This is a genomic window from Variovorax sp. UC122_21 (genome assembly GCF_044056785.1).
In the GTDB taxonomy this organism is placed as follows: domain Bacteria; phylum Pseudomonadota; class Gammaproteobacteria; order Burkholderiales; family Burkholderiaceae_C; genus Variovorax.
On record NZ_CP172003.1, the window covers coordinates 223,372 to 335,712 of the forward strand.

The 112,341-nt window shown below is 70.9% G+C and carries 98 protein-coding genes and 8 pseudogenes (1 of these 106 only partly in view); 67 read left to right on the forward strand and 39 right to left on the reverse strand.

What is annotated here, in order from left to right:
- The 7 genes from ACHMXE_RS01140 to ACHMXE_RS01170 all read left to right on the forward strand — a co-directional run.
- A protein-coding gene (locus tag ACHMXE_RS01140; protein WP_203207132.1) for a transporter substrate-binding domain-containing protein crosses the window boundary here: on the forward strand, positions 1–338 show its 3' portion. Its footprint begins 511 nt before the window's first position; 338 of the gene's 849 nt are visible here — the last part of the coding sequence; the start codon falls outside the window, past its left edge; the stop codon is at positions 336–338.
- 34 nt (positions 339–372) lie between these two features.
- Entirely contained in the window at positions 373–1,110 is a 738-nt protein-coding gene (locus ACHMXE_RS01145; protein ID WP_395346371.1) for an amino acid ABC transporter ATP-binding protein, read from the forward strand.
- Between the two features lie 28 nt (positions 1,111–1,138).
- Positions 1,139–1,819, forward strand: a complete 681-nt coding sequence (locus tag ACHMXE_RS01150) for an amino acid ABC transporter permease (protein ID WP_395346373.1) — start codon at positions 1,139–1,141, stop codon at positions 1,817–1,819.
- A 31-nt stretch (positions 1,820–1,850) separates the two neighbouring features.
- On the forward strand, positions 1,851–2,516 hold the full coding sequence (locus ACHMXE_RS01155; protein WP_395346374.1) for an amino acid ABC transporter permease: 666 nt from the start codon (positions 1,851–1,853) through the stop codon (positions 2,514–2,516).
- 38 nt (positions 2,517–2,554) lie between these two features.
- The gene (locus ACHMXE_RS01160) at positions 2,555–3,319 is read left to right on the forward strand and encodes an aspartate/glutamate racemase family protein (protein ID WP_395346375.1); all 765 of its coding nucleotides are present in this window, start codon (positions 2,555–2,557) and stop codon (positions 3,317–3,319) included.
- A gap of 28 nt (positions 3,320–3,347) precedes the next feature.
- Complete coding sequence (locus tag ACHMXE_RS01165) at positions 3,348–4,088, forward strand: aspartate/glutamate racemase family protein (RefSeq protein WP_395346376.1); 741 nt, start codon at positions 3,348–3,350, stop codon at positions 4,086–4,088.
- A gap of 79 nt (positions 4,089–4,167) precedes the next feature.
- Positions 4,168–6,291, forward strand: a complete 2,124-nt coding sequence (locus ACHMXE_RS01170) for a bifunctional diguanylate cyclase/phosphodiesterase (protein WP_203207127.1) — start codon at positions 4,168–4,170, stop codon at positions 6,289–6,291.
- 19 nt (positions 6,292–6,310) lie between these two features.
- Here the strand turns inward: ACHMXE_RS01170 and ACHMXE_RS01175 are convergent, their stop codons facing one another.
- Entirely contained in the window at positions 6,311–7,681 is a 1,371-nt protein-coding gene (locus ACHMXE_RS01175) for an MFS transporter (RefSeq protein WP_395346377.1), read from the reverse strand.
- 112 nt (positions 7,682–7,793) lie between these two features.
- Here ACHMXE_RS01175 and ACHMXE_RS01180 point away from each other — a divergent pair, with 112 nt between their 5' ends.
- On the forward strand, positions 7,794–8,663 hold the full coding sequence (locus ACHMXE_RS01180) for a LysR family transcriptional regulator (protein WP_395346378.1): 870 nt from the start codon (positions 7,794–7,796) through the stop codon (positions 8,661–8,663).
- A 10-nt stretch (positions 8,664–8,673) separates the two neighbouring features.
- Here the strand turns inward: ACHMXE_RS01180 and ACHMXE_RS01185 are convergent, their stop codons facing one another.
- Positions 8,674–11,220 carry a PAS domain S-box protein gene (locus tag ACHMXE_RS01185; protein WP_395346379.1) on the reverse strand — a complete coding sequence of 849 codons (2,547 nt, stop codon included), beginning with the start codon at positions 11,218–11,220 and terminating at the stop codon, positions 8,674–8,676.
- Positions 11,221–11,373: 153 nt separating this feature from the next.
- Positions 11,374–12,624, reverse strand: a complete 1,251-nt coding sequence (locus ACHMXE_RS01190) for an MFS transporter (RefSeq protein ID WP_203208527.1) — start codon at positions 12,622–12,624, stop codon at positions 11,374–11,376.
- A gap of 351 nt (positions 12,625–12,975) precedes the next feature.
- Here ACHMXE_RS01190 and ACHMXE_RS01195 point away from each other — a divergent pair, with 351 nt between their 5' ends.
- Both ACHMXE_RS01195 and ACHMXE_RS01200 read left to right on the forward strand, forming a co-directional pair.
- Positions 12,976–13,965 carry a cyclase family protein gene (locus tag ACHMXE_RS01195; RefSeq protein ID WP_395346381.1) on the forward strand — a complete coding sequence of 330 codons (990 nt, stop codon included), beginning with the start codon at positions 12,976–12,978 and terminating at the stop codon, positions 13,963–13,965.
- Between the two features lie 49 nt (positions 13,966–14,014).
- Positions 14,015–14,935, forward strand: a complete 921-nt coding sequence (locus ACHMXE_RS01200; protein ID WP_203207122.1) for a LysR family transcriptional regulator — start codon at positions 14,015–14,017, stop codon at positions 14,933–14,935.
- On the opposite strand, the gene ACHMXE_RS01205 is transcribed toward ACHMXE_RS01200, so the two are convergent.
- Positions 14,901–15,560: a GntR family transcriptional regulator gene (locus tag ACHMXE_RS01205; protein WP_203207121.1), complete on the reverse strand. Its 660-nt coding sequence runs from the start codon at positions 15,558–15,560 to the stop codon at positions 14,901–14,903. The genes ACHMXE_RS01200 and ACHMXE_RS01205 overlap by 35 nt on opposite strands.
- Before the next feature lie 137 nt (positions 15,561–15,697).
- Here ACHMXE_RS01205 and ACHMXE_RS01210 point away from each other — a divergent pair, with 137 nt between their 5' ends.
- From ACHMXE_RS01210 to ACHMXE_RS01250, 9 genes and pseudogenes are all read left to right on the forward strand, one after another.
- On the forward strand, positions 15,698–15,895 hold the full coding sequence (locus ACHMXE_RS01210) for a hypothetical protein (RefSeq protein ID WP_395346383.1): 198 nt from the start codon (positions 15,698–15,700) through the stop codon (positions 15,893–15,895).
- Positions 15,888–17,240 carry an amidase gene (locus tag ACHMXE_RS01215; RefSeq protein ID WP_395346384.1) on the forward strand — a complete coding sequence of 451 codons (1,353 nt, stop codon included), beginning with the start codon at positions 15,888–15,890 and terminating at the stop codon, positions 17,238–17,240. The genes ACHMXE_RS01210 and ACHMXE_RS01215 overlap by 8 nt, the downstream gene beginning before the upstream one ends.
- 17 nt (positions 17,241–17,257) lie before the next feature.
- Positions 17,258–18,454 carry a CaiB/BaiF CoA-transferase family protein gene (locus ACHMXE_RS01220; protein WP_203207118.1) on the forward strand — a complete coding sequence of 399 codons (1,197 nt, stop codon included), beginning with the start codon at positions 17,258–17,260 and terminating at the stop codon, positions 18,452–18,454.
- Positions 18,451–19,239, forward strand: a complete 789-nt coding sequence (locus ACHMXE_RS01225; RefSeq protein WP_395346385.1) for an enoyl-CoA hydratase — start codon at positions 18,451–18,453, stop codon at positions 19,237–19,239. Before ACHMXE_RS01220 ends, ACHMXE_RS01225 begins: the two co-directional genes overlap by 4 nt.
- A 33-nt stretch (positions 19,240–19,272) precedes the next feature.
- Positions 19,273–20,208, forward strand: coding sequence for a polysaccharide deacetylase family protein (locus ACHMXE_RS01230; RefSeq protein WP_395346386.1), 936 nt, complete (start codon positions 19,273–19,275; stop codon positions 20,206–20,208).
- A complete protein-coding gene (locus ACHMXE_RS01235; protein ID WP_395346387.1) occupies positions 20,205–21,572 on the forward strand; it encodes an MmgE/PrpD family protein in 1,368 nt (455 codons plus the stop codon). Before ACHMXE_RS01230 ends, ACHMXE_RS01235 begins: the two co-directional genes overlap by 4 nt.
- 173 nt (positions 21,573–21,745) lie before the next feature.
- Positions 21,746–23,320 carry an ABC transporter substrate-binding protein gene (locus ACHMXE_RS01240; protein ID WP_395346389.1) on the forward strand — a complete coding sequence of 525 codons (1,575 nt, stop codon included), beginning with the start codon at positions 21,746–21,748 and terminating at the stop codon, positions 23,318–23,320.
- A gap of 46 nt (positions 23,321–23,366) precedes the next feature.
- Positions 23,367–24,143 (forward strand): annotated as a pseudogene (locus tag ACHMXE_RS01245) (NtaA/DmoA family FMN-dependent monooxygenase); the annotation flags it as partial.
- Between the two features lie 103 nt (positions 24,144–24,246).
- A complete protein-coding gene (locus ACHMXE_RS01250) occupies positions 24,247–24,642 on the forward strand; it encodes a hypothetical protein (protein WP_395347465.1) in 396 nt (131 codons plus the stop codon).
- 25 nt (positions 24,643–24,667) lie between these two features.
- Here the strand turns inward: ACHMXE_RS01250 and ACHMXE_RS01255 are convergent, their stop codons facing one another.
- The 8 genes and pseudogenes from ACHMXE_RS01255 to ACHMXE_RS01290 form a co-directional block, all read right to left on the reverse strand.
- Complete coding sequence (locus tag ACHMXE_RS01255) at positions 24,668–26,677, reverse strand: putative bifunctional diguanylate cyclase/phosphodiesterase (RefSeq protein ID WP_395347391.1); 2,010 nt, start codon at positions 26,675–26,677, stop codon at positions 24,668–24,670.
- A gap of 115 nt (positions 26,678–26,792) precedes the next feature.
- Positions 26,793–27,280, reverse strand: a pseudogene (gene rraA, locus ACHMXE_RS01260) (ribonuclease E activity regulator RraA).
- Between the two features lie 3 nt (positions 27,281–27,283).
- The gene (locus ACHMXE_RS01265; protein WP_395346390.1) at positions 27,284–28,267 is read right to left on the reverse strand and encodes a Bug family tripartite tricarboxylate transporter substrate binding protein; all 984 of its coding nucleotides are present in this window, start codon (positions 28,265–28,267) and stop codon (positions 27,284–27,286) included.
- 39 nt (positions 28,268–28,306) lie between these two features.
- Positions 28,307–30,310: an aconitase family protein gene (locus ACHMXE_RS01270; protein ID WP_395346392.1), complete on the reverse strand. Its 2,004-nt coding sequence runs from the start codon at positions 30,308–30,310 to the stop codon at positions 28,307–28,309.
- A gap of 94 nt (positions 30,311–30,404) precedes the next feature.
- The gene (locus tag ACHMXE_RS01275; protein ID WP_395346393.1) at positions 30,405–31,292 is read right to left on the reverse strand and encodes a LysR family transcriptional regulator; all 888 of its coding nucleotides are present in this window, start codon (positions 31,290–31,292) and stop codon (positions 30,405–30,407) included.
- 33 nt (positions 31,293–31,325) lie between these two features.
- Positions 31,326–32,369 carry an efflux transporter outer membrane subunit gene (locus ACHMXE_RS01280; protein ID WP_395346394.1) on the reverse strand — a complete coding sequence of 348 codons (1,044 nt, stop codon included), beginning with the start codon at positions 32,367–32,369 and terminating at the stop codon, positions 31,326–31,328.
- A gap of 315 nt (positions 32,370–32,684) precedes the next feature.
- A complete protein-coding gene (locus tag ACHMXE_RS01285; RefSeq protein WP_395346395.1) occupies positions 32,685–34,637 on the reverse strand; it encodes a MacB family efflux pump subunit in 1,953 nt (650 codons plus the stop codon).
- Complete coding sequence (locus ACHMXE_RS01290) at positions 34,634–35,836, reverse strand: efflux RND transporter periplasmic adaptor subunit (protein WP_395346396.1); 1,203 nt, start codon at positions 35,834–35,836, stop codon at positions 34,634–34,636. The genes ACHMXE_RS01285 and ACHMXE_RS01290 overlap by 4 nt, the downstream gene beginning before the upstream one ends.
- Positions 35,837–36,007: 171 nt before the next feature.
- Between ACHMXE_RS01290 and ACHMXE_RS01295 the strand changes: the two genes are divergently transcribed.
- From ACHMXE_RS01295 to ACHMXE_RS01330, 8 genes are all read left to right on the forward strand, one after another.
- A complete protein-coding gene (locus tag ACHMXE_RS01295) occupies positions 36,008–36,523 on the forward strand; it encodes a sigma-70 family RNA polymerase sigma factor (RefSeq protein ID WP_203207105.1) in 516 nt (171 codons plus the stop codon).
- Complete coding sequence (locus tag ACHMXE_RS01300) at positions 36,520–37,467, forward strand: FecR family protein (RefSeq protein ID WP_395346398.1); 948 nt, start codon at positions 36,520–36,522, stop codon at positions 37,465–37,467. The genes ACHMXE_RS01295 and ACHMXE_RS01300 overlap by 4 nt, the downstream gene beginning before the upstream one ends.
- A 95-nt stretch (positions 37,468–37,562) precedes the next feature.
- Positions 37,563–38,585: a TonB-dependent siderophore receptor gene (locus tag ACHMXE_RS01305; protein WP_395346400.1), complete on the forward strand. Its 1,023-nt coding sequence runs from the start codon at positions 37,563–37,565 to the stop codon at positions 38,583–38,585.
- A 243-nt stretch (positions 38,586–38,828) separates the two neighbouring features.
- Positions 38,829–40,001 (forward strand): TonB-dependent siderophore receptor, encoded by a 1,173-nt coding sequence (locus tag ACHMXE_RS01310; protein ID WP_395346401.1) that lies wholly within the window; start codon positions 38,829–38,831, stop codon positions 39,999–40,001.
- A gap of 101 nt (positions 40,002–40,102) precedes the next feature.
- Entirely contained in the window at positions 40,103–42,322 is a 2,220-nt protein-coding gene (locus ACHMXE_RS01315; RefSeq protein WP_395346402.1) for a TonB-dependent siderophore receptor, read from the forward strand.
- Between the two features lie 10 nt (positions 42,323–42,332).
- Positions 42,333–42,623, forward strand: a complete 291-nt coding sequence (locus ACHMXE_RS01320; protein WP_209539643.1) for a DUF3649 domain-containing protein — start codon at positions 42,333–42,335, stop codon at positions 42,621–42,623.
- Positions 42,620–44,251 (forward strand): PepSY-associated TM helix domain-containing protein, encoded by a 1,632-nt coding sequence (locus ACHMXE_RS01325; RefSeq protein WP_395346403.1) that lies wholly within the window; start codon positions 42,620–42,622, stop codon positions 44,249–44,251. Before ACHMXE_RS01320 ends, ACHMXE_RS01325 begins: the two co-directional genes overlap by 4 nt.
- Positions 44,248–44,601: a DUF3325 family protein gene (locus ACHMXE_RS01330; RefSeq protein ID WP_395346404.1), complete on the forward strand. Its 354-nt coding sequence runs from the start codon at positions 44,248–44,250 to the stop codon at positions 44,599–44,601. Before ACHMXE_RS01325 ends, ACHMXE_RS01330 begins: the two co-directional genes overlap by 4 nt.
- Before the next feature lie 9 nt (positions 44,602–44,610).
- Here ACHMXE_RS01330 and ACHMXE_RS01335 read toward each other — a convergent pair whose 3' ends face one another.
- Positions 44,611–45,234: a nitroreductase family protein gene (locus ACHMXE_RS01335; protein WP_395346405.1), complete on the reverse strand. Its 624-nt coding sequence runs from the start codon at positions 45,232–45,234 to the stop codon at positions 44,611–44,613.
- A gap of 107 nt (positions 45,235–45,341) precedes the next feature.
- A complete protein-coding gene (locus tag ACHMXE_RS01340; RefSeq protein ID WP_395346406.1) occupies positions 45,342–46,130 on the reverse strand; it encodes an SDR family NAD(P)-dependent oxidoreductase in 789 nt (262 codons plus the stop codon).
- A 93-nt stretch (positions 46,131–46,223) separates the two neighbouring features.
- On the opposite strand from ACHMXE_RS01340, the gene ACHMXE_RS01345 reads away from it, so the two are divergent.
- The gene (locus ACHMXE_RS01345) at positions 46,224–47,114 is read left to right on the forward strand and encodes a LysR family transcriptional regulator (RefSeq protein WP_395346407.1); all 891 of its coding nucleotides are present in this window, start codon (positions 46,224–46,226) and stop codon (positions 47,112–47,114) included.
- A 156-nt stretch (positions 47,115–47,270) separates the two neighbouring features.
- On the opposite strand, the gene ACHMXE_RS01350 is transcribed toward ACHMXE_RS01345, so the two are convergent.
- Positions 47,271–47,396, reverse strand: a complete 126-nt coding sequence (locus ACHMXE_RS01350) for a hypothetical protein (RefSeq protein ID WP_395346409.1) — start codon at positions 47,394–47,396, stop codon at positions 47,271–47,273.
- 307 nt (positions 47,397–47,703) lie between these two features.
- Here ACHMXE_RS01350 and ACHMXE_RS01355 point away from each other — a divergent pair, with 307 nt between their 5' ends.
- From ACHMXE_RS01355 to ACHMXE_RS01375, 5 genes and pseudogenes are all read left to right on the forward strand, one after another.
- A complete protein-coding gene (locus tag ACHMXE_RS01355; protein ID WP_395346411.1) occupies positions 47,704–48,741 on the forward strand; it encodes an alpha/beta fold hydrolase in 1,038 nt (345 codons plus the stop codon).
- Positions 48,742–48,985: 244 nt separating this feature from the next.
- Positions 48,986–50,120 (forward strand): annotated as a pseudogene (gene wecB / locus ACHMXE_RS01360) (non-hydrolyzing UDP-N-acetylglucosamine 2-epimerase).
- A gap of 58 nt (positions 50,121–50,178) precedes the next feature.
- The gene (locus tag ACHMXE_RS01365) at positions 50,179–52,398 is read left to right on the forward strand and encodes a cellulose biosynthesis cyclic di-GMP-binding regulatory protein BcsB (protein WP_395346412.1); all 2,220 of its coding nucleotides are present in this window, start codon (positions 50,179–50,181) and stop codon (positions 52,396–52,398) included.
- Positions 52,399–52,416: 18 nt separating this feature from the next.
- On the forward strand, positions 52,417–54,105 hold the full coding sequence (locus ACHMXE_RS01370; protein WP_395346413.1) for a glycosyl transferase family protein: 1,689 nt from the start codon (positions 52,417–52,419) through the stop codon (positions 54,103–54,105).
- Positions 54,106–56,468: 2,363 nt separating this feature from the next.
- Positions 56,469–56,759, forward strand: a pseudogene (locus ACHMXE_RS01375) (hypothetical protein); the annotation flags it as partial.
- Between the two features lie 142 nt (positions 56,760–56,901).
- On the opposite strand, the gene ACHMXE_RS01380 reads toward ACHMXE_RS01375, so the two are convergent.
- Complete coding sequence (locus ACHMXE_RS01380) at positions 56,902–57,834, reverse strand: DUF4434 domain-containing protein (protein ID WP_395346414.1); 933 nt, start codon at positions 57,832–57,834, stop codon at positions 56,902–56,904.
- Between the two features lie 605 nt (positions 57,835–58,439).
- Between ACHMXE_RS01380 and ACHMXE_RS01385 the strand changes: the two are divergent.
- Both ACHMXE_RS01385 and ACHMXE_RS01390 read left to right on the forward strand, forming a co-directional pair.
- A pseudogene (locus ACHMXE_RS01385) lies at positions 58,440–59,990 on the forward strand (TonB-dependent receptor); the annotation flags it as partial.
- A 61-nt stretch (positions 59,991–60,051) separates the two neighbouring features.
- The gene (locus tag ACHMXE_RS01390; RefSeq protein WP_395347393.1) at positions 60,052–60,354 is read left to right on the forward strand and encodes a TonB-dependent receptor domain-containing protein; all 303 of its coding nucleotides are present in this window, start codon (positions 60,052–60,054) and stop codon (positions 60,352–60,354) included.
- Positions 60,355–61,139: 785 nt separating this feature from the next.
- On the opposite strand, the gene prpR is transcribed toward ACHMXE_RS01390, so the two are convergent.
- A complete protein-coding gene (gene prpR, locus ACHMXE_RS01395; protein WP_395346415.1) occupies positions 61,140–63,104 on the reverse strand; it encodes a propionate catabolism operon regulatory protein PrpR in 1,965 nt (654 codons plus the stop codon).
- A gap of 163 nt (positions 63,105–63,267) precedes the next feature.
- Here prpR and ACHMXE_RS01400 point away from each other — a divergent pair, with 163 nt between their 5' ends.
- The 7 genes from ACHMXE_RS01400 to ACHMXE_RS01430 all read left to right on the forward strand — a co-directional run bounded on the left by ACHMXE_RS01400 (position 63,268) and on the right by ACHMXE_RS01430 (position 69,974).
- Positions 63,268–64,464, forward strand: a complete 1,197-nt coding sequence (locus ACHMXE_RS01400) for a CaiB/BaiF CoA transferase family protein (RefSeq protein ID WP_395346417.1) — start codon at positions 63,268–63,270, stop codon at positions 64,462–64,464.
- 8 nt (positions 64,465–64,472) lie between these two features.
- Positions 64,473–65,417 (forward strand): hydroxymethylglutaryl-CoA lyase, encoded by a 945-nt coding sequence (locus tag ACHMXE_RS01405; protein ID WP_395346418.1) that lies wholly within the window; start codon positions 64,473–64,475, stop codon positions 65,415–65,417.
- Positions 65,414–66,406, forward strand: coding sequence for a tripartite tricarboxylate transporter substrate binding protein (locus ACHMXE_RS01410; RefSeq protein WP_395346419.1), 993 nt, complete (start codon positions 65,414–65,416; stop codon positions 66,404–66,406). The genes ACHMXE_RS01405 and ACHMXE_RS01410 overlap by 4 nt, the downstream gene beginning before the upstream one ends.
- A 2-nt stretch (positions 66,407–66,408) precedes the next feature.
- Entirely contained in the window at positions 66,409–67,275 is an 867-nt protein-coding gene (locus ACHMXE_RS01415) for an oxaloacetate decarboxylase (protein ID WP_395346420.1), read from the forward strand.
- A 36-nt stretch (positions 67,276–67,311) separates the two neighbouring features.
- A complete protein-coding gene (locus tag ACHMXE_RS01420; protein WP_395346421.1) occupies positions 67,312–68,346 on the forward strand; it encodes an alpha/beta fold hydrolase in 1,035 nt (344 codons plus the stop codon).
- Between the two features lie 43 nt (positions 68,347–68,389).
- A complete protein-coding gene (locus tag ACHMXE_RS01425; protein ID WP_209539659.1) occupies positions 68,390–69,376 on the forward strand; it encodes a tripartite tricarboxylate transporter substrate binding protein in 987 nt (328 codons plus the stop codon).
- Between the two features lie 67 nt (positions 69,377–69,443).
- Positions 69,444–69,974, forward strand: a complete 531-nt coding sequence (locus ACHMXE_RS01430; RefSeq protein WP_395346422.1) for a hypothetical protein — start codon at positions 69,444–69,446, stop codon at positions 69,972–69,974.
- On the opposite strand, the gene ACHMXE_RS01435 is transcribed toward ACHMXE_RS01430, so the two are convergent.
- Positions 69,931–70,554, reverse strand: a complete 624-nt coding sequence (locus ACHMXE_RS01435) for a TetR/AcrR family transcriptional regulator (RefSeq protein ID WP_395346423.1) — start codon at positions 70,552–70,554, stop codon at positions 69,931–69,933. The genes ACHMXE_RS01430 and ACHMXE_RS01435 overlap by 44 nt on opposite strands.
- An 88-nt stretch (positions 70,555–70,642) precedes the next feature.
- Between ACHMXE_RS01435 and ACHMXE_RS01440 the strand changes: the two genes are divergently transcribed.
- Positions 70,643–72,508: an MFS transporter gene (locus tag ACHMXE_RS01440; RefSeq protein WP_395346424.1), complete on the forward strand. Its 1,866-nt coding sequence runs from the start codon at positions 70,643–70,645 to the stop codon at positions 72,506–72,508.
- Positions 72,509–72,518: 10 nt separating this feature from the next.
- On the opposite strand, the gene ACHMXE_RS01445 is transcribed toward ACHMXE_RS01440, so the two are convergent.
- On the reverse strand, positions 72,519–73,382 hold the full coding sequence (locus ACHMXE_RS01445; protein ID WP_203207073.1) for an AraC family transcriptional regulator: 864 nt from the start codon (positions 73,380–73,382) through the stop codon (positions 72,519–72,521).
- 99 nt (positions 73,383–73,481) lie between these two features.
- On the opposite strand from ACHMXE_RS01445, the gene ACHMXE_RS01450 reads away from it, so the two are divergent.
- The 4 genes from ACHMXE_RS01450 to ACHMXE_RS01465 all read left to right on the forward strand — a co-directional run bounded on the left by ACHMXE_RS01450 (position 73,482) and on the right by ACHMXE_RS01465 (position 76,010).
- Complete coding sequence (locus tag ACHMXE_RS01450) at positions 73,482–74,027, forward strand: carboxymuconolactone decarboxylase family protein (RefSeq protein ID WP_395346426.1); 546 nt, start codon at positions 73,482–73,484, stop codon at positions 74,025–74,027.
- Between the two features lie 43 nt (positions 74,028–74,070).
- Positions 74,071–74,631 (forward strand): peroxiredoxin family protein, encoded by a 561-nt coding sequence (locus ACHMXE_RS01455; RefSeq protein ID WP_395346427.1) that lies wholly within the window; start codon positions 74,071–74,073, stop codon positions 74,629–74,631.
- A 98-nt stretch (positions 74,632–74,729) separates the two neighbouring features.
- The gene (locus tag ACHMXE_RS01460; RefSeq protein WP_203207070.1) at positions 74,730–74,915 is read left to right on the forward strand and encodes a hypothetical protein; all 186 of its coding nucleotides are present in this window, start codon (positions 74,730–74,732) and stop codon (positions 74,913–74,915) included.
- A gap of 204 nt (positions 74,916–75,119) precedes the next feature.
- The gene (locus ACHMXE_RS01465) at positions 75,120–76,010 is read left to right on the forward strand and encodes an SDR family NAD(P)-dependent oxidoreductase (protein WP_395346428.1); all 891 of its coding nucleotides are present in this window, start codon (positions 75,120–75,122) and stop codon (positions 76,008–76,010) included.
- 190 nt (positions 76,011–76,200) lie between these two features.
- On the opposite strand, the gene ACHMXE_RS01470 is transcribed toward ACHMXE_RS01465, so the two are convergent.
- Complete coding sequence (locus tag ACHMXE_RS01470) at positions 76,201–76,632, reverse strand: GNAT family N-acetyltransferase (protein ID WP_395346429.1); 432 nt, start codon at positions 76,630–76,632, stop codon at positions 76,201–76,203.
- 271 nt (positions 76,633–76,903) lie between these two features.
- Here ACHMXE_RS01470 and ACHMXE_RS01475 point away from each other — a divergent pair, with 271 nt between their 5' ends.
- Positions 76,904–77,428, forward strand: coding sequence for a peptidylprolyl isomerase (locus tag ACHMXE_RS01475; protein ID WP_395346430.1), 525 nt, complete (start codon positions 76,904–76,906; stop codon positions 77,426–77,428).
- A 19-nt stretch (positions 77,429–77,447) separates the two neighbouring features.
- Here ACHMXE_RS01475 and ACHMXE_RS01480 read toward each other — a convergent pair whose 3' ends face one another.
- The 5 genes from ACHMXE_RS01480 to ACHMXE_RS01500 form a co-directional block, all read right to left on the reverse strand.
- Positions 77,448–79,004, reverse strand: coding sequence for a hypothetical protein (locus ACHMXE_RS01480; protein ID WP_395346431.1), 1,557 nt, complete (start codon positions 79,002–79,004; stop codon positions 77,448–77,450).
- 17 nt (positions 79,005–79,021) lie between these two features.
- Positions 79,022–79,816, reverse strand: a complete 795-nt coding sequence (locus ACHMXE_RS01485; protein WP_395346432.1) for a hypothetical protein — start codon at positions 79,814–79,816, stop codon at positions 79,022–79,024.
- 106 nt (positions 79,817–79,922) lie between these two features.
- Positions 79,923–82,025 carry an acetate--CoA ligase family protein gene (locus ACHMXE_RS01490; RefSeq protein WP_395346434.1) on the reverse strand — a complete coding sequence of 701 codons (2,103 nt, stop codon included), beginning with the start codon at positions 82,023–82,025 and terminating at the stop codon, positions 79,923–79,925.
- Entirely contained in the window at positions 82,022–82,831 is an 810-nt protein-coding gene (locus ACHMXE_RS01495; protein WP_395346435.1) for an enoyl-CoA hydratase/isomerase family protein, read from the reverse strand. The genes ACHMXE_RS01490 and ACHMXE_RS01495 overlap by 4 nt, the downstream gene beginning before the upstream one ends.
- A 35-nt stretch (positions 82,832–82,866) precedes the next feature.
- Positions 82,867–83,691, reverse strand: a complete 825-nt coding sequence (locus ACHMXE_RS01500; RefSeq protein ID WP_395346436.1) for a tripartite tricarboxylate transporter substrate binding protein — start codon at positions 83,689–83,691, stop codon at positions 82,867–82,869.
- Positions 83,692–83,991: 300 nt separating this feature from the next.
- On the opposite strand from ACHMXE_RS01500, the gene ACHMXE_RS01505 reads away from it, so the two are divergent.
- The gene (locus ACHMXE_RS01505; protein ID WP_296799837.1) at positions 83,992–84,810 is read left to right on the forward strand and encodes an IclR family transcriptional regulator; all 819 of its coding nucleotides are present in this window, start codon (positions 83,992–83,994) and stop codon (positions 84,808–84,810) included.
- A gap of 19 nt (positions 84,811–84,829) precedes the next feature.
- Entirely contained in the window at positions 84,830–85,786 is a 957-nt protein-coding gene (gene pip / locus ACHMXE_RS01510; protein WP_395346438.1) for a prolyl aminopeptidase, read from the forward strand.
- A 6-nt stretch (positions 85,787–85,792) separates the two neighbouring features.
- On the opposite strand, the gene ACHMXE_RS01515 is transcribed toward pip, so the two are convergent.
- From ACHMXE_RS01515 to ACHMXE_RS01530, 4 genes are all read right to left on the reverse strand, one after another.
- Positions 85,793–86,782, reverse strand: coding sequence for a Bug family tripartite tricarboxylate transporter substrate binding protein (locus ACHMXE_RS01515; RefSeq protein WP_395346439.1), 990 nt, complete (start codon positions 86,780–86,782; stop codon positions 85,793–85,795).
- A gap of 62 nt (positions 86,783–86,844) precedes the next feature.
- Positions 86,845–87,663 carry an NAD(P)-dependent oxidoreductase gene (locus tag ACHMXE_RS01520; protein ID WP_395346440.1) on the reverse strand — a complete coding sequence of 273 codons (819 nt, stop codon included), beginning with the start codon at positions 87,661–87,663 and terminating at the stop codon, positions 86,845–86,847.
- Complete coding sequence (locus tag ACHMXE_RS01525; RefSeq protein WP_395346441.1) at positions 87,650–87,751, reverse strand: NAD(P)-binding domain-containing protein; 102 nt, start codon at positions 87,749–87,751, stop codon at positions 87,650–87,652. The genes ACHMXE_RS01520 and ACHMXE_RS01525 overlap by 14 nt, the downstream gene beginning before the upstream one ends.
- A 1-nt stretch (position 87,752) precedes the next feature.
- Entirely contained in the window at positions 87,753–89,213 is a 1,461-nt protein-coding gene (locus ACHMXE_RS01530; protein WP_395346443.1) for an aldehyde dehydrogenase, read from the reverse strand.
- Positions 89,214–89,464: 251 nt separating this feature from the next.
- Between ACHMXE_RS01530 and ACHMXE_RS01535 the strand changes: the two are divergent.
- From ACHMXE_RS01535 to ACHMXE_RS01550, 4 genes and pseudogenes are all read left to right on the forward strand, one after another.
- Positions 89,465–90,049: pseudogene (locus ACHMXE_RS01535) on the forward strand (LysR family transcriptional regulator); the annotation flags it as partial.
- 85 nt (positions 90,050–90,134) lie between these two features.
- Complete coding sequence (locus tag ACHMXE_RS01540) at positions 90,135–90,401, forward strand: LysR substrate-binding domain-containing protein (RefSeq protein WP_395346444.1); 267 nt, start codon at positions 90,135–90,137, stop codon at positions 90,399–90,401.
- Between the two features lie 58 nt (positions 90,402–90,459).
- Positions 90,460–91,170, forward strand: coding sequence for a hypothetical protein (locus tag ACHMXE_RS01545; protein WP_395346446.1), 711 nt, complete (start codon positions 90,460–90,462; stop codon positions 91,168–91,170).
- A 35-nt stretch (positions 91,171–91,205) separates the two neighbouring features.
- Positions 91,206–91,535 (forward strand): hypothetical protein, encoded by a 330-nt coding sequence (locus ACHMXE_RS01550; RefSeq protein ID WP_395346447.1) that lies wholly within the window; start codon positions 91,206–91,208, stop codon positions 91,533–91,535.
- Between the two features lie 53 nt (positions 91,536–91,588).
- On the opposite strand, the gene ACHMXE_RS01555 is transcribed toward ACHMXE_RS01550, so the two are convergent.
- Positions 91,589–92,470: a LysR family transcriptional regulator gene (locus ACHMXE_RS01555; protein ID WP_395346448.1), complete on the reverse strand. Its 882-nt coding sequence runs from the start codon at positions 92,468–92,470 to the stop codon at positions 91,589–91,591.
- A gap of 151 nt (positions 92,471–92,621) precedes the next feature.
- Here ACHMXE_RS01555 and ACHMXE_RS01560 point away from each other — a divergent pair, with 151 nt between their 5' ends.
- Entirely contained in the window at positions 92,622–93,275 is a 654-nt protein-coding gene (locus ACHMXE_RS01560) for a hydrolase (protein ID WP_203207036.1), read from the forward strand.
- Between the two features lie 77 nt (positions 93,276–93,352).
- Here the strand turns inward: ACHMXE_RS01560 and ACHMXE_RS01565 are convergent, their stop codons facing one another.
- Both ACHMXE_RS01565 and ACHMXE_RS01570 read right to left on the reverse strand, forming a co-directional pair.
- Positions 93,353–93,826 carry an AtaL-like protein gene (locus tag ACHMXE_RS01565; RefSeq protein WP_203207035.1) on the reverse strand — a complete coding sequence of 158 codons (474 nt, stop codon included), beginning with the start codon at positions 93,824–93,826 and terminating at the stop codon, positions 93,353–93,355.
- Between the two features lie 38 nt (positions 93,827–93,864).
- On the reverse strand, positions 93,865–94,731 hold the full coding sequence (locus ACHMXE_RS01570) for an SDR family oxidoreductase (protein ID WP_395346449.1): 867 nt from the start codon (positions 94,729–94,731) through the stop codon (positions 93,865–93,867).
- A 107-nt stretch (positions 94,732–94,838) separates the two neighbouring features.
- Between ACHMXE_RS01570 and ACHMXE_RS01575 the strand changes: the two genes are divergently transcribed.
- Entirely contained in the window at positions 94,839–95,735 is an 897-nt protein-coding gene (locus ACHMXE_RS01575; RefSeq protein ID WP_395346450.1) for a LysR family transcriptional regulator, read from the forward strand.
- 34 nt (positions 95,736–95,769) lie between these two features.
- On the opposite strand, the gene ACHMXE_RS01580 is transcribed toward ACHMXE_RS01575, so the two are convergent.
- Both ACHMXE_RS01580 and ACHMXE_RS01585 read right to left on the reverse strand, forming a co-directional pair.
- The gene (locus tag ACHMXE_RS01580) at positions 95,770–96,261 is read right to left on the reverse strand and encodes a GNAT family N-acetyltransferase (protein WP_395346451.1); all 492 of its coding nucleotides are present in this window, start codon (positions 96,259–96,261) and stop codon (positions 95,770–95,772) included.
- A gap of 56 nt (positions 96,262–96,317) precedes the next feature.
- Entirely contained in the window at positions 96,318–97,328 is a 1,011-nt protein-coding gene (locus ACHMXE_RS01585) for an AraC family transcriptional regulator (RefSeq protein WP_395346452.1), read from the reverse strand.
- A 191-nt stretch (positions 97,329–97,519) separates the two neighbouring features.
- Here ACHMXE_RS01585 and ACHMXE_RS01590 point away from each other — a divergent pair, with 191 nt between their 5' ends.
- Positions 97,520–99,007 (forward strand): aldehyde dehydrogenase family protein, encoded by a 1,488-nt coding sequence (locus ACHMXE_RS01590; RefSeq protein WP_395346453.1) that lies wholly within the window; start codon positions 97,520–97,522, stop codon positions 99,005–99,007.
- A 158-nt stretch (positions 99,008–99,165) separates the two neighbouring features.
- Positions 99,166–99,471: pseudogene (locus tag ACHMXE_RS01595) on the forward strand (alcohol dehydrogenase catalytic domain-containing protein); the annotation flags it as partial.
- A 20-nt stretch (positions 99,472–99,491) separates the two neighbouring features.
- On the opposite strand, the gene ACHMXE_RS01600 reads toward ACHMXE_RS01595, so the two are convergent.
- Positions 99,492–99,638, reverse strand: coding sequence for a hypothetical protein (locus tag ACHMXE_RS01600; RefSeq protein WP_395347466.1), 147 nt, complete (start codon positions 99,636–99,638; stop codon positions 99,492–99,494).
- 125 nt (positions 99,639–99,763) lie between these two features.
- Between ACHMXE_RS01600 and ACHMXE_RS01605 the strand changes: the two genes are divergently transcribed.
- Positions 99,764–100,171, forward strand: a complete 408-nt coding sequence (locus ACHMXE_RS01605; protein WP_395347467.1) for a hypothetical protein — start codon at positions 99,764–99,766, stop codon at positions 100,169–100,171.
- A gap of 15 nt (positions 100,172–100,186) precedes the next feature.
- Here the strand turns inward: ACHMXE_RS01605 and ACHMXE_RS01610 are convergent, their stop codons facing one another.
- The 4 genes from ACHMXE_RS01610 to ACHMXE_RS01625 form a co-directional block, all read right to left on the reverse strand.
- Positions 100,187–100,573: a response regulator gene (locus tag ACHMXE_RS01610; RefSeq protein WP_203207028.1), complete on the reverse strand. Its 387-nt coding sequence runs from the start codon at positions 100,571–100,573 to the stop codon at positions 100,187–100,189.
- A 32-nt stretch (positions 100,574–100,605) separates the two neighbouring features.
- A complete protein-coding gene (locus ACHMXE_RS01615) occupies positions 100,606–101,628 on the reverse strand; it encodes an alpha/beta hydrolase (protein WP_395346454.1) in 1,023 nt (340 codons plus the stop codon).
- 145 nt (positions 101,629–101,773) lie between these two features.
- A complete protein-coding gene (locus ACHMXE_RS01620) occupies positions 101,774–102,007 on the reverse strand; it encodes a hypothetical protein (RefSeq protein ID WP_395346456.1) in 234 nt (77 codons plus the stop codon).
- A gap of 35 nt (positions 102,008–102,042) precedes the next feature.
- Positions 102,043–103,314: a carboxylesterase family protein gene (locus ACHMXE_RS01625; RefSeq protein ID WP_395346457.1), complete on the reverse strand. Its 1,272-nt coding sequence runs from the start codon at positions 103,312–103,314 to the stop codon at positions 102,043–102,045.
- 179 nt (positions 103,315–103,493) lie between these two features.
- Here ACHMXE_RS01625 and ACHMXE_RS01630 point away from each other — a divergent pair.
- The 8 genes and pseudogenes from ACHMXE_RS01630 to ACHMXE_RS01665 all read left to right on the forward strand — a co-directional run bounded on the left by ACHMXE_RS01630 (position 103,494) and on the right by ACHMXE_RS01665 (position 112,216).
- Positions 103,494–104,368 (forward strand): annotated as a pseudogene (locus ACHMXE_RS01630) (fumarylacetoacetate hydrolase family protein).
- The gene (locus tag ACHMXE_RS01635; protein ID WP_395346458.1) at positions 104,365–105,162 is read left to right on the forward strand and encodes an alpha/beta fold hydrolase; all 798 of its coding nucleotides are present in this window, start codon (positions 104,365–104,367) and stop codon (positions 105,160–105,162) included. Before ACHMXE_RS01630 ends, ACHMXE_RS01635 begins: the two are co-directional and overlap by 4 nt.
- Before the next feature lie 2 nt (positions 105,163–105,164).
- Positions 105,165–106,472 (forward strand): amidohydrolase family protein, encoded by a 1,308-nt coding sequence (locus ACHMXE_RS01640; RefSeq protein ID WP_395346459.1) that lies wholly within the window; start codon positions 105,165–105,167, stop codon positions 106,470–106,472.
- 28 nt (positions 106,473–106,500) lie between these two features.
- The gene (locus tag ACHMXE_RS01645; RefSeq protein ID WP_395346460.1) at positions 106,501–107,796 is read left to right on the forward strand and encodes an amidohydrolase family protein; all 1,296 of its coding nucleotides are present in this window, start codon (positions 106,501–106,503) and stop codon (positions 107,794–107,796) included.
- Positions 107,793–108,743, forward strand: coding sequence for a branched-chain amino acid ABC transporter permease (locus ACHMXE_RS01650; protein WP_395346461.1), 951 nt, complete (start codon positions 107,793–107,795; stop codon positions 108,741–108,743). Before ACHMXE_RS01645 ends, ACHMXE_RS01650 begins: the two co-directional genes overlap by 4 nt.
- A 61-nt stretch (positions 108,744–108,804) precedes the next feature.
- Positions 108,805–109,962, forward strand: a complete 1,158-nt coding sequence (locus tag ACHMXE_RS01655) for a branched-chain amino acid ABC transporter permease (RefSeq protein ID WP_395346462.1) — start codon at positions 108,805–108,807, stop codon at positions 109,960–109,962.
- Between the two features lie 13 nt (positions 109,963–109,975).
- On the forward strand, positions 109,976–111,238 hold the full coding sequence (locus ACHMXE_RS01660; protein ID WP_208512422.1) for an ABC transporter substrate-binding protein: 1,263 nt from the start codon (positions 109,976–109,978) through the stop codon (positions 111,236–111,238).
- Between the two features lie 156 nt (positions 111,239–111,394).
- Complete coding sequence (locus ACHMXE_RS01665; RefSeq protein WP_093352498.1) at positions 111,395–112,216, forward strand: ABC transporter ATP-binding protein; 822 nt, start codon at positions 111,395–111,397, stop codon at positions 112,214–112,216.
- Positions 112,217–112,341: the final 125 nt, after the last annotated feature.

The following is a 112,341-nucleotide window of genomic DNA, read 5'->3' on the forward strand; positions in this document are numbered from 1 at the left end:
CGGCCGTGATCTCGGGACGCAGCGCGGCCGCGCTCACCAACACCACCGAGGTCGCCTGGGCGGTCAAGAAGAACCCGCGGCTGCGGCCCGGCTACCGCCATGCGACCGGCGAGGTGTTCTCGATGGCCTTCCGCAAGGACTCGGTCGCGCTGCGCAACGAGGTCGAGGGCGCGCTCGAATGCCTCAAGGCGCGCGGCGAGGTCGCCAGGCTCTACGAGAAGTGGTTCGGCGTCGCGCCCGCGGCCGGCTCGGTCGCCACCACGGTCGAACCCGGCTACGGCGTGGCCGGCCTGCCCGGCCACGACGCCGCGCCGCATCCGGCGAACTGCAAGAAATGAAGGCCGCGGCCATGACCCGACGGAAGTGCCCCGCATGAACGCGCCCATCCTGCAGATCCACGGACTGCGCAAGCATTTCGGCGGCAACGAAGTGCTCAAGTCCATCGACCTGTCGATCGCCCCGGGCGAGCTGGTCTTCATCATCGGCCCCTCGGGCTCGGGCAAGTCGACCCTGCTGCGCTGCTGCAACCGGCTCGAGGAACCCGATGGCGGCTCGATCACCGTCGACGGCGAGGACCTGCTCTCGCCGCGCACGAACCTGAACCTGCTGCGCCAGCGCGTGGGCATGGTGTTCCAGCAGTTCAACCTCTATCCGCACCTTCGCGTGCTCTCCAACGTGACGCTCGCGCTGCGCAAGGTGCGCGGCCTGTCCGCCGCCGAGGCCGACCGCGCGGGCCTGGCCGCGCTGGAGCGCGTGGGCCTGGCGCACAAGGCCAGGGCCTATCCGGGCGAGCTCTCGGGCGGGCAGCAGCAGCGCGCGGCGATCGCGCGCGCGCTGGCGCTCGAGCCGAAGATCATGCTGTTCGACGAGCCCACCTCGGCGCTCGATCCCGAGCTCGTGTCCGAGGTGCTGCAGGTGATGCAGGAGCTCAAGAAGACCGGCGTCACCATGGTCGTGGTCAGCCACGAGATGCGCTTCGCGCGCGACGCCGCCGACCGCATCGTCTTCATGGAGCACGGCGTGGTCGTCGAGCAGGGCTCGCCCGCGCAGATCCTCGCGGCGCCGCCGGGCAGCCGCGCGCGCGACTTCATGACCGACGCGCTGCATTGAGAAGAACGACAAGAGAGAACCCGGCACCATGGAATGGCAACGCTTCCTCGAGGTCTTCGCGAACCCCGCGATCTTCCGCACCTATGGCCCGAACATCGCGGCCGGCGCCGTGGTCACGCTGCAGGTGGCCGCGGCGGTCATCGTGACCGGCATCGCGCTGGGCCTGGCGCTCGCATCGGTGCGCGTCTACCGCATCCGTGCGCTGAACCTGCTGATCGTCGGCTTCGTCGACATCTTCCGCGCGCTGCCGCCGCTGGTCGTGATCCTGCTGGCCTTCTTCGGCCTGCCGAACGCGGGCCTGAGCCTGTCGGCCTTCGTCGTGCTGTGGCTGGTGCTGAGCCTGGTGCTCGCAGCCTTCGCCGAGGAGATCTTCTGGGCCGGGCTGCTGTCGGTGCCCAAGGGCCAGTGGGAGGCCGCGCGTTCCACCGGCCTGGGCTTCACGCAGGCCTATGTCTACGTGGTGCTGCCGCAGGCCCTGCGCATCACGGTGCCGCCGCTGACCAACCGCACCATCGCCATCACCAAGAACTCGGCGCTGGGCACGGTCATCGGCGTGCCCGAGATCCTCAACCAGGCCTCGACCGCCCAGTCCTTCAGCGGCAGCGGCACGCCGCTGTTCATGGCGGCCATCGCCTACCTCGCGATCTTCGTGCCCTTCGTCGCGCTGGGCCGCGCGATCGAACGCCGCTTCCGCTGGAAGCGCCGCTGACCACCCGCGCCACCGTGCCGCCAGGACCGCCATGAACCAGCTTCTCGAACAGTTCTTCGACCTCTCGATCATGGCGGAGGTCTTTCCGCTGCTGATGCAGGGGCTGTGGGTCACGTTGCTGATCTGCCTGTGCACCATTCCCGTGGGCCTCGCCTCGGGCCTGCTCGCGGCCATCGCCGGCGGCGCGCGGCAGCGCTGGCTGCGCTGGCTGGTGGTGGTCTTCGTCGACCTGTTCCGCTCGCTGCCGCCGCTGGTGATCCTGATCTTCACCTACTCGGGCCTGCCCTTCTTCGGCGTGCGGCTCTCGCCGTTCGCGGCGGTGTGCGTGGCGCTCGTGCTGAGCATGACCAGCTACTTCTGCGAGGTGTTCCGCGCCGGCCTCGAGTCCGTGGGCCCGGGCCAGCGCGAGGCCGCCGCCTCCACCGGCCTCGGCCGCTTCACCACCCTGGCCTACATCGTCGTGCCGCAGGCCGTGCGCAACGTGCTGCCCGACCTGGTCTCCAACATCGTCGAGGTCGTCAAGCTCACCTCGCTCGCGAGCGTGGTGGCCATGCCCGAGCTGCTCTACAACGCCGACATGGCGCGCGCAGCCACCTACAACGCCACGCCGATGTTGCTGGCCGCGCTGATCTACCTGGCCATCCTCTGGCCCGCGGTGCGGATGCTGAGCCGGCTCGAGCACCGGTCCGCGCACTGAGCGACGAACGCCATCTCCCGCGACACCGAGGTCTCCAAGTGACACGCATCCTGGTCATCGTCCCCTTCCCGCTCGACGCCCACAACCTCGCGCAGCGCCGCGAGCAGTCGCGCGCCGTGCAGCTGCAAGGCGGCACCACGCTCGAGTACCGCACGACCAAGGTCGCGCCCTCCAACTACGTGAGCGGGCACGACTCCGTGATCGCCGAGCTGTCGATCCTCGAGGTGGGCCTCGGCGCCGAGCGCGATGGCTTCGATGCCGTGTGCATCGACACCATGAGCGACACCGGCATGACCGCGCTGCGCGCCGCGCTCGCCATTCCCGTGATCGGCCCCGGCCGCCACGCGATGCTCACGGCGATGATGCTCGGGCGCCGCTTCTCGATCCTCACCATGTGGGACGCCTGGCAGCCGCTGTACCGCAAGACCATCGCCGAGCTGGGGCTGCAGGCGCATTGCGCCTCGGTGCGCGCCGCCAACCTGCGGCCCGACAACCGCAACCTGCTGGCCGGCAAGGAGGAGGAAGTGTTCCCGCGGCTCGAGGAGGTGGCGCTGCAATGCGTGCGCGAGGACGGGGCCGACGTGATCATCCTCGGCTCGACGACCATGCACCAGGCGCATCCGCACCTGGCGCAGCGGCTGCCGGTGCCGGTGGTCAATCCCGGCCCGCTGAGCTACGCACTGGCCGAGGCCGCGGTGCGGCTGCGCGCGCCCCACAGCCCGCGCGCCTATCCGCCGCAGGCCGCGCCGCGGCCCGAATGGCTCGCCGCGGTGCTCGCGGCCGGCGCGCGCGCCGAGGCCTGACACCCCCTCCTCCTTCGACGAACCCGCCATGACCCGCATCCTCGTCCTGCAACCGCACGCGTTCTCCGAGCCCGCGATCGCCGCGCCGCGACCGGCCTTCGAATCCGACATCGACGCAACGTACCGCGCCGTCGGCGGCGCCTGGAGTGCCGCCGGCGGCTTCGTCGACGCCGCGCTCGAGGACCTCGCCGTGTTCGAGGCCGGCCGCCATGCCGCCGAGGAAGGCTTCGATGCCGTGTGCGTCGATGCCCTCGACGACGGCGGCGCGAACGCGCTGCGCTCGATGCTCGCGCTGCCCGTGCTCGCCACCGGCAAGACCGTGGCGCTGCATGCGCTCACGCTCGGCGGCCGCTTCGCGCTGATCGCCGGCACGCGCGAACGCGCCGTGCGCGCCGCCGCCGCGCAGCGCCAGTGGGGCATCGAGCGCCACTGCGCGGCGCTGCGCACGGCCGAGCCGGATGCGCCGCATGCGCTGCGCGCCACGCTGTGGGAATGCCTCGATCAGGGCGCCGAGGTGCTGTGCTTCGACAGCGGCGCGCTGAGCACCGCGGCGCGCAAGATCGCGCCCGACTTCCCGCTGGCCCTGCTCGATCCCGTCGAGGTGACCGTGCGCCTCGCGCAGGCGCTGGTCGCCGTGTCGCTGTCGCACAGCCGCACGGCTTCGCCGGCGCCGCTGGTGCCGAAGCTGGCGGTGATCGAGGCGATGGCGAGGCAGGCCGTCTCCCAGGCGACACCCTGGACCCGGCCTTCCGTCCCCGCGCGCGACTAGCCGGGAGTGCCCGGTTCCACGGCACGGCCACTCGCCCCCGCGTCAACCCCTTGTTACAAGCTCGCGAGATACTCGGGAGGTGAACGCCCCGTCTCTTTTTCTCCCGTCCCACCACGACCCGCTGATCGTCGCGGCCTCCCTGCTGATCGCCACCCTGGCTTCCTTCGTCGCGCTCGATTTGTCGCGGCGCATGCGCGGGCCGCGCGGGGATTTCCAGCCGCTGTGGTGGAGCGTCGGCTCGGTGGTGCTGGGCACGGGGATCTGGTCGATGCACTTCGTGGGCATGCTGGGCTTCACGCTGCCGATCGAACTCGGCTTCTCGGGCTGGTACACCTTCCTGTCGTGGGTCGCGGCGGTCGCGGCCTCGGGCGTGGCGCTGTGGGTCGCGAGCCGGCCCAACTACAGCCTCGGGCGGCTGGGCCTGGCCTCGCTGGTCATGGGCGGCGGCATCTGCGCCATGCACTACATCGGCATGGCGGCGCTGCAGATGGCACCCGGCATCCTGTGGCAGCCGGTGATCGTGGCGCTGTCCGCGCTGATCGGCATCGGCGCCTCGGCGGTGGCGCTGCTGATCATGCGCAACCTGGGCCGCGTGAGCGCCGCCCGGCGCCCGGCCGTGCAGCTGCTGGCCGCGCTGGTGATGGGCGTGGCGATCTGCGGCATGCACTACACGGGCATGGCGGCAGCGAATTTCGCGCCCGATTCGGTCTGCCTGAGCGCGGGCGAGCTGCATGGCGCCGGGCTCACGGTGATCGTGGTGCTGGCGTCGTGCGTGCTGCTGCTGGGCACGCTGCTCGGCTCGATCCTCGAGGCGCGCATGCAGATGGTCACGCAGCGCCTGGCGCTGTCGCTCGAGGACGCCAATGCCGAGCTCACCCATGCCAACCGCGAGCTGCAGCGCCATGCCTTCACCGACGCGCTGACCGGCCTGCCCAACCGCGTGCTGTTCGAGGACCGGCTCGAGCACGCGCTCGCGCGCATGGCGCGCGTCAACCAGCCGCTGGTGAAGGAACGCGTGGCGATCCTGTTCGTCGACCTCGACGGCTTCAAGCCGATCAACGATTCCTTCGGCCACGCGGCCGGCGACGAGATCCTGCGTGCCGCGGCCAGGCGGCTGACGGAGGTCGCGGGCGACGGCGACACGGTGGCGCGCATCGGCGGCGACGAGTTCCTGCTACTGCTCGAGGGCGTGAGCGATGCGGCCGAGGCTGCCCAGGTCGCCAACCGCGCGCTGCGCAAGCTGGCCGAGCCCTTCTCGCTGCAGGACAAGCCGCTGCAGATCGCCTGCTCGATCGGCATCGTGGTCTATCCCGGCCAGGGCGAGCCCGACAAGCTCGTGGCCAATGCCGACGCCGCGATGTACATCGCCAAGCGCGCCGGCGGCGCGAACTACGTGATGTTCGAATCGCACATGGGCTCCGACGTGGCGGCGCAGCTGCGGCTGCAGAGCGACCTGCGCCGGGCCGTCGACCTGAACCAGTTCGAGCTGCACTACCAGCCGAAGATGGACGGGCGCGACGGTTCGCTCAGCGGCGTGGAAGCGCTGGTGCGCTGGAACCACCCCGAGCTCGGCCTGATCGGGCCGATGCAGTTCATCGGGCTGGCCGAGCGCTTCGGCATGATCGTGCGCCTGGGCGACTGGATCCTCGACGAGGCCTGCCGGCAGATCGCGCAGTGGCGCACGCAGGGCCTGTCGATGCCGGTGGCGGTGAACCTGTCTGTGATGCAGCTGCGCGAGGTCGATTTCGTCGAGCGCGTCGAGCGCGCGCTGACTCGGCATGCGGTGCCGGCCTCGCTGCTGCTGTGCGAGATCACCGAGTCGGTGGCGATGGAGGACATCCGCGCCACGCAACGCACCTTCGAGGGCCTGGCGGCCGTGGGCGTGTTCCTGTCGATCGACGATTTCGGCACCGGCTACTCGAGCCTGAGCCAGCTGCGCCGGCTGCCCGCGCGCCAGGTCAAGATCGACCGCAGCTTCGTGCAGGACCTTGAATCCAAGGAGGATTCGCGCGCCGTGGTCGACGCCGTGATCCGGCTCGCGCACGCGCTGGGCCTGAGCGTGGTGGCCGAGGGCGTCGAGAACGAGGCCCAGCGCGACATCCTGCTGACGATGGGCTGCGACGAGCTGCAGGGCTTCCTGTACTCGCGCGCGCTGCCGGCCCCGCAGCTGTTCGACTGGCTCGCGGTGCGCGCCGCGGCCTGAGCGCGGCCCGCCGCCGCCTTCATCGGCCGCGCGGCAACGGCGCGAGCCGCCACCAGCACAGCGCGCAGCCCAGCAGCAGCAAAACGGCGGCGATGCCCGCCGACAGCTGCATGCCGCGCAGGAAAGCCTGCGGCGCGGTGTGGCGCACCAGGTGGCCGAACACCGCGACCCCGAGCAGCCCGCCGACCTGGCGCGCGGCGTTCAGCACGCCCGAGGCGATGCCCGCGCGCGAGGCCTCGACCGAAGACAGCGCGAGGTTGGTCATCGTCGGCACGCACAGCGCCGTGCCGCTCGCGGCCAGCAGCATCGGCAAGACCAGCCAGGCATAGGCGCCCTCGATGCGCACCGGCAGCAGCAGCGCATAGCCGCAAGCCGCCAGGCCCAGCCCCATCGCCATCAGCCGCCGCGCGCCGATGCGCGTGACGAGCCGGCCCGCGAGCACGCTGGCGCCCATCAGCACCAGCGTCATCGGCAGGAAGGCCAGGCCGGTCCGCTGCGGCGACAGGTGCTGCTGGACCTGGAAGAACAGGCTGAAGACGAAGACCAGCCCGTAGTAGCCGAAGTTGACGACCACGCCGCACAGGGAGGCGATCGCGAAGGCGCGGATGCGCAGCAGGCCCAGCGGCAGCATCGGCGCGGCGCTGCGTGCCTCGATCCAGACGAAGGCCCCGCCCGCCGCGAGCGCCAGCAGCAGCCCGCCCGCGACCCAGGCGCTGGTCCAGCCCAGCCGCCCGGCCTCGACCAGCGTCGCCGTCAGCGCGGCGAGCGCGAGCACGGCCGCCAGTTGCCCGGGCCCGTCGAGGCGCCGCGCATGGCCCGGCCCGTCGGCGGGCACGTGGCGCATGGTCAGGGCCCCGGCCAGCAGGCCGATCGGCAGGTTGATCAGGAAGATGCTGCGCCAGCCCCCGTGCGCGACCAGCACGCCGCCGAGCACCGGCCCGGCCGCCATCGCGATGCCGCCGATCGCGCCCCACCAGCCGATCGCGCGGCTGCGCTCGGCCGGGTCCGCGAAGGCCCGCTGCAGCATCAGCAGCGAGTTGGGCACCAGCAGCGCCGCGCCGACGCCCTGCAGCAGGCGCGCCGCCACCAGCGTGCCGAGCCCGGGCGCCGCGCCGCAGGCGACCGAGGCCACGGTGAACAGCGCGAGGCCGCCGAGGTAGATGCGGCGCGGCCCGAAGCGGTCGCCGAGCGCGCCGCTGCTCAGCAGCAGGGCCGCGAACACCAGCGTGTAGGCATTGACCACCCATTGCAGCCCGGCCACGTCGGTGCGGAACTCGCGCAGCAGCGCGTCGAGCGCGACATTGACCACGCTCACGTCGAGCAGCACCACGACGAAGCCCAGCGACGCGGCCACCAGCGTGCCCCGGCGCGACGACGATCCGGTTCGCATGTTCCACCCTTTGCATCCGTGAAGAGGAGGCGATGGTGCGCCGCGGCGCTCTGTGCGTGAACTCCCTAAAATCGCGGACTCACTGCGAGAAAACGCACAGATAGAGAACACCATGTTCGACTGGGAGAACCTGCGCCATTTCCTGGCCGTCGGCCGCGCCGGCACGCTGTCGGGCGCCGCGCGTTCGCTGGGTGTCGACCATGCGACGGTGAGCCGCCGGCTGGCGGCGCTCGAGGCCGAGCTGGGATTGCCGCTGGTGGAGCGGCTGCCGCGCGCCTGTCGGCTGACGGCCGCGGGCCTCGAGGTCTTCGAGCAGGCCAAGGCGATGGAGAGCGCCTCCTTCGCCATCGCGCGGCGCAGCCAGGCGCGGCAGGTGTCGCTGCGCGGCAAGGTGACGTTGAGCGCCTCGCCGGTGCTGGCCACGCACTTCCTCGCCGCGCGCATGGCGGACTTCCATGCGGTCTACCCGGACATCCAGCTGTCGGTGCGCTCCGAGGCCCAGCAGGTCTCGCTGAGCCGCGGCGAGGCGGACCTCGCGCTGCGCCACGTGCGGCCCAGCGAACCGAACAACATCGCGCGCCGCGTCGGCCGCATTCCCTTCGCGCTCTATGCGGGCCGCGACTACCCCGCCCTCGCGGAGCCCGCGCGCTGGACCTTCATCGCCTACGACGACCGCTTCGCCGACATGCCCCAGCAGCGCTGGCTGCTCGGCAACGCGGGCGAGCGCCCGGTGAGCTGCGAACTCGGCGACATCAGCAGCCAGCTCGTTGCCGCGCGTGCCGGCGCCGGCGTCGCGGGCCTGCCCTGCTTCCTCGGCGACGCGGAGCCCGCACTGGTGAAGCTCGAGCCCGGCGGCGAGCCCTTCGAGCATGCGATCTGGCTGGTCACGCACCGCGAGCTCAAGCGCTCGGCCACGGTGCGCGCGGTGATGGACTATCTCGCCCGGGCCTTCGCCGACAGCGAGGCGCTGCGGCTGCCCTGATCGCCGCGTCCTAGGACGCGTCGAGCACCTCGCGCACCCGCACCGCCAGTTCCTCGATCGTGAAGGGCTTGCCGATCAGGTGCACGCCCGCGTCGAGCACGCCGTTGTGGACCACCGCGTTGCGCGTGTAGCCGGTGGTGAACAGCACCTTGAGTTCGGGCCGCCGCCGCAGCGCCTCGTCGGCCAGCTTGCGGCCGTTGGTCTCGGGCATCACCACGTCGGTGAACAGCAGCTGGATCTCGGGATGGGCATCGATGAGCTTCAGCGCCGCCACGGCGCCATCGGCCTGCAGCACGCGGTAGCCGAGCTCGGTGAGCGCCGCGACCGTCAGCTGCCGCACCGCGGGCTCGTCCTCCACCACGAGGATCAGCTCCTCGGTGCCGCCCAGCGGCGTGTCGGGGGCGGCCTCGGCCTTCTCGTCCTCGGCGGGCGCACCGAGCAGGCGCGGCAGGTAGACCTTCACGGCCGTGCCCTCGCCGACCTCCGAATAGATCTTCACGTGGCCGCCCGACTGCTTGACGAAGCCGTAGACCTGGCTCAGGCCCAGCCCCGTGCCGCGGCCCACCTCCTTGGTGGTGAAGAAGGGATCGAAGGCCTTGGCGACCACTTCGGCGGCCATGCCCGCGCCGGTGTCGCTGACGGCGATCATCACGTACTGCCCGGCCGAGAGACCGAGGTGCTCGACGGCATAGCGCTCGTCGAGGTGGGTGTTGGCGGTCTCGATGGTGAGCCGCCCGCCATCGGGCATGGCGTCGCGCCCGTTGACCGCGAGGTTGAGGATCACGTTCTCGAGCTGGTTGGGGTCGGCGTGCGTGCGCCACAGGCCGCCGGCCAGCACGGTCTCGAGCTGGATCGCGCCGCTGAGCGAGCGGCGCAGCAGGTCCGACATGCCCGCCACCAGCCGGTTGGCGTCCAGGGATTCGGGGCGCAGCGGCTGCTGGCGCGAGAAGGCGAGCAGCCGTTGCGTCAGCAGCGCGGCGCGCTTCGCGCCGTCGCGCGCGGCCTCGACATAGCGCCGGGCGCGCGTGTCGTCGGCCGCGAGCTGGCGGCCCAGCAGGTCGAGCGAGCCGATCACCACCGCGAGCATGTTGTTGAAGTCGTGCGCGATGCCGCCGGTGAGCTGGCCCACCGCCTCCATCTTCTGCGCCTGGCGCAGCGCCTCCTCGGTCTTGAGCCGCTGCGCGACCTCCTCGGCCACGCGGTGCTCGAGCGAGTCGTTGAGCTCGAGCAGCGCGCGCTCGGCGCGGTGGCGCTGGGTCACGTCCTGGAACAGCACCGCGACCTGGCGGCGTTCGGGCGGCTCGACGCGGAAGGCCGCGAGCTCCAGGAACCGGCCGGTGCGCACCAGCTCGCGCTCGAAGCGCACCGGCTCGCCCGTGAGCAGCACGCGGCGGTAGATCTCGACCCAGCCGTCGGCCTCGTCGGGCACCATCTCGCGCACCCGCTGGCCCACCACGTCGGCGATGCCCGCATTGGCCAGGTAGGCCGGGTTGGCCGTGACGTGGATGTAGTCGCTCATCGGGCCGTGCGGCCCGTCGAGGAATTCGATGACGCAGAAGCCCTCGTCGATGGTCTCGAACAGGGTGCGGAACTGCCGGTGGCTCTCGCGCAGCGCGAGTTCGGCCGCCTTGCGCTCGGTCAGGTCGAGCATGGCGCCGATCATGCGCAACGGTTGGCCCTGCGCGTCGCGCAGCACCGTGCCGCGGTCGAACACCGCGGCATAGCTGCCGTCCTTGCGCAGGAAGCGGTACTCCTGCGTCCAGGCCGTCCCGCCACCGTCGATCACCGCATGGATGCCGGTCTCGACGCGCTCGCGGTCCTCGGGATGGATGTGGCCGAGCCACCAGTCGGCACTGGTCTCTTCTTCCGTGTGGCCGAACAGCGTGGTCAGCGCCTGGTTCCAGACCACGTGGCCGTCGGACAGGCGCCAGTCCCAGACCGCGTCGTTGGTGGCCAGCACCGCGAGCCGGTAGCGCTCCTCGGTCTCCCTGCGCTGCGCCTGGCGCCGCGTGGCCTCGTCCTCCTTGTCGGCGAGCCGGCGCCGGGCCAGCACCTGGGCGGTGGTCTCCCAGACGGTGCACAGCAGGCCGCGCACGGCGCCCTGCTCGTCGCGCAGCGGCGCATAGGAGAAGGTGAACCAGGTCTGTTCGTCGTGCCCGTCGCGGTTCACGACCAGCGGCAGGTCCTCGCGACGGACCGGGCTGCCCGCCAGTGCCGTGTCGATCAGCGGTCCCACATCGGGCCAGATCTCGGACCAGACCTCGGCCAGCGGCGCGCCCAGGGCTGCCGGGTGTTTGCCGCCGAGCACCCGGGCGTACAGCTCGTTGTAGACCATGCCCAGCTCCTCGCCCCAGGCCAGCCACATCGGCAGGGCGGAATCGAGCATCAGCGACACCGCCTGGCGCAGCGGGCCGCTCCAGCCCTGCGGCGGGCCGAGCGTCGAGCGCGTCCAGTCGTGGTCGCGCAGGAGCCCGGCGGCGAACGTGCCGTCCGGGTGGAAATGTCCTCCGTGCTGCAGTGCGGTGCCAGGTCCGCCGTATGTCTCGCCGTTCTTCATGAGTGCGTCCGCGTGCTGGGCGTATCCCTCGATCCGCCTTCCAGGCCGGTATCGTAGGGGCGCCGCGGCCCTTGCCGCGTCGGCGGGCAGGCCGTTTTCGCGCGCGCGCACCCGGTGGCCGGGCGGTGCCACCGTTTCCGGAGTGCCGCGGTCCTAGCGCGCCCGGTTGCGCATCGCGTAGAGCAGCACCAGCGTCGCGACGATCTCGAGTCCCGCGACAGCGTAGAGACCGGTGGCCACGCTGCCCGTGGAGGTCTTGAACCAGCCCATCGTGAAGGGCGCCGCGAAACCCGCCAGATTGCCGACCGAGTTGATGAAGGCAATGCCGCCCGCCGCGGCGGTGCCCGTCAGGAAGGAGGCCGGGATCGACCAGAAGACGGGAAAGGCCGCCAGGATGCCGATGGTCGCGAAGCTCAGCGCGGCCATGGCGAGCACCGGGCGATCGATGAGCAGGCCGGTCGCCACGAGGCCGATGCCCGCGACCAGCGTCGCGAAGGCGCAGTGCCGCCGGCGCTCGCCCGAGGCGTCCGAGTGCATGCCGTTGAGCACCATCGCGACCGTGCCGAGGATGAACGGAACCGCCGACAGCAGGCCGATGTTCAAGGTGCCCTTCACGCCGAGCTCCTTGACGATCGAGGGCGTCCAGAACGCGATGGTGGCGTTGCCGCTCACGATGCAGAAATAGGCCGCGGTGCACAGCCACAGCGCCGGGTTGCGCAGCGCCAGCGCGAAGCTCGACTGCTTGGCGGCATCGACGTTCTCCTTCTGCAGCTCGGCAGCGAGCGCGGCCTTCTCGGCCTCGGTCAGCCAGCGTGCCGACTGCGGCCGATCGGGCAGCCAGGCGAGCACCGCGAAGCCCGCGAGCACCGAGGGAATGCCCTCGAGCAGGAAGAGCCACTGCCAGCTGCGCAGCGGCGCGACCCCGTCCATGCCGCTCATGATCCAGCCCGCGAGCGGGCCGCCGATCACGCCCGCGATGGCGAACGAGGTCATGAAGAAGCCGTTGATCTTGCCGCGGCGATGCGCCGGCACCCAGTACGTGAGGTAGAGCATCACGCCCGGGAAGAAGCCGGCCTCGAAGGCGCCGAGCAGGAAGCGCAGCACGTAGAAGGAGGTCGGCGTCTCCACGTAGATCATCGCCATCGAGGTCAGGCCCCAGAGGATCGTGATGCGCGCGAGCGTCTTGCGCGCGCCGATCCTCTGCAGCAGCAGGTTGCTCGGCACCTCGAACAGGAAGTAGCCGATGAAGAAGATGCCCGCGCCCAGTCCGTAGACCGCTTCGCTGAACTGCAGGTCCTGCAGCATCTGGAGTTTCGCGAAGCCCACGTTGACGCGATCGATCCACGCCAGCAGGAACAGGAAGACCAGGAAAGGCACCAGCCGCCACGCGATCTTGCGGTGCATGCGGTCATGGCCCGAGAGGGCTTGGTCGCCGGCCGGCGGCCGCGCGAGGGATGAGACAGAGGTAGCGTCCACGACAGTTTCCTTTTCCTTCAATGACAGAAATCGGGCGTGCGCCATTTTGTACGCACGATGTTTATAAATATATTTATAGACATCCAATCGTGCACTGGTAGTTACCCCTCCCCACCCATCCCCACCTCTCATTTCACCGCTTTCATCGTTCTCGAATCGAGAAAGGACCATTGCCGCACAGGCGGTTTCCGCGCCGTGCGCTTGCCCCTAAGGTCCGGTTCCGGCCACGCGAGAGATGCGTACCGGCACACCGAACCGAACGAAATGGAGCGACTTTCAATGTCTCGATGGATACGCAAGATCGGCGCCGCGGCGTCACTGTGGGGCGCGCTGGGCGCGACCCTCGCCCTGGCGGGGCCCGTGGTGGGCAAGAGCCCCTGGGGACCGAACGACGAGCGCGGCCGGCTGAACCTCATGACCGCGGCGACGCAGGCCGGCATCCTGTCGCGCGCGGAGGGCTCGCGCGTGTACGACCTGTCGGTGGAGTACTTCGTCGGCATGCCGAGCTGGCACGGCCTGGGCGATCCGCGCTACCAGATCTGGATGACGCACACGCCGCACGGCACCGTGGTCGACGATCCGATGGGGGTCGGCCACACGCAGAACAAGCACGTGAGCTACACCGGCGCCGCGATCTCCATGTACACCCACATGGGCACGCACATCGATGCGCTCAACCACTTCGGCCTCGACGGCAAGATCTGGAACGGCTTCGACGCACGCGAGCACCTCGGCGACCGCGGCTGGAAGAAGACCGGCGCGGAGACCATCCCGCCGATCGTCGCGCGCGGCGTGCTGATCGACGTGGCCACCGCCAAGGGCGTGGAGATGCTCGCGCCGGGCTATCGCGTCACGCGGGCCGACCTGCAGCAGGCGCTCGAGCGGCAGCGCGTGAAGCTGGAGACCGGCGACGTGGTGCTGATCCGCACCGGCCGCATGAAGCTCTACGAGAAGGCCGACGCCTACATGGATTCGCCGCCGGGCATGAGCGTGGATGCCGCGCGCTTCCTCGTGGAATCGGGCGGCGCCATGGTCGTGGGCGCCGACAACCTGAGCTTCGAGACCTTCCCGCCCGACGCCGACGACAACTACGTGCCGGTCCACACCTACCTGCTCGCGCAGCAGGGCACGCCGATCATCGAGCTGGTCAACCTGGAGGCACTCGCCAGGGACCGCGTCTACGAGTTCGCGTTCATCGGTGCCTCGCTCAAGCTGCGCGGGGGCGACGCCGCGCCGATCCGCCCGATCGCCATGCCGCTGCGGCGCTGAGGCCGGCACGGATCGCGCGCCGCGCCCGGCGGCTGCTACGCTCGGCGCCATGGACCGCTATGCCGCCATGCAGTACTTTTGCCGGGTCGTCGAGCAGGGCAGCCTCGCCGCCGGCGCACGCTCGCTCAACCTCTCGAACTCGGTCGTGACCAAGGCCATCCAGTCGCTGGAGACCTGGACCGACTGCCGCCTGCTCGCGCGCACCACGCGCAGCATGCAGCTCACGGAAGCGGGCGAGCGCTTCTATGGCTTCTGCCAGCGCATGCTCGAGGACACCGAGCGCACGCTGAGCGACGTGCGCTCGGCGAGCCGCGGGCTGACGGGCCGGCTGGTCGTGGCGGCGCCGGTCTCGCTCACGCTCTCGCACCTGCATGTGCATCTGCACGCGTTCCAGGCGCAGCACCCGGGCATCGAGCTCGAGATGCGACTGAACGACCGGCCGGTCGATCTGGTGCGCGAGGGCGTCGACGTGGCGCTGCGCGGCCAGGCGCGCCTCGAGGACTCGAGCCTGGTCGCGGTGCCGCTGATGGACCTGTCGCGCGTCGTGTGCGCGGCACCGGCCTACTGGGAACGCCATGGCCGGCCCGCGACGCCCGCCGAGCTGTCGACGCACGACTGCCTGCAGTACCTGCTGGGCGACGACGTCGGCGAATGGGCATTCGACGGGCCCGGCGGCCCCATGCGCGTGCGCGTGAAGGGCAGCTTTCGCGCCGACAACAGCCTGCTGCTGATCGATGCGATGCAGCGCGGGGTCGGCCTGGGCCTGGTGCCTACCGTGATGGTGCAGGAGGCACTCGCCGATGGCCGCCTGCAGGCCGCGCTCGAGGACTGGGTTGCGCCGCCGCGCCGCCTGTTCGCGGTCTATCCGACGCGCGAGCACCTGATGCGCAAGGTGCACGCGTTCGTCGCCTTCCTCAAGCAGCGGCTGCCGCCGCTCAATTCAGCAGCTCCTTCGGCAGCGCCGCCATGAACGACGCGAAGTTGGTCGATCCCTGGCCCGGGCTCATGTGCGCGACCATCAACTCGGCGGCCGCCCTGGCATCGCGCTGCTGAATCGCCTCGAGCAGCTTCGCGTGCTGCTCCCATGAGGACCTGAGCCGGCCGAACGCGGCGAAGGCGTGGCGCCGATAGGCACCGGTCTGCGAGCGCATGCGCAGGATCTCCTGGCGCAGATAGGGATTGCGCGCACCCTGGTAGAGCGCCTCGTGGAAGCGCCGGTTGTGCTCCTGCCAGGCCTTCACGTCCTCCTTCTTCACGGTGGCGGCCGCGCGTTCGTGCGAGCGCGCGAGCTCGAGGCGTTCCTCCGCCGTCATGCGCTCGCAGGCCAGTCGCACGCACAGGCCCTCGAGCTCGGCCAGCAGTTCCCACATCGCCAGCAGCTGGGTCATGTCCATCTTCGCGACCACCATGCCGCCGCGCGGCAGGCTTTCCACCAGGCCCTGGGCCTGCAGCTGCAGCAGTGCCTCGCGCACCGGCGTGCGCGAGACCTCGTAGGCCTTCATCAGTTCCTGCTCGTCCACCGCATCGCCGGGCAGCAGCGTGCCGTCGCGGATGGACTCCTCCACCGCGAGCCGTATGCGTTCAGCAGTCTTCATGAGACGGGCTCCCTTCCAACGACGTTGGAAACAACGATTGAACAAAACACATTTGTGAGCTATAAATATATTTATAGACCGTATCCATCTTTCCAGTTTACCCGCCCCGAGCATGGGCCACCTGCCAGGAGACCGCCTTGACCGACCCCGCCCTCGAGCCATGGACCGCATGGGTCGCACTGAGCCTGCAATTGCACGGCATCCATGTCGACCCCGGACTCGCGCTGCGCGCGGCGCGCACGCTGTCGCGACTCGCGCCGATGGCGGGCGGACTCGCCGCGGGTGGCATGGCGGCGTCGCTCGACGAGCTTCGCGCGGAGCCCGTGCATGAGTGAGGCCGCGATCCCCTCCATCGCCGAACTGCGCCGCGCGATCGCCACGGGCCGCCGCACCGTCGACGAGGCGCTGGACCTGCAGCGCGAGGCCTTCGGTCGCGGTGCGGCCCTGCACCGCTGCGTGGTCGAGCATGCGCACGCCAGCCAGCCGGTCGCACGAGCGCCGCTGTCCGGCATTGCGATGGCGCACAAGGACGTGTTCCACACCGGCCTGCGCGCCGCGGGACAGGGCCGGCCCTCGGGCAGCCAGGCCGGCGCGACAACTGCCGCCGCCTCGGCCGCGTTGCAGCGCCTGGCCGCGCAGGGCGCGAGCTACCTCGGCGCGCTGGCCATGGCCGAGTTCGCCTGCGGTGCCACCGCGGAGAACCCGCACTTCGTCGCGCCGCTGAACCCGCTCGACCCGGCCGCGGCCGTCGGCGGCTCGTCGAGCGGCTCGGCCGTTGCGGTGGCGGCCGGCCTGTGCCGCGCCTCGCTGGGCACGGACACCGCGGGGTCGGTGCGCATTCCCGCCTCGACCTGCGGCGTGGTCGGGTTCAAGCCCGGCCCCGGCGCGATCGATGCGCGCGGCGTGTCGCCGCTGGCGCCCTCGCTCGACACCGTCGGGGTGATCGCGCGTTCGGTCTCGGACGCCGCGCACGTGTTCGCTGCACTGCAGCCCGACGAGGCCCCGCTCGCGCAATGCCTCGCCAGCCCGGAAGGCATCGAGCAGGCACTGTCGCGCCACCGGCCGTGGCGCGTCGCCTCCGCGCTGGACCAGCCCGATCTGCGGGACGACGTCGCGCACCGGTTGGGCCGGTTCGAGTCGCGCGCCACCTCGCGCGCCGTGGCGTGGCGCCGCATCGCGCTGCGGGGGCTCGAGCCGCTCTCGTGCCTCGCCCAGGTCGTGCTGCACGTGGAGGCCGCGCTCACGCATGCGCACAGCGCGCGGCACGCGCTCGACTCCCTGGCCCCGATCACGCAGGCCATCGTGCTGCCGGGCTGGGCCGTGCCGGCCGCCTGGTACCGGCACGCCCGCGAGGCACGCGCGGCCTGGCGCGATGCCTTCGTCGCCGCGCACCTGGCGCAGGCCGACGTGCTGCTGCTGCCCTCGCTGCCGCGCGGCGTGCCCGATGCGCGGGCCGTGACCACCACCGCCGACGGCTTCGACCCGCGCGAACTGGTGGCGCTGCACCGCTACCACGCCTTCGCGAACTACCTCGGGCTGCCCGCGCTGTCGTTCCCGGTCGGCACCGACGCGCGCGGCCGGCCGGTCTGCATCCAGGCCCTCGCCGCGCCCGGCAACGAGGCCGGGCTGCTGGCCTTCGGCCACCAGTTCGCCGCCACCGCGAGCCCCCTTCTTCATTGACTTCCACGGAAAGAACCATGCCCAAGATCAACGCCTCTCCTGCCCTCGCGCGCTTCAGGGTGCTCGACCTGTCCCGCGTGCGCGCGGGCCCCACCTGCGTGCGCATCCTCGCGGACTTCGGTGCCGACGTGATCCGCATCGAGCCACCCGCGGGCGTCGATCCGAACGAGGCGATGTTCGCGGCCGACCGCTGGGGCGGCGACTTTCAGAACCTCAACCGCAACAAGCGATCGATGACGCTGAACCTCAAGAAGCCCGAGGGCCTCGAGGCCTTCATGCGGCTGGTGGAAACGGCCGACGTGGTGGTGGAGAACTGGCGCCCCGACGTCAAGGCGCGGCTGGGTGTCGACTACGAGGCGCTGCGCGCGGTCAATCCGCGCATCATCCTCGCGAGCATCTCGGGCTTCGGCCAGGACGGACCCTATGCCTGGCGACCGGGCTTCGACCAGATCATCCAGGGCATGGGCGGACTGATGTCGGTCACGGGCTTCCCGGCCCAGGGTCCCGTTCGCGCCGGCCTCGCGGTGGCCGACTCGGGCACCGGCATCTACGCGGCCACCGGCATCCTGATCGCGCTGCTCGAGCGCGAGCGTTCGGGCCAGGGCCAGTGGGTGCACGGCTCGCTGCTGCACACGCAGGTCGCGCTGATGGACTTCCAGGCCGCGCGCTACCTGAACGACGGCGACGTACCGGCCCAGGCCGGCAACGACCATCCGACGAGCAGCCCGATGGGCCTGTTCCAGGCGCGCGACGGCGTGTTCAACCTCGGCGCCTCGGGCGAAGGCAACTGGCTGCGGCTGTGCGAATGCCTGCAGGTCCCGCACCTGAAGGACGCACCCGAGTACGCCACCGAGAAGCTGCGCGTCGAACACCGCGGCGCGCTCAACGACGCCCTGGCCGCGCTGTTCAGGGAGCGCACGGTCCAGCAATGGGTCGAGCTGCTGAACCAGGCCGGCGTGCCCGCGGGCCCGGTCTACTCGATCCCGCAAGTCTTCGAGGATGCCCAGGTGCATCACCTCGGCATCGCGCAGGAGGTGCAGGCCGGCAACGGCCGGCGCTACCGGCTGGTGTCGCAGCCCATCACGCTGGCGCGCACGCCGGCGCGCATCGCGCATGCGGCGCCGGCCTGGGGCGAGCACACGACCGAGATGCTGGCCGAGATCGGCTACACGGCCTCGGACATCGAGCGCCTGCAGGCGAAGGCGGCCGTATGAGCAGCGGACACATCCGGACCGAGACCGCCGCGGGCATCGGCACGCTCGTGATCAGCCACGCGAGCAAGCACAACGCGATGACGCTGGCCATGTGGCGGCAGCTGGGCGACGCGGTGACATCGCTGGCGCAGGACGACCGCGTGCGCGTGCTCGTGGTCACCGGCGAAGGCGATGCCGCTTTCGTCTCGGGTGCCGACATCGGCGAATTCGCCCAGCAGCGCAGCGGCGCCGACGCCGTCGCGGCCTACGACCAGGCCGTGACCACGGCGCAACGGGCACTCGCCCGATGCCCCAAGCCGACGGTGGCCCGCATCCAGGGCATCTGCATGGGCGGCGGCATCGGCATCGCCGCCGCCTGCGACCTGCGCTTCGCCTCGGCACGGGCGCGCTTCCGGATGCCGGCCGCGCGCATCGGCCTGGGCTATGCCTACGAAGGCATGCAGCGGCTGGTGACGCTGCTGGGCGCGCCCACCACCTTCGACCTGTTCTACACCGCGCGCAGCATCGAGGCCCCCGAGGCGATGCGCCTCGGCCTGGTCAACGACAGCATCGCGGCCGACGCGTTCGATGCCGAGGTGGCTTCGCGCGTGGCACTGATCGCGCAGAATGCGCCGCTGTCCCTGCGTGCCGCGAAGGCCGCGATCCTCGCCGCGCTGGACGCGTCCGCCGGGCCGGCACGCGAAGCGATCGATGCGCTCGTGCGGCAGTGCTTCGAGAGCCGCGACTATGCCGAGGGCCAGGCGGCCTTCGCCGAGCGGCGCGCGCCCCGTTTCGAAGGGCGGTGAACCGATGACCGCCACCATGGAAAGGCCCCAGCCATGAGCAATCCACGCATTCCCTTCCAGCTGTCCTCCGAACGCACGCCGCTGCAGCCGCTCGACGGCGGCCACATCCTCGTTCACATCGTCGTGAACGTGGAGCACTGGCCCTTCGACCGCCCGATGCCGCGCACGCTGCTGACGCCGCCGCACGGCAAGGAGACCGTGCCCGACGTGCCGAACTTCGCCTGGGCCGAGTACGGGCTGCGCTGCGGCCTGCCGCGCATGATCGAGGCCCTGCGCGACCGCGGGCTGCGGGCCTCGGCGAGCCTCAACGCCTCGGTGATCGATTCGCACCCGGGTGCCGCGCTGGCCATGCTGGAGGCCGGCTGGGAATTCATCGGCCATGGGGTGCAGCAGCAGTCGCTCGCGCAACTCGACGCCCACGCGCAGGCGGAAGCGGTGCGCCGGTCGCTCGAGCGCATCGCCGCCTTCACCGGCACCCGGCCGCGCGGCTGGCTCTCGCCGGGCCTGCGCGAGGCAGCCGACACGCCCGACATCCTCGCCGCCGCCGGCGTCGACCACGTGCTCGACTGGTGCCTGGACGACCTGCCCTGCTGGATGCGCACCGCGCACCGGCCGCTCATGGCCCAGCCCTACATGCTGGAAGTCAACGACTCGGTGATCTACGCGGTCGAGAAGCATTCGTCGCCAGAGATGAAGCTGCGGCTCGAGCGCACGCTGGACGTGTTCGCGCGCGAGGCGGCCCGCCACGGCCAGCCCCGGGTGCTGGCGATCGGCCTGCACCCGCACCTGATGGGCGTTCCCCATCGCTTCGGCGACTTCGAGGCCATGCTCGACCTGTTGCTCGCGCACCCGATGGTGCGGGTGGTGACCGGCAGCGCCATCCACGACTGGTACGCCGCGCAGGTTCCCGCGCCGGCCGCGCTCGTCGCCCGGCCCGGCGACGCCCCCTTCTTCCCGATGCCCCAATGAACGCCATCGACACCCTCATCACCCACGTGCGCGCGCACGACTTCGACACCCTGCCGCCCGCGGCGGTGGCCGCCGCGCGGATGTTCATTCTCGACACCGTCGGCGTCGGCATCTCGGGCTCCCGGCATCCACGCATGCCGGCGCTGCGGCAGGCGGCGCGCGCGCTGGGCGACGCCGACGCGGTCACGGTCTGGGGCAGCGGCGAGAAGCTGCCTTTTCCGTCGGCCGCGATGCTCAACGCCTACCAGGTGTTCAATCAGGAGTTCGACGCGGTGCACGACATCGCCGTGGTCCATGCCTTCGCCTGCATCGTGCCGGCCGCGCTCGGCTTCGCGCAGCGCGAGGGCGGCGTTTCGGGCAAGGCCCTGATCGCGGCCGTGGCGCTGGGGCTCGACGTGGCGATCTACATCGCCCTGGCCCAGCGCGCGCCGATGCGTTTCTTCCGCCCCGCCATGTGCGGCGGCCTCGGCGCCACGGCCACCCTGTGCAAGCTGGCCGGCATGGACGCAGAGACCCTGCACGACGCGCTCGGCCTCGCCTACAGCCACCTGTCGGGCACCATGCAGGCGCACAGCGAGGGCTCGCCGGCCGTCGGCCTGCAGGTCGGCCTCAATGCCCGCGCGGCCGTCACCGCCTTCGAACTCGCACGCGCGGGCTTCCCGGGTCCGCGCGACATCCTCGAGGGGCCGTTCGGCTACTTCGCGCTCTACGACTTCGGCCAGGCTCGCTGGAGCGAGGTAGCGGCCGACGTCGGCCAGGTGTTCCAGATCGAGCGCATGAGCCACAAGCCCTATCCCACCGGCCGCGCCACCCATGCCGGCGTCGATGCGGTCGTCGACCTCATGGCCGCGCACGGCTTCGCGGCGGGCGACGTGGAGGCCGTGCGCGTGCATGCCTCGGCGCTGATCGCGCGCCTCGTGGGCCGGCCGGCCCGTCGCGGCATGGACTCGGCCAGCGCCAAGCTCAGCATGGGCTACGTGGTCGCGACGGCCCTGCGCAAGGGCCGCGTCGGCATCGAGGACTTCGACCCGGCCGCGCTGGACGACGCAGCCACCTTCGAACTGGCGCGCCGGATCGAGGTGGTGGACGACGGCAATCCGAACCCGAATGCCCTGGGGCCGCAGGCGGTCGAGGTGGTGCTCAAGGATGGCCGCATGCTGCGCCTCGAAGTGCCGCACTTTCTCGGCAGCCCCGGCCGACCGCTGCCGGCCGCGGACCAGCACGCCAAGTTCATGGCCTGCTGCGCCTCGGCCGTGCCGCCGATGCCGCCGTCGCGCGCCGAAGCGCTGGCCGTGGCGCTGCGCCGACTCGACGAACTGGAGGATGTGCGCGAGCTCGTGGCGCTGATGACGGTGGCGGGTTGAGCGGCAGGAAGATTCACTCAGCAGCGCAGCGCATATCCATCTGCGCATAACGCGCTATGCACCGGCGGGGGTGCCACTAAAGTTTGCGACCGCCCTCTCCTGCCGTCATGAACCGATTCCTGCCCTCGCGCCGTCGCGCCGCGACCCTTCTTGCCCTCGGGTCGCTGCTTCCTGTGTCCCTGGCCTCCTTCGCGCAGACCGCGAGCAGTCACGCGCTGGCGGACGGCGCGTCGTCCCCGCTGCGCGGCGGCGTACTGCGCGCGGTGGTCCAGCCCGAGCCCGTGACCTTGAACCCCGGCTACAACAACTCCTACGTCAATGGCGTCGTCGCCACCAACGTGCTGGAAGGGCTGCTGAGCTACGACAGGAACCACCAGGCCAAGCCCGGCCTGGCTACGCGCTGGCAGGTTTCGCCCGATGCGCTCACGCTGCGCTTCGATCTGCGCCAGGGCGTGACCTGGCACGACGGCAAACCCTTCACCTCGGCCGATGTCCGCTACTCGGCCCTCGAGGTCTGGAAGAAGGTCCATCCGATCGGCCGCAACATCTTCGCCGACCTCGAGGACGTGCAGACGCCCGACGACCATACCGCCGTCTTCCGCTTCAAGCGGCCGTCGCTGGTGGTGCTCAACTTCCTCAATGCGCAGGGCTCCCCCGTGCTGCCGCGCCACCTGTACGAAGGCACCGATGTCCTGAACAACCCGCTCAACCTCAAGCCCGTGGGCACCGGCCCGTTCCGGTTCAAGGAATGGCGACCGGGCCGATCCATCGAGCTGGTGCGCAACGACAGCTACTGGGACGCCGGCAAGCCCTATCTCGACGGCATCGTGTTCCGCATCATTCCCGATGCGGCCGCGCGCGTGGCCGCGCTGGAGGCCGGGGAGGTCGACTATGTGCCCTGGGACAGCGTGCCGCTGGCCGACCTCGACCGGCTGCGCGCATCGCCTGCTCTACGCGTGGAGTACCAGGGCTACACCTGGCAATCGAACTACCTGGTACTGGAATTCAACCTTCGCCACGAGGCGCTGTCCAAGCCCGAGGTCCGCCATGCCATCGCCCATGCGATCGATCGGCCGGGGCTGACGAAAACCGTCTGGTACGGCCTCGGCACGCCATCCACCAGCGCGATCCCCTCGACGCTCAAGCCCTTCTACACGACGCAGGACGTGCCGCAGTATCCGTTCGACCCGGCCCTGGCCAACCAGCTGCTCGACCAGGCCGGCTACCCGCGCAAGGCCGACGGCGTGCGTTTCGCGATCCACATCGACTACGCGCCGTTCAACCAGAACTTCGGTCGGCACGCCGAGTACATCAAGCAGAACCTCAAGCGTGTCGGCATCCAGGTCGAAGTGCGCAACCAGGACCTCGCGAGCTACCTGAAGCGCGTCTATACCGACTACGACTTCGACATCCACACGACGCGCTGGGCGCCGTACATCGATCCGCAGCTCGGCGGCCTGCGCCAGTTCTGGTCCCAGGCCATCAGCAAGGGCACGCCGTGGCAGAACGCCTCGGGCTATGCGAATCCCGAGATCGACGCGGTGATCGAGAAGATCCGCTATGCCCCGGCGCAGGCGCAGCGCCAAGCTGCCTTCAAGGATTTCCAGCGCATCGCGCAACGCGACCTTCCGGCCATGGCCCTGTACGAGGAGAAGCACTTCACCGTGCGCAACCAGCGAGTGCGCGGTCTCTCGGACGATGCCGATGCATCGCAGGCGGCGCTGAAGAACGTCTGGCTCGGCAAGTGAAACGATGAACGCGCCCAGCCGGCAGCTTCGGATCGCGGCTTTCATCATGCCGGGATTCACCTCGCAATCCTGGCGCCATCCCGCGCTGCCTTCGGATTTCGCCTTCAATCTGGCGCAGTACGTGGAATGCGCGCAGATCGCCGAGCGGGCGCTGTTCGACACCGTGTTCGTCGCCGACAGCGCGACCTTTCCCGAAGCGCCCGACGCAGTGGTCGAGCGCATGGCGTCGGTGAGCCTGTTCGAGCCATTGACGCTGTTGACCGCCATTGCCGCGCGCACGCAGCGCGTGGGCCTGATCTATACCGCAAGCGTGAGCGACTACCCGCCCGCCCTGCTCGCCCGCCAGGTCGCCTCGCTCGACCACCTGAGCGGCGGGCGCGCCGGATGGAACCTGGTGACCACCTATGGCCCGTCCTCGCGACAGCTGGGACTGCCGGCCGACAAGTCCGAGGACGACAGCTATGCGCGCGCGGCGGAGTTCGTCGAGGTCGTCAGGGGCCTGTGGGACGGCTTCGAGGACGACGCCATCCTCGGCGACAAGGCGAGCGGCCTGTATGCCGACCTCGCGCGCATCCATCGGCTCGAGCACGACGGCCGCTACTACCCCGGCGTGCGCGGACCGCTGCGCATCGCGCGTCCCGTGCAGGGCCACCCGGTCATCGCGCAGGCCGGCGCATCGCAGGCTGGCCGCGACTTCGCGGCGCAGACCGCGGACCTCGTCTTCTGCAATTGCCTGTCGATCGAATCGGGCCGCGCGTTCTACGCCGACCTCAAGGAACGCGTGGCAGCGGCTGGCCGCAATCCCCACAGCCTGAAAATCATGCCGGGCTGCAGCATCGTCTCGGGGCGAGACCGATGCCCTGGCGACCGAGAAGTTCGAGCAGATCGCGTCGCTGTTTCCCATCGCCGTGGCCGTCGAGAACTTGATGCTGGATCTGCATGGCCATCCGCTGGACAGCCCGTTCCCCACCGACGTGGCGCCCGCGAGGTTCTCGGTCGGGCACCAGAAGGAGATCACGCAGTTCGCGGTCGCCAACGGCCTGACGCTGCGGCAGACCGCGCAGCGCCTGGCCGTCGGCAACAAGCACCGCGTGCTGGTGGGCAGCACGCAGACGATCGCCGACGACCTCGAACACTGGTTGCGCACCGAAGCCTGCGACGGCATCACGCTGATGGCGCCGTTCCTCGCGCAAGGCTATGCGGAGTTCGCCGGCCACGTGGTGCCCGAGCTGCAGCGGCGCGGGCTGTTCCGCAGCGCCTACGACGGGAGCACCCTGCGCGAGCACCTGGGTTTGCCGCGGCCGCCGAATCGGTGGCGCTGACGGCGTCGGGGACCGCAATCGTCCTTCAGGGCTGCGCCACGACCGCGTTTCGCCGCTCCGCCCACGCCACCACCTGCCCCAACGGCGCCGGCCGCATGAAATAGAAGCCCTGCAGCAGCGGGCACCCCAGCCGCGCGAGCGTCTCGAACTCCTCCTGGCTCTCGACGCCCTCGGCCACCACCTCGATGTCCATCGAGCGTCCCAGCCGCACCACCGCCTCCACCATCAGGCAGCTGGCGGGCGAGGAATCGAGGCCGAACACGAAGCTGCGATCGATCTTCACCTGGCGCACGTGCTCGCCGCGCAGCGAGGCCAGCGAGGAATAGCCGACGCCGAAATCGTCGATCGACACCGCGACGCCGGACTCGGCCAGCGCGCGCAGCCGGGCGCGCGCGGTGGAGGTGTCGAGCGCGACCTCCTCGGTGATCTCGATCTGCAGGCGCTGCGGCGGCAGACCGTGCGCGGCGAGCACCTCGGCGGTGATGACATCGACCGGCAGCTGCGACATCTCGCGCGGCGACACGTTCATGGCCACCGGCAGCTCGGCGAATGCGCCGCCGATGCCACTGAGTTGCACCAGGCCATGGCAGACCTCCTCGAGGATATGGCGCAGCAGGCGCTCGGCGAGCCCGGTGCTCGCGGCCGCGAAGATGACCTCGCCGGGCGCGACCCAGCCGTGCTTCGGATGCCGCCAGCGCAGCACGGCCTCGAGGCTGTGCAGGCGCCGCCCGCGGTCGGCGAGGATGGGCTGGTACCAGGCGCAGATGGCGCGCGTGGCCATGGCCTCGACCATGTCGCGCTCGATGTCGCGCCGGCGCAGCAGGCGGTCGTGCAGCACCTCGTCGAAGCGGTGGCAGCGGTTGCGCCCGCGCCGCTTGGCCTCGTAGAGCGCCTCGTCGGAGAAGGCCAGCATCTCCTCGGCCGAACGGTCGAGGCTGGTGCAGATGCCGACGCTCACGCCGAGCTGGCCGCCGTAGTGCGAGGTGGCATGGGCGATCGAGTCGATGAGTCCCTGCGCGACGTGCTCGGGCGCGTCGGCCGCGCCGCGCGGGCGATAGAAGACCGCGAACTCGTCGCCGCCCCAGCGGCCGACCACGGCGTCATGGCGCGCGAGCCGCTGCTGCAACCACTGGCCGACGTCCTTGAGCACGCGGTCGCCGGTCTTGTGGCCGAAGGCATCGTTGATGGCCTTGAAGCCGTCGAGGTCCAGCATCAGCGCGGCATGCGGCGTCGCATCGGCCTGCGCCGCCTCGAAGCGCGAGGCGGCCTTCGCGAAGCCCTCGCGGTTGAGCAGGCCGGTCAGCGAATCGTGGTCGGCGCGGAAGTCCAGCTCGCGCGTCGCGCGCGTGGACTCGGCATGGGTGCGCTGCAGCTCGGCCGCCATGAACAGCGCCTCGTTCTTGAGCCGGCTGCTGGCGCGGAACGCGCGCTCGCCGCGCCGCGAGGCATAGACCAGCGTGCACAGGTAGACGAAAACCATCGCCGCGAGCGCGTCGTGATGGAAGCCGCCGGCATGGAGCAGCCAGGCGGTGACCGCGGCCAGCGCGGGCGTCACGAAGAAGATCGGCACCGGCGCATAGGCCGCGCTGAAGATCACGGAGCCGGCGCAGACGCCGCAGACGATGGTCATGAAGAACAGCGTCTCCGACGGGTTCTCGCTGTCGCAGAACAAGGGCAGCAGCGCCCATACGCAGCCCGAGAGGAAGGACGACACGGTGATCTTGCGAAAGCGCCGGGCGAGTTCGCGCTCGTCCATGCCGGCCACGGCCCGTTCGACCGCGCGCAGCGAGCGGCAGACATAGGCGCGGTAGGCGTTCGACAGCACGACCAACATCAGCCAGGCAGCCGGCCCGACCCAGTGCACCGAGGCGTAGAGCGCGACGCCGGCGGTCACGCAGCCCACGGCCATACCCGAAGGCACGACGGCGCGCACGCTGCGCTGCACCGACAGGAGCTGGTCGCCCCTCACCCGTCTCGAGAGTTCGTCGGGCGACGGGCCGCTCGAGTGGTCCTGACCTGATGGAAGATCGACCATGGTGGGCAACGGGTGGCGGGAGTTCTCACCCCCTCAAGCCATTGCGCACCCAATGCGCGGTGGCACGATTCGTCCATTTGCCCTTCGGGGCGTCGGCCTGCGCCGACAGAAGGCCTCAGGCCGCGGACACGACCACCCCGTCCGCATCGAGCCACAGCCGATCGCCGGGCCGGAAATCGATACCGCCGAAGGTCAGCACCACGTCGCGCTCGCCCGCGCCGACCAGGCTTGCGCGCGCCGCGGCGTGGTGCCGATCGCGAGCACGGCCAGCGGCAGCGCAACCAGCTCTTCGGCATCGCGCACGGCACCATGGATCACGACACCGGCCCAGCCGTTGGCGAGGCCGATGCGCGCGAGCCGTTCGCCGAGCAGCGCCATGCGGCAGGTGCCGCCGCCATCGACGACCAGGATGCGGCCCTCACCCGCGGTCGCGAGCAGGTCCCGGACCAGCCCGGCGTCCTCGTGGACGCGCAGGCAGGCGATGAGGCCCGAGGCACGGCGCTTCGATCCGAAGGAGCGCAAGTCGAGGTCGCAGACCCTGGCATCGGAACCGAGCCGGTCGGCGACATCCGCGGAGGCCTCATGTGTGTCGTTGCCGTGCATGCCTCAATCCAGCGTCGCGCCCGACTGCTTGACGAGCTTCTGGTGCTTCGCCAGTTCCGACTGGAAGAAGGCCGGCGCGGCGTCGGGCCCGATGTCGAGCAGCGCCAGCCCCTGCCCCGTGACGGCGGTCTGCGCCTCGGGCGACTTCATGGCCGCGCGGATGGCAGTGGCGGCCGCGTCCACGGCCGGCCTGGGCAGGCCCGCGGGACCGACCAGCGCGATCCAGGCATCGAATTCGTAGCCGGGCACGCCGGCCTCGGCGAGCGTGGGCACCTCGGGCAGCGCGGCCGAGCGCTGGCGGGTGCTGACCGCGATTGCGCGCAGCGTGCCGGCCTTGACCTGCGGCGCGACCTGCGAGACGGACACGAAGGCCAGGTTCACCTGGCCGCCGATCAGGTCGGTGATCAGCGGGCCGGTGCCGCGGTAGGGCACGTGCTTCATGTCGATGCCGGTCTCGCTCACGAGCAGCTCGGCCGCGAGGTGCAAGGTGCTGCCGTTGCCGGCCGAGCCGTAGTTCAGGGTGCCGGGCTTCGCCTTGGCGTGGGCCAGGAGCTCCTTCGTCGACTTCACCGGCAGGCCCGGGTTGACCACGAGCACCAGCGGCACGGTGGCGAGCACGGCGATCGGCGTGATGTCCTTCAGGCTGTCGAAGGGGATGGACTTGTAGATGCCGGGATTGATGACGTGGTTGGACGAGATCATGCCGAGCGTCAGCCCGTCCTTGGGCGCGCGCACGATCTGCTGCGTGCCCGGGATGCCGCCCGCGCCGGCGACGTTCTCGACCACCACCGGGTGGCCGGTGCCGCGGCCCAGCGCGGGTGCGACGGCGCGCGCGACCGCGTCGACCGTCGAGCCCGCGGCGAGCGGCACGATCATGCGCAGCGGCTTGTCGCCGCCCAGGGCCTGGGCCCAGGCGCCGATCGGCGCGAGGGTGAACGCGGTCGCCATCGCGGCCAGCGCGCGGCGTTTCATCGAGATGCTCGTCATGGGGGTCGTCTCCGTGGGTTTGATTCTTCGGGGGCGCGCTCAGGCCTCGCCATGCCGCGCGCGCAGTTGCGCGAAGGACAGCAGTTCGCCAGCGATCGCGCTCGCGGCCACCGTGGGCGGGCTCGCGAGCCAGACGCTGCCGGGACCGCCACGGCCCGGAAAGTTGCGGTTGATGGCGCTGACCGTCACCTGCGCGGCATGCGTCGATCCGCCGGGGCCGCAGTTGCCGCAGGCGCCACACGAGGGCTGCAGGATGCGCGCGCCGACGCGCTCGAAGGCCTCGAGGTAGCCGGCGGCGATGCAGTGGTCGCGCACGGCGGTGGTGCCGAACTGCAGGAACAGCTCGACGCCGGGCGCGACACGCAGCCCGCGCGACGCGGCCCAGTGCAGCACCGCGTGGTAGTGCGCGAAGTCCTCGCGCTTGCCGGCGGTGCACGAGCCACCGTAGGCGATGTCCACGCGCATCGGCGCCGCCAGCGCCGCGAGCGGCAAGCCGTTGCCGGGATCGCCTGGCGCGGCGAGCATGGCGACGACCGCCGCGCAGTCGACATGCAGGGTCCGGTCGTACACCGCGCCCTCGTCGCTGCGCATCCAGGGCTCGAGTTCGAACGCGACGCCGCGCCGCTCGCGCAGGAAGCGCAGCGTCTCCTCGTCGGGCGCGACGATGCCGGTGAAGCCGCCGAGCTCGGCCGTCATGTTGGTGAGCGTCGCGCGCTCGTCGATCGACAGAGCCCGCACCGCGGCGCCGGTGAACTCGAACACCATGCCCACGCCGCCGCCCGCGCGGATGAAGGGCAGTGCCAGCAGGTGCAGCACCAGGTCCTTGGCCGTCACGCCCTCGGCGAGCCGGCCGGCGAGCTCCACGCGCAGCGAGCGCGGCATCGTGAGCCGCACGGCGCCGGTGACGAAGGCATTGGCCATGTCGGTGGTGCCGACGCCGAAGGCCACGCAGCCGAGCGCGCCGCTGTGCGGCGTGTGCGAATCGGTACCGACGATCAGCTGGCCCGGCAGCGCATGGCGCTCGGCCACCATCGCATGCGAGATGCCGGCCACGTTCGAGCCGTCGTCGCGCGCGGCCTCGTGCTCGGTCAGCGTGCGATGGCTGCGCAGCGCGTATTGCGCGGCGAAGCGGCGCTGCGCCTCCACCATGCGATGCACGTTGGGCACCAGGCCGCCGCGCACATGGGTCGGGCTTTCCTCCACGTAGGAGGTGTGGTCCTCGAACACGACGATGCTGTCGGGCCGGTGCAGGTCCAGGCGCGGGCCGAAGGCGGCATGCAGCATGTGCGCGGCCATGCCGGTGTAGTACTCGTGGATGAAGCGCAGGTCGGCGCGCACGAAGGCGCCGTCGCCCGGCGCGGGCCGGCCGCCGGTGACGGGCGTCGAGAGCGCATGCCGCTCGACGATCTTCTCGAACAGCGTGCGCGGGCGTTCCGTGTCCGATGCCGCCGCGGCCTCGGGCTGCCGCAGATGCGAGGCGCCGAAGCGCAGCAGCCCGCCGCTGCGCAGGATGGCGCAGGCCAGCGCGTCGCGGCCCGCGAGCAGCTCGTCGAGGGCGATCGCTTCGCCGGCCTCGATGCGCTCGACCAGGCCGAAATCGGTGGAGGTGAACAGGCCGATGTTGTCGGCGTTCTGGCGATAGATGCGTTCGAAGCTGCGCGCGATCACCAGCCGCACGCCGGCCAGCTTCTCGGCCGCGGGGCTGTGCTCGCGCGACGAGCCCTTGCCGTAGCGCCCGCCCGCCACCACGACCTCGATGCCCGAAGCGGCGAGGGCGCCGGGCGCGATCGGCCTGCGGCCGTCGACCTCGAGGCCGGTGTAGGGAAAGCGGCCGAGCTGCTCGTCGTAGTGCGTGAGGATCGCGATCGGCGTGATCTCGTCGGTCGAGACGTCGTCGCGCAGCGCGCCGGCCGCGGCCAGGCTGCCGCGTTCGCCGCGCAGCACGGCCTCGATGGCGCCGGGCGCGGTGCCGAGGAAGAGGATGCGGGGATCGAAGCGCAGCGCCGCGTCGCCGGGCGGGTCTTCTCGTCTGTCGTGGAGCATGCCGCATGCTGCGGCCGCCGCCTGCGCGCGGGAAGCGCCAAGGCGGCAGAGGGGGTCACGCGAAACGCGTGATCGGGTGAAACCCGCAGCCGGCTCAGCCGCGCAGGCTGTCGATCAGCGCGAGCACCAGGCGCGGCTGCGGCGAGCGGCGCAGGCTGTAGAGCTGCAGCTTGCGGTCGGCCCAGCGCTCGTCGAGCGGGCGGCGCTCGAAGCGCGCGGTGCCCGCGAAGGCCGAGGCCGCGCTGCGCGGGATGATCGCGATGCCGAGCCCGGCCTCGACCATGCGGCACACGGCGTCGAAGCTGCTGACCGACATCGTGGGCGAGAAGCGGCCGCCGCCGGCCTCGGCGCGCTCGTGCAGCGAGCGGTCGAGCGCGCCGCCCTGATGCACGCCGATCAGCGGCTCGCGCAGCACGGCGGCGAAGGAGACGCTGTCGAGCGCGGCGAGCGCATGCCCCGCGGGCACCACCACCTGCAGCGGATCGTGCGCGAAATGCCAGGCCTCGAGCCCGGCCGGCACCGCCTGCTCCACGCCGACGCCGACGTCGGCGAGATCGTCGAGGCAGGCGCGCAGCACGTCGCGCGTGTCCTGCTCGTGCAGCGCCACGCGCGCCTGCGGATGCGCCTGCATGAAGCGCCGCAGCCGCTCGGGCAGGAAGCCGACCACGGCCGACATGTTGGCGTACAGCCGCACCGTGCCGCGCAGCTCGCCGCCCTCGCTCTGGACCTCGCGCGCCAGCGCCTCGAGGTCCTCGTCGATCTTGATGCCGCGCGTGAGCACCAGCCGGCCGGCGTCGGTGAGCGCGATGCCGCGCGGCGAGCGCACCAGCAGCGCGGTGCCGAAGGCGTGCTCGAGGTCGGTGATGCGCCGGCCCAGCGCGGAGGCCGCGATGTGTTCGCGCTCGGCCGCGCGCGCGATCGAGCCCGCCTGCGCGGCCGCGACGAAGAGGCGGATGCTGTAGGGATCGATGCGGCGTGCCATGGAGCGGGTGGGTGGAGGCTTGGCCGCATTCTCTCAGTCCCCCGCGCGCCAGCCGCCGCCCAGGGCCCGGTACAGCCCCACGCTCGCCTGCAGCCGCGCCATGCGCAGCTGCGCCGCGTGGTCCTGCGCCGCATGGAGCGTGCGCTGCGCATCGAGCAGGGTGATCAGGCTCTCGGCCCCGGCGCGGTAGCGCGTCTCGGCGAGCACGCGCGAGCGCACGGCCGCGGCGAGTTCGCCGGCCTGCGAGGCGATCTGCGCCTCGAGGCCCTCGACCGCGTGCAGCGCGGTCTGCGTGTCGGCGAAGGCGTTGACGATGGCGGCGCGGTAGTTCGCGAGCAGCTCCTCGCGGCGCGCCCGGGCGAGATCGCGCCCGGCCGCGAGCCGGCCCGCGTCGAAGATCGGCGCGGCCAGCGCGGCACCGATGCCGTAGACCGGGTTGTCGAAGAGGCCGCGCAGGCGGCCGTCGGCGCTGCCGAGCGCGGCCGTCAGCACGAGGCTCGGAAACATCGCCGCGCGCGCCGCCTCCACGCGCGCATCGGCCGCGGCCAGCCGGGCCTCGGCGCGCGCGATGTCGGGGCGACGCAGCAGCAGCTCGCTGCGCAGGCCCGCGTCGACGCGCGGCGGCCGCAGGCGCTCGAGGCTGCCGGGCGCGAGCGGCGCGGCCGGTTCGCGCTCGCCGAGCCAGGCCGCGAGTTCGACCCGGCTGTCGGCCTCGGCCTGGCGCAGGGCATCGGCGGTGCGCCGCTGCGCCGCGACGATGCCGCGCTGCTGCTCGAGCTCGAGCGGCGTGGCCGCGCCGGCGAGGTGGCGCGCCTCGATCAGCGCGAGCAGCCGTTCGGCATCGCGCTGGTTGAGCCCCGCGATCGCCACGCGTTCCTGCAGCCCCGCGGCCCGCAGCCAGGCCGAGGCGACGCCGGCGCTGGCACCGATGCGCAGCGCGGCGAGGTCGAAGCGGCTGGCGCGCAGGTCCTCGAGCGCGCCGCGCTGCGTCGCGCGCTGCCGGCCCCAGAGGTCGACCTCGTAGCTGGCCGCGAGGCCGATTCGCGTGACTGGCGCCCGCCACCATGGCGTTGCCACCGAGCCGGTCGTCGCGGCGCGCGCCCAGCGAGGCCGTGACCGCGGGCCACAGCAGTGCACCGTCGATGCGGGCCTGGGCCTCGGCCTGGCGCGCACGCGCCGAGGCGGCCGCCAGGTCGAGGTTGCGCGCCTGCACGGCCGCGACCGCGGCCTGCAGGCCGGCATCGCCGAAGCCGGCCCACCAGTCGGCCTGTGCCGCATCCGCGGACTGCGGCGCAGCCTCGGGCACGACCGGCGGCGGCGCATGGGCACAGCCCACAGACAGCGCCGCGAGCGCCAGCCAGAGCAGAAATCTCATCGTCATCGTGTGCCTGTTCATTCGCTCGAAAGGGCCGCGACGGGATCGAGCCGCGCGGCCTGGCGCGCCGGCATGAAGCCGAACACCAGGCCGGTGGCGGTGGCGCAGGCGAAGGCACCGACGATCGCGCGCAGCGAGAAGATCACGGGCACGTTCCACCAGATCAGCGCGCCGCCCAGGGCCAGGCCGATCGCGACGCCGGCGCAGCCGCCCACCACCGACACCAGCACGGCCTCGGTCAGGAACTGGCGCAGGATGTCGCGCTGCCGCGCGCCGGTCGCCATGCGGATGCCGATCTCGCGCGTGCGCTCGCGCACGGTCATCAGCATCACGTTCATCACGCCGATGCCGCCGACCAGCAGCGACACCGCGGCGATCAGGCCCAGCAGCAGGGTCATCGTGTCCTCGGTGCGGGCCTTGGCGGCGATGGCGGCGGCCGCGTTGCCGATGCGGTAGTCGCGGATGCCGTGGCGCTCGAACATGACCGCGTCGACCGCGCGCTCGGCGGCCTCGACGCCGGCGCCCTCGCGCACCGTCATCGCCGTGTAGGTGGGCTCGCGCTGGCCGAACACCTTCACGCTCGCGGTGGAGAACGGCATCAGCAGCAGGTCGTCGTAGCTCTGGTCGCCGGCCAGCGCGCCCTTCTCGGCCATCACGCCGATGACCTGGAACGGCATGTTCTCGATCAGGATGTGCTGCCCCACGGGATCGGCGATCTCGGGCATCAGGTCGCGCGCGAGCTTGCGGCCCAGCACCGCGACGGCGGCCATGTCGTCCTCGTCCTCGGCGCTGAAGAAGCCGCCGCTGCGCACCGGCCAGGTCTGCACCGCGGGCATCGCGGCACCGGTGCCGCGCACATAGGTCTGCAGGTCCTTCTCGCCGAAGCGCACCACCTTGTTGCCGGTGACGTTGGGCAGCACCACCTCGATCTGCGGCAGCTCGGCCACCGCCGCCAGGTCGGCCAGCGTGACGCTGCGCCCCGGGATGCGCGAGCTGGCGCCCACCGAACTCATGTAGAGCAGATTGGCGCCGAAGGCACTGGCCTGCGCCACCACCTGCTGCCGCGCGCCGAGCCCCACCGCGAGCATCACGATCACCGAGGCCACGCCGATCACGATGCCCAGCAGGGTGAGGCTGGTGCGGAAGCGATGGATCCACATCACGCGCCAGGCGGCGCGGCAGGCATCGCGCAGCTCGGCCACGAACGGCGCGCGCGCCCCCCTGGCCTGCGGCCGCAGCTCGGGCAGCACCGCCGCGCCGGAAGGCGGCGCGGCCGGCCCGGAGTCGTCGACGATCAGGCCGTCCCTGATCTCGATCGTGCGCCGCGCGGCGGCCGCCACCTCGTGGTCGTGCGTGATGACGATCACGGTGTGGCCGGCGCGCGCGAGTTCGTCGAGCAGCGCCATCACCTCGGCACCGCTGCGCGAATCGAGGGCGCCCGTGGGCTCGTCGGCCAGGATGATGCGCCCGCCGTTCATGAGCGCACGCGCGATCGACACGCGCTGCTGCTGGCCGCCCGAGAGTTCATGCGGCCGGTGTCCGAGCCGGTCCTCGAGGCCCAGGCGCGCCAGCAGCGCAGCGGCGCGCGCGCGGCGCTCGGCCTCGGGCATGCCGGCATAGAGGGCCGGCACCTCGACGTTCTCGCGCGCCGACTCGGTGCCGATCAGGTGGTAGCTCTGGAACACGAAGCCGAAGGCCTCGCGCCGCAGCCAGGCCAGCGCGTCGGCATCGAAATGCGTGACGTCGCGCCCGGCGAAGCGGTAGCTGCCGCCGCTCGGGCGGTCGAGGCAGCCGAGCAGGTGCATCAGCGTCGACTTGCCCGAGCCCGAGGCGCCGACGATGGCGACGAACTCGCCGGCCTCGATGCGCAGCGACACGCCGCGCAGCACCTCCACCGCGGGCGCGCCGCCGCGGCCGCCGTAGCGCTTGCGCAGGCCGCGCAGCTCGATCAGGGGCGGCGCCTCGCTCACAGCTGGAAGCGCCGCGGGCCCGAGGCGGGCGCGGGGTCGGCGGTGATCAGCCGGTCGCCCTCGGCCAGGCCCTCGAGCACCTCGGCGCGCAGGCGGTCGCGCACGCCGATGCGCACCTGGCGCTCCTGCGGCCGGCCGTCGGCCGCGAGCACGCGCGCGGTGTAGCGGCCGGGCTTGCCGGCCACCGGGCGCAGCGCCGGCAGCGGCGCGGTCAGCACGTTCCTGGCCGCGGCCGTGACGAAAGTGACCTGCGCCGTCATCTGCGGCATCAGTTCGCCGTCGGCGTTGTCGACGTCGAACAGCACGGTGTAGAGGATCACCTTGCTGGTCGACGGCGCGAGCGCGGTGCCGGCGCTCTTGCCCTCTGGCACCGGCGGTGCGGGCAGCACCTGGCGCACGCTGCCGCTCCAGCGGCGGCGGCCCTCGGCCCCGCCCTGCCCGCCCAGCGTGGTGAAGTGCACCGGCATGCCGGTCTTCACGCGCCGCACGTCGGCCTCGGAGACCTCGGTCCACACCGTCATGGCCGACAGGTCGGCCACGCGCAGCACGTTGGGCGTCTGGTAGGTGGCGTTGAGGGTCTGGCCCACGCGCGCCTCGACCGACACCACGGTGCCGGTCATCGGCGCGTCGATGCGGGTGTAGCCGAGCTGGGCCTGGTTGCCCTTGAGGGTGGAGCGCGCCTGCTCGATCTGCGCCTTCAGGCGCGCGATGCGCGCCGCGGCGGTGGCCAGCGCGGTCTCGGCCGCCTCCACGTCCTCCTCGCGCGTCGCGCTGGCGCGCGCCATCTGCTGCTGGCGCGCATGCTGGCGCAGCGCCTGCCGGTGCAGCGCCTGCTGCTCGGCGAGCTGCGCCTCGAGCCCGGCCAGCTCGGCGCGGTTGGCGTCCACGGTGGCCTGCTGCACGGTGGGATCGATCTCCACCAACGGCTGGCCCTGCTTCACATCGTCGCCGGGCCGCACGTGCAGGCGCCGGATCTGGCCCGACACCTGCGCGCCCACGTCGACGTAGCTGCGCGGCTGCAGGGTGCCGATCGCGCTCACGCTGGCCTCGATGTCGCCGCGCGCGATGACGGCGGTTTCGTAGCCGCCGGTCTCGCGGCCCTGCCAGGCCAGCGCGAGGCCGGCCAGCAGCGCGACGGCCGCGCCGGCCAGCAGCCAGCGCAGGCGGCGCGGCTTCGGGATGTCTTCTTCGTGCGCCATCGCGGTCAGCGCCCCGGTTGCGAAATTGCTCTCATACCGGCATGACGCGCGAAGTGCGGAAACGGGTAGTCCGGCAGCACGGGCCGAAGGCGGATAGTTAAAAAGTTGGCACTACAATGAGAATCGTTCTCACTATCCAATCGCACCAGCAGCTGTCCGGGATCGCGCGCCGTGTCTTCCTCTCACCCTGAAATCCGCGAGCTCTACGCAGCGCACCATGGCTGGCTGCGCGGCTGGCTGCTCGGCCGCCTGCGCTGCGGCTTCACCGCCGCGGACCTGAGCCACGACACCTTCGTGAACATCCTCGAGCAGCCGGCCGCGCCGGTGCTGCGCCAGCCGCGCGCCTATCTGCAGGTGGTCGCGAGCCGGCTGATGATCAACCGCTTCCGGCGCCTGACGGTCGAGAACGAGGTGCTGCGCACCGTGGCGCTGCTGGCCGAGGACGATCTCGCGCCGAGCGCCGAGGACGCGGCCTCGCGCCGCGAGCTGCTGGGCCAGGTGCTCGCGCTGCTGGCCGACGAGCTCGACGAGAAGAGCCGCACCGCCTTCATCCTGGCGCGCGTCGACGGCCAGTCCTATCGCGAGATCGCGACCCAGCTCGGCGTGTCGGAAACCCGCGTGAAGCAGTACCTCGCGAAGGTGCTGCTGCACTGCCACAGCCGCATGGCCGCCGCCGTCGCGGCATGAACGCGGCGGAGCAACGCAGCCGCGCGCAGGCCGCCGACTGGGTCGTCCGGCTGTCCGACGAGGAGGTCGACGACGCCACGCGCGCCGCCTGCGAGGCCTGGTGCGCCGAACATCCGAGCCACGCCCGACTGCTCGCCGAGATGCGCGAGCTGTGGGGCGCGGTCACGCCGCAGACGCCGGTCGCCGGCGCGGTGCCGACGACGCGGCGGCGCGCGCCGCATGCGCGCCGCGCGCTCGGCCTGCTGGCGCTGGTGCCGGTGCTGCTGCTCGGCGCCTGGGCGCTGCCCTGGCACGAATGGGCGGCCGACCAGCGCACGGGCGTCGGCGAACTGCGCCGGCTCACGCTCGCCGACGGCAGCCGGCTGGTCATGAACGGCGACAGCGCCGTCGACATCGATCTCTCGGGCGAGGTGCGCCAGTTGCGCCTGCTGCGCGGCGAGGTCTACGTCGAGGTGGCGAAGGCCGCCGCCCCGTTCGAGGTGCTCGACCGCGACGGCAGCGTGCGCGCCTTGGGCACGCGCTATGCCGTGCGGCGCGACGACGAGGACACGCTGGTCACCGTCACCGAATCGCGCGTGCGCATCAGCCCGCGGGCCGCCGACGGCGAGGCCGTCGAGCTCGGCGCCGGCGAGCAGCTGCGCTTCGACGGCCAGGGCATCACGCGCCCACCCGCCACGGCCACGGCCAATGCGCTGGCCTGGCAACAGGGCCGGCTGGTGTTCGACGATGCACCGCTGCCCGAGGTGCTGCGCGAGCTCGCGCGCTACCGCCCCGGCCTGCTGCTCGCCGACGACCCCGCCCTGCAGGACCTGCGCTTCACCGGCGTGCTGCCGACCGCGCAGAGCGACGCGGCGCTCGAGCTGCTCGGCGCCAGCCTGCCGCTGCGGGTGCTGCGCGTGTCGCCCTGGCTGGTGCGCGTGAGCGCGGCCGGCCCCGCGCGGTGAGGGATCGCCCCAAAAAAAACGCGCCGCCCCTACCCGATTCCGGCGCTCGCTTGTCATAGGTGGAAAGAGCCACACACCAATGACAAGAGGTTGACATGAACCACCGCTGGAACGCGCCGCGGCTGACCGCCGTGGCGCTGCTGTTCTGCGCCGCCACGGCCCCGATCCATGCCCAGGCCGTCGACGCCCCCATCGACTGGCAGCAGCCGGCGCAGCCGCTGGGCGGCGCGCTCACGGCCCTCGCGGTACGCACGGGGCTGATCGTCGGCGTCGACGCCGCGGCCGTGCGCGGCAAGCAGGCGCCCGCGCTGCAGGGCCGCTACACGCCCCACGAGGCGCTGCAGCGGCTGCTCGCGGGCAGCGGGCTGCAGGCGGTGCGCGACCCGAACGGCAGCTATGCGCTGCGCGCCGCGGCACCTTCATCGGCACCGCCCGAGGCGGCCGTGCCCGCGGGCGCGACCTTGGGCGCGATCCAGGTCAACGCCTCGCGCGACACCGTGACCGAGGGCAGCGGCTCCTACACCACCGATGCCCCGCTCACCAGCGCGACGCGGCTGCCGATGACGCTGCGCGAGACGCCGCAGTCGGTCACCGTGATCACGCGCGAGCGCATGCAGGACCAGGGCATCACGCAGGTCGCCGACGTGCTGCGCCAGACGCCCGGCCTGAGCTTCATCCAGAGCGGCAACGCGGGCACCGATGCCAACAGCGTCTACGCGCGCGGCTTCGTGGTCGAGAACTACCAGGTCGACGGCATCCCGCAGACCGGCAGCTGGCTCACGCAGACCGGCGACCTCGCCTTCTACGACCGGGTCGAGGTGATCCGCGGCGCGACCGGCCTGCTCAACGGCGTCGGTACGCCGGCGGCCACCATCAACCTGGTGCGCAAGCGGCCGACGCAGGACTTCCGCGCCAGCGCCGCGCTGAGCGCCGGCTCGTGGAACACCTTCCGCGGCGAGGTCGACATCGGCGGCCCGCTCAACGAGGCCAACACGCTGCGCGCGCGCGCATCGTGGCCGCCGCGCAGGACGGCGACTCGTGGATCGACCGCTATTCGGAGCGCAAGAAGCTCTTCTACGGCATCGTCGAGGCCGACCTCACGCGGGCCACGCGACTGACCGCCGGCGTCGAGCTGCAGCAGCACCACAACGACGGCACCGCGCGCAGCGGCCTGCCGCTGTACTTCAGCGATGGCTCGCTCGCCAACTTCGCGCGCTCGCAGAGCGCGGCCGCGAGCTGGGCGCGTTCGTACCAGGACCAGCGCCAGTTCTTCGCCGCGCTCGACCACCGCTTCGACAACGGCTGGGCCCTGCATGCGAGCTTCAACCAGTCGCGCCGCGGCTACGACGACGTGATCGGCTATGCGCTGCGCGGCTACGTCAACCGCGCCGAGCGGCGCCGGCCTGGGCCTGTGGGCCACGCGCTGGAATTCGCAACCGCTGCAGAACGCGGCCGACATCTACGCCAGCGGGCCCTTCGAGCTGTTCGGGCGCAAGCACGAGCTGGTGGTGGGCTACAACATCTCGCGCACCAAGGACAGCCCACCCACCTACGCCAACTGGACCATCCCGGGCTACGACGCTTCGATCCCGAACTTCTACCTCTGGAACGGCGACTGGCCGGCGGAGCCCTTCAATCCGCGCACCGGCAGCTCGCAGACCGCGACCAACCAGACCGGCGCCTATGCCACCGCGCGCCTGCGCCCGACCGACACGCTGTCGGTGATCCTCGGCACGCGCGTGAGCCGCTGGACCGAGCGCACGCGCCGCGTGCCGTTCCAGGGCAGCGCCACCTTCGGCGAGCGCAGCGAGAAGGACGTGGTCACGCCCTATGCCGGCGTGGTGTGGGACTTCAGCAGGCAGTGGTCGGCCTATGCGAGCTACACCGACATCTTCAAGCCGCAGACCAACAAGGCGCTCGACGGCGACTACCTCGATCCGCTCGAGGGCAAGGCCTACGAGATCGGCATCAAGGGCGCGCTGCTCGACGAGCGCCTGAACCTCGGCGCGGCCGCGTTCGAGGTCAGGCAGGACAACCTCGCGGTGCGGCTGGACAACCAGTTCGCGCCCGACGGCTCGGCCGCCTACCGCGCGGCGCAGGGCACGACCACGCGCGGCTACGAACTCGAGGCCGCGGGCGAGCTCGCGCCCGACTGGCAGATCGGCGCCGGCTATTCGCACAGCGTGTCGCGCGACGCGGCCGGCGCGCGCCTGAACACGCAGGTGCCGAAGAACCTGCTCAAGCTGTTCACCAGCTACCGCATCGCGGGCATCGGCAACGGCCTCACCGTGGGCGGCGGCGTCAACTGGCAGAGCGCGAGCTACAGCCGGAACCTGGGCCCGAGCGGCTCGGCCACCTTCACGCAGGGCAGCTACGCCACGCTCGACCTGATGGCGCGCTACCAGATCTCGCGCCAGCTCAGCCTGGCGGTGGCGCTCAACAACGTGTTCGACAAGCGCTACCACACGAGCACCACCACCAGCTTCTACGGCGCACCGCGCAACCTCACGGTCACGCTGCGCGGCACCTACTGATCCCTCGAGCCAGATCGCCCCCCGGCCCCGGCGCCGGAGGGCGGCGCCAGCCATTCCCTTCCACGGCAACCGGCGTCGCGCGACGCCCTTTCCGGATTCCCATGCCACATCACGCTCCCCGCTTCCGTCCCTCGCCCCTGGCCCTCGCGGCCCTGCTCTGCAGCCTGTCCGCCGCCGCGCAGCAGGCCGCGCCCGAAACTGCCGCGCCCGCCAAGGCCGCCGAAACCCGCGCACTCGGCGCCATCACCGTGACCGCCGACCGCGACAACCGCACCGAGGGCAGCGGCTCCTACACCGCACGCTCGGCCGGCACCGCGACCCGGCTCGACATGAGCCCGCGCGAGACGCCGCAGTCGGTCAGCGTGGTCACGCGCCAGCAGATGGACGACCAGGGCCTGCGCACCGTGGCCGACGTGCTCGCGCAGTCGACCGGCATCACGGTCAACGAACTCGACAGCGAGCGCACCGGCTTCTACGCGCGCGGCTTCTCGATCGACAACTTCCAGATCGACGGCATGTCCCGCGGCAGCAACAGCCCGCTGACCGACACCGCGCTGTACGACCGCATCGAGATCGTGCGCGGCGCCAACGGCCTGATGGGCGGCACCGGCGACCCTTCCGCCACCATCAACTTCATCCGCAAGCGCCCGACGCGCGAGTTCCAGGCCAGCGCCGGCCTCACGCTGGGCCGCTGGGACTTGCGCCGCGCCGATGTCGACATCGCGGGCCCGCTGAACGCGAGCGGCAGCGTGCGCGGCCGCTTCGTGTTCGCCGACTCCGACCGCAAGTCCTTCATGGACTACTACCGCGAGAAGAAGAAGCTCGGCATGGTCTCGATCGAGGCCGACCTCACGTCCTCGACGCTGCTCACGGCCGGCTTCGACCTGCAGGACAACAAGCCGCGCGGCGCGACCTGGGGCGCGGTGCCCTACTGGAACTCCAACGGCACGCTGGCCAACCTGCCGCGCAACTTCAGCATCACCACGCCGTGGAGCGGCTGGGACAAGAAGCAGAGCACCGCCTTCGCCTCGCTCGAGCACCGCTTCGACAATGGCTGGCGCGCCAGGCTGGGCCTGGCGCGCACCGAGAGCGAGGTCGACCGCAGCGTGGTCTACGCGGGCAGCGGCTATCCCGATCCCGCCACCGGCGGCGGGCTGTCGCTGTGGTCGGGCGTGGGCTGGGCCAAGGAGACGCGCGACAACCTCGATCTCCACGTCTCGGGCCCGGTCAGCTTCCTCGGCCGCAAGCACGAGCTGATCGCGGGCTGGAACGGCGACTGGCGCGAGAGCGACACGCCGGCCGCGCGCGTGACCTATCCCTACTCGGCCACGGTGCCCAACTACCACACCTGGAACGGCGACCTGCCGCAGCCGGTCGCGGTGCGCACCGGCGCCTACACGCTGGGCCACACGCGCCTGGGCGGCGGCTATGTCGCGGGCCGCTTCAGCCTGGCCGATCCGCTGACGGTGATCGTCGGGGCGCGCGTGAGCAACTACACCACGCGCACCAACAGCTACAGCACGGCCGGCGTCTACAACGGCTTCAGCGGCATCTCGCGCCACAAGAACGAGGTCACGCCGTACGCGGGCATCGTCTACGACATCGACGACCGCTGGTCGGCCTACGCGAGCTACACCGACGTGTTCGCACCGCAGTCGTACAAGGACAGGAACAACAACTTCGTCGACCCGGCCACCGGCACCAACATCGAGGCCGGCATCAAGGGCGCGCTGATGGAGGGCCGGCTCAACGTTTCGGGCGCGGTCTTCCGCACCAAGAAGGAGAACGTCGCCACGCTCGACACCTCGGTGCCCGCGGGCTTCACGCTGGCCGACGGCAGCTCGGCCTATGTCACCGACGGCACCGGCACCATCGCGCGCGGCGTCGAGGCCGAGGTCTCGGGCCAGCTCACGCCGGCCTGGAACCTCACGGCCGGCTACACCTACATGAGCGTGGACCGGCCGGCCTGCAGCTGTTCGGTGCCGATCCCGCCGCGCCACCTGCTGCGGCTGTCGACCGCCTACCGGCTGGGCGGCGCGCTGCAGGGGCTGACGCTCGGCGGCAGCGTGAGCGTGCAGAGCGCGACCACCAACCTGTCCTGGTACAACCGGCCCGGCACCACCTCCAAGGCCGAGATGCGGCAGCCCGGCTACACGCTGTTCAACGTGATGGCCTCGTACGAGCTCAACCGCAACCTCACGGTGGCGCTCAACGTCAACAACCTCTTCGACAAGAAGTACTACCGCAACATCGGCTTCTACGACGGCGTGTACTGGGGCGAGCCGCGCAACGTGACGGTCTCGCTGCGCGCGAAGTTCTGAGGGGCGGCCGATGAACACCCCGATCCGCCATCGCCTGGCCGTCGCCTCGCGTGCCGTCGCCGCCATCGGCGGCGGCTATGCCGTGGCCGCGCTGTCGGCCGCCGCCATCGCGCTGTGGTGGCCCGCGAGCCGCGCCGAGGCCGCGCTCGGCGGCACGCTCGCTTCCTTCCTCGTGTTCGCGGGCGCGGTGGTGTGGGTGTTCGCCGCCCGCAGCGCCGCGCGCGCCTGGCTGGGGCTGGCCGCGCCCGCGCTGCTGCTCGGCGCGCTGGTATGGCTGCGCTACCCGGGGAGCCCGTCGTGAAGGAAGGCTTCCGCCAATCGATGGCCTGGCTGCACACCTGGTCGGGCCTGCTGGTGGGCTGGGTGCTGCTGCTGGTGTTCGCCGCCGGCACGGCCGCCTACTTCCGCGACGAGATCACGCTGTGGATGAAGCCCGAGCTGCACCAGGCCGCGCGCCAGCCGGTGCCGCAGGCGCAGGCCGCGGAGCGCGCCATCGCGCTCTTGCAGCAGCGCGGCCCGAACAGCCCGAGCTGGACCATCACCCTGCCCACCGTGCGCGAGCCCGCGGTGCGCGTGTTCTGGCGCGGCCCGCCCGCGCCGCCGCCGCCCGCGGGCGAGCGGCCGCGCCGCGCGCGCTTCGAGAACGCGACCCTCGATCCGGCCACCGGCGAGGCCATCACCGCCGCGCGCGCCACGCGCGGCGGCGAATTCTTCTACCGCCTGCATTTCGACCTGCACTACATGCCCGCGCTCTGGGCGCGCTGGATCGTCGGCTTCTGCGCGATGTTCATGCTGGTGGCGATCGTGAGCGGCGTGATCACGCACAAGCGCATCTTTGCCGACTTCTTCACCTTCCGGCCGAAGAAGGGCCAGCGCTCCTGGCTCGACGCGCACAACGCCACCGCGGTGCTGGCGCTGCCCTACCACGCGATGATCACGTACACGGGCCTGGTCACGCTGATGTTCCTCTACATGCCGTGGGGCCCGCAGCTCGCCTACCAGGACAAGGGCGGCACCGAGGCCTTCTTCTCCGAGGTGTTCCCCGCGGGCGGCCCGCGCGATGCCAAGGCCGCGGGGCAGCACGCGCCGCTGGTGCCGATCGCGCCGCTGCTGGCGCAGGCCAGTGCGCACTGGGACGGCGCGCCCGTCGGGCGCATCGCCATCGGCCATCCCAACGACGCCAACGCCACCGTCAGCATCGCGCGCCAGGAAGGCCGCGGCCTCTCGAGCGACCAGCCCTCGATGCTGTTCGATGGCGTGACCGGCGCGCTGATCTCGACCACGGGCGATGTGCCGAAGGCGGCCGCGCGGACGCGCGGCGTGCTCTACGGCCTGCACATCGGGCGCTTCGCGAACCCGCTGTTGCGCGCGCTGTTCTTCGTCTCGGGGCTCGCGGGCTGTCTGATGGTGGCGACCGGCCTGCTGCTGTGGGCCGTGAAGGAACGCCAGAAATACGCGAAGACGCTCAGGCAGGGCGGCCGCATCGGCTTCGGACTGCGGCTGGTCGACGGCCTCAACGTGGGTGCGATCGCCGGGCTGCCGATCGCCTTCGCGAGCTACTTCTGGGCCAACCGGCTGCTGCCGGTGGGCATGGAGGATCGCGGCGCGAACGAGATCCTCTGCTTCTTCGTCGCCTGGGGCGCGGCGACCGTCGCGGGCCTGGCCTGGCCGGCGCGGCGCATGTGGCGGGTGCAGCTCGCGATCGGCGCGCTGCTGTTCGCCGCGATCCCGCTGCTCAATGCCTTCACGACCGCCACCCACCTCGGCCATTCGCTGCGCGCGGGACTGTGGGCCGTGGCGGGCTTCGACCTCGTGTCGCTCGCGCTCGGTGTCGGATTGGGCGCGGCGGCCTGGCACCTGGGCCGGCGCAAGGCGGTGAAGAAGCCGGCGCCGTCCGCCGCCAACGCGCCCGCGGGACTGCGCGCATGACGCAGGCCTCGTCGATCCTCGCGGCCTTCGCCGCCGCGCTCGGCGGCTTCATCGCGCTGAGCCTCGCGATGGACCGCCACCATGAAGACGCCTTCGGCCGCGGCCGCGGCCCGGGCCGATGGCGGCGTCCGCTGCAGGGCGCCGGCAGCGCGCTGCTGCTGCTCTCGCTGGCGGCCTGCCTCGCGGCGCAGGGCGCGGTCATCGGTTGGGTGCTGTGGTTCGGCGCGCTCACGGCCGCGGCGCTGTGCACGGTGCTGGTGGCGGGCTACGCCGCGAAGCGCGCGGCGGCCATCGGCGTGGCCGCCGCATCGCTCGCGATGCCGTGCCTGGCGTTGGCGCTGCTGCGCTGACGGCGTCGCTCAGACCAGCTGCAGCACCTGCGCCAACGGCCGGCGCGGCTTGCGCGGCCAGTTCTCGGGCGTCGCATAGCCGACGGCCAGCAGCAGCACCGGGATCTCGTCGGCCGCCAGCGCGAAGGCCTCGGCGACCGCGGGCGCGTCGAAGCCGATCATCGGCGCGGAACCGAGCCCCATCGCCTGCGCCGCATGGATCAGCGTGCCGGCGCCGAAGGTCGCGCTGCGCACTGCCTCGTCGCGCTGGCGCTGCGGCTGCTCGAAGTAGAGGCTCCTGGCCGCGCCCTCCCACCCCGGGACCATCTCCGCCGGCATGAAGCCGGCCGCGACGGCGCCCGCGAGGCGATCGGGCAGCGTGCGGTGGTCGGCGAGCTGGCCGCAGACGATGAAGGTCACGGCGGCTTCGCTGACCTTGGCCTGGTCCCAGGCCAGCGCGCGCAGCCGCGCCTTCTGTGCGGGCGTGCGCACGGCAATGAAGCGCCAGTTCTGCAGGTTGAACGAGGTCGGCGCGGTCGTGGCCAGGCGCACCAGTTCCTCGATGCGCTCGTCGTCGATGCCGCGCGCGGGATCGAACAGGTTGGTGGTGCGGCGCTCTTCGATGGCCTGGAGGATCGGGTACGGATGGGACATGGGAATCTCCTTGGAGGAAGCTTGCGGACGAGCCCCGTCCTCCGCCCGCGCGCGCGGCGGCGCGGGCGGCTGGAACGGAACGAAGGGAACCGGGGAAGGAGGCGGCGCTAGACGATGCTGTCGACCACGCCGCCGTCGACGCGCAGCGCCGCGCCGGTGGTGGCCGAGGCCTGCTCGGAACTCGCGTAGAGGATCATGTTCGCGACCTCTTCCACGCGCGCGGCGCGGCGGAGGATCGACGAGCCCCGGTGCGTCGTGACGAAGTCCGCCGCAACCGCCTCCAGGTTGCGGCCCGAGGCCTCCACCCCGGCCTGCAGCATGTCGGCCACGCCTTCGGACAGCGTGGGTCCGGGCAGCACCGCATTGACCGTCACGCCGGTGCCGGCCAGCCGCTTCGCGAGGCCGCGCGAGACGGCCAGCTGCGCCGTCTTCGAGAAGCCGTAATGGATCATGTCGGCCGGGATGTTGAGCGCCGACTCCGACGACACGAACACGATGCGGCCCCAGCCGCGCGCCACCATGCCCGGCGCATAGGCGCGCGCGCAGCGCACGCCCGACATCACGTTGGTCTGGAAGAAACGCTCCCATTCCGCGTCGGGCGTGTCGAAGAAGTCCTGCGGTGCGAACACGCCGAGGTTGTTGACCACGATGTCGAACTCGGGATGGCGCGCCTGCAGCGCAGCGCAGGCCTCGGGCGTCGACAGATCGCCCGCGAAGCCGTGGGCGCGCGAGGCGGCGTCGCCCAGCCGCGCCAGCGCGGCCGCCACGCCGGCCTCGCCGCGGCCATTGATCACGACTTCGGCGCCCGCCGCCAGGAAGCCCTGGGCGGTGGCGAAGCCGATGCCGTGGGTGGAGCCGGTGACCAGCACGCGGCGGTGGTTGAAGTGGATGTTCATGGGAGTCCTTGGTCGATGGGTGCGATCGTATTTCTGCGTCGAACCATTGATAATTCAGCGCATCTCCAAATCACCTTTCGACATCCTCGAACAATGGACCGCATCGACGCCCTGCGCCTGCTGATCGACGTCGCCGAATCGGGCAGCTTCTCGGGGGTCGCGCGCCAGCGCGCCGTCGCCACCTCGACCGTGACCCTGGCCATCAACCAGCTCGAGCAGGAGGTGGGCGCGCGGCTCATGCAGCGCTCGACGCGGCGGCTGGCCTTCACGCACGAGGGCGAGTCGCTCGTGGCGGATGCGCGCCGCATCGTCTCGGAATGGGATGCAGCCCTGGGCGGCCTGCGCCAGCAGGGCGAACTGTCGGGCCCGGTGCGCGTCACCGCCACCAACGACTTCGGCCGCTCGCAGCTGCGGCCGCTGCTCGACGCCTTCCAGCAGCGCCATCCGCGGGTGCGCATCGGGCTGCATCTCAGCGACAGCACCATCGACCTGATCGAGACCCACATGGACCTCGCGATCCGCTTCGGCCCGCTGCCCGACTCGAACCTGCAGGCCCGCCTGCTGGTGCCCGGCGAGCGCCTGGTCTGCGCCGCGCCGGCCTACTGGAACGCGCGCGGGCGGCCGGCGCATCCGGGCGAACTGGCGCGGCACAACTGCCTGGTGCTCGCGCGGCCCGGCGCGCCGCTCGCGGCCTGGACCTTTCGCGAGGGCGGCCGGTCCTTCAACGTGAAGGTGTCGGGCGACCGCGAGGCCAGCGACGGCTCGGTGCTGCGCGAATGGGCCGTGAACGGCACGGGCGTGATCTTCAAGAATCGGCAGGACATCCGGCACGAGCTGGCGGCCGGTGCGCTCGAGGTGGTGCTCGGCGACTACGCGGCCGGGCCGATCGACCTGTTCGCGGTCTTCCCCGGCGGTGCGCCGAGCCGGCGCGTGGCGGCGCTGGTGGATTTCCTCGCGGCCGCGCTGCAGTCGCGGGCCGCCTGAGCCTGCCGAGGCTCGGCGCTCAGCGCGTGAGGCTCGGCAATGTCAGAATGGCCTTGCGCGTCGCCCGTGCGGTCGTGCACCCATCGCATGGCCTGCAGCTGGGCCTGCCGCAGCGCCTCCTCGGCGCTGCCATGCCCGAGGTCGTCCGCGGGCAGTTCATCGGCGATGAAGGCGGGGCCGCCCGCAGTAGTCGAGCCGCGCCAGGTAGCGGCCGCTGCCGTCGGGTTCCGCACGGCAGATGAAAGCGTGTTCCCACAGGTCGATTCTTTCCTCGAAGCTCATTCGGATGGTCCTCTCGTTGTCCAGGTTTTCAATGACTGGAAAGGAGTCTATGGACGGCGCGGCCGCGTCGCGTAGGAGCCGCCCGCGTGGGTGGGTGGGTCGGCAGGCGGGACGCGTGAGGCACATCCGCTCGGCACATCCCTCGCGAAAAACGAAATCTACTGTCTGCGAACCCACCCCGGATACACAGCGATACGCAGCCCCGGCCCCCGGCCACTCCCGCGAATGAACATCCGCGCCATCGATCGCCAGGCAGCGCGAACGACACCGGCCCGATGCCATCCACCACCATTCGCAAGGAGTTCCCATGACGCTTTCCTCCCCGCTCGAGCGCCGCTCGTTCCTCGCCAAGGCCGCCATCGGCCTCGCCGCGACCCAGTTCGCGGCAGTCGTTCCCGCGTTCGCGCAGTCGAACGCGCCGTCCGCCGGCGGCACGCCGCGGCGCCTCGAGCCGCTCAAGCACATCGATGCGGGCGTGCTCAACGTCGCCTACTTCGAGGCCGGCCCGGCCAACGGCGCGCCGGTGCTCCTGCTGCATGGCTGGCCCTACGACATCCACATGTTCGTCGACGTCGCGCCGCTGCTCGCGGCCGCGGGCTTCCGCGTGATCGTGCCCTACCTGCGCGGCTACGGCGCCACGCGCTTCCTCTCGGCCGACACGCCGCGCAACGGCCAGCAGTCGGTGGTGGCGGCCGACATCTTCGCGCTGATGGATGCGCTGCAGATCCGCAGCGCCACGGTCGCGGGCTGCGACTGGGGCGCGCGCACGGCCTGCATCATGGCGGCGCTGCAGCCCGAGCGCGTGAAGGCGCTGGTGTCGGTCAGCGGCTACCTGATCGGCAGCCAGGAGGCCGGCAAGAATCCGCTGCCGCCCGAGGCCGAGTTCCAGTGGTGGTACCAGTACTACTTCGCGACCGAGCGTGGCCGCCTGGGCTACGACAAGAACCGCAACGCGTTCTCGAAGCTGATCTGGCAGCTGGCCTCGCCCAAGTGGAACTTCGATGCCGCGACCTTCGAACGCAGCGCGCGCGCCTTCGACAACCCCGACCATGTCGCGATCGTGGTCCACAACTACCGCTGGCGCCTCGGCCTGGCCGAGGGCGAGGCCAGGTACCAGCCGCTCGAGGACCGGCTCGCCAAGGCGCCCGTGATCAGCGTGCCGACCATCACGCTCGAAGGCGATGCCAACGGCGCGCCGCACCCCGAGCCCGCCAGCTACGCGAAGAAGTTCTCGGGCTTCTACGAGCACCGGCAGGTCGACGGCGGCATCGGCCACAACCTGCCGCAGGAAGCGCCGCAGGCCTTCGCGGCCGCGGTGGTGGACGTGGCGCGGCGCGCGGGCTGAGCGGGCGGGCCGCCGACGCGGCGGCCCGAAGTGCCAAAAAGTAGACACTTCCGTTTTCAGTTGTTGATGATTTGTTAAATCTTTAGTTACACTGTCGGCTTCGAGGGTCAGACGGCGCAGACCGGTCCCGCCCTGAGGGGGTACGCGAGTACCCCTTTATTCATTTGTTCGTGTCCGGCTTGCCGCCGCCTTGCGTCCACACGCGGGGAGGCTGTGCGTCGGCGCCAGCCACTGATTCCTCGAAATGCACGTACTGTCGATCTTCGGGACCCGTCCCGAGGCCATCAAGATGGCCCCCCCTCGTCACCGCCCTGCGCCGCGAGCCCCGCGTGCGCAGCACCGTGTGCGTGACCGGCCAGCACCGCGAGATGCTGACCCAGGTGATGTCCCTGTTCGACCTCGAGGCCGACCACGACCTCGACGTGATGCGGCCCAACCAGTCGCTCAACGGGCTCTACGGCCGCCTGATCGCGGGCGCCGACGCGGTGCTCGAGGCCGAGCAGCCCGACTGCGTGCTGGTTCACGGCGACACCACCACCGCCGCGGCCTGCGCCATGGCCGCCTTCCATCGCCGCATTCCGGTCGGCCACGTCGAAGCCGGCCTGCGCAGCGGCGACATCCGCTCGCCCTTTCCCGAGGAACTCAACCGCCGCTTCGTCGATTCGGTCAGCAGCTGGATGTTCGCGCCCACGCCCTCCTCGCGCGACGCGCTGCTCGCCGAGAAGCCGCCGGGGCGCATCTGGGTCACGGGCAACACGGTGATCGACGCGCTCGCGGCCACGGTCGAGCGGCTCGAGTCCGACCGCCCGCTGGCCGCCACGCTCGCGAAGCGCCACGGCTGGGTCGATGCCAGGCGCCGGCTGGTGCTGGTCACCGGCCACCGCCGCGAAAACTTCGGCGAGGGCTTTCGCAACATCTGCGCCGCGCTGCGCGAACTGGCACAGCGCGACGACGTGCAGATCGTCTACCCGGTGCACCTGAACCCCAACGTGCACGACGTGGTGAAGGCCCAGCTGTCGGGCCTGCCCAACGTGCACCTGATCGCGCCGCTGGCCTACCTCGACTTCGTCTGGTTCATGCAGCGCGCCTACCTGATCCTGACCGACTCGGGCGGGGTGCAGGAAGAGGCGCCCTCGCTGGGCAAGCCGGTGCTGGTGATGCGCGACGTGACCGAGCGCCCCGAGGCGGTGGCCGCCGGCACCGTGCGGTTGGTGGGCACCTCGAGCGAACGCATCGTCGGCGAGGCGCGCCGCCTGCTCGACGACCCCGCGGTGCACGCCGAGTTCTGCCGCCGCGGCAATCCCTACGGCGACGCACGCGCGAGCCAGCGCATCGTGGACGTGCTGTGCGAACGGCACACCGCCGAGTTCGTGCCCTGAGCACGGACCGCCGCCCCTCGTTTTTCAAGTTTTCGAAGTCTTCCTGCCGAGTCTCTCCATGCCTTCTCTGTTCTCACGACGGATCGCCCCCATCGTTCCCACGGCCGTGCTCGCCCTGAGCGCCCTGGGCGCCTCCTTCCTCGCGCACGCCAGCCCCGCGAGCGACGCGCTGCAGCGCCTGCAGGGCGAGACCTGGGTCAACCGCAGCTTCGCGCTGTCGGACCTGGGCATCGGCGACACCGTGCTGCTCAACGGCTTCGACAGCCGCCAGGAGTTCTACCTGCCGGTGCCGCGCGGCCTCGCGCTGGCCGAGGCCAGCATCGATTTCAGCGGCCGCTATCACAAGGCCGAGGGCGGCAGCACCTCGATGCTGCTGACGGTCAATGGCCGGCCGGTGCAGGCGCGCCGCATCGACGCGACCGAGGGCGACGCGAGCCAGAGCCTCAAGGTCGACACCGGCGTCGCGCGCAGCGCGAACTTCGTGCGCCTCGGCGTGCAGTGGTCGAACAACGTGGCGCGCCGCGTCTGCGAACTCGAGCGCTCGACCGGCAACGTGCTCGCGATCTCGCCCGAGACGCGCTTCAACTACCGCTTCAACAGCGGCGCGCTGACCAGCCTCGCCGACGCCTGGGCCACGCTGCCCGCGCGCCCGGTGCTGCTGGTGGCTTCGCGCAATCTCTCGAAGACCAGCTACGACAGCGCCTGGCGCCTCGGCGTCGCGCTCGAGCAGGCCAACCGCCGCGTGCAGATCCAGGCCTTCCCGGTGGCCGGCGACGTCGTCGACACCTCGGGCTGGCAGGTGCCCGCGGGGCTGGCCGCGCTGCCGGCCTTCGCCGGTCTCGCCGGCGGCAATGCACGCTACGAACTCAAGAACGAGGCCGAGGTCGGTGCGCTGCTGGTGCTCGGCGCCACCGCGGCCAGCGGCGACCTGCTGGTGGCCGACACGGCGCTGCGCCAGCAGATCGCCAAGGCGCTCGAGGCGCTGGCCGTGCAGTTCGCGGGCGACGCCGACGCGCTGCGCGCCTTCGCGCTGTGGCGCGAGCAGCAGACCGCGCTCGCCGCGGATGCCGCCAGCGCCGGCCAGGTGCGCCTCGCCACGCTCGGCGCGCATCCGGTGATCGTGGTGCCCGAGAACGCGGGCGCGCAGGCGGCCGGCGTCTTCGCCGAGACCTGGCGCAACCTGCTGGTGTCGCGTCAGGCCGGCGTGCGCACGGCCGACGCGCCCGATGCGAGCGAACGCTCGGCGATCCGCCTCAACAGCCTCGGCGGCAGCGAAGCCGGCTTCGACGTGGTGTCGCGCGGCGAGTGGACCGCCACCCTGCCGCTGGGCGTGGTCGCGGCCAATGGCCGCATGCCTTCCGAGCTGGTGATCGACGTGGCGGCCGCGCCCGGCGCCTCGTCGACGCGTCCCGTGGCCTCGGTATTCTGGAACGACGTGCTGCTCGCGGCCAAGCGCCTGGAGGCCGACGGCCGCCCCGAGCGCCTCGATGCGCGCATTCCCGGCTATGCGCTCGGCCTGAGCAACGTGGTGCGCGTGTCCTTCCAGCGCCAGCCCTATTCGAACGACTGCCAGGAGATGCCGCAGGGCTTCCCGGTCAACGTGCTGCCCACCAGCTTCGTGCGCGCGGGCGACGCGCGGCCCGACGGCAGCTTCGTCGGCCTGCTGCCGCTGATGTCGGGCAACCCGCAGGTCGCCGTGCCGCAGGCCTGGCTGGCCGACGCGCCCGCGAGCCTCGCGCGCCTGGTGCGCATGGCCGTGGCCGCCGGCGTGACGCCGGTGCGCTCCGAGCTGGTGGTGACCCAGTCCGGCGCCTTCTCGCCGAGCAAGCCCTTCCTCGCGCTGCAGGTGGCGGTCGACGGCGCCGCCTCGAAAGTCGAGGTCAAGGACGCCAGCCTGCGCATCCACGGCCGCAAGGCGCCGTGGCTCGCGCTCGACGACCTCTCGCAGCTCAGCGCCATCGAGGTCAGCCGCGCGCACGGCCAGGACGGCATGCAGTGGCAGCCGATCGGCGCGCGCCCCGTGGTGCCGGCCAAGCCCTTCGTGCTGAACCGCGGCGACATCGCGATGCTCGGCGCCGAAGGCCCGGTGAGCTGGCTCGACAGCGGCAACCCCGCGGACGAGAGCGCGCGGCGCGGCGGCGAAGGCGCGTTCTTCGAATGGCGCTCGTACGCCGCCTGGGGCATGCCGGTGATCGGCGTGGCCGTGTTCGCGCTGCTGCTGCTGATCCTGCTGGCCTGGCGCGCACGGCGCCGCCACGCGCGCAAGTCGCAGCAGTAAGGACCCGACCGAAGCCGCATGTTCGAGCTCTACGGACCCTTCCTGCTGGCCGACTACTACCGCGGTCTGGAGATCGTGACCGCGTTCGTCGGCGTGGTGATCCTGCTGTCGAGCATCGACGACCTGTTCGTCGATGCCTGGTACTGGGTGCGCGAGATCTACCGCTCGCTGACCGTGCGCCGCCGCTACCGGCGCCTGACCGCCGTGCAGCTGCGCGCGGCGCGCGAACAGCCGATGGCCATCATGGTGCCGGCCTGGCTCGAGTACGACGTGATCGCGCCGATGCTCGCCAACATGGTGTCGACGCTCGAGTACAAGAACTACGCCATCTTCGTCGGCACCTACCGCAACGACGCGCGCACCATCGCCGAGGTGGAACGCATGCGCCGGCGCTACCGCCAACTGGTGCGCGTGGAGGTGCCGCACGACGGCCCGACCTGCAAGGCCGACTGCCTCAACTGGGTGGTGCAGGCGCTGTTCCAGCACGAGCGCACCATGGGCGAGCCCTTCGCGGGCGTCGTGCTGCACGACAGCGAGGACGTGCTGCATCCGCTCGAACTCAAGTACTTCAACTACCTGCTGCCGCGGATGGATTTCATCCAGCTGCCCGTGACCTCGCTCGAGCGCCACTGGTTCGAGCTGGTGGCCGGCACCTACATGGACGAGTTCGCCGAGTGGCACAGCAAGGACCTCGTGGTGCGCGAGAGCCTGTCGCGCATGGTGCCCTCGGCCGGCGTCGGCACCTGCTTCTCGCACCGCGCGCTGCAGACGCTGGCCGCGGAACTCGACAACCAGCCCTTCAACACCGCCAGCCTGACCGAGGACTACGACATCGGCGCGCGGCTGGGCCGGCTCGGCATGAAGCAGATCTTCGGCAAGTTCGACGTCGAATACGTGACGCGGCGCACCTCCTGGTTCGGCGCGGGCAGCGAGAAGGTCGGCTCGCTGCGCATGCCGCTGGGCGTGCGCGAGTACTTCCCCGACACCTTCCGCACCGCCTACCGCCAGAAGGCGCGCTGGACCCTGGGCATCGGCCTGCAGGGCTGGGAACAGATGGGCTGGGCCGGCTCGCTCGCCACCAAGTACCTGCTGTTCCGCGACCGCAAGGGCCTGTTCACCGCCTTCGTGGCCATCCTCGGCTACCTGCTGATGCTCAATTTCCTGGTCTTCTTCTTCGCCGACGCCATGGGCTGGTGGACCGTCTACTACCCGTCGATCTTCCAGTCGGGCGGCTGGCTGATGACGGTGATGGAGCTCAATGCCGTGGCGCTGCTGCTGCGCTTCGCTCAGCGCTTCCATTTCGTGTCGGCGCTCTATGGCTGGGAGCACGGGCTGCTGTCGATACCGCGCATGGTGATCGGCAACTTCATCAACGCCATGGCCGCGGCGCGCGCATGGAAGCTGTTCCTCTCGCACAAGCTGTTCGGCAAGCGGCTGGTGTGGGACAAGACCATGCACGACTTCCCCTCGGCCGACCAGCTGGTGCAGCAGCGCCAGCGGCTGGGCGAGGTGCTGCTGTCGTGGCGCGCGATCGACGAGGCGCAGCTCGACGACGCGCTCACGCTCCAGCGCGGCACGGGCCGCAAGCTCGGCAGCATCCTGCTCGAGCAGGGCTGGCTCGACGCGGGCACGCTCGAGGAGGCGATCTCGTTCCAGCGCGGCGATTCGGTGCTGGCGCCGCTCGCGCCGCAGGGAGTGCCGGCATGAAGGGGCTCGACAACCGCACGCTGCTGGCGGTCGCGCTGGCCGCGGCCTGGCCCGCGGTGCCCGCGTTCGCCGCCGTGCATTCGCTGCCGGCCGCGCCTTCGCCATCGACTTCGACATCGACCGCCTCCACGCCCCGCGCCACGCCGGTGCCGACACGCGCCGCGCCGCGCAAGCGCTCGTCGCACGGTCGCGCCTGGCAACTGGCCGACCAGGCCTTCAAGGCCTATGGCCGCGGCGACTTCGAGACCGCGCTCGCGCGCGCCGATGCCGCCTTGCGCCTGCAACCCGCGGCACAACGCGTGCACCTGCTGCGCGTGTATGCGCTGCAGAAGCTGGGGCGCAACGACGAGGCCGCGCGCGCGGCCGAGCGCGCCATCGACCAGGGCCATGGCAATGCGGCGCTGCGCACGGCACTGGCGAACCTGCGCGCGACGCCCGCCGACGGCACGCCCGGCACCGACGCCTACCGCGCGGGCTTCCCGCTCGCGGCGCAGGCCTACCGCGACTACGCCGAGGGCCGCGATGCCGAGGCGGCGAAGTCGGCCGAACAAGCGGTGCGCGCCGATCCGAGCCAGGGCCCCTGGGTGCTGCTGTGGCTCGACGCGCTCGCGCGGCAGCAGCGCTCCGACGAACTCGCGCAGGCGGCAGCCACCGCGCTGGAACTGGGCGCGCCGAATGCCGCCGAGATCGCGGCGCGCGTGCGGCAGGCCAGTCGCTCGATCGCGCTGCAGCATGCGCAGAAGGCCTACGACGCCCTGTCGCGCCAGCAGCCGCGCGCGGCCGTCGACGAGGCCCGCGAGGCGGTGCGCATCGCGCCCGATGTCGCGAGCCACCGCCAGTTGCTGATCGATGCGCTGCAGGCCGTGCCCGACATCGAAGGCGCCGAACAGGCAACCACCGAGGCCATGGCAGCGCAGGACGACGGCGCGGCATTGCGGCTGCAGCGCGCCTACCTGCGCCAGCAGCTGTCGCGCGGCGGCGAAGCGCAACAGGATGTCGATGCCGTGGTCGCCGATGCGCAGGTCGACGAGGCACAGCGCCGCGACGCGCGCCTGATCGGCGCCGACCTCGCGCTGGCCGCGCGCGACGGCGAACGCGCGCGCACGCTGCTCGCGCCGCTGCCGCCCGACGACGCGCAGGTGCGCTCGCGCCGCCAGCGGGCCGAGGACGCCTCGAGCGGTTGGGGCTCGCCCGCCACGCCGCCGGTCACCGCCTACGCGCCCGTGAAACTCTGCGACGACACGCCCGAGGGCCCGGCCTGCGCGCTCGCGCCCTGGGACACGCCGAAGGCCGGCGATGCCGCCACGCGCGCCTACGCGGCCTATGCGCAGAAGCGCTATCCCGAGGCCATCGCGCTGGCGAAGCAGGCCGCGGCCGAACGGCCCGACGACGCATCGCGCCAGAAGCTGCTGACCACCACGCTCGCCGCTGGCACGACCGCGGAGCGCCAGCAGGCGCTGCAGCGGCTCGACACCGCGATCGCCGCGCAACCCGCCGACGCCACCCTGTTGCGCCAGCGCGGCTACCTGCACATCGCGAACAAGGACCCGGCGCTCGCGCTGCAGGATTTCGTCGCGGCCCGCCACACCGGCCAGGCCCCGCGCAGCAACCTGCTCGACGAGGCGCAGGCGGCCGCCGGCACCGGCGACCGCGCCGGCGCGGCCGCCACGCTGCGCCAGGCCGTCGACGACGAGGACGTGGGCTGGCTCTCGCTCGACCGCCAGCAGCTCCACGACCTGCGCGGCACCATCGCCAGCTATTCGCGCGAATGGGGCGTGAACAGCACCGTCGGCTACCGCGGCGCGCATGCCGCCTCCTTCGGACTGCCCGGCCAGCCGGTGGCCGTGCCCGGCAACGCGAGCTTCAACACCACCGAGGTGTTCTGGCGCCCGGGCGGCATCCTCAACACCAACCGCAGCATCTTCGACGTCTACGGCCGCTTCTCGACCACGCTGCACGCCGGCACCGACGTGACCGCCGCGCAGCTCATGCCGAACCCCTGCGGCGGCGTCGGCGTCACGCCCGAGCAGCGCACCCGCGGCATCGCCGGCCTGCCGTCGACCAGCGCCGCCCTCGGCGTGCGCTACACGCCCGACACCGCGACCGGCCTCACCTTCGGCCTCGAGCGGCAGTTCATGCTGGGCAGCGCCACGCGTTCCGGCGCCATCGATCCCGCGCCCGCGAGCCTGCGCTGCCAGCTCAACAACCGCTCCGCGGCCCTCGACTACCGCGCCGATACCGGCTCGGGCGGCTGGCAGGCCTACCTGCTCTACGGCTTCTACGAAGGCACCGGCCTGCGGGTGGACACGCGCAGCTGGTTCACCATGGAAGGCTACCTGCAGGCCGGCTACACCCTGCTCGACATGCCGGCCGCCTACACCGTGCGCGACACCGCCGGCAACGTGCTCGCCGACGGCAGCGGCCGCCTCAAGCGCGGCCAGGGTTTCGCCGCCGGCGAGGTGCGCATCGGGCGCAGCTTCGTCACCGACTACAACGACCGCCTCGTGTTCTTCCCCCACGTCACGCTCGCCGCGGACTGGTTCTCCAACCGCAACCGCGCCAGCGGCGTGCCGATCGCGGGCTTCGACAGCGTGGCCCTGGCCGACCGCGGATCGAGCTGGTCGGCCGGCGCGGGCGTGGGCATCAACCTGCGCTACTGGTTCAACGAGGACCGCTACAACGCGCAGCGCTCGCATGTGGATGCGAGCTTGCAGGTACCGGACCACGCTGGGAGGGGTGGCGGGGCGGGCGAAGGGGGTGTTCTTGAATCTGACGTTGTCGTACTAGGCACCGGGGTCAGGGCGCAACGCCCCAATCCTCGCGCAGCCGCTTCGCCTCGGGCGCGTCATCGAGCACCCACGGATCGATCGCGAACGCAATCACGCGCTCAGCGCCATAGCCGCGCGCGATCTCCATTTGCCGTCGCACGCGCTCGGGCGTCGCGGCACGCGCCTTGAAACCCTCCTCGCCCCCCGGCGCCGCAGGCAACTGCTCGAACAGTTCGACCACCAGATCGAAGGCCACGCCACGCCGCCGCAACATCGCGCGCAGCGGCTCGAGCCCCGCGAGGTTGTCCATGCCGGCCACGCCCACGCCGTCCTGCAACATGGGCCGCAGCGGCACGCGGTCGAGGATCTGCGACCAGAGTTCCGCGAGCGAGCCCTCGGTCGGCAGCCGGCTGAAGAAGGTCGACACCGCGAGCGGCTGGCCGCCGGTGCGGCGAGCGACGGTTGCGATGCCGTCGAGCCAGTCCACCAGTTGCTGCCGCCGCTCGCCCGTTGCCCAGTTGTACTGGTCGATCTCGTAAGGCAGGTACCAGCCACGAAAGCCCTGCCGCTTGGGCCACAGGGACGACTCCATGAACCGCAGGCAGCGATCCCGCGCGGTGGCCAGCAGCGACTGCAGCACCGCCGGGTCCTTCGAGCCCATGGCCTTCCACCAGCCTTCGTCGTAGGGCAGGCCCATGCGGATGCCCATGCCTTCGCGCGCGGCCTCCTCGAACAGCATGGCGAGCAGGCCGTCGGGCGGCGCCCAGTCGAACGCGCCGCCGTACAGGGCGCTCCACTGCAACACGATCTCGTCGCAGCCGAGTGCGCGCGTGATGCGCAGCCGGCGCCGCCATTCGTCGAGGGAGAGCGATTCGTGGCTTTTCCAGGGCTGCAGGAAGCTGCCCTGGAACCTCGGCGGCGGCGCGGTGCAGGCGCTCATCAGGGCGGCCGCGGCCAGCATCAGACAGCTGCGTCGACGAAGCAGCGGGAGCGGCGGGGGCGCGGGGATGGGAGGCATCGGCCCACAGTATCGGCGCGTCGCCGCGCGAGGCTTCGCGCCGCGGCGGCGGGCCGCGGGCGGCTGTGGTCTTCAGGACACATTTGTCCACAAAGGTCAAAAGGCATAGGAAGGTTTGCAGCGACCCCAATCTATGATGAGAATCGTTTTCATTCATAACAAGCTCGCCAGAGCCCGGCCACGCTGGCCCACCCGCGTCGTGCCGTCCCGTTTCCGACCTCGCCCCGCCCCCGCACCGGCTCGCCGGTGCCTGCCTTTTCTCGCCGATTCCTGACCGATGCCCTCGTCCGCCGCTTCCCCGTCCCCGCACCGCTTCCTCTCTTCCTCCCTCTTCCCTCCGTCCCCTGGCGCGCCATTGCCTGGTCGCCTGCCTCGCTTTCGCCGCCGCGAGCGCCGCGGCCCAGGCCCCGACCGCGCCCGCGACGGGCCAGCTCGGCGAAGTCGTCGTCTCCGGTGAAGCCGAAGCCATCGGCGGCCTGCAGAAGACCTATGCCGGCGGCCAGTTCGCGCGCGGTGGCAGCCTCGGCATCCTGGGCATCACCGACCTGATGAACGTGCCCTTCAGCACCACCAACTACACGGCCGAGCTGATCCAGAACCAGCAGGCGCTGAGCGTGGCCGACGTGGTGATGAACGACGCCTCGGTGCGCCCGCTGACCTCGCGCGGCGGCTTCGGCGACGACTTCCAGATCCGCGGCTTCACCGTGCCCAACGCCGACATCGGCCTCAACGGCCTGTTCGGCCTCACGCCCACCACGCGCGTGCCGCTCGAGATGATCGAGCGCGTCGAGGTGCTCAAGGGCCCGGGCGCGCTGGCCAACGGCGTCGGCCCCAGCGGCAGCGTGGGCGGCAGCATCAACGTGGTGACCAAGCGCGCGGCCGACGCGCCGCTCACGCGCCTGACCACCACCTACATGAGCAAGGGCCAGCTCGGCACGCACCTCGACGTGGGCCGCCGCTTCGGCGACGAGAACCAGTGGGGCGTGCGCGTCAACGGCGTGTTCCGCAACGGCGAAGGCAACATCGACAACGGCAAGCAGAAGCTCGGCCTCGGCTCGCTGGGCCTCGACTACCTCGGCACGCGCCTGCGCTGGTCGCTCGACGCCTTCGCGAGCAAGGGCGAGACGCGCGAGTTCCGCCCGCAGACCAGCTTCGCGGCCGGCATCACGCGCATCCCCGAACCGCCGTCGGCGCGCCTGAACTTCTACCCGGGCACCGAGCTCAACGACAACGTCAAGACCGCCATCTCGCGCGTCGAGTACGACATCAGCGACAGCACGATGGTCTACGGCAGCGTGGGCTACACCGACCTCGACTACCGGCAGGTGTTCCCGAGCGGCCGGCCCAATTCGCTGGGCAACTTCAACGTCTCGAACGCCTACTACGACTTCTACAGCAAGACCACCGCGGCCGACGCCGGCGTGCGCACGAAGTTCAAGACCGGCAGCGTGGGCCACACGGTGGCGCTCGGCGTGAACCTGCTCGACCAGGAGTCGGGCTTCTTCTATGCGACCTCGCGCACCACGAATCCGTCGAGCCTTTACTTTCCGTCTGCGCTGCCGCCGGTGACCACGCCGCGCACGCCGGCGGTGAAGTCGGCCGATCTCAAGCAGTCGAGCGTGGTGCTGGCCGACACGATGTCCTTCGCCGACGGCCGCTTCCTCGCGACGCTGGGCCTGCGCGACCAGACCATCGAGCAAGAGAACTTCTCGCAGACCTCGGGCGCGTCGACCAGCCGCTACAAGGCCAGCGCGACCTCGCCGCTGGTGGGCCTGGTGTTCAAGCCGGTGCAGAACGTCTCGGTGTATGCCAACTACACGGCCGGCCTCACGCGCGGCGGCACGGCGGGCCCGGGCACGGCCAACGTCGGCGAGACCTTCGCGCCGCAGAAGTCGAAGCAGTACGAAGCCGGCGTGAAGGTCGACTGGGGCCGCCTCACGACGCAGGCCGCCGTCTACCAGATCACGCGGCCCAATGCCCTCACCGACCCGGCCACGCTGGTCTACAGCTTCGGCGGCGAGCAGCGCAACCGCGGCCTCGAGCTTACGGCCTACGGCGAGCTCCAGCAGGGCCTGCGCGTGATGGCCAGCGCGGCCTTCAACGACGCCAAGCTCACGCGCACCGCGGGCGGCACCAACCAGGGCAAGGACGCCGCCCGGCGTGCCCGACCGCACCTTCAACCTGGGCCTGGACTGGGACACGCCGTGGGTGGCGGGCCTGAGCCTGAACGGCCGCGTGATCCACACGTCTTCCGTGTATGCCGACGCCGCCAACATCCTGCGCGTGCCGGGCTGGACGCGACTCGACATCGGCGCGCGCTACGCCACGAAGATGGGCGGCAAGCCCGTGACCTTCCGCGCCAACCTCGAGAACGTGTTCGACAAGAACTACTGGGTGACCAGCACCTACGTCACCGTGGGCGCGCCGCGCACGCTGATGCTGTCGGCCACCGTCGATTTCTGAACCTGAACCAAGGAGCTCTACGCATGAACCGCATCAACGCCATCGCCACCGCCGCCTTCGCCCTGCTGGGCTTCGCCGGTGCCGCGCAGGCGCACCAGATCTGGATCGAGCAGCCGGCCGGCGAGAAGACCGCCGTCGTGCGCTTCGGCGAATTCGGCGAGAACCTGCGCGAGGTCTCGCCGGGCCTGCTCGACAAGTTCGGCAAGCCCACCGCCACCCTGGTGTCGGCCAAGGGCGAGCAGAGCGTCGACGCGCAGAAGACCGCCAGCGGCTTCGCGCTGCCCTTCGGCGCCGCGGCCGGCGAGAGCATCGTGGCCGAGGACGCGGGCTATCCGCTGTTCAACCGCAAGCAGGGCGACAAGCAGACCGTCGGCCGCTACCACCCGGCCGCGCGCCTGGTCACCGGCTTCGCGCCGCTGCAGCCGAAGCTGGTGCTCGACCTCGTGCCCGAGGGCAATGCCGGCGAGTTCAAGCTGTTCTTCAAGGGCCAGCCCAAGGCCAAGACCAAGGTCGCGCTGGTCACGCAATCGGGCTGGACCAAGGAAGGCCACACCGACGAACAGGGCCTGGTGAAGTTCGACCTGCCGTGGCAGGGCACCTACGTGGCCGAGGTCAGCGTCAGCGACGCCGTGGCCGGCGAGCGGCCCGGTGCCAACGGGGCCCCCGAGAAGTTCGACAGCGTGAGCTATGTGACGACGCTGACGTACGTGAAGGCGGACGGCATCGCGGCGCTGCCGGCGGGGCCTGCGGCGGCGCCGAACAAGTGATCGATCGCCGCCCGCGTTCTACGCGGGCGGATCGTCGGTCGCGCCCTCCATCTCCCGCACCCACCGCCACAACGTCGACCGGCTCACGCCCAGCTGCCGCGCGGTCTGCTGCCGGTTGCCGCCGTTCGCGGCCAGCAGTTCGCGCCACTGCGACTTCGCGGGCACGCCGCTCAGCTCGACCGGCGCGGCGCTCTCGTCCGCGAACAGCTCCGGGCATTCGTGCCGCAACTCCTCCCAGCGAATCTCCTCGATGCGCTCGAACTGCATGAGGAACACGGCGATGCGCTCGCCCACGTTCTCGAGTTCGCGCACGTTGCCGGGCCAGCCGTAGGCCAGCAGGCGCGGCATCAGCGGCGCCAGCGCACGCCGCGCATCGAGCACGCCATGGCCCTGCCGCTGCAGGCAGCGCTCCACCAGCACCTGCGCCAGCAGCGCGACGTCCTCGCGACGTTCTCGCAGCGACGGCAGCACCAGGCGCAGCGTGTTGATGCGGTAGTAGAGGTCCTGGCGAAAACGCCGCTCGGCGATCATCTGCTGCAGCGGCTGATGCGTGGCGGCGATCACGCGCACGTCGACGGGGATCGGCGCGGTCGCGCCCAGCCGCGTGATCTCGCGCTCCTGCAGCACGCGCAAGAGGCGCGTCTGCAGGTGCAGCGGCATGTCGCCGATCTCGTCGAGGAACAGGGTGCCGGTGTGCGCGGTCTCGAACAGGCCGCGCTTGCCGCCGCGGCGCGAACCGGTGAAGGCGCCCTCCTCGTAGCCGAACAGCTCGCTCTCGAGCAGCGCCTCGGGAAAGGCCGCGCAGTTCACCGCCACGAAGGGGCGGCCCGCGCGCGTGCTCTCGTTGTGGATCGACTGCGCGAACAGCTCCTTGCCCACGCCGCTCTCGCCGGCGATCAGCACCGTGAGATCGTTGCGCGCGAAGCGCTGCGCGGTCTGCACGGCGCGCGCGAACGCCGGGCTGTGGCCCACCAGGCTCGCGAAGCGGTGCCGCGCCGCGCTCTGGCGGCGGCCGTGCTGCATGCGCAGGCTGGTGTCGGCTTCCTGGATCGCGCGCGCGTCGTAGAGCGTGAGCGCGGCGCCGACGATCTCGCCGTGCTCGCGGATCGGCGTGCGGTTGACCACCCAGTCGCGCTGCGCGAAGCGCTGCACGAGGGCACGCTCCTCCAGGCCCTGGTCGAGCGTGGCCCGCAGCGACAGCTCGGGCTGCATCACCTCGAGCGAGCGACCGAGCAGGCGCGCGGGCGCATGGCCCAGCAGCAGCTGCATCGGCGGATTGACCGCGATGATGCGGTTGTCGCGGTCGACCGCGAGCACCGCCTCCTGCAGGTTGTGCAGCACGCCATTGAGCTGCTCGTAGCGCCCGGCCTCGAGCCGCGCCACGCGCGCGAGCTCCATCGCATCCTCGAAGCCCTTGCGGATGCTCGCGAGCGAATAGGCCAGCAGGCCGTGCAGCCCCGCCTGCTGCGCCAGCTCGACCACCAGGCTCGAGCCCACGATCACGTCGAAGCCCTCGCGGCGCAGTGACTCGAAGCGCTGACGCGCGTCGTCGGGCGTGCGGTAGGCGTACTGGCTGACCTCGATGTTGAGCAGGTCCTTGACCTCGTCGAGCTCGGGAATGGTCTGGCCGTACATCACCACGCCCACGCGCTTGGCGATGCGCCGCGCCTTGATCAGCGCCTGCATCAGGTCGAAGCCGCCGAGCTGGATGGTGGCCACCGGCGCCTCGAGACCGGCGCGCAGGATGCTCGCGTTCGAGCCCGCGCTCACGAAGGCATCGACCAGGCCACGCTCGAGGCGGTCGCGCGCGATCGCGAGCGCGTCGCCGAAGGTGCCGTCGACCACCTCGATCTCGGCGCGGCCGACGTACTCGGCCACCACGGGCAGCGCGAATTCGCGGATCTGGCGGTAGCTCAGGAAGCACAGGCGCGGCAGGCCGCGGCGCGCGGGCGAGGCCGGGTCGGCGGGGAGTGGGCGTTCCATCATGCGTTGCATTGAAACATGCCAAGCGTTTCATCCATGTCGCACAAGACACAGTAAAAACCCGAGTCTCCTGAAAAATATCCTTTCACATCAACGACTTGCCTCCAGGCCCGCGCACTGGCACATGCCGTGCAACACGAAGGTCTTTCAGGAGACACACGACTTGGCACTCGAACACATCACGGTGCTCGACCTGACGCACATGCTGTCGGGCCCCTACGGCACCATGCTGCTGGCCGACCTCGGCGCGCGCACCATCAAGGTCGAGCCGCCCGGCAGCGGCGAAGGGACCCGACGCCTGCTGGAGAACGATCCCGACTACGCGCGCGGCGGCATGGGCGCCTACTACCTCACGCTGAACCGCAACAAGGAGAGCGTCTGCGTGGACCTCAAGAGCCCCGAGGGCAAGGCCGTGTTCCTCGACCTGGTGCGCCGGGCCGACGTGGTGTTCGACAACTTCAGCGTCGGCGTCACGCAGCGCCTGGGCATCGACTTCGAATCGCTGTCGCAGGTCAACCCGCGCATCGTGACCTGCTCGGTCACGGGCTTCGGCCAGACCGGCCCCGAGACGCAGCGCCCGGCCTTCGACCAGGTGGTGCAGGCGATGGGCGGCGGCATGTCGATCACCGGCACGCCCGAGAGCGGCCCCACGCGCAGCGGCATCCCGATCGGCGACCTCGGCGGCGGCATGTTCGGCGCGATGGGCGTGCTGGCGGCGCTGGCCGAGCGCGAGCGCACCGGGCGCGGCCAGCACGTCGACATCTCGATGCTCGACGCGCAGATCTCGCTGCTCAACTACATGGCGACCATGCACCTGATGTCGGGCCACGTGCCCGCGGGCATCGGCAACGGCCACTTCGTGCACGTGCCCTACAACAGCTACCCCACGGCCGACGGCCACATCATCATCGCCTGCATCGGAGACCCCTTCTTCGAGCGCTTCGTCGAGTTCATCGACCTGCCGGAGCTGCGCGACCCGGCCTACCGGCAGCAGCCGGTGCGCTTCGCGGCCAAGGCCGAGATCGACGCGCTGATCGCCGGCGAACTGCGCAAGCAGCCGACCGCGCACTGGCTCGAGCGGCTGCGCCAGGCGCGCATTCCGTGCGGGCCGGTCAACGACTTCGCGCAGGCGCTGAGCGACACGCAGGTTCTCGCGCGCGACATGGTGGTCGAGGTGCCGCTGCACACCGGCGAGACCGTGCGCATGCCGGGCAACCCGATCAAGCTCTCGGCCGCCGCGCCGAAGGCCTACGGCAGCCCGCCCGCGCTCGGCGAGCACACGCGCCGCGTGCTCGGCGACTGGGTCGGCTATTCCGACGCGAAGCTGGACGCGCTGCGCCAGGCCGGCACCATCGCCTGAAGATGCCGATGGAAGCCATCCACATCACCGACGTCGCGCCGCGCGACGGCCTGCAGAACCAGCCGGTGCACCTGGGCGCCAACGACAAGCTGCGCCTGGTGCAACTGCTCGCGGCCGCCGGCGTGTGCAGCATCGAGGCCACCAGCTTCGTGTCGCCCAAGGCCGTGCCGCAGATGGCCGACGCGGCCGAGCTGCTGCCGGTGGTGCACGCGGCGCTGCCCGAGCTGCGCTGCTCGGTGCTGGTGCCCAACCTCAAGGGGCTGGAGCGCGCGCATGCGGCCGGCGCGGCCGAGATCGCGGTCGTGCTCTCGGCCACCGAGACCATGAACCAGCGCAACATCAACATGGGCCTGGAGCAGGCGACCGAGGTCAGCGAACGCACGCTGGCCGCGGCGCAAGCGCTGGGCCTGCGCACGCGCGCCTACGTGGCCGTGGCCTTCGACTGCCCGTTCGAGGGCGAGACGCCGCTGGCCGAGGTGCTGCGCCTCGCGCAGCGCATGCAGGCCGCGGGCGCCGGCGAGATCGTGATCGCCGACACCATCGGCTCGGCCTCGCCGGGCATGGTGAAGCAACGCATGCGCGTGCTCGCCGAAGCCATCGCGCCCGAACGGCTCGCGATCCACCTGCACGACACGCGCGGCATGGCGGTCGCCAATGCCTGGGCCGCGCTCGAGGCCGGCATCCGGCGCTTCGACGCCAGCGTGGGCGGCATCGGCGGCTGCCCGTTCGCGCCCGGTGCCGCCGGCAACCTCGCCACCGAAGACCTGGTGCTGATGGCCGAGCGCAGCGGTTTTGCCACCGGCATCGCGCTCGACGGCCTGCTCGAGGCGATCGACTTCGCGCAGGAGCGGTTGCAGCGCCCGCTCGGCGGCCGCGCGATCGCCTGGCTGCGGCGCCAGCGCGAGAAGAAGAATTCATCCAACAACACATCCCCGGAGACAGCCAAGACATGACGAACCCATCGACCCCCTTCACCGCGCATCCCACCCGCCGCACGGCGCTCGCCGCGCTGGCGGCCCTGGCCTCGACCGGTGCCTGGGCGCAGGCACCGGCCGCCAAGTTCCCGACCAAGCCCGTCACCCTGGTCGTGCCCTACTCGGCGGGCGGCGGCACCGACATCGTGGGCCGGCTGATGGCGCAGCGCCTGTCGGAGCTGTGGGGCCAGTCGGTGGTGGTGGACAACCGCACCGGCGCCAACGGCGTGATCGGCTCGAACTTCGTCGCGCGCGCGCCGGCCGACGGCCACACGCTGCTGCTGGTGGTGGGTTCGCACGCGGTCAACCCGGTGCTGATGAAGAGCCTGCCCTACGACACCGACAAGGCCTTCACGCCGATCACCAACATCGCGAACTCGCCCTCGGTGCTGGTGGTGCAGGCCAACGGCCCCTACAAGACGCTGCGCGACGTGATCGAGGCCGCGCGCAAGGAGCCGCTGGGCGTGGGCTACTCCGAGGGCCAGACCCGGCTGACCGGCGAGATGATCCGCCAGGCCGGCAAGCTGCAATCGACCGGCGTGCCCTACAAGGGCGGCGCGCCGATCATGGTCGACATCATCGGCGGCCACCTGCCGATGGGCGTGACCAGCGTGCTGACCGCCTTGCCCCATGTGCGCTCGGGCGCGCTGCGCGTGGTCGGCGTGGCCGACACGCAGCGCATGGCGCTGTTTCCCGATGCGATGACCTTCAAGGAGGCTGGCCTCGACAGCGTGGAGTCGCTGAGCTGGTACGGCCTGTTCGGCCCGGCCGGCCTGCCCGCGCCGATCGTCGCGCAGATCAACCAGGACCTGAAGAAGGTGGCGGCCGACCCGGCCGTGCTCAAGCAGATGGAGGACCAGGGCGCGCACATCACGCTCACGCCGCCGGCCGAGTTCCGCAGCTTCCTCGCGGCCGAGACGAAGAAGTGGACGCTGGTCGCGCAACGCGGCGGCATCCGGGCCGAGTGACGATGGCCAGCCCCCTCCTTCGCGAGAAGCTCGAGCGCCGCGAGTTCATCGTCATCCCCGGCCTGCAGGACATGATCGCCGCCACCATGGCGGCCAAGGTCGGCTTCGACATCGTCTACGGCTCGGGCTTCTGGCTCACGGCCTCGAGCCTGGGCCTGCCCGACGCGGGCATCGCCACCTACACCCAGATGCTCGACCGCATGGCGACGCTGGTGCGCAGCAGCGGCGGCGCGGCCGTGATCGCCGATGCCGACACCGGCTACGGCGGCCTGCTCAACGTGCACCACACGGTGCGCGGCTACGAGGCGGCCGGCGTCACGGCCATCCAGCTCGAGGACCAGGAGTTTCCGAAGAAGTGCGGCCACACGCCGTTCAAGCGCTGCGTGCCGGTGCAGGACATGGTCGACAAGATCCGCGTGGCCGCCGAGGCGCGCGAGGACAAGAAGAACTTCCTGATCATCGCGCGCACCGATGCGCGCGCCGAGCTCGGCGTCGACGAGGCGCTGCGCCGGCTCGAGGCCTATGCGCACGCGGGCGCCGACATCCTGTTCTTCGAGGCGCCGCAGTCCGAGGCCGAGATGCGCCGCGCCTGCGAGGCCTTCGAACTGCCGATGATGGCCAACATGTCCGATGGCGGGAAGACGCCGATGCTGAGCGCGCAGACGCTGCAGCAGATCGGCTTCTCGCTCGCCATCTATCCGTCGATGACCAGCCTCGTGGCGGCAGCCGCGATGGAGCGCGCACTGCGCCACCTGAAGGCGAGCGGCGCCAGCGTGGCACCGGGCGACGATCTGTTCGACTTCAACGAGTTCTGCCGGCGCATCGGCTTCGAGGAGGTCTGGGACTTCGAGAAACGCTGGGCGCGATAGCCAGCTCCTTCACACCAACAACAACGGAGACAAGAGATGAGAAATGCATGGAAGCTCGCGCTGCTCGGCATCGCGGCCGCGGCCCTGGCCGGCTGCTCGACGGGCGCGCTGCAGGTGGCCGACGTCGGCAGCTATCACGTGGGCGGACGCGCCGTCACGCTCACGGGCCTGCCCGAGAAGGAACTGGTGTTCACGCCCGGCGCGCCGCCGCTGAAGTTCGACCCCAACGGCGACTTCGAGGTCGAGGGGCTCTATGCGCGCTACACGCGCCTGGCGAACCCGAAGGGCCGCTATCCGCTGCTGCTGTGGCATGGCGGCGGCCTCTCGGGCGTGACCTGGGAGACCAAGCCCGACGGCCAGCCGGGCTGGGAGAACCACTTCCTGCGCGCGGGCTGGGACGTGTACGTGAGCGACGCGGTCGAGCGCGGCCGCGCCTCGTGGGCGCGCTATCCCGAGATCTTCAAGAGCGAGCCCTTCTTCCGGCCGAAGAAGGAAGGCTGGGAGCTGTTCCGCATCGGCGAGACCGGCTCGTACGACACCGATCCCGCGAAGCGCCGCGCGCTGCCGGGCACGCAGTTCCCGGTGGCCAGCTTCGACCAGTTCGCGAAGCAGGCGATCCCGCGCTGGAGCACCAACGACGCGGCCACGCAGGCGGCCTACGACGCCTATGTGCAGAAGGCCTGCCCCTGCGTCATCGTGGTCCACAGCCAGGGCGGCAACTTCGCCTTCAATTCGGCGCTCAGGTACCCCGACAAGGTCAAGGCCATCGTCGCCGTCGAGACCTCGGGCTCGCCGAACCCCGAGACCACCGACTTCGCGCGCCTCAAGGGCGTGCCCATGCTGTGGGTGTGGGGCGACAACCTCGAGCGCTATCCGTTCTGGACGCGCATCACGGCGCAGCAGGAGAACTTCCGCCAGCGGCTGATCGCGGCCGGCGGCACCGGTGACCGCCTGCTGCTGCCCGAGCTCGGCTGGCGCGGCAATTCGCACATGCTCATGATGGACCGCAACTCCGATGCGATTGCCGAGCGCGTCGACCAGTGGCTCGCGAAGCAGGGCCTGAAGCGCTGAGCGACACGAGAACGAAACCAAGAACGAACGAAGGAGACAAGCGATGAATGCATGGAAGAACACGCTGGCGCGCCTGCTCGCGGCCGCGCTGCCGCTCGCGCTGGCCATGGGCCCCGCGGCCGCGCAGCAGGACTACCCCAACAAGCCGATCCGCCTGATCGTGCCCTTCACGCCCGGCGGCGTGACCGACACTGGCGCGCGCGTGGTGGCCGACAAGCTCGGCGCGCGCCTGGGCCAGACCGTGGTGGTCGACAACCGGCCCGGCGCCTCGGGCAACATCGGCACGCAGATGGTGGCCACCGCGGCGCCCGACGGCTACACGCTGCTGCTGGGCTTCGACGGCACGCTGGTCATCAACCCGCACGTCTATGCCAAGGTGCCGTTCGACACGCTCAAGGACTTCGTGCCGGTCAGCAAGATCGGCGACGCGGTGCTGATCATCGTCGTGCATCCTTCGGTGCCCGCGAAGACGCTGTCCGAGCTGGTGGCCTATTCGAAGACCAACCCGGGCGGCGTGTCCTACGGCAGCGCGGGCACCGGCAGCACGCCGCACCTGGCCGGCGAACTGCTCAAGGCCCGCACCGGCGCGAACTTCGTGCACGTGCCCTACAAGGGCGGCGGCCAGTCGATGACCGACGTGGTGGGCGGCTCGCTGCCGATGCTCTACACCGCGGTGGCCGGTGCCTATCCCTTTGTGCAGAAGGGCCAGATCCGGCCGATCGCCGTGTCGAGCGCGCAGAGGCTGGCCTCGCTGCCCGAAGTGCCCACGGTCGCCGAATCGGGCGTGCCGGGCTTCGAGTCGAGCTCGTGGATCGGCATCCTCGCGCCCGCGAAGACGCCGCAGCCCATCGTCGAGCGGCTGCAGCGCGAGCTGCATGCGGTGGTGCAGTCGCCCGAGGTGCGCGAGCGGCTCGCATCGCTCGGCATCTCGGCGCTGGGCAACACGCCCGCGGAGTTCGGCCAGCAGATCCGCGCCGACCTCGCCAAGTACGACCAGATCGTGAAGGCGGCCAAGATCCGGGTCGACTGAAACCGGGCATGGGGCGCGCCACCGCACAATGCGCGGGCACGCATCCTCGTGCGACCGCCGCCGCCCCATGAACCCGATCGAGATCCGCGCCCTGCCCGCGCATGCCCTGCTCGCCCGCTACGAGGGCACGGGCGCCTACACCGACTGCCACACGCTCGCCGTCGACGGCCGCGTGCCGCTGGCCAGCTACATCGAGGCCTTCTACACCTCGCCCGTGTTCAAGCCCGAGCGCTGGCTGCTCGGCGTCGTGCTCGGGCGGCGTGCGAACGACGCCGATGCGGCCGCGCTGGCCGCGGGCCATGTCGAGACCTTCTCGGCCTGGCGCGTCGAGGCGCGCGCGGACGACCAGATCGTGCTGGCGACAGGACGCACGCGCAGCTGGCTCATGGTGGCGCCGCGCGCGGACGGTGCGGCGCCGCAGACCACGCTGTTCTTCGGTTCGGCCGTTCTGCCGCGCGCGCGGGGCGGGCTCGGATGGACGGTCGATGCGCTGACGGGCTTCCACAAGCTCTATTCCCGCGTGCTGCTGCGCGCCGCCGCGAAGCGCCTCGCAGCTATGTCAAATACCGGATCACCAGCCGCGTCACCTCGTCGGTGAAGGCCTTCACCTTGCGGTTCGCGAGCAGCGCGGGGTTGTGCAGCACGGCCTCGTGCGCGAGCGTCTCGACCGACGCGACGCAGACGAAGGCCGCGAGATCGAGGTCGAGCTCGCGCAGCTCGCCGCGGTGGGCCTCGAGGTAGGCCCGCACCAGTTCGCGCACCTCGCGGTCGAAGCCCTCCACCTCCGCCAGCCGGCCGATGCGCGGAATCTGCTCGACCAGGACGCGGTGCAGCTCGGGATCGACGCGGTGCGCGTCGATCATCAGCGCGACCAGTTCGCGCACGCCCTGCTCGAGCGGCATGCCCGCGACCCGCACCAGCGCGCGGCGCAGCACTTCCATCATGTCGTTCTTGTGCCGCTCGATGACCGCGGCCACCAGCGCCTCCTTGGTCGGGAAGTACTGGTAGAGCGAGCCGATGCTGGCGCCGGCCTCGGCCGCGATGCGGTTGGTGCTCGCGCGCTCGAAGCCCTCGCGCACCAGAACGCGAGCAGTGGCCTCGATCAGCGCGTCGACGGTCGCGCGCGAACGCTCCTGCGAGGCCTTCTTTCTCGGGTGGACGACGGGTGCACGGGCCATGGCGTTCCTCGAATGCGAGTAGACATTGTGAGCAATTGCTCGGATTATCGATCGCAACGCAGCGAAGCGGAACACCCCTGGAGATGCCATGACCAAGACCCTGCGCCCGGCGCGCGACTTCACCCCCGCGGTGCCGGTGCTCGGCGCCTACGACCCCATCGTGTCGCTGTTCACGCGCGAGCGGCAGTGGCGTTCGGCCCTGCTGGCACAACTCGCGCCGCGGCCTTCGGACGTGATCGCCGACGTGGGCTGCGGCACCGGCTCCTTCCTGGCGCTGCTCGGCCGTTCGGGGTCGCTGCCTCGGCTGATCGGCATCGACCCCGACGAGCGCATCCTCGAGCGCGCCCGCGCCAAGCTCGCGGCCACAGGCGTGCGCTGCGAACTGCACCACGGCTACCTGCGCGACGCGGCCGCGCTGCTGTGGCCGCTGCAGCCGACCAAGATCGTGAGCAGCCTGGTGCTGCACCAGGTGCCGCTGGCCGAAAAGCACGCGGGCCTCGCGGCCATCCACGCGGCGCTGGTGCCGGGCGGCGAGTTGCACATCGCCGACTACGGCCTGCAGCGCACCCGGGCCATGCGAACGCTGTTCAGGCTGGTGCAGTGCGTCGACGGGTTCGCCGACACCCAGCCCGAATGCCGACGGCATCGTGCCGCGGCTGATGCGGGAAGCGGGCTTCGCCGAGGTCGAGGAGACCGCGGTGATCCCGACGCCGACGGGGTCGATCTCGCTCTACCGCGGCGTGCGTGCCCGCGCGCCGAAGGACCGGGCATGACGACCCCCATCAAGCCCGTGGTGTTCGCGAGCGTGGCGCTGGCCACGCTGACCAGCGCGGTGATCCTGCCGATCCTCGCGCCGCTGGTGCGCTCGCTGCACCTGACGGTGCAGCAGGGCGGGTGGATGCTGTCGATCAGCTCGCTCGCCATGGCCGCGATGGCGGCGCCCTGGGGCCTGGCCAGCGACCGCTGGGGACGCCGCCGCGTGCTGCTGATCGGCTTCGCGGGCATGTTCCTGGCCTATGCGCTGTTCGCGGCGGTGGTGCGGCAGGGCCTGTCGGGCCTGTTCGCCGGCACCGGGTTGTTCGCCCTGGTCACCGGCGCACGCGCCGTGCTGGTCGCCTTCCTGCCCGCCGTGCCGTCCGCGGCGCAGGCGCTGATGGCCGATCACACCGAGGCGGGAGAGCGCGCCGCGGGCATGGCATTGATCGGCGCGGCCAACGGCGTCGGCCTCGTGGTCGGCCCGGCGCTCGGCGGACTGCTCGCGCTGCGCGGCATCCTCTGGCCGCTGGTGCTGTCGGGCGCGCTGTGCCTGCTGGCCTTCTTCGTGGTGTGGGCCACGGTGCCGCGCGGCACGCGCAAGCGCGCGGCGGTCGCGTCGCCGCCGGTTTCGCGCTGGGGGCCCGAGATGCGGCGCTGGCTGGCGGCGAGCCTGATGTCGTGGACCGCGATCGTCACGATCCAGATCATCGCGGGCTTCTACTTCCAGGACCGGCTCGGCCTCGAGACCGCGCAGGTCGGTCCGCGGCTGGCCGCGGCTTTGACGGTGACAGGCGTGGCGCTGATCGCGAGCCAGCTGCTGCAGGCCCGCGTGCTGCGCTGGCCGGCGCAGCGCATGGTGATCGCGGGCAGCGCGGCCTGGATCGCGGGACTGCTGGTGTTGCTCGGCACCGTCTCGCTCGCGGCTTACGTGGCGGCCTTCGCGGTGCTCGGGGCCGGCGCCGGTTTCATGATGGCCGGCTCGATGGCCGGCGCCTCGCTCGCGGTGCCCACCGACCGGCAGGGCGCGGTCGCCGGACTGATCGCCGCGACCCAGGGCCTGGCGCTGATCGCGGCACCGGCCGCCAGCACCGCGCTCTACGCGCTCGACCGCATGCTGCCGTTCGCGGTGCTCGCTGCGCTGCTGTGCGCACTGGCGGTGCTGTTCGCGCTGCCCACGCTGGCCACCGCGCGCGAGTGACGCGCCGGCCTCAGCCGCGCACCGTGGCCAGCCACTCGCGCGGCGACACGCCCAGCTTCTGCGCGAACACCCGCGACAGCGCCGAGGCATTGGCATAGCCGAGTTCGTCGGCGATGGTCTTCACCGAGGCACCGCCACGCAGTTGCGCCTGCGCGATGCTGAGCCGCCAGAGCGCGAGGTAGTCGGCGGGCGTGGTGCCCACCACCTCGCGGAAGCGCTGCGCAAAGGCGCTGCGCGACAGGCCCGCCTCGCGCGCCATCTGCTCGAGCGGCCAGGGCTCGCCGGGCCGCTCGTGCAGCCCGACCAGCACGCGCGCGAGCCGCGGATCGCCGAGCCCCGTCAGCAGGCCCGGCGGCAGTTCGCTGTGCTCCGGATGATCGAGCAGCCAGCGCAGCAACTGGATCAGCACCACCTCGAACAGGCGGTCGGCCAGCAGCCGGTGGCCGCACTGCACGCGCGCGGTCTCGGCGAACAGCAGCGCGAGCGACTGCTCGAGCCCCTCGACCTCGCGCAGCGGCAGGAGGATCAGCGGCGGCAGCGCGCGCGCCAGCGGATGGGTCTCGCCGCCATCGAAGTCCAGCGTCGCGCAGACGAAGTCCGAGCCTTCGACGGGCGCGTTGTGGAAGTGGTGCGTCAGCGGGCGCGGATAGAACAGCAGGCTCGGTTCCTTCACGACCAGCTTGCGCCGCACGCCGCTGCGCGAGGCATGCGTGACCACCATCTCGCCGCGACGCAGCACATGCAGGAAGCCGCGCCCCGGCTCGGCCGCGAAGGTGGTGGTGCCGCACAGCGGGCCGTTGTGGAACAGGTGCGCGCGCACGCGGAAGCGCTCGAGCAGCGCGGACAGCCTGTCGATCGGAGGTGGCGCGGTCATCTGGACGAAAAGGTATGTTCCATGTACAAAACGAGCCGAATCATACGACCATCGCGCGCACACTTCCTTCACCGACTCACAACCCCGAAGGAAATCACCATGTCCCGCATCCCCCTCGTCTCCCCCGCCGAAGCCACCGGCGACACCCAGGCGCTGCTTTCGCAGATCCATGGCGCCTTCGGTGCCACGCCCAACATGTTCCGCGCCGTCGCCAACTCGCCGGCCGCGCTCCAGAGCCTGTGGGGATCGTTCGGCGCGCTCGGCGGTGGCGTGATTCCCGCGCAGCTCGGCGAGAAGATCGCGGTGGCGATCGCCGACCGCAATGCCTGCCACTACTGCCTGGCCGCGCACACGGCGCTGGGCCGCAAGGCCGGTGCCTCGTCGGCCGAGATGACCGCCGCGCAGCACGGCGAGTCCGCCGACCCGCAGACCGCCGCCGCGCTGCGCTTCGCGCTCGCGGTGGTCGAGCAGCGCGGCCAGATCGACGCCGCCGAGGTGCAGGCGCTGCGCGACGCGGGCTTCGACGACCGCCAGATCGTCGAGCTGCTGGCGCACGTGGCCTTGAACCTGTTCACGAACTATGTGAATGTCGCCTTCGACGTGCCCGTCGATTTCCCGGGCGTGAAGCTGCGCGCGGCCGCCTGAGCGGCGGCGCCGGGGCCTTGCCATTGCACTGGAGCCATCAACCATGTCGAGAATCCATCCCCCGGCGCCCGAGCTGCAGGTCGAGCGCTGGCTCAATACCGAGGCCCCCGTCACGCTCGAATCGCTGCGCGGCAAGGTCGTGGTGCTGCATGCCTTCCAGATGCTGTGCCCGGCCTGCGCCACGCACGGCCTGCCGCAGGCCAAGAAGACGCGGCAGCTGTTCGCCGCGAAGGACGTCGCGGTGATCGGACTGCACTCGGTGTTCGAGCACCACGAGGTCATGACGCCCGCGGCGCTCGAGGCCTTCGTGCGCGAGTACCGCTACGTGTTCCCGATCGGCATCGACCGGCCCTCGCCCGGCAGCAGCATTCCGCAGACCATGCGCGCCTACCAGTTCCAGGGCACGCCGAGCGTGGTGCTGATCGACCGGCAGGGGCGGCTGCGGCTGAGCCACTTCGGCCTGCTCGACGACATGGCGCTCGGCGCGGCCATCGGGCAGCTCGCGGCCGAGGACGTGGCCGCGCCGTTGATCGCGGACGCGGTGCGCGACGAAGGAGCTCACGCGAACGAAGGCTGCGGCGACGCAGGCTGTCCGGTTGGCTGACGTCGCGCGCTGGCGTGCGTCCGACAGCCGCGCGCGCGCCGCCTGTTAGCTTGGGGGTCCCCGCAACGCGGTACTACATACAGACAGAGAGGGACACCATGCCGAACCAACCCCCGCAGGGGCAGAACCACCAGAAGCCCGGCATCGTGATGTGGAGCGCCATCGCCGTGGTCGCCGTGGTGCTGGTCATCTACGCGCTGACGTGGGTGAGCAGCGAACGCGACAAGCCCGCGCCCGCGACGCAGGGCGCGCCCGCCGCCACCGCGCCGGCCAAGGGCAAGTAGCGGGCCGTGCGCGACCGCCATCCACGATGGCCACGCACACTCTTGCATTACCCCTATTGGCCGATGGTCAGGCCCGAGCCGCGCCGCCACAATGACCGAGGCGCACGCCACGCCCGCGGCCTCGTCGGAGCAGAACATCCGAATCCAACACACCGACACGCGCCGCGGGATCCCACACCGCTCCACGTCAAGGAAAGCTTTCAGATGTACTTCGAGAACAAGACCGCATGGGTGACCGGCGCTTCCTCCGGCATCGGCGAGGCGCTCGCGCTCGCGCTGCTCGAGCGCGGCGCGCGCGTGATCGCCTCCGGCCGCCGCCCCGAGCCGCTGGCCGCCCTCGCGGCGCGCGCGCCCGAACGCGTGCTGGTACTGCCCTTCGAGGCCACAGACTACGACGCCCTGCCGGCCATCGTCGAGCGCGCCGCCGGCTGGCAGGGCCGGATCGACGTGCTGATCAACAACGCCGGCATCGCCCAGCGCAGCCTCGCCATCGACACCGACCTCGCCGTCTATCGCCGCCTGATCGAGGTCGACTACCTCGCACCCGTCGCCCTCACCCAGCTCGTGCTGCCGCGCATGGCCGAGCGCCGCAGCGGCCACATCGCCGTGATCGGCTCGGTGGCCGGCAAGGTCGGCGCGCCGCTGCGCACCGGCTACAGCGGCGCCAAGCATGCGGTGCAGGGCTACTTCGATGCCCTGCGCGCCGAGGTCGAGCAGGCCTACGGCATCCGCGTCAGCGTCGCGCTGCCGGGCTCGGTGCGCACCGCGGTGTCGATCAACGCGCTCGGCCCCGACGGCAGCGCGCGCGGCCGTTCCGACGCGAACATCGACCAGGGCATGGAGCCCGCCGTCGCGGCCGGCCTGCTGCTCGACGGCATGGCTTCGGGCCAGCGCGAGATCGAGATCGCGGCGGGGCTCGAAGCAGCCGCGCTGCAACTGCGTCGCCACGACCCCAACCGCCTGTTCGACATGGCCGCGCAGGAAGGCGCACGGCTCGCGGCGCAGCGCGAGCAGCAGGGGGCGGGGGCGAGCTTCGATCCGGCGGATGTGAGGGCGGCGGGGACGTATGGGCAGGAAGCCTTGAAGGCAGCTTGAGCGTTGCCGGGCCGGAAGGAGTGGGGTCGGTCTTCCGATCACGCTCCTCCTTGTTCTTCCCGCGTGCCCCGGGTACCTCGCGCCGCCCTGGATCCGGTGGAGGCTGCGGGCACGAAGGCACGAACGCCAGCAAATCTCTCTCAACCGTGTTGAGAATTTCGAAATCGGCTGCGCCGAGCAGCCGTCCGCCTCAATCCCGTGAGGTGTAGAGATTCGGGAAATACCGCTCCATCAACGACTGCGGCCGGAGCGGTGCCGTGAACCCGAACCGTTCGTACAGCCCGTGCGCATCGCTCGTCGCCAGCGTGAAGCGACGCAGCCCCTGCAGCGCTGGGAAGTCCATCACCGCCTGCACGAGCGCCTTGCTGTAGCCCTTGCCTCGATGCTCGGGCAGCACGAACACGTCGACCAGGTTCGCGAAGGTCGCGTGGTCGGAGATCACGCGGGCGAAGGCCACCTGGTCGGCACCGATGAAGCCGCTGAAGCACAGCGAGTGCTCGATCGAGCGCTGCACGATGGCCAGCGGAATGCCTCGGCCCCAGGTCGAGCTTTCGCTGAGGAAGCGATGAACCAGGGCGATGTCGATCGCCGCTTTGTCGGTGGTGATGCGCAGTTCGGTCATGGTCGTTCGAGGATAGCGCAGGCCTGTTGATCGGGGTTGCGCGCGGCCTGCGCAAAAGGACATGTGCATCGCACCTTGCGCAACGGCGCGACCTCGACCCGGCCCCTGATGGACACCGAGAGCGGGTTCCTGCGGGTGCCGATGACGCGCGGCGTGCGGCTGACGACCGGCGTCGAGTTCGATGCCGAGGACCAGAGCCTGGCCTGATGCGGGGCCGTTGCAGAATGCAGTCCGATTTCATCCCGCATCCACGGCCTCTCGGCCATCCCGCATGAACCACGCCAAGACACGGTCCCCGCGCATCGCGATCGCACTTCTCGCACTTCTCGCGCTGAGCCTGGCTGCGTGCCAGAGCACGAGCCCCCAGGCCACCGAAGCAGAGCTGCGTGCCGAATACGCCCGCGCCAGCGCGGAGTGGACCGCCAGGTTCCAGGGCCAGTACGAATACAACGTGCGACACATCATGGTCCGCACCCAGGCGCAGGCGGAGGCAGCCCTCGCCCGCGTGCGCGCCGGGGAATCGTTCGGCGCGGTGGCCAACGCGGTCTCCCTGGACGAGGGCTCCAATCGAAAGGGCGGCGAGCTCGGCTGGAACTTCGGCGTCTACTTCGTGCCGGAGTTCGCCGCGGCCATGGAGGCGCTGGGGCCGGCGGGAATGACCGATCCGCCGGTGCAGACGCCGTTCGGCTGGCACGTCATCGAGGTGACGCAAAGGCGCACCGCCATGCTGCCGAGCTTCGAGCAGTCGAGGCCCAGTCTGGAGAAGCTGCTGCGGGACAGGAAGACGCGCCGCTGAGGCCCCGCGCCCGCGCGCCTCAGAGCCCTCTGCGTTCGGCCTCCAGCAGCGGCCGGTCGCGCTTGTGCACGACCGGCGATGCCGCCAGGGCATCGAGCGCCGCGCGGGCCTGCGCGCCACGCCCCTGCGTGCGCAGCACGCGCGCCGCATGGAACTGCAGGCTCGCCCATTCCGGACGGTCGACCGCCACGGCACGCGCCGCATCGGCGGCGGGCAGATCGGCCGCGGAGGGCTGGCGCGCCGTCATCAGGGCCGCCAGCAACCAGGCGCTGTCCTTCGTTTCCTGCCACCGGGCCAGCGCATGGGCATGCTCGGCATCGCACACGCTGACGTCCTGCGCCTTCTGTGCGTCGGAGCAGCCTTGCACGGTCACGACGAAGTCGAACCACGCATGCCGCCGCAACGCCTCCCCGAGCACGCCCGTCGGCCGGTCGGGGGCCACCATCGGATAGAGCTCCTGGAAGAAATCCAGCGCGCTCGATTCGTAGGGGTTGAACTCCGGGCGTTCCATTGCCGTCATCGTCATGCGCAGCGGGATGCCCGGCATGAGCTGCACGAATGCCCGGCGCGCGGTGTAGCGGATGGCCTCGTGCACGGGAGCCAGCGTGGCATCGGCGAGTGCCGCCTTCGCGCGGGCGTCGATGGCCTTGAACGCTGCTTCGACACGCGCGCCATGGCGCGCCGCCGGTTCCGCCACGGCGGCCTTGAACTCGGCACCGCGCAGCTGGCGCCGCGTCCAGGCGTCCTCGAAGACCGCCTCCCATTCGGTGTCGCGCACGCCGTCGCGCAGCAGCGAGCGCAACGCACCGAGCGTGGCCCAGGGCCGCATCGGATGATCGGGCACGGCGGCGATGGCATCGAAGGCCTCGCGCGCGGCGACGAACTCGTCGCCGTAGAACTGGGCGGCGGCACGCTGGTAGGCGTTCAATGCCTTCAGCTTCGCCGGTGCGCGGGCAGGCAGCAGTGCGGGCAGGGCCGGCATCTTTTGCACCGTGGCCGAACAGCGCGCAAACACCGCATCCTGGCCGGCGACCCATGTCCGGCGATCCGCATCCTTCAGCGATGCATCGGCGACGAGCTCGCCCAGCGTGCGCGCGGCGAAGGCATAGGCGTCGGGGCCGCACTGGCCGACCTCGATGTCCATCACGCCGAACCCCGACACCTTCAGCTTCGCGGGACGGAAGTAGCTCGGCGGCACGCTGGGCGCCTGCGGCACCCACGCGGCACGCGCCTTCGACCAGCTGGCGATCTCGTCCTCGGCCGGAGGCGGCGTGGGCACGCCGCGGACCCAGTCCGACTGGCGGCGATGGCTCTCGCGCGCCACGGCCCCCACGGGCAGGTGCATCACGCGCCAGGCCACGAACAGGGATGCGCGGCCATAGCTCGACTGGATCAGGCCCAGCGTGCCGTGCGCATAGGCCCGGTTGTCGGCGGGGCCGTTGATGGGCTCGACGTAGTCGCTGCGCAGGCTGTCGGGCAGTCTGCTTTCGTCGTCGGCGGCTGGGGGGGCGGCATGGCCCGGCGCGGCGAGCAGGAGGCCACCGAGCGTGGCAAGTGCGATGCAGAGACGGCGCAAGGGTGTGCGGGGCATGTTCATGAAAGAGGATGACGCGGAGGACGGGAGGGGTTGGACCATGCGGCCTCGTCGAACCAGTAGGCTCGCGTGGCGCGATCGAGAAGGGCCGCCGATGGCGGATCGTTGGTGGCGAATCCCAGTGCATCGCCGCGGCAGCGGCGCGCCAGTCCCGGGTCGCCCTGCGCAAAGCGCCGGCGCCAATCCGCGGCCTGCGGTCCCAGGCGATAGAGCATGGGCACCACTTCGTCGACCGGCAGCCGATCGAGCCAGTCGCCCTGCGCGCACCAGTGCGCGAGCGCGGTGATGCTCAGCCGCGTGCCTGAAGGCAGCGCCTCGCGCACCGCGGCGACGAGCGCGCGGTAAGCATCGCGCTGGCGTGCCGGTGCCTCGAAGTCGAGTTGCAGCAGGCCGCCACCGGCCTCGGCGGCATGGGCCTGGCGACGCACGGCCGCAAGCACCGCCTGCTGCTGGACGGGCGTGAATTCGTCGGGCGCGGAGGCGCCCGCTTCCACATGGATGACGGGAATGAAGCGAGCGCCCGCGGGAAGCGCCAGGGGTTGGCGGCGTCCGCCGCGTTCGACGCCGGAGCCACGAAACACCAGGGACTCCACCAGGACCGCCGCCTGGCTATAGGAAGCCGCCTCGCCGGATGCCGGGGACGGGCCGTTGCTGTCGGGCCAGATCCACGCCACGCCCTGCGCCAGGGATTGCGAGACGGCCATGGGAGGGATGGGTGCGGACGCCTCTTGCCGCGCCATCCGTGCGTACAGAAAACTCGCAAGCAGGCCCAGCAACAGCAAGGCCAGGCCCATGCCCAGCGGCCGCCATCCTCCACGCTCGCTTCCTGCTCTCATCGACGGTCTCCCTCCGCGGAGGCGGAGTGTAGCCGTCGAGAAAGAAGGCGCGCCGACGCTCTCGTCAGCCCCCCGCCAGCACCACCACCCCGTCGGCCGCCTTCACCCCCTGCCCCTTCGCCAGCACGAACAGCGGATTGATCTCGGCCGTCTCGAGCCGCGCGCCCAGTTGCCCCGCCATGCGCGAGAACGCGACGATCGCGTCGACCAGTGCGTCGACATCGGCCGGCGCCCGGCCGCGGTAGCCGTCGAGCAGCGGCCAGGTCTTCAGCTCGCGCAGCATCGCGGCGGCCTCCTCGCGCGCCAGCGCGTCGCCCGGCGGCACCATGCGCAGCACGGTGTCGCCGACGAGCTCGGCGGTCACGCCGCCCATGCCGATCAGCAGCGCGGTGCCGAGCGCATCGCGGTGCAGGCCGAGGATCATCTCGGTGCCGCCCGTGACCATCTCCTGCACCAGGTAGCCCTCGGGCGCCTGGCCGGTGGCGGTCGCCACGTCGTCGTGCATGCGCGCCACGCGCGCGGCCACCTGCGATGCGGGCACGGCCACGGCCACGCCGCCGACCTCGGTCTTGTGGGTGATGCGGCGCGAGAGGATTTTGAGCACCACCTTCTCGCCCAGGGCGGGCGCGGCCTCGGCCGCCTGCCGCGCATCGCGCACCGCCACCTCGCGCACGCCCGGCACGCCGAAGCGCGCGAACAGCGACTTGGCCTCGACCTCGTCGAACGAACCCTGCGCGGGCAGGCCCGCGAGGTCGACGATGGCGCCGGTCGACACGGTGTTCACCGGCGTCGCACCGCCTTGCATCAGCATGCCCTGCAGCGCCACGGTGCAGCTCTCGGGCGCGCTGAAGGCCGGCACGCCGCGTCCGTTAAGCAGCGCGGCCACGGCCGGCGCATGCGGGCTCACATAGGCCAGCACCGGCTTGCTCGTGCCCGGCAGGCAGTCGCGGATCGCATCGGCGACGAGGTCCGGCATGGCCAGCGCCGACGAACCGACGATGACCACCACCGCGTCGTAGCCCGGGCTGTCGAGCAGCGCGCCGAGCGCGCGGCGCAGCAGTTGCGGCTGCAGGCCGGCCAGGGTCACGTCGATGGGATTGCGGTCGAGCACCGAGGGCCCGTCGGCCTGCAGCGTGCGCAGCAGCTCGGCGGTGGCCGCGTCGGGCGGCGGCGCCTCGAAGCCGGCGACGCCGAGGCTGTCGGCCACCAAGGTGCCGGCGCCGCCGGTCGAGGTGAGGATGGCCACGCGGCGCCCGCCGAGGCGGCGGCCCGTGGCCAGCGCGGCCGGCAGGTCGAGCAGGTCGGAGAAGTCGCGCGCGCGGATCGCGCCCACTTCGCGGAACAACGCGTCGTACATGCGGTCGGCGCCGGCCAGTGCGCCGGTGTGCGAGGCCGCGGCCTGCGCGCCCGATTCGGAACGGCCGATCTTGAACACCACCAGCGGCTTGCCCGCGCGCCGCGCCTTGGCGGCGGCGGCACGGAACTTCGCGACGTCGCGCACGCCCTCCATGTAGAGCGCGATCACGCGCGTGGCTTCATCGTCGGCCAGGTAATCGACGAAGTCGGCGAGATCGAGGTCGGCCTCGTTGCTGGTCGAGACCAGCTTCGAGAAGCCGATGCCGCGCGCCGCGCCGCGCGAGAGCAGCGAGCCCAGGATGCCGCCGCTCTGCGACACGACGGCGATGCCGCCGGCCACGAGGTCGTCGGCCTCGAGCGCGCCGCTGGCCGACAGCGTGATGCCGTCCGTGAGGTTCACCAGCCCGATGGTGTTGGGCCCGAGCAGGCGCATGCCGCCGGCCGCCTCGAGCAGCTCGCGCTGGCGCTGCTGCCCCTGCGCGCCGGTCTCGGCATAGCCGCTCGCGAGCACGATCGCCGCGGCGCAGCCGCGCGCCGCGAGTTCGCGCACCGCGGCCTGCGCACGCTCGGCGCCCAGCAGCACGATCGCGACGTCGGGCGCCTCGGGCAGCGCGCCGATGTCGGGATAGCAGCGCAGGCCCGCGATCGTCTCGGCCTTCGGGTTCACCGGATAGATCGCGCCCGCGAAGCCATGCTTCTGCAGATAGGCGACGGGTCGGCCCGAGGTCTTCGCGAGATCGGCCGAGGCGCCGATCACCGCCACGCTGCGCGGGCGGATCAGGCGGGAGATCGGAGAGATGCCATCGCTCATCGCGCCCCCTCCTTGGCCGCCGACTTCGCGAGGAAGGCCTCGACCGAGGCGCGGTGTTCGTTCGAGGTGTAGCAGATCGCCTGCGCCTGGCTGCCGAGGCCGAAGACCTGTTCGGCCTGCAGCTCGAAGCTCTGGTTCAGGATGCCCTTGGCCAGGGCGACCGCGGTGCGCGAGCCCGCGCCGAGTTCGCGCGCCCAGCCCGTCGCTTCGGTCAACAGCGCTTCGGGCGTGCTCAGCCGGTCGGCGATGCCGAGCTCGATCGCCTCGTTGGCGCGCACGGTGCGGCCCGTGAAGATCAGCGCCTTGGCGCGCGCCAGGCCCACGCGGCGCGGCAGGAAGTACATGCCGCCGCCATCGGGAATCAGTCCGCGCAGCACGTAGTTCCAGGCGAAGCTGGCATGCGGCTCGGAGGCGATCACGAAGTCGCAGGCCATCGCGAGGTCGGTGCCCAGGCCGGTCGAGGCGCCGTTCACCGCGGCGATGGTGGGCTTGGGCAGGTCGTGCAGCGCGCTCAGCGCATGGTGGGTGCGCTGCTGCCGCGCCCAGCCGTTGTAGGCGATCTCGCCGGCCGGTGCCTGCATGCGCTGCTGCATCGCGCGGATGTCGCCGCCCGCGCAGAAGGCCTTGCCCGCGCCGGTGAGCACCATCGCGCGCACGCTGTCGTCGCGGTTCACGCGCTCGAGCGCGGCCATGAGTTCGCCGCGCATGGCGTCGTCGACGGCGTTGCGCACCTCGGGGCGGTCGAGCGTGAGGATGGCGACGCCGTCCTCGGTGCGAAGCTGGATGGAAGAGGTGGGAGTGGTCATGTCGGCAAGGTGATGAAAAAACGATGAGGGCTCGCTCAGTCGAGCTGGATGTGCGCCTCGCGCACCAGTTGGCCCCAGCGGGCCTGCTCGGCGGCGACATAGCGCGTCAGTTCCTCGGGCGGCGAGGCGATCACCACGATGCCCTCGTCGGCGATGCGCTTGCTGAAGGTCTCGCTGTGGGCCGCCTTGCGGATCGCGGCATGGAGCCGCGCCACCACCTCGGTGGGCGTGCCGGCCGGCGCATAGAGCCCGTACCAGCTCTCGGCCACGTAACCGGGCACGCCGCTCTCGGCCACCGTGGGCACGGAGGGCATGGCCGGCGAGCGCTGCGGCGAGGTCACGGCCAGCGCGCGCAGCTTGCCGCTCGCGATGTAGGGCGCCACGCTCGCGGCGGTGGTGAACATCAGGTCGATCTGGCCGCCGAGCAGGTCGGTCAGCGCCGGCGCCGAGCCGCGGTACGGCACGTGCGTGAGGTCGACCTGCGCGAGCCGCTTGAAGAGCTCGCCCGCGAGGTGCGCCGAGGTGCCGTTGCCGAACGAGCCGTAGCTGAGCTTGCCGGGATGCGCCTTCGCGAACGCGAGCAGGTCGGCCACCGTGCGGAAGTCGCGGTCGCTGCGCACCACCAGCACGTTGGGCGAACGGCCGACCAGGCTCAATGGTGCGAAGGCCTTGGCCTGGTCGTAGGGCAATTTGGGCTGCAGGCTGGGGTTGACCGCGTGCGCGAAGGTCGCCATCAGCAGCGTGTAGCCGTCGGGCGCGCTCTTGGCGACGTAGTCGCTGCCGATGATGGTGCCGGCGCCGGGCTTGTTCTCGACGATCACCGACTGCTTCAGTTCGGCGCCGATGCCCGCGCCGAGCACGCGCGATCACGTCGGTGCCGCCGCCGGCCGCGAACGGCACGACGAGGCGGATCGGTTGTTTCGTGGGGAAGGCCTGCGCGGCCGCGTTGCCCATGGTCAGGGCGAGGGCCAGGCCGGCGGCCAGGCTCATGAGCACGCGCCGCGCGCGCCCGTCGATTCGAAATTGCATGCTGTCTCCTTCTCGGCGCGAACGGAAAAAGCTCGCCGCGCCATGGGGAAAAGCATAGGCACGAGGGCCTGCGCATACACTCCCCCAATTCCAAGCAATGGAATCGAAATCCAGGCCAGCATGGAGTCCGCATGAGCCGCATGACCCCCTCGCTCGAGCAGAAGCCCGGCATCTCGCCGGCCAACCGTTCGCTGGAACGCGGCGTGGAAATCCTGCGTGCCTTCCGCCCGGGCTCCGAGCTGCTGGGCAATGCCGAGCTCGCCGACCGCACCGGCCTGTCGCGTTCCACCGTAAGCCGCCTCACGCAGACGCTGGTGGGCGCGGGCATGCTGCAGGTCGACGCGGGCCAGCGCGCCTACCGGCTCGCGCCCGCGGTGCTGAGCCTCGCGCATGCGATGCGCTCGGGCTCGAGCGTGCTGTCGCTGGCCGCGCCGAAGATGCGAGCGCTGGCCGAGTCGCGCCGCATCAACGTCGGCCTGGCCGCGCCCGACCGCGACGAGATGGTCTACCTCGAGTCGATCCGCTACAACCGCCGCGTGTCGCTGCGCAACGTGGTCTCGGGCCAGCGCGTGCCGATGGAACTCACCTCGCTCGGGCGCGCCTGGCTGGCCACGGCCGGCGAGGCGCGGCGCAAGGCGCTCTATGCGCTGTTCAAGCAGCGCCGGCGCGAGCAGTGGCCGGCCCTGCGCGAGGAGATCGAGGCCGCCATCGCCAGCGTGAACGCGCGCGGCTTCTGCGCCGCCGCCTGGCAACCCGAGGTGGTGGCGCTCGCCGCGCCGATCCGCCTGCCCGCCGCGCAGCCCGACGAAGCGCCGGGCGCCTCGGGCTACGTGCTCAACCTCAGCGTCTCCAGCAGCGAATCGCTCGCGAGCGTGGTGCGCGAACTCTCGCCGGCGCTGCTCGCGCTGGTGGCCGACGTGGAACGCGCGCTCGCGCGCGGCTTTGCATGAACCCCGAAGGAAGCATCGAATGACCGATACCCTGCGCCAGCTCTATCCTCCGATCGAACCCTACGAGAGCGGCATGCTCGACGTGGGCGACGGCCACCGCATCCGCTACGAGCGCGTGGGCACGCCCGGCGCCAAGCCCGCGGTGTTCCTGCACGGCGGCCCCGGCGGCGGCATCTCGCCCGAGCACCGGCGGCTGTTCGATCCCGCGCGCTACGACCTGCTGCTGTTCGACCAGCGCGGCTGCGGCCTGTCGCAGCCGCATGCGGGCCTCGAGGCCAACACCACCTGGCACCTGGTGGCCGACATCGAGCGCCTGCGCGCGCTGGTGGGCGCCGAGCGCTGGCTGGTGTTCGGCGGCTCCTGGGGTTCGACGCTGGCGCTAGCCTATGCGCAGAAGCACCCCGAGCGCGTGAGTGAACTGGTGCTGCGCGGCATCTACACCGTCACGCGCGCCGAGCTCGACTGGTACTACCAGTTCGGCGTGTCGGAGATGTTCCCCGACCGATGGGAGCAGTTCCAGGCCCCGATCCCCGAGGCCGAGCGCGACGACATGATCGCGGCCTACCGCCAGCGCCTGACCGGCGACGACCCAGTGGCCCAGATCGAGGCCGCGCGCGCCTGGAGCGTCTGGGAAGGCCAGACCATCACGCTGCTGCCGAGCCCCGCGCTCGCGGCCTCGCATGCCGACGACCATTTCGCGCTGGCCTTCGCGCGGCTGGAGAACCACTACTTCGTGCACGACGCCTGGCTCGAGGACGGCCAGCTGCTGCGCGACGCGCACCGGCTGCACGGCATCCCGGGCGTGATCGTGCACGGCCGCTACGACATGCCCTGCCCCGCGCGCTACGCCTGGGCCCTGCACAAGGCCTGGCCCGAGGCGGAGTTCCACCTGATCGAGGGGGCCGGTCATGCGTATTCGGAGCCCGGGATCCTCGATCGCTTGCTGCGGGCGACGGATGGGTTTGCCGGGCGCTGAGTCCGGTCAGTCCTGGCCTTCGGCCCCCGCCGCCTTCACGATCCGCCCCCACTTCTGATGCTCCGCCGCGATGAATCGCTTGTATTCCGCCGGCCCCAGGTACTGCGGATCGGCCCCCACCTCGGCCAGCGCGGCCTTGATGTCGGGGGCCTGCCAGGCCTTCTCGAGTGCGGCCGAGAGGCGGTCGATCGCGGGCCTGGGCACGCCCGCGGGCGCGGCCACGCCGAACCAGATCGAGACGTCGTAGCCCGGCACGCCGGCCTCGGCGATCGAGGGCACGCCGGGGAAGGCGGGCGACTTGCGCGGGCTGGTCACGGCCAGCGCGCGGATCTTGCCGGCCTTGACATAGGGCGCATGGGTCGAGGCGGTGTCGAACATCATGTCGACGCGGCCCGCGAGGAAATCCGACAGCGCGGGCGCGGAGCCCTTGTAGGGCACGTGCAGCATCTGCGTGCCGGTCATGCTCTCGAACAGCGCGCCCGACAGGTGGCTCGAGGCGCCGATGCCGGCCGAGGCATAGGTCAGCTTGCCGGGGTTGGCCTTGGCCAGCGCGATCAGTTCGGCCACCGTGTTCGCCTTCACCGAGGGATGCACCACCAGCACGTTCGAGGCCGAGGCCACGTTGCCGATGGGCTCGAAATCGGTCAGCGGGTTGTACTTGAGCTTGCGGTAGATGAAGGGGTTGATCGCCATCGTGCCGGTGGTGGTGAAGAACAGCGTGTAGCCGTCCTTCGGCGCGGCCAGCGCCACCTCGGCCGCGATCGCGCCGCCGGCGCCGCCGCGGTTGTCGACCACCACGGGCTGGCCCAGCTCCTTCGAGAGCCGGGTCGCGGTGAAGCGCGCCATCGCGTCGGTGGCGCCGCCCGCGGGGAAGGGCACGACGAGCGTGATGGGCTTCTCGGGGAAGGCGGCGGCCGCGGAGGCGGCGAGGCCCAGCGCAAGCAGGCCGCCGAGGGCGGCGCGCCGCGAGAGAAGAAAGAGGAAGGAAGCGGTCATGGCTGTCTCCTGCCGCTGGTGCGGCATGCGTTGTGATGAATCGGGAGAAGAAGAGAAAGACTTCAGTCGTTCGCGGGGTCGCGCGGCGGCGCGGCCGACACGAGCTCGTAGAGCGCCGGGTAGTAGCGGTCGCCCCAGCCCGCGTCGATCGTGCGCCGCAGCGTCGAGGCGGTCTCGCGCGCCATCGCGGCCTCGAGCCCCACGGCCTGCGCGAGTTCGAGCGCGAGGCTCACGTCCTTGAGCGCATAGCGCGTCGCGAAGCGGCCCTCGGGATAGTGGCGCGGCAGCAGCGCCTCGCGGCCCTGCACGCGCGCGGCGCGGCTGTCGGCCGAGCCCAGTTCGATGGCATCGAGCAGCACCGCGCCGTCCACGCCATGCGCACGCGCCACGGCCATCGCCTCGGCCAGGGCCTGCACGGCCTCGAACAGCACGGTGTTGTGCAGGATCTTCACCACCTGGCCCGCGCCGGTGCCGCCGCAGTGCGTGATGTCGCTGCCCATGCAGCGGAAGTGGGGCATCAGCGCGCTCACGTCCTCGGCCGTGCCGCCGGCCATGATGCTCAGCGTGCCCGCGATGGCGGCCGCGGGCATGCGCGCCACCGGTGCGTCGACGAAGCGATGGCCGGCCTGCGCGAGCCGCCCGGCCATGCGGCGCGTGGCCAGCACGGAGGTGGTGCCCATGTCGACCACGGTGCGGCCGCCCTCCCCGCCCTGCCAGGCCTCGGCGAGCGCCTCGACCACCGACTCCGCCGCCTGCGCGCTCGCGAGGCAGAGGAACACCACCGAGGCCTCGTGCGCCAAGGCGTGCAGCGAGTCCGCCGGCACGGCGCCGCGCTCGGCCAGCCGGCGCATCGGCGCGGCATCGAGGTCATGGCACAGCACCGCGCGCGCCGCTCTTCGCCGCGAGGTTGGCGCACATGGGCTCGCCCATCACGCCGAGGCCGATGAAACCCAGGGTCTGCAGCGTCATCTCAGAGCCCCACCATCACGGTCTTGGCCTCTTGATAGGTGCGGATGCCGAAGAAGCCCTTCTCGCGTCCCGAGCCGCTTTCCTTGAAGCCGCCGAAGGGCACCGACACGCTGAGCGTCTTGTAGGTGTTGATCCAGACCGTGCCGGCCTCGACCGCGCGCGCCACGCGCCAGGCCTTCGGAAAGTCGCGCGTCCACACGCCCGCGGCCAGGCCGAAGAAAGTGTCGTTGGCCTGCGCGACGAGGTCCTCCTCGTTGTCGAAGGGCATCACGCACAGCACCGGGCCGAACACCTCCTGCTGGCAGATGCGCGCGTCGTTCGTCACGCCGCCGATGAGGGTCGGCAGGTAATAGGCGCCGTCGGCCAGCGCCGGATCGGCCGGACGGCTGCCGCCGGCCAGCACCTCGGCGCCATCCTCGCGCGCCATGTTCACCATGGCCTCGACCTTGTCGCGGTGCACGAAGGACGACAGCGGCGCCACCTGCGAGCGCGCATCGTCGGGCGGCCCCACGCGCAGCGCCTTGGCGGCCTGCACCAGCCGCGCGACGAAGGCGTCGTGGATGCCGCGCTCGACGAACAGCCGCGTGCCCGCGATGCACGACTGGCCGCTGGACGAGAACACGCCATGCAGCACGCCCTGCAGCGCCTTGTCGAGGTCGGCATCGGCGAACACGATGTGCGGCGACTTGCCGCCGAGTTCGAGCGCCACCGCGGCCATGCGGCCCGCGGCCTCGCGCGCGATCGCCTTGCCGGTGGCGGTGCCGCCGGTGAACGAGATCAGCCGCACCTCGGGATGCGCGACCAGCGCCGAGCCGGTCTCGGCGCCGAGGCCGGTCACGACGTTGAGGATGCCCGGCGGCAGGCCGGCCTCGAGCGCGAGCTCGGCCACGCGCAGCGCGATGGTCGGCGTGAACTCCGAGGGCTTGAGCACCACCGCGTTGCCGGCCGCGAGCGCCGCCGCCACCTTCTGCGACTCGAGCGTGAGCGGCGAATTCCAGGGCGTGATCGCGGCCACCACGCCGAAGGGCTCGTAGAGCACCATCGACAGGTGGTCGCCGCGTGAGGGCGCCACTTCGGCCGGCATGGTCTCGCAGATCGATGCGAAGTAGCGGTAGGCCGCCGCGCCGCCGGCCGCCTGCGCCACGCATTCGGCGCGCAGCTTGCCGTTCTCGCGCATCTGGCGCTCGGCCAGCTCCTCGGCATTGGCCTCGATCAGGTCGGCGATGCGATGCAGGATCGCCGCGCGCCGGTGCGGCAGCATGGCGCGCCACTCGGGCCGGGCCTGCGCGGCCTTGGCGGTGCGCACAGCGAGGTCCACGTCCTCGCGGCTCGCGCTGCCGATCAGGCCGTTGAGCGCGCCGGTGGCGGGATCGATCGATTCGAAGGGCGTACCCTGGCCTGTTGTCCAGGTGGCGCCGATCAGGAAGGGCCTGACGCCCGCGCCTTGCGTGCTCGCGCTCATGGAAGTCTCCTTGGGGCCGTGCTGGCCGCTGTCTCGGTGGATAGGAAGAATGGATGCATGGTAGGAAGGGCGCGCGGCTCGCGACACCGTTCGATTCCAAGCAGTGGAATGGTGCGAAAGCACAGGCGCAGGCTACGCAGCAGGGCGTGCACCCGCAAGCCGCCAGCGCTGCATGGGCTTGCAAGCCCGGCTAACAGATGGCAAAGCCGCCACTAGACTCGGCGCTTCGATTTCGCAATGGAGAGCGCCGCATGCGCCAGGACCTGCTGGATGGACTCGTCGCCTTCATCGTGGCGGCGGAGGAACGCGGCTTCTCGGCCGCCGCGGTGCGCCTGGGCGTCACGCCCTCGGCCGTGAGCCAGTCGATCCGCAGCCTCGAGCGGCGCCTCGGCATCGCGCTGTTCAACCGCACCACGCGCAGCGTGAGCCTCACCGAGGTCGGCGAGCGCTATCTCGAGAAGGTGCGGCCGGTGGTGTCGGAGCTCGCCGCGGTCTCCGAAGAGCTGGGCCGCGAGGCCGACCACCCGAGCGGCCTGCTGCGGCTCAACGTGCCGCGCGCGGGCTACACCATCGGCCTGCAGCCGGTGCTGCGGCGCTTTCTCGATCGCTTTCCCGACGTCAAGCTCGAGCTGCGGATCGAGAACCAGCTGGTGGACATCGTGGCCCAGGGCTTCGATGCCGGCATCCGCTTCGGCGACCTGGTCGAGAAGGACATGATCGCCGTCAGGATCGGACCGCGCATCGAGGCGCACGTGATCGCCTCGCCCGACTACCTCGCGCGCCACGGCACGCCCGTGCATCCCACCGAGCTGCTGGCGCACGACTGCATCGGCTTTCGCCACGTCAGCACCGGCCAGGTCGAGCGCTGGCAATTCCGCGCGCGGCGACGAGACGCTGCAGCTCGCGATCGACGGCCGGCTCGTGCTCAACGACTCGGCCGCGCTGGTGCGCGCCGCGCTCGACGGCATCGGTGTCGCCTACATGATCAACGGCTACATCGAGCCGCTGATCGAGCAGGGCCTGCTGGTGCGGCTGCTGGCCGACTGGAGCCCGGTGCTGCCGGGCCTCACGCTCTACTACCCCGACCGGCGCCGCGTGCCCGCGAAGCTGCGCGCGCTGATCGACTTCCTGCGCGCGGAGCTGCCCGCGGCCTCGGCGGTGCCGCCGCCCGAGCTGCGGCTGGACTGAAGCGCGAACCACGCGCTGACCTTTCAAATTCACCCGACACACGCCAGTGCCTCCCAGCATGCCGAACGAGCCGACCTACTCCACTTTCCCCCACGCGGAATCGCCTGAGGCCCTCTCGGCGACTGCGCGACAGAGACTCGATGCGTATCTCGCGCGGCTCCAGGGGCAGGACTTCTCCGGCGCGTCGCTGCTTTCCGGTGACGAGATCGTCAGCTGGAGCCTGGACCTGCGATCGCTCCCGATACCGCGGCAACTCGACGGCCTGGTGCTCGACGATCCACGGACGAGCAACCACCACCTGCTGTTGACCGCGCCGCCGCTGGCCGGCGCGGTCCTGTACCTGAGCCATGACGGCGACTCGCGCGTGGTGTTCGCCGATGTCGAGGGCTTTGTCGAGGCGGCCCGGCGCGCCGCTGACGACGATCGGGAGATCGAGGACTTCCATCCCTCGACATCGCCGTCCGCCGACGACCAGGCGGGCGTGGGCGTGCTGATCCGCTCGCTGCTCGCTTCCACGGACGACGAGGATGCGGCCGTCGCCTTCATTCCATCGCTCGATCTGCGCGATCCAGAGCTGCTGCGCGAACTCGCATCGCACGAGAACTTCTTCGTGGCGGAAGCGCTCGCGGTGGAGATCGCGAAGCGCCCGGCCGCGGCGCTGCGCGAGATCGCATCGATGTGCGCGGCGCATGCGCACCCGCAGGCGGCGAATGCGGGCCAGCGGGCGGTGGCTGCGGTGGAGCGCTGGACGCGAAACGGACACCTTTAGGATCGGCGCCGTCTGCCTCACTCTGCTGCCGTTCCATGCGCGACTTCCTCTACTACTCGCTGATGCTCCTGCTGGGCTTCGCCTGGTACCGCTTCGGGCAGAAGCTGCTCGCGAAAGGCAACCGCGACGAGAACGACGAACTCACCAAGGGCTTCGTCGGGCCGGTCGGCTTCCTCGTGGCGGGTGGCATCGCGTGCTACCTGTTGGTCGCCACCTTGCGCGCGCTGGTCCGCGGCGAGGTGCCGTGCATCGGCAAGGGCTGCGCGGGCAGGTGTACACGCTCGCGATGCATGCGGGCGAGTACTGGTCGAACGTCTTCTACATGGTGTGGCTGGTGCTGGCGCTGGGGTATGCGCTGTACGTGACGTTCAAGATCTGGTTCCGGGTCTGACGCACCCGAGGCCGACGAGGCACCCGCTCAGCCGGGGTGCGACAAGCGCTCGCAGTGCTCGATCAGCAGTTCGGTCAGCACGCGTATCTTCCTCGCCGGATGCTGGCCCGGCGGCCGGATGACGTAGGCCCCCGCGGGCGGCGGCGGATAGCGCGTCATGACCGGCACCAGCGCACCGGCGGCGATGTATTCGTGCGTGAGCCAGTCCGGCACATAGGCGATGCCGAGGCCCGCCACCGCGGCTGCGACCAGTGCCGTGCCGTTGTCGGCCTTGAATCGCCCCTGCGGCCGCACCGTGATGATCCGGTCGCCATCCATCAGTTGCCAGGCCTCGGTGCCCTGCATCAGCGCCTCATGGGCAACGAGTTCGTCCGGCGCCTCGGGCGACCCGTGCTCGCTGATGTAGTCCGGGCTCGCCACGAGCTTGCCGTGGATGGGGCCGACGCTTCTCGCGATGAGGTTGGAGTCTTCGAGATAGCCGACGCGGATCGCGCAGTCGAAGCCTTCGGCGATGAGGTCGACGAACCGGTCGCTGTAGCAGGTCTGGATGTGGAGCTGGGGATGGCGCTTCGCCATCTCGGCGAGCATGGGCGCGAAGTGGGTCGGGCCGAAGCTCAATGGCACGGCGATCCTCAGGCGGCCGCGAAGCTCGCCCGCGGGCAGGATCGTCTCCATGGCCGTGTCGATGTCGATGCAGACCTTGGCCGCGTAGTCGCGGAAGGTGCTGCCCGCTTCCGTGAGCGCGGCGCCGCGCGTGGATCGTGCGAGCAGTTGAACACCCAGTTCGGCTTCGAGCCGAAGCAGCCGCCGACTCACCATCGACTTGGAGATACCCAGGCGCACCGCGGCCGGCGAGACACCTCCGGCACTGGCCACTTCGACGAATGTACGCAGGTCCTCGATGTCCAAGCTGGCGTTCCTCCAATCGCGACACAGTTCGCCGAAAGATGGTACTACCGGGCGAAGCGCTGGATCGCAATACTCCCTGCGGACGGCGTCGCCACGAGCGAACTCGTCGTCTCGAACCCATCCCGCAACAGCGGCAACACAGGAACCAGCAATGACTTCTCGCAACGGTCTTTCTTCGCTTCTTCGTCCCGAAGACTCGGTCCTCGTCCTGATCGACCACCAGCCCTACCAGCTCGCGAACCTGAACAGTCACGAACCGCAGATGGTCGTCAACAACACCGTCGGCCTCGCGAAGGCCGCCAAGGCCTTCGGCGTTCCCACCATCCTGACGAGCGTGATCGCCGAGCGCGGCGGCCTGCTCTTTCCGCAGCTCACCGATGTGTTTCCCGGGCAGGAGGTCATCGACCGCACCTTCATCAACACCTGGCAGGACAAGACCGTGGTCGACGCGGTCAAGGCCACGGGCCGCAAGCAACTGATCATCGCGGGCCTGTGGACCGAGGTCTGCGTCGCGATGCCAACGATCCAGGCGCTCGGCGAAGGCTGGGACGTCACCGTGGTCACCGATGCGTCGGGCGGCGTCTCGGTCGAGGCGCACCAGGTCGCGATCCAGCGCATGATCGCGGCCGGCGCGAACATGCTCACTTGGCTCGCGGTCGCCTCGGAATGGCAGCGCGACTGGGCACGCACGGACAGCGCCGCCGCCTTGACCCAGGTGATCACGCAGCACGCGGGAGGCAGCGGCATCGCCTACCTGTGGGAGCAGCAGCTGCTCAACACGCCGGTGCCCGCCAGCGCGGGCTGAGGACGCAAGGGGATGGCAGCGCACCATCCGCGAACTCGACCCCGTCGCATGACGGGGTGCGTGTCCACGGCGTGTCCTCACAGTCGGCCCTGGACGAGCAGTTCGCGCGTGCGCTTCAGGGTCGACAACAGCGCGCTGCGGTAGCCCTGCTCGCTGTCGAACATCGCCTGCTCGGCCTGCTCCTCGGGGCCGTTCGGCGTCTTGCCGCGCAGTCCGATGTAGCAATAGAAGCGCAGCTGCAACGCGCCAGCCTCGTCCTCGAACAGCTCGTTGACGATCGCGCCTTCGCGCGGACCGCTCGCCTGGAAGAAGGTGACCTTGCGCTGCGGCTCCAGGGCGATGATCTCGCGCAGGTCGGCGCCGGCGATCGTGGCCTCGCGCACGAAGTGGGTCGCGCCCTGCTCGACGACATCGCAACGCGTGCACAGGCCGGGTGGGAGGAACAGGCGTGCGTCGCGCGCCTTCAGTTCGAGGCCTTTCCACGCTTGCTCGCGCGTGAGTGGGGTTTCGCCGTGCGGGTTCACGGCGACCGTGGCGGATGAGTAGATCATGACGGTGCGTCCTTGGTGTTCGTTGGTGGATCGGGTGTTCAGGCCGCGGCGGCGAGGCCGGATGCGAAATCGCGGTACGAGCGCAGCGGCCGTCCCAGCAGCGCCACGAGCCTTTGCACGTCGTCGGCCTGCGGGATCATTCCGTCCGACAGGAAGCGTTCGCTCATGAGACGCATGTCGTAGGCCATCCAGCCCGGCATGAAGTTCTGCAGGTTCTTCTCGAAGCCGGCGGTGTCGTCGCCGCCGTAGGCGACCGGACGACCCAGCACGTCCGACCAGATGCCGGCGATGTCGTGGCCGGCCAAGATATCGGGCCCGACGAGGTTGATGCGCTCGAGCGCGAGCGGCGCGGACGCCTCGTGCCGCATCAGTTCGATGGCGGCGATCTCCGCGATATCGCGCGTGTCGATCATCGCCAGCCCCTTGCCGCCGATCGGCATCGGGTAGACGCCGTGCCCGAGCACCACGTCCTTGATCGTCAGGTCGTTCTGCATGAAATAGGCCGGCCGCAGGATGGTGGCGCCGAAGCCCGTCTGCTCGAGCATCCGTTCCACCGCGAACTTGCCCGCGAAATGCGGGACGTTCACGTAGATGTCGCTGTGGATCACGGACAGGTAGACGACGCGCTCGATCCCCGCCTCGCGCGCCAGGTTGAGCGCGACCAGGGCCTGCGTGAACTCGTCGGGCACGACGCCGTTGAGCAGGAACAGGGTGGAGACGCCCGCCAGGGCGCGGCGCATCGCGTCCACGTCGAGCAGGTCGCCCTGCGCGATCTCCACGCCCGTGGGGAAGGCGACTTTCGATGGATCGCGCACGAGTGCGCGCACCGCGGCACCGCGATCCGCGAGTTGCTGGACGACTTGGCGGCCGATGTTGCCGCTCGCGCCGGTGATGAGGATGGTCATGGAATGGCTCCGGTTCGTTGAAGGAGCCTTGATCTTCCGAGTTCCATGGATGATCCGATAGCCCGTATATTTGGACACCTCGTCTCATCAATGGAACATCCAGGACCATGGACTTTCTTGCCCTCGCCGACTTCAACCTCGTGGCGCGCCACGGGGGCTTCGGGCGCGCGGCCCGCGAATCCGGTCGGCCCAAGGCGACGCTGTCGCGCCGGGTCGCCGACCTCGAAAGCGAGCTCGGCTTGCGCCTGCTGGAGCGCGGCGCGCGCACCCTCAAGCTCACCGAGGAAGGCCGTGCCCTCTACGAGCGAACCAGCGTGCTGCTCACCGAGATCGACGAAACCGCCGCGGAGATCGCGTCGGGCGGCCAGGCACCGCGCGGCCGATTGAGGGTGAGCGCGCCGCTGCTGTTCTCGCAGGCCGCGATGGGCAAGCTCGCCGCGCGATTCGCGCTGAAGCACGGCGAGGTTCAGCTGGAGGTGACGACCGAGGACCGGGCCGTCGACATGGTCGAGGAGGGCTATGACGTGGTGATCCGGGTGAATCCGGACCCCGACGCGCAACTGGTGGGCCGGATCTTTCTCAGGGACCGGCTCGTGGTGGTCGCGAGTCCGACGCTTGCGCGGCCGGCGGGCAAGGCGCCGGTGCCGGCCGTGCTGCGCGAAGGCGGCACGGGAGACCAGACCGTGACCTGGGAGATGCGCAGTCGTTCGGGCACGAAGCGCATCGCCGCGAAACCCGTGCTGCGCCTGTCCTCGTTGTTCATGGTCCGCGACGCGGCCAGGGCGGGCGTGGGCGCCGCGCGGCTGCCGCTGTCGCTGGTGACGCATGACCTGCGCGCGGGAAAGCTCACGCTGTGGGGCGATGTCGAGGGACCCGAGATCGCGCTGTGGGCGCTGTATCCGTCGCGTCGGCTCCTGAGCGCGCGCGTGTCGGCGTTCCTGGACTTCCTCAAGGAGGCATTCCCCACCGGGTCACCCGAAGAGCTGGCGTCCTTCATCGATTGAAGGACTTGCGACTGCCCAGGCGGCGGCGCTGCGGCTACAGCGTCATCACCATCTCGTGCCAGGACATTCCCCCGTGGTCCGACGGCGAAGGCCGCACATACCCATAACCCTGGCGTTCATAGAGCGCCACATGCCGCTCCTTGCACATCAGGTGGATCGTCCGCTTGCCGGCCCGCCGCATCCGCTCGACGAAGGTCTTCATCATCACGGTGGCGTATCCCCGCCCCTGGAACGGCGGATCGATGACCACCGACATGATCACGACGTTGGGTGCCTCGGCGTCGTGGCCGACCAGTTCCTTGAAGGCCTCGTCCGACATCACGACGTCGTGCGCGCATCCGCTGTTGATGAAGCCGATGAGCTGCCCCTCGAGCTCCATGACGAGGAAGCCCTGCGGGTACTGCGCGATGCGGGTGCGGATCTTGGCCAGCGTGGCGGCCTCGTCGCCTTCGTAGGCACCGATCTCGATCGCGTAGCAGCGTTCGGCATCGGAAGGAAGGGCTTGGCGGAAAACGGGGTCTGACATGGAGAGCGGGTCGAGGCGGATGGCGAACCCGCCATGGTACGGACTCGCGCCGCGGCTCAGCGCGCCGAGCGGCGATGGCGTGCGCGCAAGGTGTCGGAAGGCGACTCGCCGAACTGCGCCTTGTACTGCTGCGCGAGACGGCTCAGGTGGAAGAAGCCATGGGCGAACGCGATGTCGGTCACGGTGTCGTCGTCATCCGCGTCCAGCAGGCGCTCGCGCACCTGCGCCAGACGGATGCGCCGCAAATAGGCCGTCGGCGTGATGCCGCGGTGCGCCTGGAACGCCAGCTGCAAGGCACGCACGCCGACGCCCAGCGAAGAGGCGATGTCGGACACCGTCAGCGACAGGTCCGCGATGCGGTCGTGAATGAACGACTCGGCCAGGGTCGCGAGGCGCGCGGGCCGCGATGCGGGCTGCTCTCCGCGCATCCAGCCCGTGTAGTTGTGCGGGTGCCCGTGGAGCAGCGACATGAGAACGAACTGCTCGAGCGACCGATAAGCCGGCGCCGGCAGCGCCGCGGGCAGGGTATCGACCAGGTCCCACACGCCGGACCATGAACGCTCGAGCGCCGGCGTGAACGGCACGGGATCGAACTTCAGTCCATCGTCGAGCGGACGGCCGACGAGGCTGGCGCAGCAAGCCTCCAAGGCGGCCGTATCGGGCCGGAAGGTGATCTGCTCGAAGCTGGCGCCGAAATCGAAACGGGTGGGCCGGCCGGCCGACACGGGGATCGTCGTGCCGGCCCGCCAGGTGGCGCTGCGGTTGCCCTGGGAGACGGTGCCTTCGCCGGCCGTGCAGCGCATGAACAGGAACAGGCCGGGGAACTCGCCCGCGTCGACTTCCACGCGCGCGCCGTAGGCCAGCTGGACCAGCGCCAGCGGCCGGGCCTCGGTCGCGCTCAATTGTGTGTCCAGGGCCCTGGCCCGACGATCCAGGTGGAGTTCGTGCGGGCAGTACACGGCGCCCACGGCGTGGATCGCTTCGTCGAGATCATGGGTTCGATAGTGCATGGTCGCCCCTTCCACGGACTGCGTGGCGGCTCGTGCGCACGGCAGCCGCGCGAGCATTCTAGGGGTGCGTTCCCCGCATGGAAACGCGATACGGGAACGCCCGGAGGCCTCGTCCTGCGCATCGCGGATAGCGCTTCGCATTCCGGATCGCGGCGCGCCGCATCTTCCTCGAGACTGGCGCCAGCCGAGCCGACCGAGCCAACCAGGCCGGTCTCGCGCCCCATCCATCCATGCAGAGGAATCCCTTGATGAGCTCGATCCACGACCTCGGTCTTTCCGAAACCTACGGTGCCTTCATCGACAACGCATTCCAGCCGGTCGACGGCCCGACCTTCGCGGCCCTGCATTCGGGCACGGGCGAGCAGATCGCGCGCATTGCCCGCTGCGGCGCCGCCGAGGTCGACGCGGCCGTGCGGGCCGCCGCCAGGGCCTTCCCGGCCTGGCGCGCCACCGCGCCCGAGGAACGCTCGGCCCTGCTGCTGAAACTGGCGGCGGCCGTGGAGGCCGACCAGCGACGCCTCGCAAGCATCGATTCGGTCGACATCGGGCGGCGCCTCTTCGAGACCGGCCTCGATCACCAGTTCGCGATCTCGCAGTACCGCTACTTCGCGGCCGCGGCCATCACGCACGAGGGATTCGGCCGCCCGATTCCCGGCGGCTACATGGTCGCCCGCCGCGAGCCCTACGGCGTGTGCGGCCAGATCATTCCGTGGAACGTGCCCGCGATCATGGCGGCCTTCAAGATCGCGCCCGCGATCGCGGCCGGCAACACGGTGGTGCTGAAGCCCGACGAGAACGCTTCGCTCAGCACGCTGGAGCTGTGCAGGCACATCGCGAAGATCTTTCCGCCCGGCGTCATCAACATCGTGCCCGGCTTCGGCGAGGAAGCCGGCGCCGCCTTGACCGCGCACCCCGGCGTGGCGAAGCTGGCCTTCACGGGCAGCAGCGAGGTCGGCCGGATCATCTCGCGCGCGGGTGCCGAGCGGCTGGTGCCCGTGTCGCTGGAACTGGGCGGCAAGAGCCCGAACATCATCTTTCCCGACATCGAGGACCTCGACGCGGTGGTCGACAACGCGATGTTCGCGACCCTGTACTGCAACGGCCAGTCCTGCCTCGCCGGCACCCGGCTGTTCGTGCACGACGCGGTCTACGACGCCGTGATGGACCGCCTCGTCGCCGGCATGGAGCGAGTGAAGGTCGGCGCGGCGCTCGCGCCCGACACCGTGCTCTCGAACCTCGTCTCGCCCGAGCAGGGCGAGCGCGTGATGAACTACATCGGCATCGGCAAGGCCGAAGGCGCGCGGCTGATGACCGGCGGCCAGCGCATCGCCGTCGAGGGGCAGGCCCACGGCCACTTCATCGCGCCGACGGTGTTCGAGGCCGACAACCGCATGCGTATCGCGCAAGAGGAGATCTTCGGCCCGGTGCTCAGCGTGATCCGCTGGAAGGACCACGACCGGATGATCGAGGAGGCCAACGGCGTGCGCTACGGCCTGGCCGCCGGCCTCTACACCAGCAACCTGCGCAACGCCTGGGACACGGCCGAACGGCTGCAGGCCGGCTCGGTGTGGATCAACCACTACTTCAACCTCGCGAGCGGCTCGCCCTTCGGCGGCTTCAAGGAGAGCGGGATCGGCAGCGAGTACTGCCACGAGACGCTCAACATGTACACCCACCTCAAGGCCGTGACGATCCAGACGCGGGTGGCCGCGCCCTGGTTCGCGCCCAAGGCCTGAGCCCGCGACACGCAACCCTTCGCCCTCCCCCATCCCCCGTCACCCAAAGAGGTCATCCCATGCAGATCACAGCCGCCGTCATGCGCGAGAAGGGTGGCAGCTTCACCCTCGAGGACATCGAACTGGAGCCGCCGCGCGACGACGAGGTGCTCATCCGCATGAAGAGCTGCGGCGTGTGCCACACCGACACCCTGCCGCGCGACCAGGTGGTGCCCGCGCCCTTCCCCGCGGTGTACGGCCACGAGGGCGCGGGCATCGTCGAGCAGGTCGGCAGCCGCGTGAGCAAGCTCCAGCCCGGCGACCACGTCGTGATGAGCTGCAACTCCTGCGGCCACTGCGACACCTGCCAGACCGGCAAGCCCATGTACTGCAGGCACTTCTTCAAGGCCAACTTCGGCTTCGCGCGCATGGACGGAACGCCCACCATGCACAAGGGCGGCGACGTCGTGCACGGTGCCTTCTTCAACCAGTCCTCGTTCGCGACCTACGCCCTGGGCACCGAACGCAGCGTGGTGAAGATCCCGTCGGACGTGCCGCTCGAGATCATGGGCCCGCTGGGCTGCGGCGTGCAGACCGGCGCGGGCGCGGTCATCAACTCGCTGCGCCCGCAGGCCGGCGATTCGATCGCCATCTACGGCGCGGGCTCGGTCGGCCTCTCGGCGCTGCTCGCGGCCAACGTGACCGGGTGCGCGATCCGCATCTGCGTCGACCCGAACGAGGCGCGCCTGCAGTTCGCGCTCGAGCTCGGCGCCACCCATGTGGTCAACCCGCGGACCACCGACCCCGGTGCGGCGCATCCAGGAGATCACCGGTGGCGGCGGAACCCAGTTCTCGCTCGAGACCTCGGGCAATCTCACGGCCCTGCGCCAGGCCGTCGACTCGATCCAGATCATGGGCGAGTGCGGCATGATCGGCGCGCCCGCATTCGGCAGCGAGATCGGGCTCGACACCTGGGGCCTGCTGCTGGGCCGCAAGATCCGCGGCATCTGCGAGGGCGATTCGGTGCCGGACCTGTTCATCCCGAAGCTGGTCGAGTTGTATCGGCAGGGGCGCTTCCCCTTCGACAAGCTGATCCGGTTCTATGCCTTCGACCGGATCAACGAGGCGGTGGAAGACGGCGAGCAGGGCCGGACCATCAAGGCCGTGCTGCGCTTTCCCGACTGAACGACGCGCTCGCCTTCAGGACCGGTCGACCGCGCGCTCCGTCTCCTCGAGAAAGCGCAGCAGGCCCTCGATCTCCGTCGACTTGTCGAACACCGCATCGGCACCCAGCAGCAGCGCGCGCTCGCGCATGTCCTGGGTCGCGAAGTTCGAGAAGATCACCATGCGCTGGCGCGGCAGGCGGTCCCTGCAGCCCATGAGCACGCCGAAACCGGTGCCGTGGCGCAGGAAGAGATCGACCACGGCCACGTCCCATTGACCGTCGGCGTCGTGCAGCCAGGCCACGGCCTCGGCCTGGGTCTCGGCGGTGCCGACCATGTGCACGGGCGCGAGCTCTTCCAGCGTCGCGATCAGGCTGTCGCGAATCAGGGGGTTGTCCTCGACGAGGTAGCCGGTCAAGCTCATGGTGTGCTCGCAGTCATGTGGGTTCCGGGTGCTCAGCGCGCGAACGATCGCCGCAGCCGCTCGCCCGCGAAGGCCTGCGCGTCCCTGGCCTTCTCGAGCACCGCCGCGGCGCCGAAGAACTCGTGTGCCACGCCCTCGTACTCCTTGCGCGCGACCTCCACGCCGGCCTCGAGCAGGGCACTCTCGAGCTTCGCGCCGTCGCTGCGCAGCGGATCGAGCCTGGCATTGACGATGGTGACGGGCGCCAGGCCCGCGAGCGGCGCATCGACCAGCGACAGCCGCGGGTCGTCGAGGTCCTGCTCGCTGCGCGTCACATGGGTGAAGAACCAGTCCATCATCGCGCGGTTGAGCGGCTTGGCGATCGCGTTCTCGAGGTAGGACTCGGTGTTGCGGCTGGTCTGCGCGACCGGGTAGACCGACAGCACATGGCGCGGGGCGCTCAGGCCGGCATCGCGCGCGGCGATGGCCGTTGCCACCGCCAGGTTGCCGCCGGCCGACTCGCCCGCGAGCGCGAGGCGCGAGGCATCGCCGCCGAACGAAGCCGCGTTCGCCGCGAGCCAGCGGTAGGCGGCCAGCGCGTCGTCCCATGCGGCCGGGAACTTGTGCTCGGGCGCGAGCCGGTAGTCGACCGACAGCACCATGGCCTGCGCGGCCGCGGCAAGCCCGCGCGCGCCGCCGTCGTACACCTGCCGGTTGGCGATCACCCAGCCGCCGCCATGGAAATACAGGACGACGGGAAAGGGCCCCTGGCCCGCGGGCGTGTAAAGCGTGGCGGCCAGCGGGCCGGTGGCGCCGTCCACCGACAGCTCGCGCGTGGTCACGCCGGGCACCAGCGTCTCGGGCGCGGCCGAGCGGTTCTGCCGCTCGAGCACCTTGTTCACGGCATCGGCCGCGGTCGGTTGCCGGCGCGCCTCCTCGGGCGTGAGTTTCTCGATCGCCTGGGGTTCGAGGGATTCGTGGGCCTTCGCCACCGCGATCTGGTCGTCGTCGGCGCGCAGGGCCGCCACGACATTGGACACCGCATTGATCACGGGGTTGGGCTTCTTGTCGCTCATCGGTCAGCTCTCCTGGGATTGAAGTTGAAGCAGGTTGAGCAACTTGTACGACGCGGGGCCCCCCGGGGGCTTGTCGGACGTGGGCGCGCCACGTCGTGGGGCTTCCAGACCCCACTGGGCGCGCGGTCCGCGCACCGGGCCGGAATCAGCGTGGCGAGCCGGCGAGCCCGAGCAGGCCCAGCGCGCGCCGGTGCGTGCCCGATGCCGGGTCCGCGAGATCGGCCAGCACGCTCATGTGGTTGCGGTTCGCGGGCCGCTCGGCACCCACCACCACGCGGCGGCCCCAGGCGCTGGCGATCAGCTCGGCCTGACGGTGGAACTCCTCGCTCTCGTCGCCACCGACCACGGTCACCAGGGTGCCCTGCTTCGGCGCGGGCATCGCGGCCGGGCTCAACCGCAACGCCGAGGCCTCGGTCAGACCGATGTCGGCCGCGAGGAAGGGCGCGTGCCGCAGGGGCTCGAGTTCGTAGACGCCCGAGATCGGCAGCGCCGACTTGACGAGATCGCGCGGCAGGTCGGCGCAACGCGCTGCCAGTCGCAGGCCAGCAGCATGGTGGCGAGGTGGCCGCCGGCCGAATGACCCGCGACGACGATGCGCTCCGGATCGCCGCCATGCGCCGCGATGTTGCGATGCACCCAGGCCAGTGCCTGCGCCATCTGCCGCGCGATGTGCTCGATGTCGACCGCCGGGCACAGCGCGTAGTTGAGCTGCACGAAGGTGGCGCCGGCATCGGCCAGCGGCGGCGCGAGGAAGGCATGGTCGCGCTTGTCGAGCGCGCGCCAGTAGCCGCCGTGGATGTAGGCGAAGACCGGCGCCTTCCCGGCACCCGATGCGGCCGGCAGGATGTCGAGCCGCTCGCTCTCGTCGTCGCCGTAGGCCAGGTCGCGAATCCACTCGGGCCGCTGCAGCGCCTGCGCCGATGCATCGGCCCAGTACTTCAGGATCGACGGATGCTCGGGAATGCGCGCGCGGTTGTTGTACTGCGCATCGAACCATTCGGGCGCCGGCGGCGGTGTCGACGCCGCCGCGGCTTCGGCCGCCGCGCGCTTCGCCGCCGAGTCGCGCAGCGCGGCATCGACCAGCGCGTCGGCCATCCACAGCGCGGTGCGTTCGACCTCGCGGTCCTCGAGGCCCCAGATGTCCTTGAGCACCACGTAGGGCTCGATGCCGTAGACGATCGAGAGGGCATGGTGCAGCCGGTCGCGCATGCGCGGGCTCAAGAGCGGCGACATCGGCTCGAGCGCATGCTCGAGGATGCGCACGCGATGGCCGCGCCGGTACGGTTCCTCGGCCAGCAGGCCCGCGCGCTCGAGGCCCCACTGCTCGAGCGAGAGCTGCGCCGCGGCGCGCATCGGCGCCTCGAATTCCTTGAAGCGCGGGAAGGTCTGGCAGAACAGCTCGTGCAGCCGCTCGCGGCCGTTCGGGTTGTCCGAGGCCATCTGGCGCACCGGGCCCAGCGAGCTGTCGACCACCGCGGTGACCAGCGCGCTGCGGCTCGGAAAGTAGCGGTAGGCGGTAGCGCGCGACACATTCGATCGCGCCGCCGCTTCGGCCACCGAGGGGATGTGGCCCTTCAATCGAATGATGTCCATCGCGGCCTGCAGCAGCTGGCGGAAGGTGGCGGCGCGAACGCCGCGTTCCGGCGCGCGCGGCGCCTCGCTCGGTGTGTGCTTGAGTCTTGCCATCGGGTTTGTACGGGGTTCGGAAATGCGGAAGTCGTCTTGTGGAGATGGTGACACGGCTCGTATGATCCGCGCACCCAGATTTGAGACGCAAGTCTCAAAAATCCCTAGATGACTTCCGGAGCCACCGAGGCGATCGGCGCACAGCGCGACGACCTCGGGGCCATATGGAGACAAAGTCGATGCGCTTCGCAAGCTGGAGTTGGGGTGGCCGCAACCATGCGGGCACGATCTCGGCCGACGGCCGGGAAGCCACGCCATTGGCGGTGGGCGACGCCTCGCGCGGCGTGCTGCCGCTGATCGAGGCGCTGGCACGCAACGAGCCGCTGCCGCAGCCCTCGGGCACGCGGCTGCCGGTCGAGGTGATCACCCTGCGCGCCCCGCTGCCGCGCCCGCTGCGCGGCCTGTTCTGCGTGGGGCGCAACTACCGCGCGCATGCGGCCGAACTCGCGGGCTCGGTGTTCCGCAGCAGCATGCCCGAGAGCGATCCGTGGCCGATCGTGTTCGGCAAGCTCGGCGAATGCGTGATCGGGCCGCACGATCCGGTGCGGCTGCCGCGCTCCTCGGTGTCGGTGCAGATCGACTACGAATCCGAACTCGCGGTGATCATCGGCCGCGGCGGGCGCGACATCCCGCGCTCGCAGGCGATGGAGCACGTGTTCGGCTACACCATCGTCAACGACGTCACGGCGCGCGACGTGCAGATGCGCCACCAGCAGTGGGACCTCGGCAAGAGCTTCGACACCTTCTGCCCGATGGGCCCGTGGATCGTGACCGCCGACGAGATGGACGGCCGCGCCACGCGCGTGCGCGGCTGGGTCAACGGCGCGCTGCGCCAGGACGGCCTGACGCGCGACATGATCTTCGACATCCCGACGCTGATCGAGACCTGCTCGCGCGGCATCACGCTGCATCCGGGCGACGTGATCGCCACCGGCACGCCCTCGGGCGTGGGCATGGGCCTGGACCCGCCGCAATGGCTGGGCCGGGCGACACGGTGCGCATCGAGATCGACGGCATCGGCGCCATCGAGAACCGCTTCGAGGCGCTGGCATGAGCTTCCAGCTCATCGACCGCATCGCGGTGGAGGACGAGGGCGAAGGCCCGGTGGTCGTCTGCGTGCATGGCCTGGGCGGCAGCTCGAACACCTACACGCCGCTGATGCCCGCGCTGGCGCGCCATCGCGTGGTGCGCATCGACCTGCCCGGCAGCGGCCGCTCGCAGCGCGCCGAAGGGCCGCTCTCGATCGAACGCTATGTCCAGACCGTGCTCTCGGTCTGCGAACGCCTGGGCATCGCGCGCGCGCACTGGGTCGGCCATTCGATGGGCACCATCGTCTGCCAGCACATCGCCGCGGCGCATCCCAAGTGCGTGGCGAGCCTCGCGCTGTTCGGCCCGCTGATCGCGCCGCCCGACGCGGCACGCACCGCGATGAAGGCCCGCGCCGACAAGGCGCGCGGCGGCGCGGTGGGCATGCACGAGATCACGCAGGCGCTGCTGCAGGGCGCGATCTCGGCCGACACGCGCCAGCGGCTGCCGGTGGCGGTGGCCTTCGTGCGCGAGAGCCTGATGCGGCAAGAAGGCGAAGCCTATGCGCGCAGCTGCGAGGCCCTGGCCGGCGCGCAGCCCGCGGCGGTGGAGAACATCGAGGCCGCGGTGCTGCTGGTGACCGGCGACGAGGACGGCGTGGCGCCGCCGCAGGCCGTGCGCGCCATGGCCGACCGGCTGCACCGCGCCGCCAGCAAGCGCGTGGTGGTGCTGCCGAAGTGCGGCCATTGGACACCCGTCGAGCGCCCCGACGAGTGCCAGCGCGAGTTGCGCGAATTCCTGGCGGCGCAGGCGAGGAGCTGACCGTGGCCGACGTGCTGTTCACCAACGTCCGCATCTTCGACGGCGGCGGCGAGGCGCCCTTCACCGGCGACGTGCTGGTGCAAGGCAACCGCATCGCGCGCGTCCTGAAGACCTCGCACGGCGCGCGCTCCGCGCCCGTGCATGGCGCCCAGGTCATCGACGGCGCGGGCGCCTTCCTGATGCCCGGCATGGTCGAGGCCCACACGCATTTCTCGTGGAACGACCAGCCCAGCCTCGACGCGATCCAGCGCATGCCGCCCGAGGAGCACATCCTTTGGTGCGCCGAGGTCGCGAAGCGCTACCTCGACATGGGCTGGACCAGCTGCGTGGGTGCCGCCACCGCCAAGCCGCGGCTCGACGTGGTGATCCGCAACGCCATCAACGACGGCACCATCGTCGGCCCGCGCTACCTGGCCGCGAGCCAGGAGATCACGGTGCCCGGCGGGCTCGGCGACACCACGCAGCCGCACCTGCCGCAGCCCGAGTTCGCCTTCGGCGCGGTGGTCAGCGGCGCCGAGGAGATGCGCCGCTGCGTGCGCATGTTCGCCAAGTACGGCGTCGACTCGCTCAAGATCAATCTCTCGGGCGAGTCGATCACCGGCATGCCCAGCGAGATGAGCCAGTTCACCGAGGAGGAGATCCGCGTCTGCGTGGAGGAGGCCAAGGCCTGGGGCAAGCGCGTGGCCGCGCATGCGCGCTCGACCTGGTCGATCAAGCAGTGCGTGAAGCACGGCATCGAGGTGATCTACCACGCGAGCTTCACCGACAGCGAGGCGCTCGACCTGCTCGAGGCGCACAAGATGGAGCACTTCATCGCGCCCGGGCTCGCGTGGCTGATCAACACCTGCCACCACGCGAGCCAGTGGGGCCTGACGAAGGAAGTCACCACGAAGATGGGCTACCACCGCGAGCTCGATGCCGCGGTGGAGAGCATGCGCGCGATGCGCAAGCGCGGCATCCGCATCCTGCCGGGCGGCGACTACGGCTTTGCATGGACGCCGCACGGCACCAATGCCAAGGACCTCGAGTACTTCGTGAAGTACGTGGGCATGAGCCCCATGGAGGCGCTGCTGTCGGCCACCGCCTGGGGCGGTCCGATGATGCGCATGGGCAAGGTGCTGGGCTACATCCGCGAGGGCTACCTGGCCGACATCCTGCTCGTCGACGGCGATCCGCTGGCCGACATCACGGTGCTGCAGGACAAGTCGCGCATCCTGGCCGTCATGAAGGACGGCGAGTTCCACCGCGCCCCGCCGCTGCGCCAGGCGCAGGGCCTGCGCGTCGCCTCTCCCACCCGCTGGGCCGCCTAGGCCTTCCGAACCCCGACCGGAGCACCGCATGGCCGACGTCGTCTTCACCAACGTGCGCATCCTCGACGGCACGGGGCAGAACCCCTACAGCGGCAGCGTGCTGGTGCGCGGCAACCGCATCCGCCAGGTCGGCCGCAGCACCGCGCCGATCGCGCCCGGCGGCGCCACCGTGATCGACGGCGCGGGCGCCACCCTGATGCCCGGCATGTGCGAGGCCCACACGCACTTCTCGTGGAACGACGCCGCCACGCTCGCGGCGATCCAGACCATGCCGCTCGAGGAACACGTGCTGTGGTGCGCCAAGGTCGCGAAGCGCTACCTCGAGGCCGGCTTCACCTCCTGCGTGGGCGCGGCCTGCGCCAAGCCGCGGCTCGACGTCGTGATCCGCAACGCGATCAACGCGGGCCAGATCCCCGGGCCGCGCTACCTCGCGGCGAGCCAGGAGATCACGGTGCTCGGCGGCCTGGGCGACGAGACGCTGCCGCACCTGCCCTTTCCCGAGTTCAGCTTCGGCGTGAACATCTCGGGCGCCGACGAGATGCGCAAGGCGGTGCGCCTGTTCCTCAAGTACGGCGTCGACTCGATCAAGCTCAACCTCTCGGGCGACAACTTCACGCCGCAGTCGCCCTCCGAAACCACCTGGATGCTCGACGAGGAAGTGGCCGCGGCGATGCGCGAGGTCAAGATCCGCGGCAAGCGCGGCGTGGCGCATGCGCGCTCGTCGGAGAGCGTGAAGCAGGCGCTGCGCCACGGCATCGACCTGATCTACCACGCGAGCTTCGTCGACGAGGAGGCGCTCGACATGCTCGAGGCCGCCAAGGACCGCGTCTTCGTCGCGCCCGGCATCGCCATCCTCTACGCCATGCTGCACGAGGCCGAGCCCTACGGCGTCACCTACCAGATGGCGGCCGACATGGGCTACCAGATCGAATGGGACGCGGCCTGCGTCTCGCTCGCGAAGATGCACAAGCGCGGCATCCGCGTGCTGCCCGGCGGCGACTACGGCTTCGCCTTCACGCCGCACACGCAGAACGCGCGCGACCTCGAGTTCTTCGTCAAGTACCTGGGCTTCACGCCGATGGAGGCGATCCGCTCGACCACGCTCTATGGCGGCCAGATCATGATGCGGCCCGACGAGCTCGGCCTCGTCAAGGAAGGCTACCTCGCCGACCTGATGCTGGTCGACGGCGATCCGCTGGCCAACCTCTCGATCCTGCGCGATGCGAAGCGCGTCCTGGCCGTGATGAAGGACGGCGAGTTCGCCAAGGCACCGGCGATCGCCTCCGAGCGCGGCTGGGACCGGGGCTGGGAGCGCGCCGCATGACGCGCGCCGCCCTCACGCGCTGGGCCCTGTGGCTGGTGCTCGGCGTGCCGATCGCGGTGTTCGCGGTCTGGGCCGTGGCCGACAACGCCTCGCTGTTCTTCAAGACCCTGCTCAACGGCCTCACGCTGGCCTCGCTCTACTTCCTCGTGGCCAGCGGCTTCACGCTGGTGTTCGGGCTGATGCGCAACGTGAACCTCGCGCACGGCTCGCTCTACCTGTTCGGCGCCTACGTGGGCTGGTTCGTCGGCGAGCACACCGGCTCCTGGGTGCTCGCGGTGATGGCCGGCTTCCTCGCGGCCGCGGTGCTGGGCCTCTTGATGCAGTTCCTGGTGTTTCGCCACATGCAGGGCCAGGACCTGCGCCAGACGCTGGTGACCATCGGCCTGTCGATCGTGTTCGCCGACCTGATGCTGTGGATCTGGGGCGCCGAGATCTACACCTTCGATCCGCCCTCGTGGATCTACGGCTCGACCACGCTGCCGCTGGTCGAGAAGTTCCCGACCTACCGGCTGGTGGTGCTGCTGGCCTCGGTGCTGATCGGCGTGGGCCTGTGGCTGCTGCTGGCGCGCACGCGCATCGGCATGATGATCCGCGCCGGCGTCGACGACCGCGGCATGCTGGCCGCCTCGGGCGTCAACGTGCAGCTGGTGTTCGCGCTGACCTTCGCCATCGGCGCCGGCCTCGCGGGCCTGGCCGGCGTGGTCGGCGGCACCGCCCTGTCGATCTCGCCGGGCGAGGACACGCGCTACCTGCTGGCCTCGCTGGTGGTGGTGATCGTCGGCGGCATGGGCAGCGTGGTCGGCGCCGCCATCGGCGCGCTGCTGATCGGGCTGGCCGAGCAGTTCGGGCTGGCCTATGCGCCGACCTACAGCGTGGTCTTCACCTTCGTGATCATGGTGGTCACGCTGGCGTTCAAGCCGCGCGGGCTGATGGGGAAAGCCGCATGAGCGCCGCGCCGGGCCGCCCCAAGCAAGCTCGCACCGCAGTGCGAGGCACGGAGGTGCTCCTGTGAGCGCCGCGCAGTGGCGCCGTGCCATGAAGTCGGGCGGGGCGATGCCCGCGCAGGAGGCGCGCGTCACCGCGTTGCCGCGCGCGGTCGCATCGCCATCGCAACCCGCCGAACCGCCGGCGGCCCACGGCGAGCTGCCGCGCTGGCTGGGCAGGCTGCTGCGCCCGGTGCGCTGGCGCCATGTGCTGGTCGCGCTGCTGGTGCTGGTCTATCCCTTCGTCGCCTCGCCCTTCTTCACCTTCCAGATCGGCGCCCAGTCGCTCGCACTCGGCCTGATCGCGCTGTCGCTGACCTTCCTCGGCGGCTATGGCGGCATGGTCTCGCTCGCGCAGATGACAGTGGCGGGCTTCGCGGCCTACGTGGTCGCGATCGTCGGCAGCAGCAGCAATACGGCGATCAGCCTGGGCTGGCCCTGGTGGCTCGCGGTGCTGGCGGCGCTGGCGCTGGCCACGCTGTTCTCGGCCGCGGTGGGCTGGCTCTCGGTGCGCACCGAGGGCATCTACACCATCATGATCACGCTGGCCGTGGGCGTGGCCTTCTTCTACCTCGCGCAGCAGAACTACACGCTGTTCAACGGCTTCCAGGGCTTCAGCAAGCTGGCAGCGCCCACCGTGTTCGGGCTCGACCTGCGCGAGCCCGTGCCCTTCTACCTGCTCACGCTGGGCTGCTCGGTGGCGGGCTATTTCTTCATCAAGCACCTGATCCGCGCGCCCTTCGGCGTGGCGCTGCAGGGCATCCGCGACAACCCGCGCCGCATGCAGGCGCTGGGCTTCGACGTCACGGCGCACCGGGTCGCGGCCTATGCGGTCTCGGGCTTCCTGGCCGCGGTCGGCGGCGTGCTGCTGGTCTGGTACAACGGCCGCATCTCGCCCGGCACGCTCGGCATCGGCGCGATGATCAACATCCTCATCATCGCCGTGCTCGGCGGCATGAAGCACCCCATCGGTGCCTTCATCGGCGCGATCGTCTTCGTGCTGCTGCAGAACTTCGCCATCGACCTGGTCGACCGCGAACGCTTCAATCTCGTGATCGGCGGGGTCTTCCTCGCGATCGTCCTCTTTTCCCCCGACGGACTGCTGGGCCTGTGGCATCGCTTGCGCACGCGCCTGGGCGCACCTTTCCCCACCCGTGGCTCAGGCCGCATTCACCAGCGATAAGAAGGAGCGAGACATGAAGAGAGTCGAGAACGTGTTCGGACGCAGCATCGTCGCCGCCGCGGCATTGTTTGCTATGGCCGGGGCCGCGGGCCTCGCGCAGGCGCAGGAAACCCTCAAGATCGGCCTGCTGGCCTCGCTCGAGGGACCGTTCGCGGCGCCGGGCCAGGACGGCATGCGCGGCGCCGACCTCGCGCTGAAGGAGAAGAAGGGCATGGCCGGCGGCAAGAAGATCGAGTTCGTGAAGGTCTCGTCGGACGCCACGCCCGACAAGGCCGTGAACTCGACGCGCAAGGCGGTCGAGCAGGACAAGGTGCAGATCATGATCGGCCCGCTGTCGGGCGACGAGGGCATCGCGGTCAAGAACTACGCGAAGACGCAGCCCAACGTCACCTTCATCAACGGCTCGGCCGGCGCGCAGGCCGCGACGCTGCAGGACCCGGCGCCCAACTTCTACCGCTTCAACACCGAGGGTGCGCAATGGATGGTGGGCCTGGGCGAGCATGCGCTGTCCAAGGGCTACAAGCGCACCTTCCTGATCGCCGAGGACTACGGCTTCCCCTACTCGCAGGTGCAGGGCTTCATGGCCAGCTACTGCGCCAAGGGCGGCAAGGTGGTCGACAAGGCCTGGGTGCCGCTGGGCACCAAGGACTACGCCTCGGTGATCGCGAAGATCCCGAAGAACGTCGATGCGCTGGTGGTGGTGCTCGGCGGCTCCGACGCGGTGAACTTCCTGACCCAGTACGAGCAGGCCGGTGGCGACAAGCCGATGATCGGCGGCTCGATCACGGTCGACCAGACGGTGCTGAACTTCAAGGGCAAGCGCCGCGAATCGCTGCTGGGCACGGCCTCGGCCGGCCCGATGGCCGACTCGATCGACACGCCCGAGTGGAAGAAGTTCGTGGCCGACTACAAGGCCAGCTTCAAGGACGGCTTCCCGAGCCCGTCGCTGTTCGCCTACCTCTACTACATCAACACCAAGGCCACGCTCGATGCGCTCGACGCGGTCAAGGGCGACCTGTCGAACAACCAGAAGGCCTACCGCGAGGCGCTGCAGAAGACCAACTTCAAGGGCCCGGCCGGCGACGTGAAGATCGATGCCAACCGCAACGGCGTGGGCACGACCTACATCACCGAGGTGAGCAAGGCGCCCGACGGTTCGTTCTACAACAAGGTCGTGAAGTCGGTGCCGAACATCTCGCAGACGCTGGGGCTGTCGGAGGCCGAGTTCAAGAAGATGGGGATGGGCACGCGCGACGTGCCGGACTGCCGCACGTGATCCACACCGGTGGTCTTTCTCCCTCCCCCGCTGGGGGAGGGTCGGGGTGGGGGCACGACGGCCCGCGCGATCGCGCGGCGTTCGTCGGGCACCGCCCCCATCCCGGCCTTCCCCCGGACGGGGAAGGCGCAAGACATCGCCCCACACGGAACTGAGATGGCCACCATCACCACGCTGCGACCGCCCGCTTCGCGCGCACCCCAACCCGCGCGCGGCGGCAGCACCCAGCTCCTGTCGGGCGACGCGCTGCGCCTGGACGGCGTGACGCGCGCCTTCGGTGCGCTGCGCGCGGTCGACGGCGTCTCGCTCGCGGTCACGGCGGGGCAGAAGTACGCCATCCTCGGATCGAACGGCGCCGGCAAGACCACGCTGTTCAACGCCATCACGGGCGACTTCCCGCCGACCGCGGGACGCATCCATTTCTTCGGCGAGGACATCACCGATCTGCCGCCGCAGGACCGCATCCGCAAGGGCCTGCGGCGCACCTACCAGTCCTCGCTGCTGTTTCGCGACCTCTCGGTGCGCGACAACCTGTTCCTCGCGGTGCGCGGCGTTGCCAGCGGCCGCTTCAGCTTTCGCCGGCCCGGTGCCGGCCATCCGAGCACCCGCGCGACCGAGGACCTGCTCGAGCGCGCGCGCCTGTCGCACATCGCCGACGAGAAGGTCGCCAACCTCGCGCACGGCCAGCAGCGCCAGCTCGAGATCGGCATGGCGCTGGCAGGCGCGCCGCGGCTGATCCTGTTCGACGAGCCCGCGGCCGGCCTCTCGCCGGCCGAGCGGCGCGAGCTGGTGGCGCTGCTGACCTCGCTGCCCGCGCACATGAGCTTCGTGCTGATCGAGCACGATCTGGACATCGCGCTGCGCGTGGTCGACCGCGTGACCGTGATGCACAACGGCCGCGTGCTGCGCACCGGCAGCCCGGCCGAGATCGAGGGCGATGCGCAGGTGCAGGCGATCTACATGGGGAGCAAGCACTGATGGCCTGGTTCGGCGGCGGCGATCGCGACACGGCGGCTGGCCGATCCACCGCGCTGGTGGTCGAGGGCCTCGACGTCTATTACGGCCGCGCCCATGCGCTGCAGGGCGTGAGCCTGTCGCTGGAG

Bases quoted from the DNA above. Each gene is read 5' to 3' on its own strand.
- ACHMXE_RS01145 (WP_395346371.1), top strand. From the start codon at position 373: ATGAACGCGCCCATCCTGCAGATCCACGGACTGCGCAAGCATTTCGGC.
- ACHMXE_RS01150 (WP_395346373.1), top strand. From the start codon at position 1,139: ATGGAATGGCAACGCTTCCTCGAGGTCTTCGCGAACCCCGCGATCTTC.
- ACHMXE_RS01155 (WP_395346374.1), top strand. From the start codon at position 1,851: ATGAACCAGCTTCTCGAACAGTTCTTCGACCTCTCGATCATGGCGGAG.
- ACHMXE_RS01165 (WP_395346376.1), top strand. From the start codon at position 3,348: ATGACCCGCATCCTCGTCCTGCAACCGCACGCGTTCTCCGAGCCCGCG.
- ACHMXE_RS01175 (WP_395346377.1), bottom strand. From the start codon at position 7,681: ATGCGAACCGGATCGTCGTCGCGCCGGGGCACGCTGGTGGCCGCGTCG.
- ACHMXE_RS01180 (WP_395346378.1), top strand. From the start codon at position 7,794: ATGTTCGACTGGGAGAACCTGCGCCATTTCCTGGCCGTCGGCCGCGCC.
- ACHMXE_RS01185 (WP_395346379.1), bottom strand. From the start codon at position 11,220: ATGAAGAACGGCGAGACATACGGCGGACCTGGCACCGCACTGCAGCAC.
- ACHMXE_RS01190 (WP_203208527.1), bottom strand. From the start codon at position 12,624: ATGCACCGCAAGATCGCGTGGCGGCTGGTGCCTTTCCTGGTCTTCCTG.
- ACHMXE_RS01195 (WP_395346381.1), top strand. From the start codon at position 12,976: ATGTCTCGATGGATACGCAAGATCGGCGCCGCGGCGTCACTGTGGGGC.
- ACHMXE_RS01200 (WP_203207122.1), top strand. From the start codon at position 14,015: ATGGACCGCTATGCCGCCATGCAGTACTTTTGCCGGGTCGTCGAGCAG.
- ACHMXE_RS01205 (WP_203207121.1), bottom strand. From the start codon at position 15,560: ATGAAGACTGCTGAACGCATACGGCTCGCGGTGGAGGAGTCCATCCGC.
- ACHMXE_RS01215 (WP_395346384.1), top strand. From the start codon at position 15,888: ATGAGTGAGGCCGCGATCCCCTCCATCGCCGAACTGCGCCGCGCGATC.
- ACHMXE_RS01220 (WP_203207118.1), top strand. From the start codon at position 17,258: ATGCCCAAGATCAACGCCTCTCCTGCCCTCGCGCGCTTCAGGGTGCTC.
- ACHMXE_RS01225 (WP_395346385.1), top strand. From the start codon at position 18,451: ATGAGCAGCGGACACATCCGGACCGAGACCGCCGCGGGCATCGGCACG.
- ACHMXE_RS01230 (WP_395346386.1), top strand. From the start codon at position 19,273: ATGAGCAATCCACGCATTCCCTTCCAGCTGTCCTCCGAACGCACGCCG.
- ACHMXE_RS01235 (WP_395346387.1), top strand. From the start codon at position 20,205: ATGAACGCCATCGACACCCTCATCACCCACGTGCGCGCGCACGACTTC.
- ACHMXE_RS01250 (WP_395347465.1), top strand. From the start codon at position 24,247: ATGCTGGATCTGCATGGCCATCCGCTGGACAGCCCGTTCCCCACCGAC.
- ACHMXE_RS01255 (WP_395347391.1), bottom strand. From the start codon at position 26,677: ATGGTCGATCTTCCATCAGGTCAGGACCACTCGAGCGGCCCGTCGCCC.
- ACHMXE_RS01265 (WP_395346390.1), bottom strand. From the start codon at position 28,267: ATGACGAGCATCTCGATGAAACGCCGCGCGCTGGCCGCGATGGCGACC.
- ACHMXE_RS01270 (WP_395346392.1), bottom strand. From the start codon at position 30,310: ATGCTCCACGACAGACGAGAAGACCCGCCCGGCGACGCGGCGCTGCGC.
- ACHMXE_RS01275 (WP_395346393.1), bottom strand. From the start codon at position 31,292: ATGGCACGCCGCATCGATCCCTACAGCATCCGCCTCTTCGTCGCGGCC.
- ACHMXE_RS01290 (WP_395346396.1), bottom strand. From the start codon at position 35,836: ATGGCGCACGAAGAAGACATCCCGAAGCCGCGCCGCCTGCGCTGGCTG.
- ACHMXE_RS01300 (WP_395346398.1), top strand. From the start codon at position 36,520: ATGAACGCGGCGGAGCAACGCAGCCGCGCGCAGGCCGCCGACTGGGTC.
- ACHMXE_RS01305 (WP_395346400.1), top strand. From the start codon at position 37,563: ATGAACCACCGCTGGAACGCGCCGCGGCTGACCGCCGTGGCGCTGCTG.
- ACHMXE_RS01310 (WP_395346401.1), top strand. From the start codon at position 38,829: ATGCGCTGCGCGGCTACGTCAACCGCGCCGAGCGGCGCCGGCCTGGGC.
- ACHMXE_RS01315 (WP_395346402.1), top strand. From the start codon at position 40,103: ATGCCACATCACGCTCCCCGCTTCCGTCCCTCGCCCCTGGCCCTCGCG.
- ACHMXE_RS01320 (WP_209539643.1), top strand. From the start codon at position 42,333: ATGAACACCCCGATCCGCCATCGCCTGGCCGTCGCCTCGCGTGCCGTC.
- ACHMXE_RS01330 (WP_395346404.1), top strand. From the start codon at position 44,248: ATGACGCAGGCCTCGTCGATCCTCGCGGCCTTCGCCGCCGCGCTCGGC.
- ACHMXE_RS01335 (WP_395346405.1), bottom strand. From the start codon at position 45,234: ATGTCCCATCCGTACCCGATCCTCCAGGCCATCGAAGAGCGCCGCACC.
- ACHMXE_RS01340 (WP_395346406.1), bottom strand. From the start codon at position 46,130: ATGAACATCCACTTCAACCACCGCCGCGTGCTGGTCACCGGCTCCACC.
- ACHMXE_RS01345 (WP_395346407.1), top strand. From the start codon at position 46,224: ATGGACCGCATCGACGCCCTGCGCCTGCTGATCGACGTCGCCGAATCG.
- ACHMXE_RS01350 (WP_395346409.1), bottom strand. From the start codon at position 47,396: ATGAGCTTCGAGGAAAGAATCGACCTGTGGGAACACGCTTTCATCTGC.
- ACHMXE_RS01355 (WP_395346411.1), top strand. From the start codon at position 47,704: ATGACGCTTTCCTCCCCGCTCGAGCGCCGCTCGTTCCTCGCCAAGGCC.
- ACHMXE_RS01365 (WP_395346412.1), top strand. From the start codon at position 50,179: ATGCCTTCTCTGTTCTCACGACGGATCGCCCCCATCGTTCCCACGGCC.
- ACHMXE_RS01370 (WP_395346413.1), top strand. From the start codon at position 52,417: ATGTTCGAGCTCTACGGACCCTTCCTGCTGGCCGACTACTACCGCGGT.
- ACHMXE_RS01380 (WP_395346414.1), bottom strand. From the start codon at position 57,834: ATGCTGGCCGCGGCCGCCCTGATGAGCGCCTGCACCGCGCCGCCGCCG.
- prpR (WP_395346415.1), bottom strand. From the start codon at position 63,104: ATGGAACGCCCACTCCCCGCCGACCCGGCCTCGCCCGCGCGCCGCGGC.
- ACHMXE_RS01405 (WP_395346418.1), top strand. From the start codon at position 64,473: ATGGAAGCCATCCACATCACCGACGTCGCGCCGCGCGACGGCCTGCAG.
- ACHMXE_RS01410 (WP_395346419.1), top strand. From the start codon at position 65,414: ATGACGAACCCATCGACCCCCTTCACCGCGCATCCCACCCGCCGCACG.
- ACHMXE_RS01415 (WP_395346420.1), top strand. From the start codon at position 66,409: ATGGCCAGCCCCCTCCTTCGCGAGAAGCTCGAGCGCCGCGAGTTCATC.
- ACHMXE_RS01420 (WP_395346421.1), top strand. From the start codon at position 67,312: ATGAGAAATGCATGGAAGCTCGCGCTGCTCGGCATCGCGGCCGCGGCC.
- ACHMXE_RS01425 (WP_209539659.1), top strand. From the start codon at position 68,390: ATGAATGCATGGAAGAACACGCTGGCGCGCCTGCTCGCGGCCGCGCTG.
- ACHMXE_RS01430 (WP_395346422.1), top strand. From the start codon at position 69,444: ATGAACCCGATCGAGATCCGCGCCCTGCCCGCGCATGCCCTGCTCGCC.
- ACHMXE_RS01435 (WP_395346423.1), bottom strand. From the start codon at position 70,554: ATGGCCCGTGCACCCGTCGTCCACCCGAGAAAGAAGGCCTCGCAGGAG.
- ACHMXE_RS01440 (WP_395346424.1), top strand. From the start codon at position 70,643: ATGACCAAGACCCTGCGCCCGGCGCGCGACTTCACCCCCGCGGTGCCG.
- ACHMXE_RS01445 (WP_203207073.1), bottom strand. From the start codon at position 73,382: ATGACCGCGCCACCTCCGATCGACAGGCTGTCCGCGCTGCTCGAGCGC.
- ACHMXE_RS01450 (WP_395346426.1), top strand. From the start codon at position 73,482: ATGTCCCGCATCCCCCTCGTCTCCCCCGCCGAAGCCACCGGCGACACC.
- ACHMXE_RS01455 (WP_395346427.1), top strand. From the start codon at position 74,071: ATGTCGAGAATCCATCCCCCGGCGCCCGAGCTGCAGGTCGAGCGCTGG.
- ACHMXE_RS01460 (WP_203207070.1), top strand. From the start codon at position 74,730: ATGCCGAACCAACCCCCGCAGGGGCAGAACCACCAGAAGCCCGGCATC.
- ACHMXE_RS01465 (WP_395346428.1), top strand. From the start codon at position 75,120: ATGTACTTCGAGAACAAGACCGCATGGGTGACCGGCGCTTCCTCCGGC.
- ACHMXE_RS01470 (WP_395346429.1), bottom strand. From the start codon at position 76,632: ATGACCGAACTGCGCATCACCACCGACAAAGCGGCGATCGACATCGCC.
- ACHMXE_RS01475 (WP_395346430.1), top strand. From the start codon at position 76,904: ATGAACCACGCCAAGACACGGTCCCCGCGCATCGCGATCGCACTTCTC.
- ACHMXE_RS01485 (WP_395346432.1), bottom strand. From the start codon at position 79,816: ATGGGCCTGGCCTTGCTGTTGCTGGGCCTGCTTGCGAGTTTTCTGTAC.
- ACHMXE_RS01490 (WP_395346434.1), bottom strand. From the start codon at position 82,025: ATGAGCGATGGCATCTCTCCGATCTCCCGCCTGATCCGCCCGCGCAGC.
- ACHMXE_RS01495 (WP_395346435.1), bottom strand. From the start codon at position 82,831: ATGACCACTCCCACCTCTTCCATCCAGCTTCGCACCGAGGACGGCGTC.
- ACHMXE_RS01505 (WP_296799837.1), top strand. From the start codon at position 83,992: ATGAGCCGCATGACCCCCTCGCTCGAGCAGAAGCCCGGCATCTCGCCG.
- pip (WP_395346438.1), top strand. From the start codon at position 84,830: ATGACCGATACCCTGCGCCAGCTCTATCCTCCGATCGAACCCTACGAG.
- ACHMXE_RS01515 (WP_395346439.1), bottom strand. From the start codon at position 86,782: ATGACCGCTTCCTTCCTCTTTCTTCTCTCGCGGCGCGCCGCCCTCGGC.
- ACHMXE_RS01525 (WP_395346441.1), bottom strand. From the start codon at position 87,751: ATGACGCTGCAGACCCTGGGTTTCATCGGCCTCGGCGTGATGGGCGAG.
- ACHMXE_RS01530 (WP_395346443.1), bottom strand. From the start codon at position 89,213: ATGAGCGCGAGCACGCAAGGCGCGGGCGTCAGGCCCTTCCTGATCGGC.
- ACHMXE_RS01545 (WP_395346446.1), top strand. From the start codon at position 90,460: ATGCCGAACGAGCCGACCTACTCCACTTTCCCCCACGCGGAATCGCCT.
- ACHMXE_RS01550 (WP_395346447.1), top strand. From the start codon at position 91,206: ATGCGCGACTTCCTCTACTACTCGCTGATGCTCCTGCTGGGCTTCGCC.
- ACHMXE_RS01560 (WP_203207036.1), top strand. From the start codon at position 92,622: ATGACTTCTCGCAACGGTCTTTCTTCGCTTCTTCGTCCCGAAGACTCG.
- ACHMXE_RS01565 (WP_203207035.1), bottom strand. From the start codon at position 93,826: ATGATCTACTCATCCGCCACGGTCGCCGTGAACCCGCACGGCGAAACC.
- ACHMXE_RS01570 (WP_395346449.1), bottom strand. From the start codon at position 94,731: ATGACCATCCTCATCACCGGCGCGAGCGGCAACATCGGCCGCCAAGTC.
- ACHMXE_RS01575 (WP_395346450.1), top strand. From the start codon at position 94,839: ATGGACTTTCTTGCCCTCGCCGACTTCAACCTCGTGGCGCGCCACGGG.
- ACHMXE_RS01580 (WP_395346451.1), bottom strand. From the start codon at position 96,261: ATGTCAGACCCCGTTTTCCGCCAAGCCCTTCCTTCCGATGCCGAACGC.
- ACHMXE_RS01585 (WP_395346452.1), bottom strand. From the start codon at position 97,328: ATGCTCGCGCGGCTGCCGTGCGCACGAGCCGCCACGCAGTCCGTGGAA.
- ACHMXE_RS01590 (WP_395346453.1), top strand. From the start codon at position 97,520: ATGAGCTCGATCCACGACCTCGGTCTTTCCGAAACCTACGGTGCCTTC.
- ACHMXE_RS01600 (WP_395347466.1), bottom strand. From the start codon at position 99,638: ATGGCGATCGAATCGCCGGCCTGCGGGCGCAGCGAGTTGATGACCGCG.
- ACHMXE_RS01605 (WP_395347467.1), top strand. From the start codon at position 99,764: ATGTGGTCAACCCGCGGACCACCGACCCCGGTGCGGCGCATCCAGGAG.
- ACHMXE_RS01610 (WP_203207028.1), bottom strand. From the start codon at position 100,573: ATGAGCTTGACCGGCTACCTCGTCGAGGACAACCCCCTGATTCGCGAC.
- ACHMXE_RS01615 (WP_395346454.1), bottom strand. From the start codon at position 101,628: ATGAGCGACAAGAAGCCCAACCCCGTGATCAATGCGGTGTCCAATGTC.
- ACHMXE_RS01620 (WP_395346456.1), bottom strand. From the start codon at position 102,007: ATGCCCGCGCCGAAGCAGGGCACCCTGGTGACCGTGGTCGGTGGCGAC.
- ACHMXE_RS01625 (WP_395346457.1), bottom strand. From the start codon at position 103,314: ATGGCAAGACTCAAGCACACACCGAGCGAGGCGCCGCGCGCGCCGGAA.
- ACHMXE_RS01635 (WP_395346458.1), top strand. From the start codon at position 104,365: ATGAGCTTCCAGCTCATCGACCGCATCGCGGTGGAGGACGAGGGCGAA.
- ACHMXE_RS01645 (WP_395346460.1), top strand. From the start codon at position 106,501: ATGGCCGACGTCGTCTTCACCAACGTGCGCATCCTCGACGGCACGGGG.
- ACHMXE_RS01650 (WP_395346461.1), top strand. From the start codon at position 107,793: ATGACGCGCGCCGCCCTCACGCGCTGGGCCCTGTGGCTGGTGCTCGGC.
- ACHMXE_RS01660 (WP_208512422.1), top strand. From the start codon at position 109,976: ATGAAGAGAGTCGAGAACGTGTTCGGACGCAGCATCGTCGCCGCCGCG.
- ACHMXE_RS01665 (WP_093352498.1), top strand. From the start codon at position 111,395: ATGGCCACCATCACCACGCTGCGACCGCCCGCTTCGCGCGCACCCCAA.